The following is a 111,083-nucleotide window of genomic DNA, read 5'->3' on the forward strand; positions in this document are numbered from 1 at the left end:
TGGGGCCTGCTCAACACCATCGCCTCGATCCGCGAGACGATAGAGGCGCTGGACCCGGGCACCGGCGATGCCGCCGCCGTGCTCGACGCGCTCAAGCAAGGCCTGTCGGCGCCGCTTGCCGGCATGGGCACCGCGTTCTCGTCCTCGCTGTTCGGCCTTTCCGGCTCGCTGGTGCTCGGCTTTCTCGACCTGCAGGCAGGCCGCGCCCAGACCCGCTTCTACACCGAGCTTGAGAACTGGCTGTCCTCGGTCACCGATCTGTCGTCGGACATAGTCGTGTCCGAGACGTCGAAAGCAGCCGAATCCTCCGAGGACATCCGGCTCTTGTCGGAGCGGCTGCGCAGCCTGCAGGAGAATGGCGGCGGCTCCAATCCGCGCGTCGCCACCGCCATGGCCAATCTTGCCGACGGCATCTCGGGGCTGGTGAAGAACATGCGCTCCGAGCAGCAGATCATGCGCGATTGGGTCGAAGCCCAGTCCGACGAGCAGAAGGCCATGCGCAACACGCTGGAAAAGATCGCCGACGCGCTGAAGAAGCAAGGGGTCCACTGACGTGGCGCTGGCAAGACGGCGCGCCGACCGCCGCATCGACTATTGGCCGGGCTTTGTCGACGCTTTGTCGACGCTGCTGCTGGCGATCATGTTCCTGCTTACCGTCTTCGTGCTGGCGCAGTTCCTGCTCAGCCGCGAGATCTCCGGCAAGGACGCGGTGCTGAACCGCCTCAACTCGCAGATCAACGAGCTGACCCAGCTGCTCGCCCTGGAACGCACGAACAGCCAGGACAAGGAGGATTCGCTCGCCAACCTGCAGGCGTCGCTGTCGGCGGCGCAAGCCGAAAAAAGCCGCCTCGAACAACTGCTGGCGCAGGGCGCCGGCGCCGGCGACGCGGCCAACAAACGAGCGGACCAGCTTTCGGGCGAGCTCAGCAACCAGCGCCAGATCAGCCAGCAGGCGTTGAGCCAGGTCGAGATCCTCAACCAGCAGATCGCGGCGCTGCGCAAGCAGATCGGCGCGCTGGAAGACGCGCTCAACGTCTCCGAGCAGCGCGACCGCGACTCCAACACCAAGATCGCCGATCTCGGCCGCCGCCTGAACGTCGCGCTGGCGCAGCGCGTGCAGGAGCTCAACCGCTACCGTTCCGACTTCTTCGGCCGGCTGCGCGAGATCCTCGCCGACCGCGAGAACATTCGTATCGTCGGCGACCGCTTCGTCTTCCAGTCGGAGGTGCTGTTCCCGACCGGCTCCGACGTGATCAACGACGCCGGCAAGGTCGAGATGAAGAAGCTCGCCGACGCCATCATCGAATTGCAGAAGGAAATCCCGCCCGAGATCAGCTGGGTGCTGCGCGTCGACGGCCATACCGACAACAAGCCGCTGTCCGGCACCGGTCGTTATCGCGACAATTGGGAATTGTCGACCGCCCGCGCCACCTCGGTGGTGAAGTTCCTGATCGAGAACGGCGTACCGGCCAACCGGCTGGTGGCCGCCGGCTTCGGCGAGTTCCAGCCGCTAGATCCCGCCGACACCGACGAGGCGCGCAGCAAGAACCGCCGCATTGAACTGAAGCTCACCGAACGGTGAGATATTATCACGCCAAGTCACAGGAAGTTGTTCGTCGGCTGAATACTTAGAGCGCCAAGTCGCCGCGACAAGCGCCGAAAACATTATCTTTTTTTAATTACACATCGCAAATCGACGCACCTAACTTGCCGCGCAGGGCCGGGGTCCGCCTGCGATGCCCCGCATCGCGACGCGACGGAACCGGACGGCCCGTAAGGTCGGAAGACGAAGCGGCGCGGCCGCTCTCTTCCTGGTAGGAGGATGCGCCGCCATGCGCGTTTCAACATCTCTCAAGACTGCAACCCTCGCTGCGGTTCTGATCGCGGCTCCGCTCGCCGGCGCCTATGCGGCCGGACATCACAGGGGCGGCGCCCTGGACACACCCGATCCGACCGTTATGACCGGACCACGCGTGACGAGCCTGATCGAGCAGATCCAGGGCGTGAACCAGGGCATCACCGACGCCCGCGAAATGAACAGCATCTCGGCCTCGGAAGCGCAGCACTTGCATATGCGCGCCGCGCATATCAGCCAGGCCGCGGAACATGTCGCGGCTTCGGATCACGGCAGGATACCGTCCGCGCAATACCATGAGCTGCTGCGCAGGCTCGACAATGTCGACCAGAGACTGATGAACGACACCGGCAGCAGCTTCATGATGGGCGACGGTTCCGACGGCGGGAATTACCCGAACGGCTAGAGCATTTGCTCCGATCGCAGAGGAAGGGACGACCTGGCGCCCGCGGGACCTGGCCCCGAGGGCGCCCTTTTTCGATCGCGCCCTGCTTCGATTACAGGCCGAGCCAAAGCGCGATGATGGCGAGCACCGCCGGCGCCGTCTGGATGAACAGGATCTTGCGGCTGACGGTCGCGGCGCCGTAGAGGCCGGCGATGGCGACGCAGAGCAGGAAGAACATCTTGATCTGGAACCCGCCGGCGCCGAGATAGAGGCCCCAGATCAGGCCCGCGGCGAGAAAGCCGTTATAGAGGCCTTGGTTGGCGGCAAGCACCTTCGAGGCGCTGGCGAATTCCGGCGTCAGCCTGAACGCCTTGCGGCCGCGCGGCGTATCCCACAGCACCATCTCCAGATAGACGATATAGCAGTGGATCAGCGCCACCAGCCCGACCAGGATATCGCCGACCATTGTCCCCTTCGTCCTTCGGACAAGCATTGACCACACGTCGACGCCGCCGCGCAAGATAGGCTGACCCTGCCTCGCCAACCAGGGTTGCCAAGCTTCGCGCCTTGGTATCTTTTCGCGCCAGCCCCTTTGCAGCCGGAACCAGCCATGTCCTTCCAGAAACTCGACCAACTCGGCCACAAGCTCGAAGCGCTGGAGCACGCCTTAGCCATTCTCGGCGCTGACGAAGCGACGCACATGGCGGTCGGCGGCGGCGAGAAGCGCGCCGAGGCGATGTCCTCGCTTGCCGGCATGCTGCACCGCCAGGCCACAGCGCCCGAAATCGGGGACTGGATTTCAGCGGCCGAAGCCGAGCCGCTCGGCGAAGAGCAGCAGGCGGCGGTGCGGGAACTGCGCCGCCAATATACCAACCTCACCTGTCTGCCGGTCGAATTCGTCGAGCGCCAGACGGTTGCGCGCATGCGCTCCGAGCAGCTTTGGCGCGACCTGCGCGCCAAGAACGACTGGGCCGGCTTCCTGCCGGCGCTGGAAGGCGTCGTGACCTTGGTGCGCGAGGAAGCGGCGCTGCGCGCCGACGCCCTCGGCTTAGCCCCCTATGACGCGCTGATGGAACAGTACGATCCCGGCAACCGCGCCGCCGACATCACGCCGGTGTTTGCCGAGCTGAAGGCCTTCCTGCGCGACTTCCTGCCGCATGCGCTGGCCGTGCAGGATGCCCGGCTGGCGAAGCACCCGCTGAAGCCGCTCTCCGGCAGCTACGCCATTGACCGGCAGCGCGAACTTGGCCTTGCCATGATGGCGGCCGTCGGCTTCGACCTCACCCACGGCTCGCTCTCGGTATCGCATCATCCCTTCTGCGGCGGCGTGCCGACCGACGTGCGCATCACCACCCGCTACAAGACCTCCGACTTCCTGTCGGCGCTGATGGGCGTGCTGCACGAGACCGGACACGCCCTCTACGAGCAGAACCTGCCGAAAGCCTGGTCGCACTGGCCGCTCGGCAAGGCGCGCGGCATGGCCGTGCATGAGAGCCAGAGCCTGTTTGTCGAAAAGCAGATCGGCCGCAACCCGGCCTTCTGGCGCTGGGCGCTGCCGGTGGTCGAGAAATATCTCGGCGAAGCCTGGTCGATCGACGACATCCTGCCGCATGTCCACCATGTCGAGCGCGGCCTGATCCGCGTCGACGCCGACGAAGTCACCTATCCGCTGCATGTCATCCTGCGCTATGAGCTCGAGCAGGAACTCGTATCCGGCCAGCTGGAGGTCGCCGACCTGCCCCAGGCCTGGGATGCCAAGATGCGCGATTATCTCGGGCTCTCGACCATCGATAATCCGGCTGACGGCCCGATGCAGGACGTGCATTGGCCGGGTGCCGCCTTCGGCTATTTCCCCTCCTATACGCTGGGCGCCATGATGGCCGCGCAGCAATGGGCGGCTCTGACAAGGGAGCATCCGTCCGCCGACCAGGATCTCGCCAAGGGCGATTTCACCGCCATCAACGAGTGGCGTCGCGCAAAGATCTGGTCGCAGGGCTCGCGCTGGTCGACGCCGGACCTGCTCAAGCGCGCCACTGGCGAGAAGCTCAACGCTTCCTATTTCACCGAACATCTGCGCAAGCGCTACGGGAACTGACCCGCGGCAGGTTGAAACCAGCTGGGTGCGGCGTGCCTACTCCGCCGCGCCTTTGAAGGCGCTGGCTCCGGTCTCGAACTGCAGCTTGGCGAGCCGCGTATAGATGCCGCCCTTGGCGACCAGGCTCTGATGCGTGCCTTCCTCGACGATGCGCCCGCCGTCCATGACCAGGATGCGGTCGGCCTTGAGCACGGTCGCCAGCCGGTGCGCGATGACGATGGTGGTGCGGCCGCGCATCAGCCGCTCCAGCGCTCTTTGCACCAGCGTCTCGCTCTCGGCGTCGAGCGCCGAGGTCGCTTCGTCGAGCAGAAGGATTGGCGCGTCGCGCAGGATGGCGCGGGCGATCGCGATGCGCTGGCGCTGCCCGCCGGACAGCGTCACGCCGCGCTCGCCGACCTGGCTGTCATAGTCCTTGTCGAGCCTGGCGATGAATTCGTCGGCAAGCGCTGCCTTGGCCGCGGCCTCGATCTCGGCACCGCTGGCGCCCTGCCTGCCGAAGCCGATATTGTCGCGGACGCTCGCCGCGAAGATGGTCACGTCCTGTGGCACGATCGCGGTGCGTTGGCGGATCGCGGCCGGATCGGCCTCGCGCACGTCGACGCCGTCAATGACGACGCGGCCGGTCTCGGGATCGTAGAAGCGCAGGATCAGTGAGAAGACAGTGCTTTTTCCCGCACCCGAAGGCCCGACGATCGCCACTGTCTCGCCTGGCTTCACCTGGAAGCTCAATCCATGCACCGCAGCGCGGTCCGGCCGCGCCGGATAGGAGAAGGACACGTCGTCGAAGCTGATCGCGCCCTTGGCCGTTGCCGGCAAGGGAAGCGGATCGACCGGCGGCCGGATCGCCGGCGTCTCTGCCAGGATCTCCGTCAGCCGCTCGGCGGCACCCGCCGCCTGCGACAGCTCGCTCCAGACCTCCGACAGCGCGCCGAGCGCGCCGGCGGCAAACACCGAATAGAGCAGGAACTGGCCGAGCGTGCCCGGCGACAGCGTGCCGGCAAGCACGTCGCGCGAACCGAACCACAACACCGCGACCACCGAGGAGAAGATCATGAAGATGGCGAAGAAGGTGAGGAATGAGCGCGCGAACACCGATGCGCGCGCCGCCTCGAAGGCGGCGTCGACAGCGTCCGCAAAGCGGCCGGTGACGAGCTTTTCGTTGGTGAAGGCCTGCAGCGTGCGCACCGCGCCGATCTGCTCACTGGCATAGGCGGTGGCTTCAGCGAGCGTGTCCTGCGCTTGCCGGGACTTGCGCCGCACCGAGCGGCCGAAGGCAACCAGCGGCAGCACGATCACCGGAATGGCTGCAATGACCAGGCCGGAAAGTTTCGGGCTCGTGACCACCATCATCGCCACCGCGCCGAGGCCGAGGATGAGATTGCGCAACGCGACCGAGGCGGTTGCGCCGACCGCCGACTTCACCTGCGTGGTGTCGGCGGCAAGCCGCGACACGATCTCGCCCGAATGCGCGCGATCGAAAAACGCCGGCGACAGCGTGGTGACATGCGAAAAGACGTCGCGGCGAATGTCGGCCACGACCCGCTCGCCGAGCGTGATGACGAAATAGTAGCGGCTGGCCGAAGCGGCAGCCAGCAAAGCCGCCATCAGAACCAGCGCCGCGAAATATTCCGCGATGAAGGTGGAGCTAGCGGCCTGGAAACCATGGTCGATCATGCGCCGCACGGCCATCGGCAGGGCAAGCGTCGTCACTGCCGCCACGATCAGCGAGATGACGGCGCCTATTACCAGCTTCCGGTAGCGGGTAACGTACGGAAAGAGGCTGCGGAGCGGCCGGACCGAGCGTCTGCGCTCGCTTGCGCTGCCACCGATTTCCGCCATGAGCGTTTCCTCTGGCCGCTTGGCGGGACCGCGCTTCAATATGCGCCCGCCGCGGCCTTGTGATTCAATTCCGGCTGATGTATAGGCTCGCCGACCGTTTTAGAAGCCGTGGCTTTTCATTAGCTGCGGCTTCGAGTTTTAAAAAGGGGCGCATCGACGCAGGCCTTCAGGCCCGTTGCCAGCGCCGGCAGCCAGGAAACACGACAATGAAGGCCGATATCCATCCCGACTACCACACCATCAAGGTCGTCATGACCGATGGCACCGAATACCAGACCCGTTCGACCTGGGGCAAGGAAGGCGATACGATGAACCTCGACATCGACCCGACCACGCACCCGGCCTGGACCGGCGGCCAGCAGACCCTGCTCGACCGCGGCGGCCGCCTGTCGAAATTCAAGAAGCGTTTTGAAGGTTTCGGCCTCTAAGCCGCATACATCGGCAGATTTCGAGAAACCCGCCTTCGAGGCGGGTTTTTTGTTGCCAGTTTCGTCCTTCTCCCCGTTCTACGGGGAGGGGGTGCCCGAAGGGCGAATGAGGGGCAGCGCCGGCGCTTGAAAGTTCAAGGTTCCTCGCCCCACGAAGTGGGGAGAGGTGGCTCGGCGAAGCCGAGACGGAGAGGGGAGCGCCCTACGAGGCCCCCGCTCCGTCCGCTTCGCGGACACCTCTCCCCCGCCCCCTGGCGGGGGCGAGGAACCCAAGCCTTGCGACGCTGCGGATATCGTTCCTACCCGCCCACCAATTCCCTCAGCGCCATTCGCTTGTAGGCCTCAACCAGCCTGTCGCCCTCCTCCCGATCGACCGAGATCGCCAGCCGCACCGCGGCCTCGCCCATCTGCCAGACGAGAAACGCGGCCGTCTCTAATTCGATCGGATCGGCATCGGGGCGAATCCGCTTCAGCACCGCGAGCAGGAAATCGGCATTGGCGCGACTGTCGGCGAGCTCCAGTTCGCGCAGCGCCTTGTCGGCTTGCGTGCCCGACCAGATGTCGCGCATCACCGGCTCGGCCAGGAACAGCCGGTAATAGATATCGACCAGCTCCGAAAACGACCTGCACAGGCCTTCAGCATCGCTGACATCCTTCAGCGCCGCGGAAATACAGGCCTGGCTTTCGGCCGTGTAGCGCTCGGCCAGCGCCCAGACCATCGCTCGCTTGTCCGGGAAGAACTGGTAGAGCGAGCCGATCGACACCCCCGCCCGTTCCGCCACCTCGCCCATGCGCATCGCATCGCTGCCTTGCTCGGCAATCAAGGCCGAGGCGGCGGCAAGCATGCGCTCGACCCGCTCGCGGCTGCGCTGCTGGCTCGGCGACCGGCGCGGCGCAGCAATGTCCGCCTGGTTTGGCCTCGCGGCGGTGTTCTCATCCATGGCTCTCTCCTTGGGTGATTTCTCGGAAACCGGCTTGACTCACAAAATACGAGGGTTTATCACGTTTTGCAAATGTGAGGATTACTCGCATTTAGGAATCGAGCAGAACCCGGCATCTGGAGCAACTGAGATGATGAAACTTCTTCCTACCCTTACCTTTGTCGCCGCGATCGGCTCCGGCGTCGTCGGCGGCGTCTTCTTTGCCTTCTCGAATTTCGTCATGGCAGCACTTGCCCGGCTGCCCGTCCCAAGCGGCATCGCGGCGATGAATTCGATCAACGTCACGGTGATCACGCCGACCTTCATGACGGCGCTGTTCGGCACCGGCCTCATCTGCCTCGTGCTGATTGCCGGCGTTTTCTTCGGCTGGAGCCAGTCCGGCTCCTACTGGCTGCTTGCCGGTGCCGTGATCTATTTCGTCGGCAATCCGATCGTGACCATGGTCTTCAACGTGCCGCTCAATGACGCCTTAGCCGCCGTCGATCCTGCCAGCGCCAACGGCGCCGCCGTGTGGGCAAACCACCTGAGCGAGTGGGTGATGTGGAATCACGTCCGCACCGTCACCGCGATCGTCGCGATGGCTTGCTTCATCATGGCATTGATCTGAAAACGGCAGCCCGCGAATGCAACCCCCGAAGGCTGCGTCCAACTTTCGGGGAGTTCGTCAGGCGGGGTCTTTCTTGCGATCCTTGTGATCGGCGTGGCCGAGGTCGCGGTCGGGATCGATGACATCGCGAACCAGCTGCTTGAGCCTTGCCGCGTCCGGAAAACCGCCGTCGCGCTTGCGCTCCCAGATAAGCACGTCGTTGCAGGAAATGGTGAAGATGCCGCCGGTGCCCGGCACCAGCGTCACTTCGCCGAGATCGGTGCCGAAGGTCGAGAGCAGCTCCTGCGCCATCCAGCCGGCCCGCAACAACCACTGGCACTGCGTGCAATAGGTGATGCGGATGATGGGCAGCGGCTTCTCGCTCATATCGTCTCGCGTGGCCGGTCAGGCCGCGCTGAGCTTGGCCATCGTCTCGTCGTCGACCTCGAAATTGGCGTAGACGCTCTGCACGTCGTCATCGTCCTCGAGGGTGGCGACCAGCTTCATCAGCGACTGCGCCCGCTCTTCGTCGACCGGGACGTTGTTCTGCGGCTGCCAGATCGGCTTCACCGATTCCGCCTCGCCGAGCGCGGCCTCGAGCGACTTCGAAACGTCGCCGAGATTCTCGAAGGCGCAATAGATGGTGTGGCCTTCCTCGTCCGATTCCACGTCATCGGCGCCGGCCTCGATCGCTGCTTCCATCACCTTGTCGGCGCTGCCGGCCGAGGCCGGATAATAGATCTCGCCGACACGGTTCCACATGAACGACACCGAGCCGGTTTCGCCGAGCGCCCCGCCGGCCTTGGTGAAGGCGCCGCGCACATTGGAGGCCGAGCGGTTGCGGTTGTCGGTCAGCACTTCCACGATCAGCGCCACGCCGCCGGGGCCGTAGCCCTCATAGCGCACGGCCTCGTAATTTTCGGCGTCGCCTGCGGAAGCCTTGTTGATGGCGCGCTGGATGTTGTCCTTCGGCATCGACACCGCCTTGGCGTTCTGCACGGCCAGGCGAAGCCGCGGATTCATCGATACATCGGGCGTCCCGGCCTTGGCGGCGACGGTGATCTCGCGCGCCAGCTTGGAAAACATTTTCGACCGCACCGCGTCCTGACGGCCCTTGCGGTGCATGATGTTCTTGAACTGCGAATGGCCAGCCATGGCACCCCTGTCGTGTTCGGCTAGAGCACCGCGGCGCCAAGCGAGATCGCTCGCCATCCGCAAAATGCTCGAATTCAAATTTTCAGAACGCCCCGGGCATGCCTGCGAAGGCGCGCGGCGCTCTTTGTCGGAATGGCCGGCTTATAGATAAATCGGCTCAATTCGTCCAGACGCACCCGTCATGCCAACGCCGAAGAGGGCCGTTCACCCCTCCAGATCGGACTTCAGCCGATCGAGAATGCTGATGGCGTGGCCGGCATACTGGCTGATCCAGCGGTCGTGGATCTGTTTGATCGGCAAGGCATTGAGGTGGTTCCAGCGTTCGCGCCCCTCACGCTTCGCCACCACCAGATCGGCCTCCTCCAGCACTTTCAGGTGCATCATCACCGTGCAGCGGTCCATGTCCGGGAACGCCTCGCACAGCGCGCCGGTGGTCTGCGGCTGATCCTTCAGGCGATCCAGCAATTCGCGCCGGCGCGCATGCGCCAAGGCCTTGAAAACATGGTCGTCGGAGGTTTGGCTTGACATGTTATATTTCTATAACATATCGTTTCAAGCAGCAAGGAAGGAGCTGTGGATATGTCCCTTGGTTTCAGGATTTCCGGACGCATCGGCAGACCGGTCGGCGAGGTCTTCGATGCCGTCGTGAACCCGACAAAGCTCAGCGGCTATTTCACCACCATCGGCGGCGCTTCGGCGCCGCTTGTGTCGGGCACCACCGTCACCTGGTGGAAGTCTGTACCGGTCGAAGTCGACGAGGTGACGAAGGACAAGCGCATCGTGCTGCGCTGGGACGCCACCGATGACGATGGAAAGCCCGCCTACAAGACCCGCATCGAGATGAATTTCGAGCCGCTTGAGGACGGCGGCACCTTCGTCACCATCGCTGAAGAAGGTTGGCACGAAGGCGAGGCCGGCCTGAAGAAATCCTACCTCAACTGCGAGGGCTGGTCGCAGATGCTGGCCTGCATGAAGGCCTATCTCGAATATGGCATCAATCTGCGCGACGGCTATTACCGCAGCGAGCTGCGCGGCGAGCCGGCCAACGAGACCAACATCTGAGCCCGACATTCAGGTCCCGATATTCGGCAGGAGGAGGTCGCCCGATGACGAAAGCAACGCCATTCCTGATGTTCGAGGGAAAGGCCGAGGAGGCCATGACCCTCTATTGCGAGACCATTCCGGAGAGCCGTGTGCTCGACATCACGCGCTATGGCTCGGGCGAGGACGGGACGGAAGGAACGCTCAAGCTGGCGCGCGCATTGATCGGCGGCGTCGAGGTCAGGATATACAACAGCCCCGTCCACCACGCCTTTACCTTCACGCCGTCCTTTTCCTTCTTTGTCGACTGCTCGTCCGAAGAGGAGCTCGAGCGGATCGTCGGCGTTCTTTCCAAGGACGGCGGCTTCCTGATGCCGACCGGCAATTATGGTTTCAGCCAGCGTTTCGCCTGGCTCAACGACCGCTTCGGCGTCTCCTGGCAGATCAACCTGCCGTAACGACATCCAACGCAACCGAGAGGATCGGCAATGGACACCGAGATCACAGGCGGCATCAACATCGCCATGAAGGTGCCGTCGCACCAATACGAGGCAACGATCGCCTTCTATCGCGATGTTGTGGGGTTGAAGCCGTTTACGGCGAAGGCGCCGGCGATCGGTTTCGAACTTGGTCCCAATCGCCTCTGGATCGACGAGGCGCCGATGATGAGCCAGGCTGAAATCTGGCTGGAGCTTTTCACACCGGACTTCAAGAGCGCGGCCTCCCATCTTGCAAAGGCCGGTGTCGTGCGCTGCGACGCAATAGAACCTCTGGGTGAAGGCTTTCGTGGCGGCTGGATCACCAGCCCGGCCAACATCATTCACCTCGTGCGGGAGCCAGACGCCTGGTGAATCCCGCCGGAAAGGAGAACCGTATGGAGCTCGGAGAATCTCCCATCGCCGAAACCGCCATGCTGATCCGTCGGCCGGTCGCCGAGGTGTTCGAAGCGATCATCGATCCGACGGTCACCACGAAATTCTGGTTTACGCATTCCAGCGGTCGCCTGAATGAGGGCAAGCTGGTCGAATGGGAATGGAGCATGTATGGCGTCTCGACCAAGGTCGAGGTGAGCGAGATCGTCCCCAACGAGAAGATCGTCATGCAGTGGAGCGATCCGCCGACCACCGTCGTCTGGACATTCACCGAGATGCCGAATGAAGCGACCTTCCTCGAAATCCGCAATTTCGGCTTCGCCGGTTCCGCCGATGAGCAGGTGAAGCAGGCTGTCGAATCCACCGGCGGCTTCGCGCTGGTGCTTGCCGGCGCCAAGGCCTGGCTGGAACAGGGCCTGACGCTCGGCTTGATCGGCGACCGTCACCCGAAGGGTGTTTCGGCCTAGCGGCTCACCGGCGCGGTGGCGAGCCTCAGTGCCCCTCCCCCGACCCCTGCCTCTTACGCCGTCGCGCCAGCATGTTGAGGCCTTCGACCAGCGCGGAAAAGCCCATGGCGGCGTAGATGTATCCCTTGGGCACATGATACCCCATGCCGTCGGCGATCAGCGTCATGCCGATCATCAAAAGGAAGCCGAGCGCCAGAATAACGATAGAGGGGTTCCTGGCGATGAAATTGGCAAGCGGCGTCGCCGCCAGCATCATCGCGCTCACCGCCACGATTACCGCGATATACATGATGGCGATCTCGTCGGTCATGCCGACGGCAGTGATGATGGAATCGATCGAGAACACGAGGTCGAGCAGGAGGATCTGGAAGATCGCTCCGGCAAGGCTCATCTGCAGCGTGCCGCCGACCATCGTGTCCTGATGATCCTGCGGGTCGACCGTGTGATGGATTTCCTTGGTCGCCTTCCAGACCAGGAACAGGCCGCCGGCGATCAGGATCAGGTCGCGCCAGGAAAAGCCGTGGCCGAGGGCGGTGAACACCGGCGTCGTCAATTGCACGATGATCGAGATCGTGGCGAGCAGGATCAGTCGCATGATCAGCGCCGCCGAAATGCCCAGCCGGCGGGCGCGGACGCGCTGCGCCTCCGGCAGCTTGTTGGTCAGGATCGAGATGAAGATCAGATTGTCGATGCCGAGCACAATCTCGAGCACCACCAGGGTCAAAAGCGCGACCCATGCGGTCGGATCGGAAACAAAATGAAAGTGCGGCGCCAGAAATTCGACAAGCTGCATGAAGGTCGTCCCCTCTACGATCTAGAGCAGTTTTCGCGGGTTTCGTCGCCAGTTAGGTATTGATCTCGCTTATATCAATGTCACGACCAGAAGGACGGAGCCGTCTCTTCCAGCCGCGGCCCGCGACGAAACGGCGCGATTTTTTCGGCAAGCCCGGTGCGGTCCGAAATATCGACGCCGACGCCGCAGAGCGTCGCGGGCCCTGAGGAGGCCTCGAAACGGCCCTTCGGCACCTTGGAAAGGAACCGGTTCAGCGGCTCTTCCTTGTCCATGCCGAGCGAGGAATCATAATCGCCGCACATGCCGGCGTCTGAAATATAGGCGGTGCCGCCATTGAGGATCTGATGGTCGGCGGTCGGCTGATGCGTATGCGTGCCGACCACCAGGCTGGCGCGACCATCAACGAAATGCGCGAAGCACATCTTCTCCGAGGTCGCCTCGGCGTGGAAATCGATGATGGCCGCATCGGCCTGCTCGCCGAGCGGGCAGGCGGCAAGCTCACGCTCGCCGGCCTGGAAAGGGTCGTCGAGCTCGGGATGCATGAAGACGCGGCCCATGATGTTGGCGACCAGCACGCGCGCGCCATTGCGGGCGATGTAGACGCCCGAGCCGCGGCCCGGCGTGCCCCTGGGAAAATTGGAGGGACGCAGGAAGCGCTCCTCGCGCGGCGCGAAGATCAGCGCATCGCGCTGATCCCAGACATGGTTGCCGGTGGTGACGACATCCGCGCCGGCCGCGAGCGTCTCGCGAAAGATCTCTTCGGTGATGCCGAAGCCGCCGGCCGCGTTCTCGCCATTGACGATGACGAAGTCCAGCTTGAAGTCGGAAATCAGCCCCGGCAGCTGCTCCCAGACTGCCGTGCGCCCCGTTTTGCCAACCATGTCGCCGAGAAAGAGAAGTCTCATATTATCCCGAGCCGAAGTCTGCCAAGCTGCATGACTTCCGCGAAGACCATCAGCCTCGCCGACTATCTATAGTTGGGGCGCGAAGCGGCGCAACCCGCTCTCGGTCAGTATTTCCGGAATGATCACGTCATGGTTCTCGTCGGGGACCATTTCGACTTCCTGGCAGTCGAAGGCGATGCCGATCAGCCTGGGCGCGATGCCCTTGTCGGCCAGCCTCGCGATCGCCCGATCGTAATAGCCGGCGCCGTAGCCGATACGGTGGCCGCGGCCGTCGAAGGCGGCGAGCGGCACCAGCATGAGCGTCGGGTCGAGCACTTCCGCCTCTTCATGCGGCCCGACCGTGCCGAAGCCCATCTCGACCATCGGCGCGCCGCGCACCAGTTCGCGAAAGACGATCGTGGTCTTGTCGAGGATCGCGGGCAGGCAGAGCCTGGCGCCCTTTTCGCGCAGCGCGAACATCAGCGGCCGCACATCGACTTCCGAGCGCATCGGCCAGAAGCCGGAGACAACCCGGCCGGGCTCGAAGTCGATTTTTTCCTTCGCGGTCTCGGCCATTTCGAGCGCTATCTCGACGCGCCAGAACTCGTCGAGGGCATCGCGGCGCGCCAACGCCTCCTTGCGAAGCTGTTTTTTCAGGTCTTTGGAAGAGCTCATGCGCGGACGCTAGAAAAGGTCGGATTTGGATGGCGTTTTAGGAGCGACGTTTCTAGCGCGATTCCAGGAAAAGTGCGCAGCGGTTTTTCCGTCCGGAATTGCGTCAAAACAGAGAGAAGGCGCTTGTCTCCCGAAAAACAGGAGAGCGACGATCCACGCAACCGGTGGAGAGGTCGATCCCGGGTGCCTACAAAGTAGGTGGGCGCCGTGTGAGAAAACCCACGGGTCTTCCCAGGGACAGCTCCCTAAGGATCGATAAGGCCCCGGGGATAAGTTTCTCCTGCCGGGAAGCGCAGACCGCCGTCGACAAATATAGGCCGATGATTAGCCGTGCGCCAGAGAAACGGGTCACCATTTGCGCATAATTCGTCTTGCGGACCGTCCCGATGGGAAGCTGTCCGGCAACCGCCCTTGCGCGGCCCGTCCAGCCTCCTTACGGTCCGCTGCACGGACAGGAGAAAAGATGCGTTTCGAAGGCACTGCGGCCTATGTCGCCGACAAGGATCTGATGGTTGCGGTCAATGCCGCGATCGCGCTGGAGCGGCCCTTGCTGGTCAAGGGCGAGCCCGGCACCGGCAAGACCGAGCTTGCCCGCCAGGTGGCTTCGGCGCTCGGGCTGGAGTTCATCGAATGGAACGTCAAATCGACCACCAAGGCGCAACAGGGCCTCTACGAATATGACGCCGTCTCGCGGCTGCGCGACAGCCAACTCGGCGACGAGCGCTTCAACGACATCGCCAATTACATCAAGCGCGGCAAGCTGTGGGATGCCTTCGCTGCGCAAAAGAAAGTCGTGCTTTTGATCGACGAGATCGACAAGGCCGACATCGATTTCCCCAACGACCTCCTGCAGGAGCTCGACCGGATGGAGTTTTTCGTCTACGAGACCGGCGAGACGGTCCGCGCCGAGTTCCGGCCTATCGTCATCATCACCTCGAACAACGAGAAGGAACTGCCGGACGCCTTCCTGCGCCGCTGCTTCTTCCACTATATCCGCTTCCCCGACATCGACACGCTGCACCGGATCGTCGAGGTGCATTACCCCGGCATCAAGCAGAATTTGGTGCGGGCGGCACTGAGCCAGTTCTACGAGATCCGCGATGTGCCGGGCCTGAAGAAGAAGCCGTCGACCTCCGAAGCGCTCGACTGGATCCGCCTGCTGGTCACCGACGACATCGCGCCCGAGGACCTGCGCGCCGATCCCAAGAACATGCTGCCGAAGCTGCACGGCGCGCTGCTCAAAAACGAGCAGGACGTGCACCTGTTCGAGCGCCTGGCCTTCATGGCCAGACGGCAGCAATAGCGCTTTCTCCGGCTGTGGACCGTTGCCGGCAATCGGTCCCTGCCGCAGCTTCGGACCGAAAGCACTGGAGGAGAAAAGATGTCCGAGATCGCCATTCGCCCGTTCGCGCAGTCCGACCACGCCGACTGGCGGCGCTTGTGGACTGCCTATCTCACCTTCTACGAGACCAAGCTGCCGGACGAGGTCTACGACGTCACCTGGAAGCGTTTGTTCACGGCAGGCGAATTCGAGCCGAAAGGTTTCATCGCCACGTTCGACGGCAAAGCGGTTGGGCTGACCCACTACCTCTATCATCGCTCCTGCTGGTCACTGGTCAACAACTGCTACCTGCAGGATCTGTTCGCCGATCCGGAGGTGCGCGGCAAAGGCGTGGGCGCGGCGCTGATCAAAGCGGCGCAGGACGAAGCCGGCAAGATCGGCGTCAAGAATGTCTACTGGATGACGCACGAGACCAACGCCACGGCGCGCCGGCTCTACGACCATGTGGCAAGGCGGACCGGATTCATCGAGTACGATTTGCTATAAGGGACTGATGTTCATCCCCTTCTTCCTAGAACTGAAGGCCGCGCGGGTTCCTGTTTCGCTCAGGGAATATCTGTCGCTGCTGGAGGGACTGGAAGCGGGGCTGGTCGACTATGACGTCGAGGCTTTCTACTACCTCGCGCGCTCGGCCCTGGTGAAGGACGAGCGTCATATCGATCGTTTCGACCAGGTCTTCGCGCATGTCTTCAAGGGTGTCGAGGCGCTCGGCGGCCCCGATGCCGTCGATGTCGCCAACATCCCCGAGGAATGGCTGCGTCGTTTGGCGGAAAAGCACCTGAGCGAGGAGGAAAAGAAGCTGGTCGAAGCGCTGGGCGGTTTCGACAAGCTGATGGAGACCTTGAAGCAGCGCCTCGAGGAGCAAAAGGGGCGCCACCAGGGCGGTTCGAAATGGATCGGCACCGGCGGCACCTCGCCCTTCGGCGCCTATGGCTACAACCCCGAAGGGGTTCGCATCGGCCAGCATGACAGCCGCCATCGCCGCGCGGTGAAGGTCTGGGACAAGCGCGAATTCCGGAACTTCGACGACACCGTCGAGCTCGGCACCCGCAACATCAAGGTGGCGCTGAAGCGGCTGCGCCGCTGGGTACGCGAGGGCGCCGAGGAAGAGTTCGACCTGCCCGGCACCATCCACGCCACCGCCGAGCACGGCTATCTCGACGTCAAGACCCGGCCCGAGCGGCGCAATGCCGTGAAGCTTCTGATGTTCTTCGACGTCGGCGGCTCGATGGATGACCATATACGCGGCGTCGAGGAACTGTTTTCCGCCGCGCGCGCCGAGTTCCGCCAGCTCGAATATTTCTACTTCCATAACTGCCTTTACGAGCGCGTCTGGAAGGACAATCGCCGGCGGCTGGCCGAGACGATCCCGACCTTCGACCTCCTCCACAAATACGGGCCGGACTACAAGGTGATCGTTGTCGGCGACGCCTCGATGAGCCCTTACGAGATTGCCCATCCGGGCGGCTCGGTCGAGCACTGGAATCCGGAGGCCGGAAGCGTGTGGCTGGCCCGCCTGCTGCAGCAATGGCCGAACGCGATATGGCTCAATCCCGAAGCTGAGAAGAACTGGCGTTACACGCACTCGATCCAGTTGATCAGCGACATCTTCGGCGGCCGCATGTTCCCGCTGACATTGGTCGGGCTTGAGGCAGCGACCAGGCAGCTGTCGCGCAGGCATTAGCTCGCTTTCGCTGGAAGCACCTGTAACAAAGGCCTATGTTTGGGCGAATATCCGTAGCAAGCAACAACGAGCCGCCAAGGCCGAGGAGATTTCATGGACACCCACGCCTATCCTGTCACCCGCACCGATGCCGAGTGGCGCGCCCGGCTGACGCCGGAGCAGTATGCCGTCATGCGCAACCACGGCACCGAGCGTCCCGGCAGTTGCGCCCTGCTCTACGAGAAGCGGGCCGGGACCTTCTATTGCGTCGGCTGCGACCAGCCGCTGTTCGAATCCAAGCTGAAGTTCGAGAGCGGCACCGGCTGGCCGAGCTTCAACGACCCGGTCCCGGGCTCGATCGAGACCACCGTCGACCGCAGCTACGGCATGGTCCGCACCGAATGCCATTGCGCCCGCTGCGGCAGCCATCTCGGCCATGTCTTCGAGGACGGCCCGCCGCCGACCGGCCTGCGCTACTGCATCAATGGCGTGGCGCTGCGCTTCGAGCCTGCGGTCTGATATGGGCTTCCAGTCTTCGCAAAGGGCGGCCTCGGCCGCCCTTTTTCATGCTCCATCCGGCTCTACACAACGACCGTTGTGATCAGCCAGAGCGCGGAACCGAGCATCATCAGCTGCGCCTTGAAACCCCCGGCCTTCTCCGCGGTCCGCCAGACAGCGACCGTCAGAAAAATGGTGTAGGGAACGGGGAGGAAATGCACCGCCAGCACCAGCCAGAGCGGCAGCTTCAACCCGAGCAGGACCAGCGCCAGCGCCGAAGAGGCGATGCTCAGAATGGTACCGACCAGCAGCATGTCGCGCCAGAACAGCCGGTCGAGCGGAACCTGGCCTCTCCAGCGCGAACGGAAAAAATCCCTCATCGCCCGCGACCTATCGCTGCCCGAGAATTTCGGTCACGGCTTCTTCGAAGCGTGAGCATTCCCGCACCAGCCAGTCGCTCATGGCCGGCCAATTGTCCTCGGCGTAGCAGTTCACCCGCCACATCGAGTTGATGCCGAGACCTTCGCAGCTCTGCTCGGGCCTGAGCTTCAGCCTGGCCTCGATCGCCGGCTGGAACGGCTTCAACCGCGACCAGGACTCCGTGGCGCCGAACTTCTCGTTGCGCCCGAAGAAGACGCCGACATGGTTCTGCGCCGGCGCGACATACATCGAAAGAACCAAAGCGAAATCCGGCAGCCCGCGCTGCCAGAACCATGGCCCGCGCCGAGCGAGCCTTTGCCTTTCTTGCGGGTGCCGTTCGGCGAACAGCGCCCAGAAGCCGCGATGGCGGAACTCCGAGGCGCGACGGCCGCCGAAGTCGAATTCGTTCATGGCCGGTCTCCGGCCATGAGGCTTACGCCATGCCGAGAGCGGCCTTGTAGAGATCGAGGATGGACTCCTCTTCCTGGCGCTCGGCCTGATCCTTCTTGCGCAACCGCACGATGGTGCGGATCGCCTTGGTGTCGAAGCCAGTGCCCTTGGCTTCGGCATAGACATCCTTGATGTCGTCGGAGATCGTCTTCTTCTCTTCCTCGAGCCGCTCGATACGCTCGATGATGGTGCGCAGCTGGCCGGCGGCTACAGTCTGGCTGGTCTCGGTGATTTCGTCGGCCATTTTTCTCTCCGCGTCTTCTGGAGCAGTGGCGATTCCCGCCACGGCAAATTGGAGCGGGTTCCCTGCCCGAGCGGGCGCGGCGGGTCAAGACACTTGTCGAGCGCCTGTGGACGGCTGCGCACATCCAAAGGTGTGCCGAGATTCAGGTCAGGCCGAGTCGAAAACGATGGATTCCGAGAACCGGAGCGGAGCGTACTTAAGGACGTGAGCACCGGAAGCGCAGGAAGCCGGCGTTTGCAGGCCGGCCTCACCTGAATATCGGCACACCTTATTTGAATGCGATCAACAGATCCTTCGCGTCGATCTGATCGCCGGCCTTCACCAGCACCTCGGCGATCTCGCCGTCGCGTTCGGCATGCAGCGCGGTTTCCATCTTCATGGCCTCGATCGACAAGAGCACGTCGCCCGCCTTGACCGCCTGTCCGGCCGCCACGGCAAGCGCCGACACGACGCCGGGCATCGGCGCGCCGACATGCCCCTCATTGCCGGGCTCGGCCTTGCGGCGCGCCTTGGCGGCGGAAGCGCCATGCGCCCTGTCCGGCACCTTGACGCGGCGCGGCTGGCCGTTGAGCTCGAAGAACACGGTGACCATGCCCTTGTCGTCGACTTCGCCGAACGCCTGGCAGCGAACCACCAGCGTCTTGCCCTTCTCGATATCGAGGAAGATCTCGTCTTCCGGCTTCATGCCGTAGAAATAGGTCGGCGTTGGCAGCACGCTCACCGGCCCGTAGGTCTCCTGCGCCGCGGCGAAATCAGTGAACACCTTCGGGTACATCAGCCAGGAGGCGAATTCATACTCCGAGAGCTTGCGGTCGAGCTTGCCCTCGATGTCCTTGCGGCTAGCCTTGAGGTCGGCTGCTTTTAGCAGCGAGCCGGGCCGCACGGTGATCGGCTTTTCGCCCTTCAGCGCCTTCTTCTGCAGCGCCGCCGGCCAACCGCCGGGCGACTGGCCGAGATCGCCACGCAGCATCGACACGACCGAATCGGGGAAGGCGATGTCCTTGGCCGGGTTCTCGACATCGGCGACGGTGAGATCCTGGCTGACCATCATCAGCGCCATGTCGCCGACCACCTTGGACGAGGGCGTCACCTTGACGATGTCGCCGAACATCAGGTTGACGTCGTGATAGGCCTGCGCCACCTCATGCCAGCGCGTCTCGAGCCCGAGCGAGCGCGCCTGTTCCTTGAGGTTGGTGAACTGGCCGCCCGGCATCTCGTGCAGGTAGACCTCCGAGGCAGGTCCCTTGAGATCGCTCTCGAAGGCTGCGTACTGGTTGCGCACCGCTTCCCAGTAGAAGGAAATGCGGCGGATCCATTGCGGATCGAGACCGGGGTCGCGCTCGGTGCCCTTCAGTGCCTCGACGATCGAGCCGAGGCAGGGCTGCGAGGTGTTGCCGGAGAAGGAATCCATCGCTGCGTCGATAGCGTCGGCGCCGCTCTCCACCGCTGCCAGCACCGTCGCCGCCGACAGCCCTGACGTGTCGTGCGTGTGGAAATGGATCGGCAGGTCGGTCGCCTCGCGCAGCGCCTTGAACAGCACGCGCGCCGCGGCCGGCTTCAACAGGCCGGCCATGTCCTTGACGGCGATGATATGCGCGCCGGCCGCCTCCAGCTCCTTGGCCAGCCCGACATAGTATTTCAAATCGTACTTCGCCCGCGCCGGATCGAGGATGTCGCCGGTGTAGCACATCGCCGCTTCGACCAGCTTGCCCTCGGCGCCGACCGCATCCATGGCGACGCGCATGTTCTCGACCCAGTTAAGGCAGTCGAAGACGCGGAACAGATCGACACCGCCGGCTGCCGCTTGGGCGACGAAATGCTGGACGACATTATCGGGATAGTTGGTGTAGCCGACGCCGTTGGCGCCGCGCAAAAGCATCTGCAGCAGAAGATTGGGCGCGGCCTCGCGCACTTTGCTCAGACGCTCCCACGGGTCCTCGGTGAGGAAGCGCATGGCGACGTCGAAGGTCGCGCCGCCCCAGCATTCCAGCGAGAGCAATTGCGGCAGCGCCCGCGCATAGGTGCCGGCGATGCCGGCGATGTCATAGGTGCGCATGCGCGTGGCGAGCAGCGACTGGTGGCCGTCGCGCATCGTCGTATCGGTGACCAGCACCTGGCGCTCCCCGCGCATCCAGGCCGCGAATTTCTCGGGGCCAAGCGCATCGAGCCTCTGCTTGCTGCCGTCCGGAACATGGCCGTTGAGATAGGGCACCACGGGTGCGGCCGCATTCGCCTTCGGCATTGGCCGCCCGCGCGTCTCGGGGTGGCCGTTGACGCTGACATCGGCCAGGTAGTTGAGCAGCTTGGTGGCGCGGTCCTGCCGCTTCACCTGCTCGAACAGCTCCGGCGTCGTGTCGATGAACCTCGTCGTGTAGGAATTGTCGGCGAAGCGCGGGTGGTTGATGATCGCTTCGAGGAAGGTGAGGTTGGTCGCGACGCCGCGGATGCGGAACTCGCGCAGCGCCCGGTTCATGCGCGAGATCGCCTCGCCGGGCGTCGGCGCCCAGGCCGTCACCTTTTCGAGCAGCGGATCGTAGAAGCGGGTGATGACCGCGCCCGAATAGGCGGTGCCGCCGTCGAGCCGGATGCCGAAGCCGGCCGCCTCGCGATAGGCGGTGATGCGGCCATAATCCGGAATGAAATTGTGCTCCGGATCCTCGGTGGTGATGCGGCACTGCAGCGCGTGGCCGTTCAGCCTGATGTCCTTCTGCGCCGGCACGCCCGATTGCTTCGTGCCGATGGCGAAGCCATCGAGGATGTGGATCTGCGCCTTGACGATGTCGATGCCGGTCACCTGCTCGGTGACGGTGTGCTCGACCTGGATGCGCGGATTGACCTCGATGAAGTAGAACTTGCCGGTGTCGGCATCCTGCAGAAACTCGACCGTGCCGGCGCCGATATAGCTGGTCTCGCGCGCGATCTTCAGCGCATAGCCGCAAAGCTCCTGGCGCAGCTCCTCGCTGAGATAGGGGGCCGGTGCGCGCTCCACGACCTTCTGGTTGCGGCGCTGGATCGAGCAGTCGCGCTCGAACAGATGCACGGCATTGCCATGCGTGTCGCCCAGCACCTGCACCTCGACATGGCGGGCGCGCTCGATCAGCTTTTCGAGATAGACCTCGTCCTTGCCGAAGGCGGCTTTGGCCTCGCGCTTGCCTTCCATCACCTCGCGCGCGAGGTCGGCCTCGGCGCGGATGGCGCGCATGCCGCGGCCGCCGCCGCCCCACGAGGCCTTGAGCATCACCGGATAGCCTATTTGCGCGGCGCGCTTCTTGACCTCGTCCATGTCGTCCGGCAGCGGATCGGTTGCCGGGACGACCGGGACGCCGACTTCAATCGCCAGGTTGCGCGCGGCGACCTTGTTGCCGAGCCGGCGCATCGTTTCCGGCTTCGGGCCGATGAAGGTGACGCCTGCCTCGGCGCAGGCCTCGGCGAATTCCGGGCTTTCCGACAGCAGGCCGTAGCCGGGATGGATGGCATCGGCGCCCGACAGCCTGGCGACCCGGATCACCTCCTCGATCGACAGGTAGCTCTCGATCGAACCCATGTCCTTGGCCAGATGCGGTCCGCGGCCGACCTGATAGCTCTCGTCGGCCTTGAAGCGGTGCAGCGAATATTTGTCCTCCTCCGCCCAGATCGCCACGGTTTTGAGGCCGAGCTCGTTGGCCGCGCGGAACACGCGGATGGCGATTTCGGACCGGTTGGCGACGAGTATCTTCGTGATGGCCAAGGAGTAGGCTCCAGCAGCGGAAGGGAGATGAACCGGCGCAATGATTAACGTGAAAATGCTGCAGCGCAAACAAATTTGCGCGACAGCTAAAACGATTTAAGTCGCCTGTTTGCGCCAAATCGTCATTGCTGTTCTTCGAACACGGATCATGGGTGGTGGACGGGTATTGCCCGAGGCGCGGCGCGGAGCTTCCGGTTGGCCTCGCCCGCAAACGAAAATGCCCGGCGCGAGCGCCGGGCATCCCCGAAAAGTCGGCTCGAGTTTGCCGGCTTATTTCTCGAAGTAGCTGTACTTGCCGTCGTCGCCCTTCTTCCATTCATAGATGACATAGTCAGGACGGGTGATGTCGCCCTTGCTGTCGTAGCCGATGTCACCGATGGCGGTCTTCCAGGTGTTGGCCCTGATCGTTTCCGCAACCTTCTGCGCGTCGTCGGCCGAGCCGGTCTTGGCGATGGCCTGGGCGATGATCTGCACCGCGGCATAGGAGTAGAGCGTGTAGGCTTCCGGCTCGAAGCCGTTGGCGCGGAACTTCTCGACCACTTCCTTGGCGGCCGGATTCTTGCGCGGATCCGGAGCGAAGGTATTGAGCGTGCCGGCAACGGCGTCGCCCGCGATCGAGGCCAGTTCGTTGGAGACGATGCCGTCGCCCGAGAACAGCGGCGCCTTCAGGCCCTGATCGGCCGACTGACGGATGATCAGGCCGGCTTCGGTGTGCAGGCCGCCCCAGTAGATGAGCGTGACGCCGTTTTCCTTCATCTTGGCGATGAGGGCCGAGAAGTCCTTGTCGCCGACATTCACGCCTTCGTACAACACTTCCGTGATGCCGTTGGCGTTGAGGTTCTTCTTGGTCTCGTCGGCGAGGCCCTGACCATAAGGCGTCTTGTCGTGGATGATGGCGATCTTGGCATCCTTGAAGTTCTTGGCGATGTAGTCGCCGGCCACCTTGCCCTGCTGGTCGTCACGACCGCAGGTGCGGAAGGTGTTCCACATGCCGCGCTCGGTGAACTTCGGGTTGGTCGCGGCCGGCGTGATCTCGAGCATGCCGTTTTCCTGGTAGACTTCCGAGGCCGGGATCGACACGCCGGAGTTGAAGTGGCCGTCGACGAACTTGACGCCGTCGGCGACGAACTTGTTGGCGACCGAGATGCCCTGCTTGGGATCGGAGACGTCGTCACCGATCTCGAGCTTGAGCTGCTGGCCGAGGATGCCGCCCGCCGCGTTGATGTCGGCGACCGCCTGTTCCGCGCCCTTCTGCAACTGCGCGCCGAAGGCGGCGTTCGGGCCGGTGATCGGACCGGCGACGCCGATCAGAATGTCGGCCCACGCGCTGCCGCTGAACGCGACGAACGCGGTCAGCGCCACGGCGGACAAAAGTGATTTTTTCATTGAAACGCTCCCATTTACGGAGTGGGCGTGGATGATACTTTCATGCGATGCCCACCCTTATCGCAGAAAGCATAGAATGCCGATTTTCAGGCACTTGTCACGCCGATTCATCCCCGAAACGGCGGTGATGGTGAACGTCAACCTTTCGGTTTCCAGCTTAACAAGGAAGCTCTTTCATAGAGCCAGTTATACTGCGTGACCATTTGGTTGGTGCGCGTGTATTGATAGCCGAGGAAGCCCAGTATCATCAGAACGATGGTGTCGACGATATAGTAATGCAGCGAGAACATCGTGCCGCCGAACAAGGCGTGATGGATGAACCTGACGCCGATACCGAGACCGAGCAGGAAGAAAAACAGCCGCAGATAGGTGCTCCAGGTCTGAGCCGCCGCTTTGCCTGTCATCCATGCCGCCCCGCCGCCAAGCAGGCCTGTGATGAACAGAAACTGCCAGATCGAGGCTTCTTCGTAGATAATGCCCTGCATGATCGATGTCCCCAGATCTTAGCATGATCCCGAAAAGTCGCAGATTTTTCGGAGAAGATCATGCTTCAAGAACAAAACCTTAGAGCGAGATGGCGATCCTGGGAAAGTCATCGCGCTTTAATGATGTCCGCCTTCGAGATAGGCGGCGCGCACTTCCGGATTGGCGAGCAATTCCTTGCCGGTGCCGCTCATCGTCACATTGCCGTTGACCATGACATAACCGCGCGTGGCGAGCTTGAGCGCGCCGAAGGCGTTCTGCTCGACCAGGAACACGGTCAGCCCCTGCGTCTTGTTGAGCTCGCGGATGGCGTCGAAGATCTGCTTGACGATCAGCGGCGCGAGCCCCAGCGAGGGCTCGTCCAGCAACAAAAGCTTCGGCCGCGCCATCAGCGCGCGCCCGATCGACAGCATCTGCTGCTCGCCGCCCGACAGCGTGCCGCCGCGCTGGGCGATGCGCTCTTTCAGCCGCGGGAACAGCGTGAACACCCTCTCGACGTCCTCGTCATAATGCTTGAGGTTGTCGAGGCTGGCGCCCATCTGCAGATTTTCCATCACCGTCATGCGCGGAAAGATGCGTCTGCCTTCCGGGGATTGCGCGATGCGCAGGCGTGCGATCTCATGCGTCGGCATCTTGGTGATGTCGGTACCGGCGAAGGTGATGGTGCCGGTGCGGGCGCGCGGCGCGCCGAAGATGGTCATCATCAGTGTCGACTTGCCGGCGCCGTTGGCACCGATCAGTGCCACGATCTCACCCTGGTTGACGCTGACATCGACGCCGTTCAGCGCCCGGATGTTGCCGTAGTAAGTCTCGACACCCTTGATGTCGAGCAACGTTGTGCCGGCCATTATTTGCGCCCTCCACGCGTCGCGGGCTTGGCCGCTGCTTCCTTCGCCAGCGTCTTCGCCTGGCCGATCCAGTCTTCGCGGGCAATGCGCCCGTCAAAGGCGAGATAGGCTTCCGCGGCCTCGATGTCGGCCTTCTTCCAGGCCGCTATCTGGTCGAAATGGAAGATGCCGTGCTCGTTGAGCTTGCGCTCGTTGACCGGGCCGATGCCTTTGATGCGGATCAGGCTGTCCGCCTTGCCGCCGCGCGGCGCGTCGAGGCGATTGGAGATGCCGCCGGCTTTCGCCGGCGCCTTGCCGGGCGCCTTCTTTGCAGGGGCTTTCGCCGTCGGCTTGCCTTTCGCGGCGGCCGACTTTGTCGCTGGCGATGGAACCGGCTTGCTGGCTATCGATGCAGCGCGCGCGTCGACTTGCGCCGCCTTCGAGGCGCCCTTCGACACCGTGACCCGCTCGCCCTCATTCCCATGTTCGACCGAATCGGAAACCGGCCCGGCCATCATCGAAGCGGAATTTCCCGGCCCATGCGCGGAATCGGGGCCGGTATCGAGCTGCTCGATCACGTCCTCATCGCCGACCTCGGTCAGCACCGTCTCGACCTCCTCGTCGTCAACGCCAAGATAGGCCGCGATGACGCGCGGATCGGTGCGGACCGACGCCGGATTGCCGTCGGAGATCTTGCGGCCGTATTCGAGCACGACGACATGGTCGGAGATCTGCATCACCACCGACATATCGTGCTCGATGAGCAGGATCGACGTGCCGGTGCTCTTGATGCCCATCAACAGCTCGTTGAGCGCCGCAGATTCCTTCGGATTGAGGCCGGCGGCCGGTTCGTCGAGGCACAGAAGCTCCGGCCCCGTGCACATGGCGCGCGCGATTTCCAGGCGCCGCTGCGCGCCATAGGGCAGGTCGCCGGCCGGATCGTCGGCGCGATCGACAAGATCGGCCTTCTCCAGCCAGTGCCTGGCGAGCTCGATCGACTCGGCCGAGGCCTGGCGATAGCTCGGAAAGCCGAACAGGCCGAGGAGAGTATAGCCCGAAGCCTTCATCAGCTTGTTGTGCTGCGCGACCAGGAGGTTCTCCAGCAGCGTCATGCCCGAGAACAGGCGGATGTTCTGGAAGGTGCGCGCCACCTTGGCGCGGGCCGGGATCTCGTGGTTGGGCAGGCGCTCGAGCAGATAGGTCGAGCCGTCCCCCCGGTTCAGCGTGATCATGCCTTCAGACGGCTTGTAGAAGCCGGTGATGCAGTTGAACACGGTGGTCTTGCCGGCGCCGTTCGGGCCGATCAGCGCGGTGATCTCGCCGCGCCTGGCCTGGAACGACAGGTCGCCAATGGCGACCAGGCCGCCGAACTTCATCGACAGGTGCTCGACCTGCAGGATGAAATCGTTCGAGGAAGGGGTCGCGTTCATCAGCCGTGCCCCTCCTTGGTGAAGGAGCTTGAAACCGCTCTTCGCTCCTTCAGGAAGGCCGTCGGCTCGCGGCTGCCGACGAAACCGCGCGGCTTCCACAGCATGACGATGACCATGGCCATGCCGAAAAGCAGCATGCGGTAGAGTTCAGGCGTGAAATCGGGACCGAAGACCCGCTTCAGGAAGTCGAGCTCCCGCAACGCTTCGGTGCCGCCGATCATCACCAGCGCCGCTACGGCGATGCCGACCAACGAACCCATGCCGCCGAGCACGACGATTGCGAGGACAATCGCCGATTCCAGGAAGACGAAGGATTCGGGACTGACGAAACCTTGCCGTGCGGCGAAGAACGAGCCGGCGAAGCCGCCGAACATGGCGCCGGTGGCGAACGCCGTCAGCTTGGTGGTGGTGGTGTTGATGCCGAGTGAGCGGCAGGCGATCTCGTCCTCGCGCAGCGCTTCCCACGCCCTGCCGACCGGCAACCGCCGCAGCCTGATGGTAACGAAGGCGGTCAAAAGACAGAGTCCGAGGATCAGATAGTAAAGGAAGATCTTGTAATAGGCGCTCGATGTGGCGATGTGCAGCACCTTGGCGATGTAGTTCGGATCCGAGACGTTGAACGACATCAGGCCGAAGAAGGAGACCTTTGGAATGCCGGAAATGCCGGCCGAACCGTTTGTCACCTCGCGCCAGTTGATCAGGACGAGGCGGATGATCTCGCCAAAGGCAAGGGTGACGATCGCCAGATAGTCGCCGCGCAACCGCAGCACCGGGAAGCCGAGCATGACGCCCCAGAAGGCGGCCATGCAGCCGGCGGCCGGGAGCAGGATCCAGAAGGACAGGCCGAAATGCGTGCCGAGCAGCGCGTAGGCATACGCGCCGACGGCATAGAAGGCGACGTAGCCGAGATCGAGCAGGCCGGCGAGGCCGATGACGATGTTCAGCCCCCAGGCCAACATCACATAGATCAGGATCTGGATGCCGAAATTGTCGACCCACTTCAAAGAGCCCTGAAACCCTCCCGCTATCGATCCTGTTACCAGCGCAAGCACCAGCACGACGATGATCGGATAGAGCGCCAGCGCGCTGATGCCCAACGCCGAGAAGTGGGCGTGGATGAAGGCCCGGAAATAATACATTACCCAGGCGACGGCATAAATGATCGCCAGCGCCCGCACAAAGCGCGCGTAGCCGGCAAGGTCGGGTCCGAGCAGCCCGTCAAGCGAGCCGGCCAGCACGAACAGCAAGGCTGCGACGACGACCGCGGCTATGAAATAAGGCATCCTGAAGAAGCGTGCCGCCATGGTGTCGGGCAGCAGGCCTGTGTCGATGTCGGCGATCTTCAGGCTGGCTACGAAGGGCTGGCCATAGGCGACATAGAGGAAGCGGCCCCCGGCGGTGGCGATGACCACCAGGGCGAGCAGGCCCCAGCGCTGCACCAGGATGAGTTCGTTGGAGATATTCTGGTCGGTCCTGAGACCGATAAACAGCACGAACAGGCCGAGCGCGATGGCGCCTGCATAGAGCGCTTCGCGAAAAGCGCGCTGAACTGGAGTAGCGACGGCGTCGCGCTCCGAAGACACGGTAACGGCCATCAGGATCAGACCTTTTCGACTTCAGGCCGGCCGAGGATGCCGGAGGGCAGGAAGATGAGCACGATCGCCAGGATCGAGAAAGCGGCGACGTCCTTGTAGTCGATCGAGAAATAGGCCGACCACATGCTCTCGATGAAGCCGATCAGCAGTCCGCCGAGCACGGCGCCGGGCAGCGAGCCGATGCCGCCGAGCACGGCCGCCGTGAAGGCTTTCACGCCCGGCACGAAGCCGTCCGAGAACACCACGACGCCGTAATACATCAGGAACAGCGTGCCGGCGACGGCGGCAAGGGCCGCGCCCATGATGAAGGTGATGGAGATAGTGCGGTCGACGTCGATGCCGAGCAGCGCGGCCATCTTGCGGTCCTGTTCGCAGGCGCGCTGCGCCCGCCCGAGCGCTGTCCGGTTGACGAGATACCAGAAAATCGCCAGCAGAATGATGGTGACGATCACGATGAGGATCTGCTTCAGCGAAACGCTCACACCATCAACAGTGTAGACTTGGCTGACCAGCGGCGGGATCGGCTTGTTGCGCGGGCCTTGCGTGACCTGGACGAAGTTGGACAGCGCGATCGACATGCCGATGGCGGTGATCAGCGGCGCCAAGCGGAACGAGCCGCGCAGCGGCCGGTAGGCTACCTTCTCGATCGTCCAGTTGTAGAGGCTGGTGAGAAGCATCGCCACGATCATCATGATCAGGAGCGCCACCACGACCGGCACCGAATAGAACAGCGCGCCAAGGATCAGGAAGACGATGAGGGCGGTGAAGGCGCCGACCATGAAGATATCGCCATGGGCGAAATTGATCATGCCGATGATGCCGTAGACCATCGTGTAGCCGATTGCGATCAGGCCATAGATAGATCCCAGCGTCAGCCCATTGATAAGCTGCTGGACGAAATACTGCATATTTACGCGGCTCCCCTGGAATGTCGCCCGTTTCCGGGTCGCACTCCTTTTCGTATTTCCCCTAGTCGTAAAGTCTCGAGCCCGGATTGCAACGTGATTTTTCAATCGCCGGGCGTGTTTTGGAAGCACGCCGCCCGATTGTCCGTTTTTCGTACCCGGCCCCCTGGACTATCGCGGAACCTATCATTGGCACAACGCAATGTCTTTGACGATTCGACCTTATGACGAGCTTCGTGTCGAAGAAATCGGCGTCAAAACAAGTTGATGAGAAGAATCCTTGCAATGATCGGGCTAGGTCGTTTCGGATCGCCACACATTCCGCAAGGTCAGGATTCCATCGCGTGTGACGGCCATGTGACGGCGAGGCGACACCGTTTGACATCCGCGCCGGGCTCAGTTCCAGATCGTCGACCGCAGGAAGGGCGGCACATCATCGAGCGCCGGGAAAACCGCGTTCGGGGTGTAGTCGGGCAGCGGTTTGCGGCCGGTTCCCCTGTCGATCCAGATGCAGCGGAAGCCGAGGTCGCGGGCGGCGGCGAGATCGAGATGCGGACTGGCACAAATATGCACGACGTCGCCCCGACCGACGCCAAGCGCATTGTGCGCAAAATCGAAGATCTGCCGCGCGGGCTTGTAGGCGCCGGCCTGCTGCGCGGTGACGACGCGGTCTATATGCCCGCCTAGTTGGGCGACATTGCCGGCGATGATGTCATCGTCAGTGTTTGAAATGATGCAAAGCTTGAAACCCTGGGCCTTCAGCGCGCCGAGCGCGGGGACGACCTCGGGGAATGGCGGCATTCGGGAGATGCTCCCGGTCAGCACCTCGATGTCGTCCGGCGAACGGGCGAGCTTCAGCTCCTCCATCGCCAGCCCCAGCCCCTCGCCGGCCACGCTGCGGAAGGATTTGTGAGGCCGTGCGGTCTCGAGCGCGTGCTCGTGCTTGTCGTAGACGCGGATCAGCGTCTGGGGTTCGATATTGGAGGCTGGGTGATTGGCGAGGATCGTGTTGACGGCGGCAAGCAGACCTTCATCCCACTGGATGAGGGTGCCGTAGCAATCGAAGGTCAGCCATTCGGGTTTTGGGCCGGAAAGCATCGATTATCCTTTCTTGACGATCTGACGAAAGGGACCGCTGAACGGGTCGCCTCGCATTTTTTCAGAACCCTGGCATGACCACTCTCGGACGTCAGGCCGATTGGCTGTTGCCGACAATTTGGGCGAGCCCGATACCGGCTTCGACCGGCTGAGGCCGCGAGGCTTATGTGACGATGAATCCATGCGCGAACGGATCGCGGTCGTCGATGAAGATGGTGTTCAACCCGGTCATCCGTGCCCAGCCGCCGATCGAGGGGATGATCGCCGGCTTGCCCGCCACGCTGACCTCCTTTTCGACCCTGCCCTTGAACAGCGAGCCGATGATCGATTCATGCACGAAACTGTCGCCGGGCTTGAGCTTGCCCTTGGCATGGAGCTGCGCCATGCGGGCCGAGGTGCCGGTGCCGCAAGGGCTGCGGTCGATCGCCTTGTCGCCGTAGAAGACGGCGTTGCGCGCATCGGCCTCGGCATGTTTCGGCTTGCCCGTCCACAGCAGATGCGACAGCCGGTTGATGCCGGGGTTCTCCGGATGCACGAAGGAGTATTTCTCATTGAGGCGCTGGCGCACAACCGGACTCCAGGCGATGAGGTCGCCCGCCGAGTAATCGGCCATGTCCCGATAATTCTTCTGTGGCTCGACGATGGCGTAGAAATTGCCGCCATAAGCGACGTCGACGCTGATCTCCCCGAGCACCGGGCATTCGACGGTCAAGCCTTCGGCATAGAGGAAGGACGGCACGTTGGTGATGCGCACCTCCTCGACATATTCGCCGACCTGTTTGTATTCGGCGATGACAAGGCCGGCCGGCGTGTCGAGCCTCAAGACGCCCGGCGTCTTTGGCTTCACCAGCCCGTGCTCGATCGCCATCGTGACGGTGCCGATCGTACCATGCCCGCACATCGGCAGGCAGCCCGAGGTCTCGATGAACAGGATGGCGATGTCGCAGTCCTCGCGCGTCGGCGGGTAGAGGATCGAGCCCGACATCACGTCATGGCCGCGCGGCTCGAACATCAGCCCGGTGCGGATCCAGTCATATTCGGCGAGGAAATGCGCCCGCCGCTCCATCATGGTCGCGCCGTCGAGCAGCGGCCCGCCGCCGGCGACCAGGCGGACCGGGTTGCCGCAGGTGTGGCCGTCGATGCAGAAGAAGGATTTTTTCGCCATGATGGACTCTTTTTCAGAAACGCTGCGGACTGAAGGGCGTGAGATCGAGGGGCGGAGTCTGCCCGAGAACGAGATCGCGGATCAAGCGGCCGGTCGCCGCGGACTGGGTCAGGCCGAGATGGCCGTGACCAAAAGCGTAATAGACGTTCGGCGCGCGCGACGCGCCGATCACCGGCAGGGAATCCGGCAGCGAAGGGCGAAAACCCATCCACTCGCGGCCGCCCGACGGATCAAGCCCGGGCAGGAAGCGCTTCGCCTTCTCCAGCATGGCCTTCGAGCGAGCGAAATTCGGCGGCCGCTCGATGCCGCCGAGCTCGACGGCGCCGCCGACGCGCAAGCCGGTCTCGAGCGGCGTGATGACGAAGCCATGGCCGGAAAAGATCAGCTGCCGTTTCACGTCGAAGGCCGACACCGGCAGCGTCGTGTTGTAGCCGCGCTCGGTTTCAAGCGGGATGCGGTCCCCAATATCCCTTGCCAGGAGATGAGACCAGGCGCCCGCGGCGATCAGAAGCGTCTTTGCCGCGCGCCTGCTGCCGTCTGCCAGAACGATCGTGGGGCCCTTTGCATCCTCTTCGATGCCCGCGACCCGCGCATGCTCGAAACGGGCGCCGAGCTTTTCCGCATAGGCCCAGATCGATTTGCCGAGCAGCTTCGGGTCGGCGACCGTCTTCCAGCCCGGCACGAAGGTGGCCTTGACGAAGCGCGGCGAAAGACCCGGTTGAAGCGCCGCCATCTCTTCGCCCTCGACATGGCGAAAGCCGATGCCGAAACGCTCGCGTTCGGCCCAGCCGGGCAGCGAGGCGCGGAACTCCGCCTCGCTCTCATAGAATTCCAGCGACCCATCCTCGCGCAGCATCGGCCGCGTGCCGGAGCGGTCGAGCAGCTGCATCCATTCGGCTTCGGAGAGCTTCATCATGCCCGCCTGCGTGGCGAGGCTCGTCTCGTAGTGCTTCGCCGCGCCCGCCCGCCAGAAGCGGATCAGCCAGGGCAGAAGTTTCGGCAGATAAGCCGGTGGGATGGTCAAAGGTCCGAGCGGGTCGGCGAGCCATTTCGGCAATTGCCGGATCATCCCCTTATGCGCCAGCGGCAGCACGTCGGAGAAGGCGAAGGCGGCGGCATTGCCTGAGCTCGTCTCCTCGCAGATGCCGGTGCGGTCAAAGACGGTGACGCTGCACCCCGCTTCCGAGAGCAGGGTCGCAGCGCAGATGCCGATGATGCCGCCGCCGATGATGGCGATGTCTTCCGCTTCTCCCCGCGCACCGGCAGAAGATGCCCCGGTGGCTGAGCGCCGCTCCTGTTCCCAGGATTTGGAATTTCGTTGCACGTCAGGGCTGTCCCTTATTCGGCCGCCACCATCTGCTTCGTCGATCGAGGAGACGTCTGCAGCGGCGGCAGCTTCGGCCGCATCGCCAGCGCATCCCGGACGATCTTTTCGACCGCCTTGCGGCGTTCACCCGACAGCGGCTGGCGCGGCATACGAACGCGGTCATTGGTACCGATCGCCAGCACTTCGGCAAGCTTGATGTTTTGGACCAGATAGGTCGAGACATCGAGGTCGAGCAAGGGCCGGAACCAGCGGTAGATCGCCAACGCCTCGTCGCGTCGGACCTGCTGCATCAACTGGTAGATCGCGACCGTCTCGCGCGGGAAGGCGGTGACGAGGCCGGCGACCCAGCCGATGGCGCCGACCGACAGCGCCTCGAAGGCAAGGTTGTCGACGCCGGTGAAGAGGTCGTAGCGGTCGGCGAACCGGTTGATGATCTCGGTCGATCGGCGGATGTCGTCGGAGGATTCCTTGATGGCGACGAAACGCTTGTCCGACGCCAACTCCTCCATTAGGTCGACGGTGACGTCGACGCGATAGGCGAGTCGGTTGGAATAGATCATCACCGGCAGGTCGCCTGCTTCGGCGACGGCGCGAAGGGCGGCGACCGTCTCTTGCGGGTCGGTGTGATAGATCGGGCTCGGCACCACCATCAGGCCGTCGGCGCCTTCCTTGGCAGCGCGTTTGGCGATAGCAGCCGCCTCACGCGTGCCGGGCTCGTTGACGGTCAAGAGCACCGGCTTCTTACCGGCAACCTTCTGCGCCGTCTTCAGCACCTCGATCTTCTCATCAGGCGACAGCATCGGCCCCTCGCCGAGCGAGCCGCAGATGATGAGGCCGTCGCAACCGGCCTCCATCTGCAGCCCGTAGCAGCGCTCCATCTCGGCATGGTCGAGACGGTCGTCGGCGGTGAATTTGGTCGTGACGGCGGGGAAAACTCCGGCCCACATGGCTACTTCTCCTCTGATATATCAGTCGTATATCTATTAAGAATTAGCCTGTCAACGCTGAATCACTTATGATATATGAAAAATATATCAGGAGCCCGCCCATTGATCTCCCCGCTGATATCCGTCGAGGCGAACGCGACCTTCGAGCCGGCGGCGACCAAGGCCTATCGCGCGCTTGAGCATATGATCGTCACGCTCGAGCTGGCGCCGTCGGGCTTCGTCACCGAAGGCGCGCTGATCGAGCGGCTGGGCCTCGGACGCACCCCGGTGCGCGAGGCGATCCAGCGGCTCGCCTGGGAAGGGCTTCTCGACATCAGACCTCGGGCCGGCATCGCGGTCGCACCGCTTCACGCCGGCGACTGGCTGCGGGTGCTGGATGCGCGGCGCGGCATCGAGGTGGTGCTCGCCCGCTCGGCCGCCCGCTTCGTCACCCGCGAGGCCGCCGACCTGTTCCATGAAGCGGCCCTGGCCATGCAGAAGGCGGTGATCTCGAGCAATGTGCTTGCCTTCATCCAGGCCGACAAGGCGCTCGACGAAGCGCTGGCCATCGCCGCCGACAACCCCTTCGCGGCGCGTGTGGCAGGCCCCTTGCAGACCCACAGCCGCCGCTTCTGGTATCGCTACAAGGCCGACACCGGCCTCGCCGAATCGGCCGAGCACCACGTGGCGCTGATCCGTTCCATCCTCGACGGCGACGAGGAAGCCGCCGCCAAGGACGCCAAGAAGCTGATAGCGCTGCTGCGCGGTCATGCCGAGGTGGCCGCCACGCGCTGAGCAGGACCAGCGCCTGCTCGAGGCACTTCAGCCACCCGGCTGCCCGACCGCGGTGGCCAGCGTGTCTTCCCACCCCTCGCCGGCGGCCAGGATGCAGCTCTGGCCTTTGACGTCGGTCATCAGGATGGTCCAGGTTCCGCCTGCCGAGACGAATACCTCGAAGATGGCGACTTGTCCGGCCACGCCATAGCCCAGCCGCTTCTCCTCGAATGCCTCCGCCAACCTCGCGACCAGATAGTCATGGCCGCCGCAGATGACTTGCGCCTGCGCCGGAACTGCCGACAGCGCCATCATGGCGCCAACGGCCGCAAGCTTGACCCATCGAAACGAAAATTCGCGTGCCATGGGGCACCTCCTTTGCCGTCGCATTCCGGCAAAGGGAGGCACATTCGGCCGCCTCAGTGTGCCGGAAGGCTCCAGGCCGGATTGGACGTCTTCATCGCGTCACTCCTTCTGGCTTCCGGTCTGTCGTCGGGAGATCAGGACTCCCTGGGATTCGATATGGTGAAGCTCCGCTCCGTAAACAAGCGGCGCTGCGGAGAGCGCCTTGCTTGGCGCCACTTGACGCCGGACCGTGGGAGCCGTTGTGGCGCGCACCCCGGCTCCCCGCCGGTTTCAGGCGCCCGGCATCGCCGCCGTGATCGTCGGGCTGTCCCAGCCCTCGCCGACGGAAAGCACGCAGCTCTGGCCTTTGGTATCGGAGGCGAGCACCGTCCAGCTTCCCTGGTCGGAGACGAATATCTCGAGCACGACGTTCGGATTGATCAGGCCGCGCCCAGCCTCGGTTTCGTGGAACTTGTCGCCAAGCGCCTTGATGATGTCGGCGCGCGCCGCGCATTGCGCCGCCGCGCTCGCCGGCACGGCTCCAACGGTCATCGCCGTCGCCGCCAATATTGCCGCCACAACAAATCGTGTCATCTGACACCTCCTCGCGCCAGACGAGAACCCCGGCTTGAACCGGCGCTGCTTGGTTGCCTGCACGCATGGCAGGAATAAAGCCTAAGGCAGATGGTGGTCTGTTGGTTCCATCACACGGCGATGGAATTATTAGAATATGCGGACGCACGCATGACGCGATGCGCCGGAATTCATGCGCCTGAAGTTGTGCTTCGCCTTCGTCCATAAAAAGAAAGCGCGGCTCGCGCCGCGCCTTCTCAATGTTGGTTTGGACGACCGTTCGGGCTAGTTCATCGTCGGGATGACAAACTCGGCGCCGTCCTTGATACCCGACGGCCAACGCGAGGTGACCGTCTTGGTCTTGGTATAGAAGCGGAACGCGTCCGGACCGTGCTGGTTGAGGTCGCCGAAGGACGACGCCTTCCAGCCGCCGAACGTGTAATAGGCGATCGGAACCGGGATCGGCACGTTGATGCCGACCATGCCGACCTGGACTCTGGACGCGAAATCACGCGCGGCGTCGCCGTCGCGGGTGAAGATGGCGACGCCGTTGCCCATCTCGTGGTCATTGGCGAGCTTGATGGCGTCCTCGTAGCGCGGCGCGCGCACCACCGAGAGCACCGGCCCGAAGATCTCTTCCTTGTAGATGCGCATGTCGGCGGTCACGTTGTCGAACAGGCAGCCGCCCATATAGTAGCCGTTCTCATAGCCCTGCATCTTGAAGCCGCGACCGTCGACGACGAGCTTGGCGCCTTCCTTGACGCCGATATCGACGTAACCCTTGACGCGCTCCAGCGCCTGCGCGGTCACCAGCGGACCGAAATCGGCGGAAGAGTCGGTCGAGGGGCCGACCTTGAGGCTCTCGACGCGCGGCACCAGCTTTTCCATCAGCCGGTTGGCGGTGTCGTTGCCGACCGGGACAGCCACCGAGATCGCCATGCAGCGCTCGCCGGCCGAGCCGTAGCCGGCGCCGATCAGCGCGTCGACCGTCTGGTCCATGTCGGCGTCGGGCATGATGATCATGTGGTTCTTGGCGCCGCCGAAGCACTGCACGCGCTTGCCCGATGCCGTGCCGCGCGAATAGATATAGTGCGCGATCGGCGTCGATCCGACGAAGCCGATGGCCTTGATGTCCGGATCGTCGAGGATGGCATCGACCACTTCCTTGTCGCCGTTGACGACGTTGAGGACACCGGCCGGCAGGCCGGCCTCGATGAACAGTTCGGCGATACGGATCGGCACGCCCGGATCGCGCTCCGACGGCTTCAGGATAAAGGCATTGCCGCAGGCGATGGCCGGCGCGATCTTCCACAGCGGGATCATGGCCGGGAAGTTGAACGGCGTGATGCCGGCGACGACGCCGAGCGGCTGGCGCATCGAATAGACGTCGATGCCGGGGCCGGCGCCGTCGGTGAACTCGCCCTTCATCATGTGCGGCGCGCCGATGCAGACCTCGACCACTTCGAGGCCGCGCTGGATGTCGCCGCGCGCATCGGCAATAGTCTTGCCGTGCTCGCGCGCCAATATGTCGGCCAGCTCGTCATAGTCGCGCTGGACCAGCTCGAGGAACTTCATCAGCACGCGCACGCGGCGCTGCGGGTTGGTGGCCGCCCATTTCGGCTGCGCCGCCTTGGCGTCCTCGACCGCGGCGCGCAGCTCCGCCTGCGAAGCCAAAGCCACCGTGCCGCGCACGGAGCCGTCCATCGGCTGCATCACATCCTGCTTGCGCCCGCTGGTGCCGGCGACACGCTTGCCGCCGATGAAATGACCGTATTCGATCATGCTTTTCTCTCCCTGTTCTGATGATGACGCATTGTCCGCCTTTGCGGCGGCGATGGCAACGCGAGCCAAAACGCAACCGTTGTGCGGAAAATAGACAACGGCGGCAGGCTGTGCATTAATTGCCGCAAATGATGGACTGCTGAAAAGGCCGAAGTTTGCGTTCCTTCACACCCCCCTCTGGCCTGCCGGCCATCTCCCCCGCAAGGGGGGAGATCAGACGTCACGAAGGCTTTCGCCAATCACCAACGATTGAAAAGAAGCGCCATCAGAGAAGCTGCCAATCTCCCCCCTTGCGGGGGAGATGTCCGGCAGGACAGAGGGGGGTGGGCGGGAACGCGGCGCTGCCGGTTAAAACGGACCACTCCCATGAACTGGGATGACGTCCGCATCTTCCTTGCAGTCGCCCGCGCCGGCCAGATTCTCGGTGCGGCCAAGCGCCTGGAGCTCAACCACGCCACCGTCTCGCGCCGCATCGCCGCGCTCGAAGAGGCGCTTCGCACAAAGCTCTTCCGCCGCCTGACCACCGGCAGCGAGCTGACGCCGGCCGGCGAGCGCTTCCTCGACATAGCCGAGCGCATGGAGAGCGACATGATCGCCGCGCGCTCGACCATTGCCGGCGAGGGCGACGACGTTTCGGGCACAGTGCGCATCGGCGCGCCGGACGGATTTGGCGTCGCCTTCCTGGCAAAGCGGCTGGGCGAGCTGACTGCGTTGCACCGCGAGCTCACCATCCAGCTGGTGCCGGTGCCGCGCTCCTTCTCGCTGTCCAGGCGCGAGGCCGATATCGCGATCACCGTCGAGCGGCCGAGCGAAGGGCGGCTGGTGGCGGGCAAGCTGGTCGACTATACGCTCGGTCTGTTCGCATCCCGCGCCTATGCCGAAGCCAACGGCCTGCCGAAGGCGCCGGCCGAGCTCGGCCGGCACACGTTGATCGGCTATGTGCCGGACCTCATCGTCAGCCCCTCGCTCGACTATGCTGCCGAGTTCAGCCCCGAATGGCGCACCAGCTTCGCCATCTCCTCGGCGCTTGGCCAGGCCGAAGCGGTGCGCTCCGGCGCGGGCATCGGCATCCTGCACACGTTCGTCGCCCGTTCGATGCCGGAGCTGGTGCCGGTCGACATCGTCGCGCCCATCCGCCGCGCCTATTGGCTGGTCTATCATGAATCGGTGCGGCCGCTGCGCCGCGTGCAGCTGGTCGCCAACTTCATCACCAAGGCCGTGGAACGCGAGCGCGGCCTTTTTGTCTAGAACACGATCTAGGACCGCTTGCCCAGAACGTTCGCGGGACAGAGATCTGACCGGTGTTCGCGTTGACAGATGGTATGCCTTGGAGATTGGCCGAAACGGTCCGGCCTCGTCATCCACGGGCGGAGCAAGGAGCGAAGCGACGCGCGCAGACCCGAGGATCCATTCCGTGTCGCATGAGCGCTGCCGCGGTGCAGAATTCTGCTCAGCTGCACTCTTTGATCAGAATCACGGAATGGATTCCAGGGTCTCCGCGACGCCGCTCCGCGGCTGCTCCGCCCTGGAATGACGAGGTTGAGAGGCTTCAGCCAATTCCCAACGTCTGCGCTGATTCACCGAAATGGACGGTGAAAATCTTGCCGCTGACAAGCCCGCAACGCTTCAAATGCCTGCATTGAGGAATTAATCCGCGTCGAGCACGAACGAGCTCACGATCTTATTGGCCTCGTCCGCAAGCGGCGCCCATTTGCGCTCTACCTCTTCGGAGTTGTCGCCCGCGACCCCGCAATCGACGAAGCCGTAATGCGAGCTGCGCAGCGTCAGCGCGATGCGGGAATGGCCGTAGAAGCTGACATTCTCGTCGGCATAGTGGAAATCCATCTCGGCCATGCGCACCGGATAGCCGTCCGGAAAATGCGCCAACCTGTCCTGGCGGAAGGCGGCCGACTGATAGGCGACGCCGACCATGGTCTGCCAGTTGCTCACCTTCCAGTCTTGCTCCATGAACGCCCTGACATCGGGCGGATTGTCGGGAGCGGTCGGATCATAGGCATTTTCCGACACGCGGCAGGTGAGCCCTCCTTCGCCGGATTTGATCTTGAGCCGAATGGTGTTGTCAAAGGCGGTTTCGCTCGCCCATTGCTCGGGATAGGTCAGCGAAAAGCCGTGCTCCTTGTCGTGAACGGTTTTGTCCGCTGCCAGCGCCGCCGGGGCGCAGGTCAGACAGGCGGCCGCCGCAAAAAGAAAAAGACGCATCCGAAGTCCCCTCGCTGCGGCCGACTTTATCACAGGCAGTTGGTCGCCGCCGCCTTGCCAGCGCCAGGCTCTACCGGCTGCTGTTCAGCGGCAGCTGGGTCATGGAGGCGTTCTGAGCCGAGCCCGCCGAAGCAACTGCAAAGCCCCTCAGATAGGTTTGAGATACCGCTCCGGGCTGAGGTCGCGCGCGTTGATCTCCGGCACCCGGTTGGACATGATGTCGGCCAGCACCTTGGCCGAGCCGCAGGCCATGGTCCAGCCGAGCGTGCCGTGGCCGGTGTTGAGATAGAGGTTGGCAACCTCGCTTTGCCCGATCAAGGGCGGTCCGTCCGGCGTCATCGGCCGCAAGCCGCACCAGAAGCTCGCCGCCTTGAGGTCGCCGCCGCCGGGGAAGAGATCGCCGACCGAGTGTTCGAGCGTGCGGCGGCGCGATTCCTGCAGGCGAAGGTCATAGCCCGAAATCTCCGCCGTGCCGCCGACCCGGATGCGGTCGCCGAGCCGGGTGATCGCCACCTTGTAGGTCTCGTCCATGACGGTCGACACAGGCGCGGCCTCGACATTGTCGATCGGCACGGTGATCGAATAGCCCTTGACCGGATAGACCGGTATGGGCCGCCCCAGCGAGCGCATGAACTGCGCCGAATAGCTGCCCATCGCCATCACGAAGGCGTCCGCGGATTTCCATCCGCCCTCCGTGAGGACGTTGGTGAGGCGATTGCGGTTCCTGACGATGCGCCGGATGGTCGAGCCATATTCGAAGGTCACGCCGCGCGCCACGCAAAGTTCCGCGAGCTTGTCGGTGAACATCTTGCAGTCGCCGGTCTCGTCGCCCGGAAGTCTAAGGCCGCCGACGAATTTCTCACGCACCGCCGCAAGCGCCGGCTCGGCGGCGATACAGCCGTCGCGGTCGAGGATCTCGTAAGGCACACCGTATTTCTTCAGTACCTCGACGTCGCCGCCGGTGCCGTCGAGCTGCTTTTGCTTGCGGAACAGCTGCAGCGTGCCTTTGGTCCGTTCGTCGTAAGTGATGCCGGTCGCCTCGCGCAGCGCCTTCAGCGTGTCGCGGCTGTATTCGGCAAGCGGCACCATGCGCGACTTGTTGAGCGCGTAGCGCTCGGCCGTGCAGTTGCGCAGCATCTTGAGGAGCCAGGTCCACATATTCGGGTCGAAGGCCGGCCGCACGACCAGCGGACCATACTTCATCAACAGCCATTTGACGGCTTTGACCGGGATACCGGGCCCGGCCCAAGGGGAGGCATAGCCCGGCGATACTTCGCCGGCATTGGCGAAGCTGGTTTCGAGCGCCGGCCCCGGCTGGCGATCGTAGACGGTCACTTCATGACCGGCCTCGGCGAGGAAGTAGGCGGTGGTGACCCCGATCACGCCGCCGCCCAGCACGATGACTTTCATTCAAGGCTCCCTCAAAGGCCGATCATGCCGCCCAAGGCATGGCCATTCCCTGTCTGCCGGATTTTGCAGCACCCGCCAAGTGCTGCGTTATCCGCCGATGTAACGGCGGTGAAAGCGCGTACCCAGGCTGGTCAATATCTCGTAGCCGATGGTGCCGGCATGGCCGGCCGCGTCGTCGACGCTTTGCGAGGGACCGATGAGCTCGACGAGGTCGCCTTCGCCGAGCCTACCTGCCGGAAGCGCCGAAGTATCGAGGATAATCGAGTCCATCGACACGCGCCCGACGAAGGGCAGTCGCACGCCCTCGAACCAGGCAGCCGAAGCGGCGCGACGGTGCCAGCCGTCGCCGTAGCCCAGCGAAATGGTCGCGAGATCGAGCAGCCCGTCCGCATGGCGGGTATGGCCGTAGCCGATACCGGCGCCGGCGTCGACCTGCCGCGTCTGCGCCACCTTGGCTTGCAGCCGTATGACCGGCAGCATCGGATTGGGTGCGTGTGGTGTCGGGTTGACGCCGTAAAGCGCGGCTCCCGGGCGGGCAAGATCATAGTGATAGGCCGGTCCGAGAAAGATGCCGGACGAGTTGGCCAAGGAGGCGGGCGCCGCGGGCAGCATCCTGCGCAGCCTTTCGAATTCGTGCCGCTGCCTCTCGTTCGCCGCCTGTTGCGGCTCGTCGGCGCGAGCGAGATGGCTCATGACGAAACGAATGTCGACGCCATCGAAGGCGCCGGTCTCCCCCGCGACCGCCTCGACTTCCGCCGGCGCCATGCCGAGCCTTGCCATGCCGCTGTCGACCTGGATGGCGGCGGCAAGGCTTTGGCCCATGCCTCGCGCGGTCTCGCGCCAGGCCTTCAGTTGCATGGCGCTGTTGATGACCGGCCAAAGCCCGGCCGCCGCGGCTTCCCGTTCAGAACCCGGAGGCAGCCCGTTCAGCACGAAGATGTCCGGCCCCGGGCCGATCGCCTTGCGCAGCGCGATGCCTTCGCCGAGCAGCGCGACGAAGAAGATGTCGCAGCCCTCTTTCGCCAGCGCCGAGGCCACTTGCGCGGCGCCAAGTCCGTAGCCGTCGGCCTTGAGCACGCCGGCGCAGCGGACGCCGCTCAGCCGCGCCTTCAGCCGGCGGTAGTTTTCCCGGATGGCCCCGAGGTCGATCGTCAGGATCGCGCCGGCGGCCGCCTCGCTCACGGTCGAACCACTGCTTGCATCATGTTCCGGAAACCCGCGTCCGGTGTCGTCGCTCATGGCGACCCCCGCTCATTGCATCGGCAATCAATACGGCCATGGGGCGGCCGCGACAACCGGGACAGATGGCGGCCGCTCAAGGGACGAGATGCTGGAACGCCGCCACCACCTGCTCATAGACCTTGCGCTTGAACGGCACGATCAGGTCGGGCAGCTCCCGCATCGGCCGCCAGGCCCATTCATCGAACTCGGCCTTATGGCCACCGGGAGGCGGATTGATCTCGATCTCGCCTTCGTCGCCATCGAAGCGGTAGGCGAACCATTTCTGCGTCTGGCCGCGATAGCGGCCCTTGAAGGCGACGCCGACCAGATGCTCCGGCAGGTCGTAATTGATCCAGCGCGGCGCCTCGGCCAGCAGCGACACGCTGCGCATGCCGGTCTCCTCGTAGAGCTCGCGCCCGGCGGCCTCGATCGGCTCTTCGCCGTTGTCGATGCCGCCTTGCGGCATCTGCCAAAGCTGCGTCGTGCCGGCAAACTCGCTGTCCGGTTCGGCGATGCGGTGCCCAACCCAGACCAGACCTGCTTTGTTGAGGATCATCAGCCCGACGCACGGACGGTAAGGCAGCGTTTCGGGATCGATCGTCTTGGCCATATGTCAGCGTTCCAGCTGTCTTTGAGAATGGAGTTCGGCGAGGCGGGTAGGGTTAGCCTTTTTGCGGATCGATCGCCACAGCCGAGATCGGCACGATCTCGATGCCGCGCTTCTTCGCTTCGGCAATCCACGACGTCACCGTGTCGACGGTGATATCGAAGGCCGAACCGACGCCGACGGCGCTGCCCTTGGCCCGCGCCGTGGCTTCGAGGCTGTCCAGCTTCTTGAGGATTTCGCCGCGATCCTGGACGGCATCGATCGCCATGTCGCCGGCGACGAATGGCACGCCGTCCTTCAACGCCAGGTCAGGCGCCACACTGCGCGATGACGAGCCGTCATCGATGTAGGCAAGCCCCCGCTTACCGAGCTCGGCCATGAACGGTTCCATCGCCGCGGCGTCGGCCGAGAAGCGGGCGCCCATATAGTTCATGACCCCGGTATAGTTGGTCGTGCGCGACAGGGCCCAGTGCAGGCTCTTCAAATTCTCGTCCGGGCTGGCCGCGACAGTCAGCGTGTTGCGGCCGGGATTGACGTTGGGATAATCGAACGGCTCGAGCGGCACCTGCATGACGATCTCATGCCCGCTTTGCCTTGCCGTCTGCATCCAGCGGCCGATACTGTTGCCTTGCGGCGCGAAGGCCAACGTCACTTCGGCCGGCAGCTTGGCGATCGCCGCCTGCGTGCCGGTCTGCGAGACGGCGAGCCCGCCAATGACGATCGCCACCCGTGCCCCGCGCGCGCCCGACCAAGGCCGCGCATAAACGTCGAACGGCCGCCGGCCGTCGGCGCTGCGGATCGGCAGCGGTCCGGTGTCGGTGGCCTCGATCAGCGCCCTGTCCGGGATATGGGCGACCTTGAGGTTCTGGCCGAGCGTCGACGGATCGCGAATCACGATAGCGGCCTTCGGCGGGCCGTCGCCTTCTTCGGTCTGGACGTGGATGATCTGCGGGCCGCCGCTCTTCATCGGCGTGCTGGCCTGTGGCGCCGCCGCCATCGGAGCCGGGGCGGGCGCCGCTGTCGCCGCAGGAGCAGCCTCGGCGGTGATCTTCGGCGTCGAAACGGCGACTTCTTCCGGCTTGCGGAACGGCCTTTCACGCAGCGCAATGGCGCCGGAAACACCGATCACGCCAAGCACGGCCAGCACCGCGATGAGCGAGCCGGAGCCGATGCCGCGCGAGGCCTTGCGCTGAGGCCGGATGGTCTGTCCGAGCGGGCGTTCGATGTCCTTGCCGATCTCAGCCAAGTCGTGTTTCCCCGGAAGCACGCCAGGGTCACGTTTTTCGTGACATCTCGCGTGAACTTCGCAATCGCCGGCGCGATACCCAGACGCGTGGCGCCCCGACCGCGGTCCCCGAATCAAACTGCCGGAACCTCGCGGCCCCGGCAGCATTGCATTGCTTCTCGCAGCCGGCCAGAGCCGGACCGCATTACTGGTTCAGCACGGCCTTGTCCGGGTTCGGCGGGAACGACGGATCGGTCTTTTCGCCGCGCAGCAGCTGCTCGGCATAGATCAGCTGCAGGTCGTTCTTCGGGTCCGGTGGCACATAGGCGGCCGAGCCCGAGCCGGTGGAGCTCTCGTCGGCGCCCTTGATGTGGCCCTTGAGGTCGGACTCGCCGCGGGTCAGGTCGCGGCCCTGCAGATCCGGCGGCAACGGCTGGTCGACCTTGATGTCTGGCGTGATGCCCTTGCCCTGGATCGACTTGCCCGACGGCGTGTAATAGAGCGCCGTCGTCAGCCTGAGCGCGCCGTTCTCGCCGAGCGGGATGATGGTCTGCACCGAGCCCTTGCCGAAGGACTGCGTGCCGACCACCGTGACGCGGCGCAGATCCTGCAGCGCGCCGGCGACGATTTCCGAGGCGCTCGCCGAGCCGCCATTGACCAGCACGATCATCGGCTTGCCGTTGATGTCGTCGACCTGCTTCGGCTTGGCGTCGAAGCGGGTGACGTCCTTCGGATCGCGGCCGCGCGTCGAGACGATCTCGCCGCGCTTGAGGAAGGCGTCCGACACGCTGACCGCCTGGTCGAGCAGGCCGCCCGGATTGAGGCGCAGGTCGAGCACATAGCCCTTCAGCTTGTCGTTCGGCACCTGTTTCTTGATGTTCTCAATGGCGTTCTCGAGATCGTCATAGGTCTTCTCGGTGAAGGAGGTGATCTTCATGTAGCCGATGTCGTTCTCGACCCGGTACTTCACCGCCTTGACCTTGATGATGTCGCGCACCACCGTCAGCTCGATCGGCTTGTCGGCGCCCTGGCGCAGGATGGTGAGCTTGATCGGCGTGTTGACTGGCCCGCGCATCTTCTCGACCGCGTCGTTGAGGGTCAGGCCGCGAACCTCCTCGCCGTCGATCTTGGCGATGTAGTCGCCGGAAAGCACGCCCGCCTTGGCGGCCGGCGTGTCGTCGATCGGCGTGATCACCTTGACGAGGTCGTTCTCCATGGTGACCTCGATGCCGAGGCCGCCGAACTCGCCCTTTGTCTGCACGCGCATGTCCTGCGCCTGCTCGGCATTCATGTAGGAGGAGTGCGGGTCGAGCGAGGACAGCATGCCGTTGATGGCGTTCTCGACCAGCGATTTGTCGTCCGGCGGCGTCACGTAATTGGCGCGCACGCGTTCGAAGATGTCGCCGAAGATCGCCAGCTGCTTGTAGGTTTCCGAACCCGCAGCATTCGCCGCCGAACCCGGTGCGCCGTAGACCAGGCTCATTGCCGATGCGCCCATCAGCGCGCCGGCAAACAGAAGCGACAGTTTCCGCATCATTTCACGTCCTTCCAGAAAATCGGTCCGCCCACCATGGGGCCGGATCGACGGGTTTTCCATCCTTGCGGAACTCAACATAGAGTTCCAGCGCCGCATTTCCATTTCGCGAGGCCGAGGTGCTTGCCACCCGGGCCTCTCCCATCGCGCCGATCGGCTCTCCTGCGAGCACCGACTGTCCGGTCGCGACGCTGATTCTGCTCATCCCCGCCAGAACGACATGATACCCGTCGCCTGCGTTGAGGATCAAGAGTTGACCATAGGAGCGAAACGGCCCCGCATAAAGCACGTTTCCATCCGCCGGCGCGGTGACGATGGCTCCCGATTGTGTCGCAACCATGTCGCCTTGCATCGCCGCGCCATTGCCGTCGTCGGCGCCGAAACGCAGCTTGATCTTGCCGATGACCGGCAGCGCGATCTGGCCTTGCAATGCCGAGAACGGCGCCGATCCCGTGAGACGGTTCGCTTCCGGCACCGGCAGCGCAGCGAGCTCGGTGGTCGAGGCCGTGGTGTCGTTGTCCGCCGATTTGCGCTCGCCCGCCTTGGCCTGGTCCTGCGCCTTGCGCGCCTTGTCGGCTTCCAGCGAGGCGATCAGGTCCTTGAGGCTGCTCGCCTTCGCCGCCAGCTGCTGCGAATGCTGCTGCTCTGCCGCCATCGCGGCCTGGGTGTCGGCCTGCAGCTTCTTCTTGGCCTCGAGCAGCATGGTGAGTCGCTTCTTCTCCGCCGTCTGGTCCGTGACGGCGGCGGTCAACCTGGCCCGCTCGGCCTCGATCGAGGCCGTCACCCGCGTCTGCTCCTTGAGATCGGCCATCAGCCGATCGGTCTGCTGGCGCAGTTCCGGCACCACCGCGCCGAGCAGGATGGCGCTGCGCACCGACGACAGCGCATCCTCGGGCTTGACCAGGATCGCCGGCGGCGGATTGAGCCCCATGCGCTGCAATGCGCCGAGCACTTCGGCCAGCACGTCGCGCCGCGCCATGAGCGAGGCGCGCAGCTTATTTTGTTCGGCCTTCAGCCCTTCGAGCTTGGCGCCGATGTCCTCGATGTCCTGACCGAGCTTCTGCTCCGTCATCGCCGACTGGATGAGCGCCGCGGTGATCGAAGCATAGTCCTTACGCACCGAAGCGATGTCGGCGGCGAGCTTGCCCAGGCGCTCCGACGAGAGCGTGATCTCCTTGGAAACCTGCTCGTATTCGGCCCGGCTCTGATCCGGGTCGGGCGCAAGGTCGAGCGAATTTTCGGCCGCCTGGACCGGACCGAGCGCGACCAGGGCGGCGACAAGGGTCAAGCCGCAGCGGACGCGCCAGGCGCGCGTAATCGGGTACCAGCCTTCAGACATCAGGCCTCTAACCTATCCGCCGCTTCGTTAACGAACCATCAACCATGTTGAAAGCGCCGCTCAGAGCAATTCCAGGAAAAGTGCGTAACGGTTTTCCGTCCGGGATTGCGTAAAACAGAATACCCCGTTGCCGCGCGATTGAGGCAGAAATCCTGGCGTGGGCCGGCAATCCCCAGCTTCTTGGCCGTCGAGCAATTCACGAACGATGATAGGGGTGACCCGCCAGGATCGTCGCTATCCGGTAAAGCTGCTCGCCCAGCATGACGCGCACCAGCTGGTGCGGCCAGGTCAGCGCGCCGAAGGACAGCACAAGGTCAGCCTGCTCGCGCAAGGATCTGTCATGGCCGTCGGCACCGCCGATGGCGACGACCAGCGCCTTGCGGCCGCCGTCCCGCAACTGGCCGATGCGGGCGGCCAGATCCTCCGAGGAGAGCGTCTTGCCGCGTTCGTCGAGCAGGATGAGAACAGCGCCCAACTGCAACTGCGCCTGCAGCTTCTGGGCTTCCTCGCGGCGGCGCTCGTCGGCGCTCTGTCCGCGGCTCTCGGGGATTTCGACAATGCCGGCAAACTCCAGCCCGACCGCGGGCCCGCTCTTGGCGAAGCGCTCGAAATAGCGGTCGGCGAGTTCTCTCTCGGGGCCGGTCTTCATCCGGCCCACGGCATGAACGGTGATCTTCATCCTCGCCCCGGCGAGCTTGTCCTAACGCGCACCGTGACGGTTCACGGCACGCGGATCAGGCTCAGTGCAAGGTTTCTTCCTCGAGATCCGGCGCCTGCCACATCTTTTCGAGATTGTAGAATTCGCGGACTTCGGGTCGGAAGACGTGGACGATGATGTCGCCCGAATCGATCAGGACCCAGTCGGCGCTGGCCAGCCCCTCGACGCGCGCATTGCCGAGGCCGGCATCCTTCAGCGCCTTGAGGAGATGATCGGCGACAGCCGAGACATGACGGTGCGATCGGCCCGAGGCGATGACCATATAGTCGCCGAGGCTCGATTTTCCCTGGATGTCGATTGAGACGATGTTTTCGGCCTTGGAGTCTTCCAGACTGGCAAGGACTGTGTCGATGGCGAGGGACGCGGCGTCGTTTCCGCTGATCCCTGCCGGCGAAGGCATGATGTCAGCCTTCTTCCGCAGTGCTGTTCTCAGTGTGTTTCCTTTCCCAACAAGAACAACCAAATCACCAGGTAAATCAGGTGACACCACTTAGATAGGCAGAGTTCCGTTGCAGTTTCAAGACGGGCGCCTTCGAAGCGTGATCTCCGCGCGATGTTGAGGAGGCGCTCCGCCAAGCCGCAAAAGGCGGGAACCGATGCCAGACGCACGGGTTATCGGCGCATTGACCAACGGGATACCCGCCATGCCCACCGACCCGCAAAGCGCCCTCATCACCATCCAGGCCGGGCTTGCGCAGCTGAGCACGCTGATCGTCTCCTATTCCTTCTCGGCCGTCGGCGCCGTCATCCTCCTGGTTGTCGGGTATCTCGTGGCCGGGCTTGCCGAGCGCTCGATCTATGCCGGCCTTGGCCACATCCATGGCTTCGATGAGACCTTGCGGCATTTCTTCTCGCAGGTCGTGCGTTACGCCATCCTGATCCTTGTCGTCATCATGGTGCTCGGCCAATTCGGCGTGCAGACCGCCTCCATCATTGCGGCAATAGGCGCTGCCGGCCTGGCCATCGGGCTGGCGCTGCAAGGCACGCTGCAGAACATCGCCGCCGGCATCATGCTTCTGGCGCTCAGGCCCTTCCGCATCGGCGAATATGTCGAGGTCGGCGCGATTGCCGGCACCATCGAGGAGATCGGTCTCTTCGCCACCAAGCTGCGCTCCGTCGACGGTGTCTATGTGATGGCGCCCAATTCGACGCTGTGGAACCAGCCGGTGCGCAATTTCACCCGCAACGGCGTGCGGCGCACCGACGTCACCTTGAGCATCGGCTCGTGGAACGACATCGACCGCGCGCAAAAGACGCTGCTTGCCATCGCCGCCGCCGAAAAGCGCATCCGGCGCGAACCGGCGCCAATCGCCTTCGTGGCCAGTCTCGGCGACACCACCGTTTCACTCACCTTGCGCTACTGGACGTCGGCCGCCGACTATTTCTCGACCCAGATCGACATGACCAAGCGCGCCAAGCAGGCTTTCGATACCGAGGGCATCTCGATCCCGCTGCCGCCTCCGGAAATGCCGGCGCCGGAGGCGCGCAAGCAATAGTCTCACCGGTTCTTCAGTGCCGGTTCTTCACTTGGAAGTGACCGACTCATCCTGCGCGAAGGCTAGCTCCACCGGCAGGGGTGTCTGCGCCGACATTGGCGCGAAACTGCCGCTTGTGGCCGCAGGTGTCGGCCGGCCGGCCATCACGCGCCACAGCACGAACAGGCAGAAGGCCGAGGCGATGACGATGCCGACATAGATGAAGGTCGCGGTGCCGAAGACGGCGGAAAGCGCCGTCACGATGCCGGGCACGATGAAGCCGGCCAGCGACCAGGCGAACAGCATCGAGCTCGACAGCGCCAGAAGCTCGTCCTTGCCGGCCCGGTCGGCGGCATGCGCGCTGGAGAGCGCGTAGATCGATTCCGACGCTCCGTCCCAGATGAGATAGATCACCACCAACGCCATCAGCGCGCCGCCGTCGAAGACGATGGCAAGCACGCTGGCGATCGCCGCGAGCGCCGCCGCGCCCGCCAGCACGTAGCGCCGGTCGGTGCGGTCCGATATCCAGCCGAGCGGAATCTGCAGGATCAGCGTGCCGACCGGCATCGCCGACAACAGCAGCGCGACGTCGGCCTGGCTGTAGCCCTTGGCGGTGGCATGGATCGGCGCGAAGCCGGAGACGATCATCGACAGGCCGCCGACGGCGAGCATGCCGGCGACGCCGACCGGCGAGATGCGCCAGGCGCGGCGAAGCGCCACCGATGCGGCCTGCGGCGCCGGCGGCTGCGCCAGCCGCGTCATGCCGACCGGCAGGATGGAGAGCGCCGTGAAGGTGATGCCGATCAGCGCTGCCGCGGCTGTATGGATGTCGACCGCAGCGAGCGTCGCGTAACCCACGCCTAGCCCGGCGATATAGGCGACGTAGAACACCGCCATGACCCGGCCGCGGATCGAATTGGGCAAGGCGTCATTCAGCCAGCTCTGCGCGACGATGAACAGCCCGCAGATGGCGAAGCCGTAAAGCGCCCGCGCGGCGATCCATAGAAGCGGTATCGGCCCGGCTCCGATCGCGGCATTGGAAAGCGCGATCAGCGCCGAAAGCACCATGAAGGCGCGGGCGTGACCCACTCGCTTGACGAGCGGCCCGGTAAGGATGCAGCCGGCCAGCCCGCCGGCCGAAAGCCCGGTCACGATCAGCCCGGCCCAGGTCGGGTCGAACCCGTCGGCGCCGAGGCGCACCGGGATATAGGCAAACATCAGTCCATTGCCGATCGCGATCAGCGCCATCGACACGATGACGCTGGCAATGGCGATCAGCGGCGCCGATTGCGCGGCGCGGGCGGGTTCGACTGTGGTGGGGTTCTGCTTCAACATGTCCACACAGCTTGGTCTACGGACAGGAAAAAAGCCGCCGTAAAAGCGACATGGCCGGACTTCCCTTCCCCCCTTGTGGGGGAAGGTGGATTGCCGCGAAGCGGCAAGACGGATGAGGGGTGTTCCAGCGGAGTGAGACGTCGGCGACCTCGTCGCTAGACAAAACGGTGTCGCCAAGCTGGAACACCCCTCATCCGTCTCGGCGCTATCGCGCCGATCCACCTTCTCTCACAAGGGGAGAAGGGGAAACTCATCTATCCTTCGCCGCCTTGCGGAGCGCGGTGGAGGAGAGCGAGGAGCGCGGACCGTGGATGAAGGTCCAGGCCGGCGCCGGCATGCGGGCAAGCAGCGGCGCGTCGCCCTCGTCGATACGGGCATAGTCGAAGGTCTTGGCGACGACCGACGACAGGAAGGAGAGCGTGGCGCCCGGACGGTCGATGACCGCGATCGGGAAGGTCAGCACGATCTCGCGCCAGCGCTGCCAGCGGTGGAAGTCGCGCAATGAGTCCGCGCCCATGATCCAGACGAAATCCACACCCGGGTTGCGCGCCTTGACCAGGGCAAGCGTGTCGGCGGTGTAGCGCGCATGCTGCGCCGCCTCGAAGGCGGTGACCTTGATCTTCGGGTTCCTGGCGATCTTTTCGGACAGCTCGACACGTTCGGCGAGCGGCGCCAGTTCGCGCGCGCTTTTCAGCGGGTTGCCGGGCGTCACCATCCACCAAAGCTGGTCGAGCACGAGCCTTCTCAACGCGATCTCGGCGACCAGCGCATGGCCGGCATGCGGCGGATTGAACGAGCCGCCGAACAAACCGACCGTCAGCCCCCTGGCGGCATGGGGCATGCGGAGGTAGCGGGCGGGAACGATGGGCTGAGGGGACGAAAGCATGGTGCTAGGCCCCCCTCTCTGGCCTGCCGGCCATCTCCCCCTCAAGGGGGGAGATCAGATGTCGCCGCGACTTTCGCCAATCACCGGCGTTGCAAGCCGAGCGCCGGCGCCGAAGCTGCCAATCTCCCCCCTTGAGGGGGAGATGGCCGGCAGGCCAGAGGGGGGGGCCTTGGCGCAAAGGCTCACACTCTAGCGGCAAGCGTCAAGGCCTCACCTGTCCAGACCCGCGCACGCGGTATTTGAACGAGGTGAGCTGCTCGACACCGACCGGTCCGCGTGCATGCATCTTGCCGGTGGCGATGCCGATCTCGGCGCCCATGCCGAACTCGCCGCCATCGGCGAACTGCGTCGAAGCATTGTGCAAGAGGATCGCCGAGTCGATCTCGTTGAAGAAGCGCTCAACCGCAGCCGTATCCTCGGCGACGATCGCCTCGGTGTGGTGCGAGGAAAACGTCTCGATATGCTCGATCGCGCCGGCGACGCCGTCGACCAGCTTCACCGCGATGATGGCGTCGAGATATTCCGTCACCCAGTCGGCATCGGTCGCCGGACTGGCGTCGGCGAAAGCCTTCATCACCTCGGCATCGGCGTGGATCTCGCAGCCGGCGGCACGCAGCGCCTCCAGGATCGGCACCAGATGTGTGGAGGCCGCCGCGCGGTCGACCAGCAAGGTCTCGGCCGCGCCGCAGACGCCTGTGCGCCGCATCTTGGCGTTGACGGCGATATTGACCGCCATGTCGAGATCGGCCGAGCGGTCGACATAGAGATGGCAGATGCCTTCCAGATGCGCGAAGACCGGCACACGCGCCTCGGTCTGCACGCGCCCGACCAGGCTTTTGCCGCCGCGCGGGATGATGACGTCGAGATTGCCGCCGAGACCTTTCAGCATCTCGCCGACGGCGGCGCGGTCGGTGGTCGGCACCAGCTGGATGGCGTCCCGCGGCAGGCCGGCGGCCTTCAGCCCTTCGACCATGCAGGCGTGGATCGCGGCCGAGGAATTGAGCGAGTCCGAACCGCCGCGCAGGATCACCGGATTGCCCGCCTTGAGGCAGAGCGCGCCGGCGTCCGCCGTCACATTCGGGCGGCTTTCATAGATGACGCCGATGACGCCGAGCGGCGTGCGCACGCGTTCGATGCGGAGCCCATTCGGCCGGTCCCAGGCCGCAATGGTTTCGCCGACCGGATCCTTGAGCGCGGCGATCTCGCGAATGCCGTCGGCCATCGCCTGGATGCGCGAGGGATTGAGCTTCAGCCGGTCCATGAACGAACCGGACAGGCCGGCCTCCTCGCCATTCGACGTATCGATGGTGTTGGCGTCGAGAATGGCCTGCTCGTTGCGCAGGATGGCGTCTGCCATGGCAACCAGCGCATCGTTCTTTGCTCTGGTGGAAGCGACGGCCAACGGTCGGGCGGCGGCGCGAGCGCGACGGCCGATATCGGCCATGAGTGCCACAGTGTCTTCGCCGGACTTTTCATGCAGCTTCAGCATGGTTCATCCCTCCGCCCCATCTAGTCGTCGGCCAATACTTGGTCGCCGGCAACGCTTACCACAAGGTCGTCGCGATGGATCATCGCCGATCGCGCCTCGTAGCCGAGCACGTTTTCGATCTCGGCCGTCTTCAGGCCTGCGATCCTTACGGCATCGGCGGCATCGTAGGCAACCAGGCCGCGCGCGATCTCGCGGCCCTCCGGCGACAGGATCGCCACCGTATCGCCGCGCGAGAAATTGCCGCTGACCAGCTTGACGCCGGCAGCCAGCAGCGACTTGCCCGACATGAGCGCACCGACGGCGCCGGCATCGACGGTGAGCCGGCCGGCCGGTTCGAGCTGCCCGGCGATCCAGGTCTTGTAACCCTTCACCGGATTGGGGCTCGGCCTGAAAAAGGTCGAGCGTTCGCCGCGTTCGATCGCCATCAGCGGCGACAGCCTGGTGCCGGACGTGATGATCATGGCGGTGCCGGCGGCGTTGGCGATCTTGCCGGCATCGAGCTTGGTGCGCATGCCGCCGCGCGACAACTCGGATGCGGCCGCTCCCGCCATCGCCTCGATGTCCGGCGTGATGCGGTCGACCACCGGGATGAACTTCGCTCGCGGGTCCTTGGCCGGCGGCGCCGTGTAGAGCCCGTCAACGTCGGAAAGCAGCACCAGCAGGTCGGCGCCCATCATCGTCGCCACCCGCGCCGCCAGCCGGTCATTGTCGCCATAGCGGATTTCCGACGTCGCCACCGTGTCGTTCTCGTTGATGACCGGCACCGCCTTCATCTTGAGCAGGGTCGAGATCGTCGCGCGCGCGTTGAGATAGCGGCGGCGTTCCTCCGTATCGCCGAGGGTCAAAAGGATCTGGCCCGATTTCAGCCCGTCCTTGCCGAGCGCGTCCGACCAGGCGCCGGCAAGCGCGATCTGGCCGACGGCGGCCGCCGCCTGGCTCTCCTCGAGCTTCAGCGCGCGTCTGCCGAGGCCGAGAATGGTGCGCCCGAGCGCGATGGCTCCCGAGGAGACGACGAGCACTTCCGCGCCCGCATCGGCAAGCACCGCAATGTCGCCGGCAAGCGAGGTCAGCCAGTCGCGCTTCAAACCTGTCGCGCGGTCAACGAGCAGCGCCGAACCGATCTTCACTGTGATGCGCCGGTATGATTTCAGCGATCTCATCGGTCTTATCGCCAGCGTGTGTCGACAGGCGCCGGAACGGCATCGCGCGCTTCTGCGACCACCGCCATCAGCGCGCGCAGCACGGCCTCGACGCCTTCGCCGGTGACGGCCGAGACAAGCATCGGCGCGCGGCCGGCGGCACGCTTCAGCGAGGCCGCCTTCTTCTTGCGGGCGTCCGCGTCGAGGATGTCGACCTGGCTGAGCGCCACGATCTCGACCTTGTCCGTCAACCCATGGCCATAGGCATCGAGCTCGGCGCGAACCGTCTTATAGGCTTTGCCCGGGTTTTCCTCCTGCGCGGAGACGAGGTGGAGCAGCACGCGCGTGCGCTCGACATGGCCGAGAAAGCGGTCGCCGATGCCCACCCCCTCATGCGCCCCCTCGATCAGGCCGGGAATGTCGGCGAGCACGAACTCGCGGCCGTCGATGCGGGCGACGCCGAGGCCGGGATAGAGCGTGGTGAACGGATAGTCGGCGATCTTCGGCTTGGCCGCGGTGACGGCCGCAAGGAAGGTCGACTTGCCGGCGTTGGGCAGGCCGACCAGGCCGGCGTCGGCAATCAGCTTGAGCCGGAGCCAGATGCTCAGCTCCTCGCCCGGCAGGCCGGGATTGGCGCGCCGCGGCGCCTGGTTGGTCGAGGTCTTGAAATGCTGGTTGCCGAAGCCGCCATTGCCGCCCTTGGCAAGCAGGAAGCGTTGGCCGACGACGGTCAGGTCGCAGATCAGCGTCTCATTGTCCTCGGCAAAGATCTGCGTGCCGGCCGGCACTTTCAGCGTGATGTCGGCGCCCTTGGCCCCGGTCATGTTGCGACCCATGCCGTGCATGCCGGTCTTGGCCTTGAAATGCTGCTGGTAACGATAGTCGATCAGCGTGTTCAGCCCGTCGACCGCTTCCGCCCACACATCGCCGCCGCGGCCGCCATCGCCGCCATCGGGCCCGCCGAACTCGATGAACTTTTCGCGCCGGAACGACACCGATCCGGCACCGCCATCGCCGGAACGGATGTAAACCTTGGCTTGGTCGAGGAATTTCATCGTTTCAAGTTTCTGCTATTGCACTTGCGGGATTGCTCTAAACCAAGGCAGAGCCGAGGGCGAGGCCGAATTGCGACTAAAGCGCCGGATGCCCTTTCGGCGCGCACGCGGTAGCACTGGCGGGGATTAAAGGGGCGCGGGAATGAAGATCGTTTCCTACAACATCCAGTACGGCATCGGCCTCGACCGCAAATACGATGTCGGGCGCATCGCCGACGCCGTGCGCGGCGCCGACGTGGTCGCGCTGCAGGAAGTGACCCGCAACAACCCGCGCAACGGCGACCGCGACATGGTGGCCGAGATCAGCGAGGCGCTGCCCGATTATTTTGCCGCCTATGGCAGCAATTTCGAGGTCAATATCGGCTCGCGCCTGGAGAACGGCCGCGCCATCTCGACCTCCTTCCAGCTCGGCAACATGGTGCTGTCGAAGACACCCATTCATCTGTCGCGCAATCTCCTTTTGCCGCGCAGCCGCAGCCTCGAGGCCATGAATTTCCAGCGCGGCGCGCTCGAAGCGCTGATCGAGACGCCGCTCGGCTTCATCCGCTTCTATTCCACCCATCTCGACCACCGCAGCCCGGTCGAGCGCCAGAGCCAGATCCGCTTCCTGCGCCAGCGCCTCCTGAACTATGCGCTCGAAGGCGGCGGCCTGTCGGGCATTCCCGAGATCGGCCTGCCGGACCTGCCCTATCCGGAAGCCTTCATCGTCATGGGCGACTTCAACATGCTGCCGGGCTCGCCCGAATATGTCGAACTCGCCGGCCGCCCGGACCATGAGTTCGGCATGCCGCTGACCGCCGATCTTGCCGTCGACGTCGCCCAGCGCCTTGCCGTCGCCGACCTCGTCACCTGGGTCGACCCCGACCGCCCCGACGACAAAAGCCGCCACAAACGCATCGATTACATCTTCACCAGCGCTTCGCTGGCCAAATCGCTGAAGCGGCTATGGTCCGACCGGGACGCCGTCGGCTCCGATCACCTGCCGCTCTGGGCCGAGCTGGGCTGAATTCTGAACTCCCCCTCATCTGGCCGCTACGCGGCCACCTTCTCCCCGAGGGGAGAAGAGATTGGCGCCGGCGCTTACCTGCTCCTCTCCCCTTGGGGAGAGGTCGGATTGCCCCGAATTGCCCTTTGCAATTCGGCTGGCAATCCGGGTGAGGGGGCGCTCGCCCAGCCCTGTGAAGCAAACGTCAAAAATGAATCCAATTCCTCAGGCTCGTCCAGGTCTTCCTGTCGAGCCTGTAGCGCTCGACCGGCACCTGGCCCGCGACGATCGAGTTCAGCATGCCCTGGCCGGCATACTGGAAGCCGCATTTGTGAATGACCCGGCGTGAGGCCGGATTGATCACCCTTGTCGAGGCATGCAGCACCTGGATCGAGGTCCGCTGGAAGGCGAGGTCGACCAGGGCGTGCGCGGCCTCGGTCGCATAGCCGCGCTTCCAGTAAGGCTCGCCGATCCAGTAGCCTAGTTCGAGGCCGCGATCGGTGGTGTTGAGCCCGGCGCAGCCGACGAAGGTGCCGGTATCCTTGAGCGTCAGGGCATAGACGATGCCGGCGCGGCGCGACGCAGCCATGGCGAGGAAGGTGCGGCCCTCGGCTTCGCCATAGGGATGAGGCATGCGGGCCAGCATTTCGGCGACATGCCGGTTGTCGGCCAGCGTGACGAGTTGCTCCAGATCGCTCTCGCGCGGGGCGCGCATGGCCAGACGCTCGGTGGCCAGCACCGGGCAATCGATCGCGTAACTTTCGTCTTCGGAGTCTTCCGCTTCGGCAACCATTTTAGTCCTCCAGGGGCAAGAAAAAATGAAAAAGGAGAGAGGGCAAACCCATCTCTCCTGATCCTTTTCCTGGCCTGGCCAGACACCGGTTCCCGAGATGGGCGCCGGTGTTATGGTGCGGAACCGGCTACTCCGCTGCTTTGGTAATCGGGTTCACCGATACGTAGGTTCGGCCGTTGGCTTTCTTGTTGAAGGTGACTGCGCCGGCTTCGAGCGCAAAAAGGGTGTGGTCCGTGCCCATGCCAACATTGGTGCCCGGATGCCATTGCGTGCCGCGCTGACGAATGATGATGTTGCCGGCGATGACGGCTTCGCCGCCGAACTTCTTCACGCCGAGACGCTTGGAGTGCGAATCGCGACCGTTGCGCGACGAACCGCCAGCTTTCTTGTGTGCCATTTGACTAACTCCGATGCGCCCTGAGGCGCTTGAATGGTCTTATGAACGCGTTCGCGTTCCGTTTCAAGTGCGCACCGGCGACGATTGTCGCCGGGCCATCTTATTTCAACTTGCCTTACTTCTTCGCCAGTTCCTTGGCCTGCTCGCGCCAGTCCTTGATCTGGTCGGCGCTGAACGGCATGTGCTCGTCGATCTTGGCGACATCCTTGTCGGAGAGCTTGGCGAGCTGCGCGAAGGTGACGATGCCCTGCTCGGCGAGGTCCTTCGCCGCGACCGGGCCGATGCCCTTGATCACGGTCAGGTCATCCGGCTCGCCCTTCGGCGCCTTGAACAGCGGCGCAGCCTTTTCCTCTTCGCCGGAAGCGGCCTCAGACTTGGTCTCCTTCTTTGCCTTGGCCTCCTTCGGAGCGGCTTCGGCCTTTGCCTCGGCGGCGACTTCCGCCTTGGCTTCGGGGGCCTTGGCCTCTGCCTTGGCGGCGGCCTTCTTCGACGGCTTGGCGCCGCCCAGCAGGATCTCGGCGATCCTGACGGTGGTCAAAAGCTGGCGGTGGCCGATCTTGCGGCGCGAATTCTGGCGGCGGCGCTTCTTGAAAGCGATGACGGTGCGGTTCTTGCCCTGCTCGACGACTTCCGCCGTGACCAGAGCGCCATCGACGAACGGCGCGCCGAAGGTGACATTCTCGCCCTCGCCATGCGCGAGCACATTGCCGATCTCGACGATGTCGCCGACCTTGGCTTCGAGTTTCTCGATCTTCAGGAGATCGTTGGCGGCGACGCGATACTGCTTGCCGCCCGTTTTGATGACTGCGAACATTTTTTGCCTTTCGCTGTTCGGTCGGCCTCGATGAACCGCCTCGGGCGGTTCGGCCGTCTTTTTGTCAGTCTGCGGGTTCAAAAAACAAGCGGCGCGGAAGAGCCTCCACGCCGAATGCGGGCTGTCCCTAACCGAAGGTTGCGCCGGAGTCAAGGCAAGCGGCTTGTCCTTGGAGAGGCCGCGAGCGCGTTGCCGGCAAATATCGGTCCGTCCCGTCGCAACCGCTTTTCCGCGGAAGCTGGAAATCGGGCGAATAGGGCCTTGTAACCGGAGCAGTCAGCCGTTATCTAGTGCGCCGCGCCGGCAACGGCCGACCATGACCTCGCGGAGAGGTGGCAGAGTGGTCGAATGCACCGCACTCGAAATGCGGCATACTCGCAAGGGTATCGGGGGTTCGAATCCCTCCCTCTCCGCCATCCTGCTTCTGTGCAAGCGCAGTTCGTCGTAACGGTGCCATTTGGCTATGCGCCCGGGGCACTTTTTCACAAGCGGCTTGACGGCAACCGGGATAGTTCAGGCACCGACCCCGCGCTCGCTGCTAAGGTTCAGACCTTTCAGAACATAGTTTTCGCGTGCTATCTGACCGTGACGAAGCACCCGCTTCACCGACGCTTTCATCGTTGAATCGACCCCGACCAACTCTCTGTTCCATCGCTCAAGATCAGTTGCTGTCCAAACAGGGTCGACCCGTCCTTTCAGGGCTTCACCTCCTACTGCTCGGAATTCAAATTGGTGAGCCCCCGGCAGAACACCGGATAGCTGACCATTTAAACTGACCTCCTCTTCCTCAATAGAGGTGCCACTCGCCCTCTCGGCCCCGCGTCCTACAGCATCAGCGCCGAACTGAAACTCTTTCTCTCCAGCGACCATACGCAAAGTCGCTCCATGTTGTCGCAACAGCTCGAAGAAGTCCCGCGCAGTCGCTATGATGCGTTGATCCGCCTCCACAATCGCCGCTTGGAACCGCTCTTCATCGGCTTCGCCAAACACATCAAGTAGTTTGGAGGCCTCCTCGACGGCTTCCTTCAGGTTGGTGTCCATCAACTGAGTTTGGTCTCGCACCTCTTCCAACAGAAATCCGAACGAACCTCGAACGATGTTTGTGATATGCATCGCTGCCGCGGATTTGTTTGCAACTGGGCCTTTAAGCCCTAAGCCTGAGGTGTTTTTTGCCAATACTTTAGCGACGAGGTCCTGAAAGGTTGCAACAGCGCCTGCGCCGAACTCTGCCTCGACGCCGCGGGACCCAACAACCGGGCGACCGCCAAAAAATAATGCCGCCGACGCGTATGTTTCCGGCGGCGCCTGGGCTTCCGCAGCTATCTGTGCGTCGAGCTCTTCAAGTCGCGATTCGAGGCTAAGCCGTGTCAGCACGTCGGCTTCCGTAATGCGATCTAATAAACCCACAACAGCCGCTCGATCGGCCTTCGCGTGGTCTCGTTCCAACTTTCTAATTGCGCTCATGGACTACGGTCCTCCGACAGCCGGGGCAGGCCCCAGGATCGCAACTGCGTCTGTGTCGTCCGCCGCATTTTCCAACCTAACCTTTAACATGCCCTTCCATAGATCGTCCCCTCTCCGATGAGAAAACAAACCCATGTAGTACCGGCCCGCCTCCACAATCGTTTCGGGATGCCCGTTTAACTCAACAAATAAGGCGTCCAACCGAAAATTCATTTTAACCTGACCGCGGTGAATGAGGTGCTGATGAGCCGCTAGGAACCTAGTCCAGTTTGCCAACTGCAAGGCATGCAAAGGCCGGTAGATGAACGATACCGTGTCAAGATCGTTGGGCTCTTTCGCTTCCAGGAAACTACCGTCCAACCACTGGAAACCCTGAACGATCCCTGCGGCTCGAAGTTGCCCTCGGTGGTCGAGCCATTTCCGCAGGATATCTCGCCGGTTATCTGTGGTTCCAAACGTAGTGACCACTTCGACGGACGAAACCTCGTATGGACTGAGGTCCTCAGGCGCCCCTCCTGGTCCGTGCGGACCGACGTAAGGTGGCAAAACCCCGTCGATTGTGAAAGAAGGTATCGGCACGCGTGTCCCCTCCACTGGACAAGTCATAGCCGGCAGAACTGACAGATGTCGATGGCCCGCCATTGCCTGGCGCGGAACTTACCCAGTTGCAACCGGCCCATAGGACCTGTCCTGTAGGCACGGCAATTGACGCCAACCATCGAACCCTATTCCAGCACAGTCGTTAAAACGCAACATGAGCCTTTTGGCGTCATTCTATGCGCTTGGAGTCGCCAGATGAGCAGTCTAGAAGTATCCATACGTATTATCTCTGGTACGGGTTTATGCGAGAATGATGCGCGACTTAAGGGGGAGCGAGCATTGAAGAAGCGACTGTTTGTCGGCTCATCCGTTGGAGGATTGGACGCTGCCTATGCAGCGCAAGAGAACCTTGAGCACGATCTTGAAGTTACGGTTTGGTCCCAAGGCGTTTTCGAACTGAACAAGACCAGCATCGAGGCCCTTTATCAGGCCTTGAGTCGCTTTGATGCCGCCGCATTTATTTTCAGGGGGGGATGACACCTTAGTGAAGAACGGAGAGCAAAGGGAAGCAGTGCGGGACAACGTGCTGTTCGAGCTGGGATTGTTTATAGGCCGGATCGGGAGAGACAATTGCTTCCTAATAAAGCCTCGTTCGCAAAGAGCACTCCATTTCCCCACCGATCTGCTGGGGGTGACAACGGCCGATTATGACGACAGCCGCGTCGATGGCAACCTGGTGGCCGCACTGGGGCCGGCTTGCAATCGAATAAAAAGGGCGATGGTTCCACCCAACGAACAAAAAATAGCAGTTGAAGGCGACATGCGCTCTCTACTTTTGGGGCAAGCCTACCGCCTCTTTTTCGCTCCGCCTAACCGATCAAAGCGGATACGCTTTCACGAAGATGGCACAATTGTCGAGGGCAACAACAAGAACGAGCATGCGTGGCGTATCGTAGGCAACCGCCTCGAATTGGTCCAATTAGATGGCCGGGTACACAGCCGCTTTGAATACGACCCACAGAATAAGATGTCTTCGACACACAAACGATGCCGACACGCTCTCGCTTCGGGGGCAAACCATCGTGCCGGACGTTTGAGGCTTAGCCCTCGCCCCGTCTAGTGTTGTAACGGTCCCCATTCATTTTCGTAGACGGGAACTGCGGGACCAAGCGTAACAATAAGTAATGAGCACAGTGAGCATATTGGGAAGAGGGGTGTCATGAAGGATACAACGAAGGACCTGCTACGCTCCTTGAAAATGACAGCGGGCTCCCGCTTTAACGCAGGAAAAAGAATGGAAAAGCATGATCGACGGCTCACGTTTCTTACAGCAATGACATCCGCCTACGTGATAGCCTTGACGGTACTGCCTTATTTCATCAAACTTCCGGTGCCCGTAACAGACCACCTGAATCTATTCACCGTAGTGCTGTCGGTCGTAATTTTAATATCGTCACTTTTGCAGTACTCAAGCAATAACACTGTCAAAGCCGAACAGTACCATTGAAGTGCTTTGGAGATAAACGAATTACGCCGCGAGCTTAAGATAAGGCAGAGGTGATATCTGATAAAGATTTTCTTGTTTTTTCGGGAAGATATAACTCAGTTCTCCAGAAATACTCGGTAAACCACGATGATATCGACTACGATCTATATAAGCTAGAACGCCCGGAGGAATTTCCGGGATTGACAACGATAGGAAAAATACCACTCTATGCGAAGATATTTTTCTACAAGAATACACCTAACGCAGTGCTTTTTTGTTTAACTCTTCTAGTTCTTTGGCTCGTGTTTTATTACGCGATCCCTCAAGCTACCAGTTAAGCGCAAATGACCAGGCCATTCGGGACCGGTGCGCGACGAGCATCGTCTTGTGAGCCGGATCATCGTGCGGCCCAGCGGTGGCATCCGCTAGCTTCCCAAGAGTATCCGGATCTCCCGCGAAGCAGCATACAGTCGCGTGACAAAAATCCGGCCGTAGTCGATAGTCATGTGATCTCAGGGGATCAACCTGCGGAGGGCCGTTCGATATGCGCTCTGGGTGGAATCCAACAGGGTCCGGCCGGTTTTTGGGCCGCCTGTCGGCCGGGTCGACCATAGCGGTTGCCCTGGCAATTGCGTTTTCCATTTCGCCTTCGCATGCGCAACCGCAGCATCGTTTGCCGAGCGGCTATAAATGGGGCCGCTGCCTGCTCGTCGTTCACGGCGAGACCCGCATCTCCGGAAGATGCTCCTACCAAATCGAGAAGGGTGGCGACTTCAATGTCCAGGGGCCTCGTCAGGTTTTTGCGGGCATCGACTATCCCGACACGCATAACGGGGCCGGTGAAATGTCGAAAGATTACTGGGCGGTTGTTTACAAGGACAGCGATCTTTGGGCGGGCTACGGCAACGCTGATATTCGCGACACGCACGGCGAGGCAGGCGATTGGGGAGAGCTTCGCCGCGAAGGCGCGTGCTATGTCGGGAGGGACGTCCGGGTGTGCCTTTGGCGTTAGCCGGCTCAAGGCGATTGCAGGGTTGAGTTCAAGGTGGTCGCCGCCTGATCCATCGGGCGGCTCCATCCCGCTTCGCTCTTCGAGTTTGGTAGGATCGGGGCGACCCTTCGCGAAGATGGCCTCCGAAGCCTTGGCGAAGGAGGCCGCTCATTCATTTCAGGCTACGCATTCGCGGCGCCCTTCGCAGGACTGACATCCTGAGCCCGAAGCAGGATGCGGCATAGGAAGCCGGCGTTCGGGCAGGTGCGCCCCTGACGGCCGCAAACGCCGGTGATCCGGCAGTCCGTCTTTGTGCCCTCTACGAGCGCGCTCATGCTGCCAGCCTCTGCATGGCTTCGGCCATCTGAGCCGAGACACGGCGGTCGTAGTCGTCGGAAAGCGCCCGCAGGGCCGCAGCCCCGTCGCCGGAAAATGACGGGCCGTGCATGAGCGCCAGAGTGCGTGGCGCGAGCTTGGCAAGCTCGCGGATGGTCGTGCCCATGCCGGGATTGAGTGCCGAATATTTGAACAGATCCTCGGCGGCGATCGCCGGGCCGACAACATCGCCGTCGGTCAGCGCGCGGTCGTTGCCGAGTTGGGTGAACAGATCGCCGCAGAGCAGGGTGCCGGTCGATTCCTCGTACATGACGCCGGCGTCCCAACCATGCGGCGTGTGCGGTGTATCGATGAAGCGCACGCGCTTGCCGCCGCCGATGTCGATCACCTCGCCATCTTTCAGCACCCGCGGCGCACGATCCGCGAAATCGTTGAGCGACACGTAGACGCCTGTCTGTCCGTGCGCGGCCGTTGCTTGCGGCGCAACGGTGAGCCATTCGTTCATGGCGCCGCATTCGTCGGATTCGAAATGGCCAAATCCAATCCAGCGAAGACGCTCCGGCGGGATGATGCGGGCAAGCGCGTCGCGGTTGAGCGCGAACATCTTCCGCAGACCGGTGTGGAACATGAGCGGCTCATCGCCCATGACCAGGAACTGGTTGAAGGTGAAGCCGACGGGCGGAGCAATATCCGGTACATAGGTCGATAGGCGGTAGATGCCCTCGGCGATTTCATCGATTTTCGTTTCCATGGAATCTCCTCCAAAACAATGGTTGCGTTCCCTCTCCCGGTTACCCAGGGCTGGACTTCGACCAAAATCGAAGTACATATGTGTGTAGCGAAATATTAGAACCCTGTCAACAATGGGTGCACATGCGTGTGCATTTAAATACATGACCCGCAAATACACCCTTAAACGCCGTGCCGAGCAGCAGGCGGAAACCCGGCGGCGCATCGTCGAAGCTGCGATCGACCTGCACGGTAGCGTTGGTCCCGCAGCAACGACCTTCAGCTTGGTCGCCGAGCGCGCCGGCGTTCAGCGACACACGCTCTACGCCCACTTCCCCGACGAGCGCAGCCTGCTGCAGGCCTGCTCGAGCACGCACATCGAGACGCATCCGCTGCCGAGCCCGGAGCCGTGGCGAGTTGTGGCCGACCCAGGCGAACGGATGCGGATCGCGCTGCTGGCGATCTACGAGTGGTACGGGCGCAATGAAAGCGTGGTGGCCAGCGTGTTGCGCGACGCCGAACATCACCCGCCAACCCGGGAGGCTGTCGAGACGAGCATCGGCCCGTATTTCGCGACCTGCCAGGCAGTGCTCGGCGAAGGCCTTGGCGGCAGCCAGCGAGCGATGCTGCGCGTGGCGCTGAGCTTCTTCACCTGGCGCACGCTGGTGCGCGAAGCTGGCCTGCAGCCCGTTGAAGCCGCAAATGCCATGGTTCAGGCCGTCCAAGGCGTGGGTTGAGGCTGAGATATACGGCTTGTCAGCTTTCTGACGGGTGCGCCGCGATCGCACTCAAGAACGCCTCGCCGAACTCCTTGAGCTTTGCTGCACCCACGCCGTTCACCTCGGCGAAGTCGTCGAGGTCGCGCGGACGGCGCTCGGCCATGTCGATCAGCGTGCGGTCGGAGAACACCACATAGGCCGGCACCTGCCGTTCCTTGGCGAGCCGCAGCCGCAGCGTTTTGAGCGCGGCCAGCAAGGAAGTGTCCACGCCCTCGCCCGTGGCAGAGCCTTGCGCGGCACGCTTCCTGCCGCGCGCCAGACGGTCCCGGCCTTCGACACGATACTCGAACGCAACCTCGCCGCGGCCGAGCGCGCGGCCGCTTTCCGAGATGGCGAGGCCGCCATGGCCGTCGGGATCCGGCACCAGGAAGCCGCCGGCGACAAGTTGCCGGATGAGCGACAGCCAGACCGGCTTCCGGTGCATGATGCCGGTCCTGAAGCTGGCGAGCTGCTGATGGCCTCTGGCCAGCACCTTTTCGGTCTCATGGCCGAGCAGGATGTCGATGACATGGGCGGCGCCGAAGCGCTCGCCGCTCTGCGCGACGGCCGCGAGGATGATCCGCGCCTCCGCCCCGCCATCGGCGCGCGGCGCCTGGTCGAGGCAGTTGTCGCAATTGCCGCAGGCTTGCGCCTCCTCGCCAAAATAGCCGAGCAGCACCTGGCGCCGGCACTGCGCCGTCTCGCAATAGCCGATCAGCGTGTCGAGCCGGCGATGCGCCCGCCTTTTGTGCTCGGGCGAGGTATCCTCGTCGTCGATGAACATCCGGCGCGTGCGGATGTCGCCGGCGCCGTAGAGCATGTGCGCTTCCGCCGCTCGGCCGTCGCGGCCGGCGCGGCCGATCTCCTGGTAATACGCCTCGAGGCTGCCGGGCAGGTCGGTGTGGAAGACATAGGCGACGTCGGGCTTGTCGATGCCCATGCCGAAGGCGATGGTCGCCACCATGACGACGCCCGACAGGCTCATGAAGGTGTTCTGGTTCGCCTCTCGCGCGTCCTTGCTCATGCCGGCGTGGTAGGCGAGCGCGCGCACGCCGTTCTTCTCCAGGAAAGCCGCCATTTCTTCCGTCTTGCGGCGCGACAGGCAATAGATGATGCCGCTCTTGCCCTGGTGACGCTCGATGAAGCGCAGCAGCTGGCGCTTGCTGTCCTGCTTGGGCTCTATCGCCAGCTTGATATTGGGCCGGTCAAAGCCCAGCACCAGGGTTTCGGCGCGCCCGGCAAACAGCCGCGCTTCGATGTCGGCGCGCGTGGCCTCGTCCGCCGTCGCCGTCAGCGCGATGATGGGCACCTGCGGAAACACGCCGCGCAATTGCGACAGGTCTTCATATTCGCGCCGGAAGGCCGGTCCCCATTGCGAGATGCAATGCGCCTCGTCGATGGCGATCAGGCCGACATCGAGCCGGGACAGGGCTTCGAGCATCCGCTCTGTCATCAGCCGCTCCGGCGCCATATAGAGGAGCCGCGTCTGCCCGGACGCCACGCGGCGCCAGGCAGCGACATTGGCGTCGCGGTCGAGCGAGGAATTGATGGTGTCGGCGGCCACGCCGGCAAGGCGCAAGGCGGCGACCTGGTCCTGCATCAGCGCCACCAGCGGCGACACCACGATGGTAAGCCCGCCTTTGACCAGAGCCGGAACCTGATAGCAGAGCGATTTGCCGGCGCCTGTCGGCATCACCGCCAGCACATGCCGCCCGGACAGCAACGCCTCGATCACGGTCGCTTGCCCGGGGCGAAAATCGTCGAAGCCGAACACATCCTTCAGGACGCGCCGCTTGTGATCCTCGGCCCGGATGCTCACTGCCTGCGCCGGCATCACCGCGCCGTTCCCGCGTTCAAGGTGTAGGCCGGCATTTCGTAGCCGAATTCGTGGCAGAAGCCCTCCACGCGGGCGAGGAACGCCGCTGGCAGGCCATGCAGGTAGGTCTGGAATTCTTCATTGCGCTCCCATTTTCTTAGCGACGTCGGCCGTATCGGATTGTCCGCATCGCGGCTGTAAAGCGTGACCGGTGACAGACCGAACGACCGGGCGATCCTGCCCTGGACGATATCGGGTTCGGCGATCAATTCCTCATAGCGCAGATAGAAAACGGCTCTTTCGGGTTGAGCCTTTCTAAGGCGCGTCAACCCGTCATACTCCGCCTCCCAGCGCTCGGTCGTTACGTGAAAACGCCGTTCGTTCACCGTCTCTGGATGGGAGCTTGTGAGCACGTCGAAAGGATGCCGCACGCAATAGATCAATCCGACCGAGCCAGGCAGATGCTCGATGTCCTTATGGCTCTCATAGGTGCGTTTGACGACCAGATTGACTTCGGGGCGATCCAGTTCGAGCAGCGCCTGATACGGCGCTTCGTCCCTATGAACATAGATATCGTCGAAACACGCCATCAAACGACGGCTTAGCGTGGTTCCGCTGCGAGCACAGCCGGCAATGAAGATTCTTTTGCGAAACGTCATTGCCGAGGGCAGCCGGGGCGCAGCCTTGCGCAATCGCCAGAACAGTCGTCTTGCGCCACGGCGTAGAGTGGTCGCCGGCATCCGGGCTGCTTTGCCAGGAACGTCCCTCGACGTGATCTCGGCCAAGGCGATGCCGCTCTCTCCGGCAACGGCGTAGAGCAGCCAGGTGCGGCCTCTCTCCTCGAAAATCGCAGGATCGCGCAACGCGTTCTCCGCGCCTTCGGCCGGCCCGTCCCGGCTGGGGCAAACCGGCAAGCCCGCGCCTTCGAAGTCCGTCTGCGGCCGCAGCAGTTCGGTCTCGCCTTTGACCGTCCAGCGTCTCCAGTCCTCGGCGAGATCGATCGTGCCGTGAAGTATCCGTTCCGGCGCGTCGCCCCTGCGCGTGTAAAAGACCCGCAGCCAGCGACCGGATTTCTGCAGTGCAAGATGCCGCGGGGTGGGAAGGCGCTTCATGCCGGACAGAACGACCGCACCCCGTTCGAAATCGGAGATGCCGGTCCTGGAGCGGAAGACGGTGATGGCTTCTGTCCCGAGAAGACCGTACCACCACTGATCGTGGCGGAAGAACCGGGCATAGGAAGGCCCGAGCGGCTCGGAAAGCGGATTGAAATGAAGGCCGTCACCGGATGTCGCGGCAAAGGTCGTCTGGCCTTCTCCGCCTTTTGCCGGTCCGTGAAAATACATAACGAAGCGGCGATTCCGCTGATCGACATGAACGTCGGGAGACGCGATGTGGCCTTTGATGAACGGACATTGAGCGAGAGATAGTACCCCGCCGGGATGGATGCGCCACGGGCCTTCGATCGAATCGGCGTAGGCGAGGCGGATATAGGAACCCCCGTGGTCGGCGAAATAGAGATAGTAGGCGCCCAGCCGCCCCGGCGCCCAGTCCGGCATGCCGATCAGCGACGGCCCGTTGATGTTGATCCCATCACCGCCGGGCAACATGTCCGGCGTCACGATAAGCCCAAGCCGGCTCGCGGTGAGAATGGGTGGCGCGATCATGCGGCAGGCTGCTTCCGGTCGCCGATTCCATCCTGGCGACAAGCGCGCCTGTCGTGGAGCCTGCACGTTCCAGCCCGGCATCGCCGGGTCTCACATGTCGCCTGCTCTTCCAAGCTAGCCCCCTTGATCTTGCCGCCGCCTGGGGCAGGCGCCTTGGCTCGATTGTCGATCCGGCATCGTTCGGCCTTGTCGTCTCGATACAACGACGTGCATTGAAACGGAAGGTCAAAGCAATGCCGCGGTCCATTCGCGGCGGCTTCGAACGACAGGGCGGTGGGGATAGCGTGCGCTTGCGACGAAATCACCGAAGCCTGGAGGGCCGTCACGACATTCCGCTCGAATCGCGGCGATCGCCGACTTCGCCGCCCGAGAGCTCCCCCGGCCCGTTCTGCGGTGCTATAACGCCGAGCCGCTCCGATGAAGGGCGGCGCCCGACGCAAAAGGAGCCCTGGCATGATCGATCCCGCGACGCTCGTCACCTACATCGCGGTCGTGTTCGGCTTCGTCTTCATCCCGGGGCCGGCGACGCTGCTCACGGTCGCGCGGGCGACGAGCTCGGGCACGAAGGTCGGCATCGCCACCGGCGCCGGTGTCGCTGCGGGTGACGTCATCCACACCATCATGGCCATCGTCGGCATTTCGGCCGTCGTCGCCGCTTCGGCGATGCTGTTCAGCATCGTCAAATATATCGGCGCGGCCTATCTCGTTTATCTCGGCATCCGCGCCATTTTCGAAAAGGCGCCGGCAGACCTGGCGGCCACGACGCTCCCCATTTCCGCGGGCCGGGCCTTCCGGCAGGCGATCCTGACCGAAGTGCTCAATCCGAAGACCGCGCTGTTCTTCCTGGCCTTCTTGCCGCAATTCGTGCACCCGCAAGGTGGTTTCGTGGTGCTGCAGCTGATGCTGCTGGGCATCATCTTTGTCTTGCTCGGGCTCTTCAGCACGGTCATCTTCGCCGTCAGTGCGGGCGGCCTGGGTTCCTTGCTGCGCCGCAATCCGGCGGTGTTGAAATGGCAGGGCAAGGTGGTCGGCGGCATATATTGCGCGCTCGGCATACGCCTGGCGCTGCAGCAGCGCTGAAACGCTTCACCCGGCGGCGCCGGTTCAGGCAGTCTGTCATAGCCGAATTCGCGACAGAAGGCCCGCATGGCCGGCGTCGGCGGGGTGACGAGATCGCGCTTTCTTTATAAAAGAAACCAAGCATATTCTTGCAGAACTCAGCCGGGGGCTTGCTGATACTATTCTTCCGCAGTCGTCCTGCTTCTCCGACACCGCAGCAATGGAATCCGTTTTCGCCATGGATTCATCCGCGCCCGTGCTGATCTTCTATGCCCGCAACGACGCGCTTGGCGACGGCTTGCTGCGGATTCCGGCCCTGCGGGCGGCGAGGACGGCCTTTCCGCAAAGCCGTGTCGTCTACGGCGCCATGCGCGGCTCATCGCTCTCGCATGCGTTGCACAAGCATGTCGCGCATCTCGTCGACGATTTCAGGACGAAGACGCCGCTTTCAGCCATCCTCGCCGAATTCGCGCCGCGCGGCCGCAAAGCCATCGTCGTCGATCTGCGCACCGGCGTGCCGGGCCTCATCCTCACGGCTCTTCGACTTGCAGGCCGGGGCATCCGCTACGAAGCGAACTTTGCCGGCCATCTTCTGTCGCTGCGCTGGGGCACGCGGTTGACGCTGCGGCCGGAACACAATGCCTGGCGCTACCACCGGCTGGTCGAGCGTCTGGCGGGGCGGCATCTGCCTTTCGATCACAGGCTCGATGTGCCGGACGCCGCGCGGGCTCTGGCGCGCCAGCTGCGCGGCGGTTGCGGCCGTCCGCTCGTCCTGCTTGGCGGCAATGCCCATGGCAGAAAGTGCATGAGCGAAGATCAGGTGGTGGCCGTTGCCGGCAATCTCATCGATGCCGGCTACCGGGTGCTGTATCTGGCGACCCCCGGCGGCGGACCGGCGCCACCGGCGCTCCTCGCAAGGGAAGGCCGCCTCCAGGTGGCCGGTCCGGAACTGGCGCCGGACATCACGAGCTTCGACGATCTCCTGCTTGCGCTGGGCGAGATGGCGGTCGCCTATATCGGCATGGAGGGCGGACTGGCGCATCTCATGGCCGCCGTCATGACGCCGGCGGTGATCGTCAACAACGGCGCCAATATGGAGCGCTGGCGCCCCCTTTCAAATGCGGTCGAAGTCGTCACGGTGCCAAGGCGAGGCCGTTCGGCCTATGTCGCCGACGCGCCGGTCGAGGCCATACTCGATGCCGCGCATCGCCTGCTCGCGGCAGGCCGCCGCGATCACATGGCGGTCGCAGCGGTTCCGGAAAGGCGTGAAACCGCTGCGGAGCAATCGGCGTCCGATAGAACCGCCGACCTGCCCTAACCGAGGAAATCGGCCCGGCAAGGCGCAAAACTGTCGACCAGCCGCCCGGCCTCCAGCGCCTTGACGCCATGTACGAGATTGGACGGCACGATGAAGCTGCTGCCTGTTTCGAGGATCTCCGATCGGCCGCCGACAGTGACCTCGAAGCGACCCTCGGCGACATAGCTTGCCTGGACGTGGGGATGCGAATGCAGCGCGCCGACGCCACCCTTGTCGAAGGCGAACTCGACCATCATCAATTCATCGGTATGCACCAGCACGCGCCGCCTGTTGCCGTCCGGCGTCGGCTCCCAGGCTTTTTCGCCCGCATGCGAAAAGATATCGGTCATCGCTCAGCTTCCGTTCGGCTTGTAAAGCAAATCCAGGAAAGGTCCGGCGCGGTTTTCCGGCGGGAGACGGTCACCGCGCCAGCCAGCCGCCATCGACCGGCACCACCGCGCCATGCATATAGTCCGACGCCCGCGCCAGCAGGAACACGGCCGCGTCGCCGATGTCGTCGGGCCGGCCCCAGCGCGCCGCGGGGATGCGCCCGAGGATGGCCGCGCTTCGGTCCGGGTCGGCGCGCAGCGCCTCGGTGTTGTTGGTCTCGATATAGCCCGGCGCGATGCCGTTGACGTTGATGCCTTTCGCCGCCCATTCGCAGGCGAGCAGCCTTGTGAGGCCGAGCACGCCGTGCTTCGAGGCCGTATAGGAAGCAACGCGGATGCCGCCCTGGAAACTCAGCACCGAGGCGATATTGACGATCTTGCCGCGCCGTCCGGGCTCCGCCAGCACACGCCTGGCAAAGCTCTGGCACAGGCGAAAGACCGTCTTCAAATTGATGTCCATCACCTCGTCCCAATCGGCTTCGGTAAGGTCGACCGCATCGGCGCGCCGGATGATGCCGGCGTTGTTGACGAGGCCGTCGAGCCGGCCGCTCTCGTCCCAGACCCGGTCTAACATCGCGGCCGCCTCGTCCGGGTCGCCGAGATCGGCCTTCACCGCTTCGAAGCTGCCGCCCGCGGCCGTAACTTTCGCGGCGGTGTCATCCATCGCCGATCGGCCGACGCCGACCACCAGGCCGCCGGCGCGCGCGATCGACACGGCGATGCCTTGGCCGATGCCGGTGTTGGCGCCGGTGACCAGGATGCGCTTGCCCGTGAGGCTGAAGGCGGAAAGATCGCTCACCGCAATTGATCCATCGCCACCTGATCGACGTCGGTATAGTCGACATTGTCTCCGGCCATCGCCCAGATGAAGGCGTAGTTGGATGTGCCGGCGCCCGAATGGATCGACCAGCCCGGCGACAGCACCGCCTCCTCGCTGCGCATGACGATGTGGCGCGTCTCGTCCGGTTCGCCCATGAAGTGGAAGACGCGCTGCCCTTCCGGCAGATCGAAGTAGAGATACGCTTCCATGCGCCGGTCATGCACATGGCAAGGCATGGTGTTCCACACCGAGCCTGGCGCGAGCTGCGTGATGCCGACGACGAGCTGGCAGGTCTTGACGCCGTCGGCGTGGATGAACTGGAAGATCGAGCGTTCGTTGCTGGTCGCCTGGCTGCCGAGGTCGAGCCGTCTGGCGTCGCCGATGCGGATCAACTGGCTGGGATAGGGCCGATGCGCCGGTGCGCTAAGCAGGTAGAATTTTGCCGGCTTGTCGGGCTCCGCCGAGCCGAACGACACCTGCTCGGCGCCCATGCCGAGATAGACCATGTCGCGCGCCGCCAATTCGTAAGCCATGCCGTCGGCCGTGACGGTGCCGGCGCCGCCGATGTTGACGGCGATCAGTTCGCGGCGGTCGAGGAAAGCCTTGGTTCCGGTCGGCTTGATCGCCTCGAGCGGCAGGATCTTGTCGATAGGCATGGCGCCGCCGACGATCATGCGGTCGTAATGCGTGTAGGTCAGGCTGACGAGGCCCGGCTGAAAAAGCCCCTCGACGTGGAAATGGTGGCGCAGCTCGTCTGTTCCCATGGCCGCGGCGGTGATGGGATCGATGGCGAAGCGCGAGGAAAATTGTGTCTGGTCCATTTCTAGGCCTTGTCTGACGGTCATTCGGTCGATGCGGCTTTCAGCGAATTGGCATAATAGGTCTGTCTGGCCTGCAGCCGCTCGCGGTAGCGCTGCTGGCTGCGGGTCAGATGCGTGCGCATCGCCTCGCGCGCGGCCTCGGCATCGCCTGCCGAGATCGCGTTGAGAATGACGAGATGCTCGCGCTGCAGGCCGCGCTGGTACTCGTCCGACTGAACGAGCTCTGTCGACCAGGGCGAGGTCACGTCGCAAGGAATGGCACGGCGTCCCAGCACATCGAGCATCTCGACATAGAACGGGTTGTTGGTGGCGCTGGCGATCGCGCGGTGGAAGGCGAGGTCGGCCGGGCCGGTCGGCTGGCTGGCGAGCAGCAGCCGCTCGAACTCGAAGAAGGCCTCCTGGATCGCGGCCTCCTGGGCGGCGTTGCGGCGGATGGCGGCCAGGCCCGCCGATTCGATCTCGATCGCGAGGCGGACCTCGAGCACGTTGAGCGCGACCGAATCCTTGGCTCCCATGTCGGCGGCCAGAACGCCGAAGCTCGTCGAGATGTGCTCGCTGACGAAGACGCCGGCGCCTTGCCGCGCTTCGACCAGGCCATCGGCGGCAAGCTTGGCCAGCGCCTCGCGGATGACCGTGCGGCTGACGCCGAAAGTCTCCGTCAGCTGGCCTTCGGTTGGCAGCTTCTGTCCGGGAGGAATCTCGCCCGCCAAGAGCTGCTTGCGGATCGCCGCGACCACGGTCTCCGACAGTTTCGGCTTCCGTTCGACCCTGAGGTCGGCAACTGTTTGAGACACGTGGTGCCCTCCTAGTGAAACAGGCTCGGCAGCCACAATGAGATTTCCGGTATGTAGGTGACAAGCATCAGCACCATGAAGGCCGCTCCATAGAACGGCCAGATCGAGCGCATTGCCGTCCAGATGGGAATGCGGCCGATGGCGCAACTGACGAACAGCACCGCGCCGACCGGCGGCGTGCAGAGGCCGATGCCGAGATTGAGGATCAGGATGACGCCGAAATGCACGGGATCGACGCCATAGGCCATCACCACCGGCAGGAAGATGGGCGTGGTGATGATGATGAGCGGCGACATATCCATGAATGTGCCGAGAATGAGCAGGACGACATTGATCAGGAGCAGTATGACCAGCTTGTTGTCGGACACTGACTGCAAAAACGCGACAAGCGCTGCCGGAACCCGCAGATAGGCCAGCAGCCAGCCGAAGGCCGCGGCGCAGCCGATGATCATCAGCACCATCGCTGTCGTGCGCACCGCCGCTGTCGTCGCGGTGACGAAATCGTTCCAGCTCATCGACCGGTAGATGATCAACGTCACCAGGAAAGCATAGACGATGGCAATGCAGGAGCTTTCGGTGGCGGTGAAGATGCCGGAGCGGACGCCGCCAAAGATGATGCCGATCAGGATCAGCCCGGGAATGGCGGCGACAAGCAGCTGCAAGGCCCGGCCGAAACCGGCAAAAGGTTCCGTCGGATAGCCGCGCCGGCTTGCCACCAGATAGGCGGTGACCATCAGCGACAGGGCCAGCAGCAGCCCCGGCAGAACCCCGGCGGTGAAAAGATCCGCGATCGAGATGCGGCCGCCGGCCGAGATCGAATAGATGATCATGTTGTGCGACGGCGGGATCAGCAGCGCGATGATGGCGCCGACGGAGGTGATGTTGACGGCATAGTCGATGCCATAGCCGCGCGCCTTCATCTGCGGGATCATCAGCCCGCCGACCGCTGAGGCATCGGCTACCGCCGAACCGGAAATTCCACCGAACATGGTCGACGCGGCAATGTTGACTTGTCCCAGACCGCCGCGCAGGTGGCCGACCAGGGACCCGGCCAATGCCACCAGGCGGGCGGCGATGCCGCCGCGAACCATAAGGTCGCCGGCGAAGATGAAGAACGGGATGGCCATCAGCGAAAAGACGCTGATGCCGGAATTGAGCCGCTGGAACACGACGACGGGTGGCAGGCCGATTGTGAGGATCGTCGCGAAGCTGGCGACGCCGAGGCAGAACGCGATCGGCGTGCCGATAACCAGCAGGAAGACGAAAGTGCCGAAAAGCACGGTCAGCGCCATGGTTCAGAGCTCCTCGCCGGTTGCGTAGATGTCGGCATCGACCGGCAGCCCGGCAAAGCGCCCCGCCAGCCGCTCGAGTGAAAACAGGCAGACCAGCCCGCCTCCCATGATGACCGGCAGGAAGCTGACGCCGCCGGGCAAGGCGAGCGACGGCATCACCGTGTTCCAGGTCAACCTGGCGAGCTGCACGCCATAGACGATCATGCCGGCGCCGAAGGCCAGCACGACGAGATCAGAAATGCTGCGCAGCACCGCCTTGGCCGAGGCAGGCAAGACATAGAGCAGCACGTCGAAGCCGAGATGCGTGCGCTCGCGCACGCCGACGGCGGCGCCGAGAAAGATGAACCAGCCCATCAGCAGCACGGATGAGGATTCGGTCCAGCTCGGCGAGCGGTTCAGCATGTAGCGCGAGAAGACCTGCCAGAAGATGATGACGGTCATCAGCGTCAACCCGGTGCCGCTGACCCATAAGGCCAACCGCGCAAGCCCAGAAAGGGCCTGTTCCACCCGCAGCCAGAACCCTTTCGTACCCGACCGGCTGGGTGGCAGCACGGAGGCCTCCGTGCCACCGGGCCTGTTGCCGATCCCGGTCATTTCGTCGCCTGGATACGGGCGGCGAGGTCCTTGAGCTCGGGCGTCGACAGATATTTGTCGTAGACCGGCTTCATGGCGTCGATCAGCGGCTGCTTGTCGATCTCGCTGATCTTGACGCCGGCCTTCTCGACGATGTCGCGCGACTTCTTCTCCTGCGCGTCCCATAGCTCGCGCATCTTGACGACGCTGTCCTTGGCCGCCTGGCGCACGATCGCCTGGTCTTCCGGCGCCAGCTTGTCCCAGCTTGCCTTCGACATCACCAGCACCTCCGGCACGATCTGGTGCTGATCCAGCGTGTAGTGCTTGGCGACCTCGTAATGCTTGGCGGATTCGAAGCTCGGCCAGTTGTTCTCGGCGCCGTCGATGACGCCGGTCTGCAGCGCCGAATAGACCTCGCCATAGGCCATCGGCGTGGCGTTGGCGCCGAGCGCATTGACCATGTCGACAAAGACGTCCGACTGGATGACGCGGAACTTCATGCCCTTCATATCTGCCATCGAGGCGATGTCCTTCTTGGTGTTGTAGAAGGAGCGCGCGCCGGAATCGTAGAAGGCGAGTCCGACAAGGTCATGCGCCTCGAACGCCTTCAGGATCTGGTCGCCGATCGGCCCGTCCATGACATGGCGCATATGCTCGACCGAGCGGAAGATGTAGGGCAACGACGGCACGGCGGTTTCCGGCACGATGCCGTTGAATGGCCCCATGGAGACGCGATCGAGGTCGATGACGCCGGCCTGGGTCTGCTCGATCGTATCCTTTTCCTCGCCGAGCTGCGCCGAATGATAGACCTCGATCGAATAGCGCCCGTTGGTGCGCTGCTTGATCAGCTCGCCCATATATTTGACCGCCTCGACTGTCGGATAGCCGTCCGGATGGGTGTCCGAAGAGCGCAGGACGGTTTCGGCCTGCGCGGCTCCGATCATCAAGGACCCGATGGCGAATGTCGTCGCCAGCAATCTCGAAATACGCAACATGTCTTTCCTCCCTTCACGAATACCTTGGCTCAGAGTCGGTACGCCTTCTTGGCAAGCGAGTAGGCAAGCTCCCGCGCCAGCTCATGCGCCTCCTCCTCCCGGAGGCGATGCTCGGCGACCAGCCGCGCCAGAAAGGCGCAGTCGACACGCCGCGCGACGTCGTGGCGCGCCGGGATCGACGGGAAGGCGCGCGTGTCGTCATTGAAGCCGACGGTGTTGTAGAAGCCCGCCGTCTCGGTGGTCATCTCGCGGAAGCGGCGCATTCCTTCCGGGCTGTCGTGGAACCACCAGGCTGGCCCGAGCTTGAGCGCCGGATAGACGCCGGCGAGCGGCGCCAGCTCGCGCGCATAGCTCGTCTCGTCGAGCGTGAACAGGATGATCGTGAGGTCGCGCTCCAGCCCGACGCAGTCGAGCAGCGGCTTCAGCGCCGACACATAATCGGTCCGCGTCGGGATATCGAAGCCCTTGTCGCGGCCGAATTTCCGGAAAATGGAAGGCGAATGATTGCGCCATGATCCAGGATGGATTTGCATCGCCAGGCCGTCGTCACGGCTCATCTTGGCCATCTCGGTCAGCATCTGGGCTCGGAACAGTTTTCGCTCGCGCTCATCCTCGGAGCCGCGCCGGATGCGGTTGAACAGCTCCTGCGCCGCCGCGTCGGAGAGATTGGCGGTCTCGGCCGTCGGATGACCGTGATCGGACGAGGTCGCGCCGAACTCCTTGAAAAAGGCGCGGCGCTTTAGATGCGCATCGAGATAGCCGGACCAGCTGTCGGTGTCGCATCCGGTGATCTCGCCGAGCCTATCCAGATTGGCCGCGAAGCCCTCGAAATCGGGATCGACCACGGCGTCCGGCCGATACGCGGTGACGACGCGACCCTTCCAGCCGCTGTCGCGGATCATACGGTGCCATTTGAGGTCGTCGAGCGCGCCTTCGGTCGTCGCGATCACCTCGATGTTGAAGCGTTCAAACAGCGCGCGCGGCCGATAGTCGTCGCGTTGCAGCAGCGCGGCGATCGTGTCGTAGATGCGGTCGGCGCTGGCTGCGGTAAGCGGCTCCCTGATGTCGAACAGATGCTCGAACACATGATCGAGCCACAGCCGTGTGGGCGTGCCGCGGAAGAGATAATAGTGCTCGGCGAAGCGCCGCCAGATCGCCCGGCCATCGGTTTCGACGGGAGCGCCGTCGAGCGCCGGCACGCCGATTTCCTCCAGCCGCACGCCTTGGCTGAACAGCATGCGGAAAATGTAATGGTCCGGCACGATCAAGAGCTGCGCCGGGTCGGAAAACGGTTCGTTGAGCGCGTACCAGCGCGGATCGGTGTGGCCGTGCGGACTGACGATCGGCAGGTCCTTCACACCCGCGTAAAGGGCGCGCGCCAATGATCGCGTTTCCGGCGAAAACAGCAGGTCCGGATCGGTCAATGCGGCCACGCGGCTCCTCCCAGGCTTCGCCATTGGTAGATCGGCCAGAGATAATGTCAACATACAAATATTATGTAGTTGTATGATGACTTTCGAAAGGGACGTGGCCATTGTGCACGGCGACAGCGGGTGTTAGGTCGCTGCCGTCGTTTTCCGATCGGAGACCAGCTTCCATGAACGGCCGTCTGTCCAACGCCACCCTTGCGGAGCTGCCGGCCGAAGTTCTGGTGCCTCGCTATGACCGCAAATCCGTCGCGCCCGGCATCGTCCATCTTGGCGTCGGCGCCTTTCACCGTGCCCATCAGGCCGCCTATGTCGATGCCTGTCTGGCGCATGGCGAGAGCGATTGGGGCATCATCGGCGTCTCGCTGCGCAGTCCTGACACGCGCGACGCACTTAAGCCGCAGGACGGGCTCTACACGTTGGCAATCAGGGACAGCGCCGGCGAGCAGCTGCAGGTCATCGGCTCGATCCAGTCCTTGCTCGTCGCTCCGGAGGACCCTGGCGCGGTGCTCGCCGCGCTCACCGATCCGCGCACCCGCATCGTCACGCTCACCATCACCGAAAAGGCCTATCTGAGAGCAGCCGACGGCACGCTCGACAGCGCGCACCCCGAAATTGTCCACGACCTCGCCAACCCGGTATCGCCGAAGACGGCGCATGGATTTCTCGCCGAGTCGCTCGCGCGCCGCCGCGCCGCCGGCACGCCGCCCTTCACGGTGCTCTGCTGCGACAACCTGCCGGCCAACGGCGCGACGCTGCATCGGTTGTTGGTCGAGTTCGCGAAATTGCGCGACGCCCAGACAGGCTCCGGCGACCGGCCGTTGGCAGGCCATATCGCCGATGAAGTGGCCTTCCCGTCCTCAATGGTCGATCGCATCGTGCCGGCGACCACGGACGCCGATCGCGCCCGCATCGCTGGCGAGCTCAGCATCGATGACGCGTGGCCGGTGATGACCGAGCCGTTCCGGCAATGGGTGATCGAGGACCGCTTTCCCGCCGGGCGGCCTGCCTGGGAGAAATTCGGCGTCACCATGGTCGAGGATGTCGGCCCCTTCGAGGACATGAAGCTGCGGCTGCTCAACGGCGCGCATTCGGGCATCGCCTATCTCGGCCTGCTCAGCGGCCACGCCACCGTCGACCGCGCCTTTGCCGATCCGTCGATCCGGCAGTTCGTCGATTGGCTCTGGGCCGAGGCTATTCCAACCCTGCCGCAGCAGGCCGGGCTCGACACAAGCGCCTATACGGCCGAGCTCGCCGAGCGCTTTTCCAACACGGCGCTCGCCCACCGCACTGCGCAGATCGCCAATGACGGCAGCCAGAAGCTGCCGCAACGCATCGTCGCCTCCGCCCTCGCCCGGCTAGAGGCCGGCTTGCTGCCGGAACATCTGTCGCTGGTTGTCGCCGCTTGGATCGCCGCCTGCGCCGCGCGCGGTAGCAGCTTGCCTGAGGGCCATTTCACCGACCCGCTCGATGCTGCCCTTAACGAGCTGTTCGGCCGCAATCTGCCGACGACGACAATGGCCGAGGCCGTGTTCGACCTCGCCGGCTTTGCCAAAGGCCACGCGGAACGACAAAGGTTGATCGGGTTTGTCGCCACGCACCTCGTCCATTTCAAGCAGGGCGGTCCGAAGCTGGCTCTTGCCGCGCTCGGCAACAAGAGTGGAACGGCTGGATAGCGTTTGTGCCCGGCATGGCTCGACGGTGCGCCGGGACGGCTTCACTGTTTGCCGGCCGACCCGTTCACCACCTGCAGCGCGGGCATGATCGACCCCATTCGCATTCGGGACTGTTTCGCAAACGGAAAGCACCAACAAAAAAGGCGGGGCAAGCCCCACCTTTCTCAATCGCTTGTCGGCAGCCGACTTCAGGCCGGCAGCAGCGCGCCTTCCAGTGTGGTGAGCTGGCTGAGGAACTGCTCCGCCTTGCTGCGGCTCTCGTCGTCCTTTGCGTCGGCCGCGTCTTCCTTGGCCTCCTGGATGCGACGAGCAAGATCGGCGCGATCGATGTCGTTCACATGCGTCGCCGATTCGGCAAGCAGCGTGCAGCCGGAAGGCAGGATGTCGGCGAAACCGCCGAACACGACGAAGCGCTCTTCCTTGCCGCCCGCGGTCTTTATCGTGACGACGCCGGGCTTGATGGTGGTCATGACCGGCGCGTGCTGCGCCATCACCGTCATCTCGCCTTCGGCACCCGGGATGACGACCGACTCGACCTGCTCGGAAACGAGCAGCCGCTCCGGCGAGACCAGTTCGAACTTGAAAGCTTCAGCCATGTAAACCTTAGCAGGTAGGGAATAGTGAGTAGTCAGTAGTGAAGGGACGCAACGGCCCGGATCACACCGCTATTCTCTACTCACTACTCACTACTCCCTATTCGCTTTCTTATGCCGCTTCAGCCGCCAGGCGCTGCGCCTTCTCGACCGCTTCGTCGATGCCGCCGACCATGTAGAAGGCGGCTTCCGGCAGGTGGTCGTAGTCGCCGGCGCAAAGGCCCTTGAAGCCCTTGATGGTGTCCGCGAGGTCGACCAGCTTGCCCGGCGAGCCGGTGAAGACTTCGGCGACGAAGAACGGCTGCGACAGGAAGCGCTCGATCTTGCGGGCGCGGGCAACCGTCTGCTTGTCCTCTTCCGACAGCTCGTCCATGCCAAGGATGGCGATGATGTCCTGCAGCGACTTGTAGCGCTGAAGGATCGACTGCACCTGGCGGGCAACCTGATAGTGCTCCTCGCCGACGACCATCGGGTCGAGCATGCGCGAGGTGGAATCCAGCGGATCGACGGCCGGATAGATGCCCTTTTCAGAGATCGCGCGGTTCAGCACGGTCGTGGCGTCGAGGTGGGCGAAGGAGGTCGCCGGCGCCGGGTCGGTCAAGTCGTCGGCCGGAACGTAAATGGCCTGCACCGAGGTGATCGAGCCCTTGGTCGTGGTCGTGATGCGTTCCTGCAGCGCGCCCATGTCGGTCGCCAGAGTCGGCTGGTAACCCACGGCGGAAGGAATGCGGCCGAGCAGCGCCGACACTTCCGAGCCCGCTTGCGTGAAGCGGAAGATGTTGTCGACGAAGAACAGCACGTCCTGGCCCTGGTCGCGGAAATATTCGGCGACGGTGAGGCCGGTCAGGCCGACGCGGGCGCGTGCGCCCGGCGGTTCATTCATCTGGCCGTAGACGAGCGCGGCCTTGGACCCGGCACCGCCGCCCTTCTTGTTGACGCCCGATTCGATGAACTCATGATAGAGGTCGTTGCCTTCGCGGGTGCGCTCGCCGACGCCGGCGAACACCGAGAAGCCGCCATGCGCCTTGGCGACGTTGTTGATCAGCTCCTGGATCAGCACGGTCTTGCCGACGCCGGCGCCGCCGAACAGGCCGATCTTGCCGCCGCGGGCATAAGGCGCCAGGAGGTCGAGGACCTTGATGCCGGTGACCAGGATCTGCGCTTCCGTCGACTGGTCGACATAGGCCGGAGCGGGCTGGTGGATGGCGCGCATTTCGACGCCGTCGACCGGGCCTTCCTCGTCGACCGGCTCGCCGATGACGTTGATGATGCGGCCGAGCATGCCGGGACCCACTGGAACCGAGATCGGCGCGCCGGTGTCATAGACCTCCTGGCCGCGGACCAGGCCTTCGGTCGAGTCCATGGCGATGCAGCGCACAGTGTTCTCGCCGAGATGCTGGGCCACCTCGAGCACCAGGCGGTTGCCGACATTGTCGGTTTCCAGCGCGTTCAGAATGGCCGGCAGGTGATCCTCGAACTGCACGTCGACGACGGCGCCGATGACCTGGCGGACCTTGCCGGCGGCGCCGACGCGCTTGGCCGCAACGCTGGCTGCGGAAGCCGCGGCCTTGGCCGGAGCGGCCGCCTTCTTCGCCGGAGCGGCGGCCTTCTCGGCGGCTGCCGGGGCCTTCGCCGCCTTGGGGGCCGGTGCCGCCTTGGCGGCGGTCTTCGGGGTAGCTGCTTTCGCCATCGTCTTTGCCCTTTTCGTCTATCCGTTGTTCACGCCGCTCGCCGGGTGTCCCGCGCGGCGCGTGATTAGAGCGCCTCGGCGCCCGAAATGATCTCGATCAGTTCCTTGGTGATCTGCGCCTGCCGCTGGCGGTTGTAGGTGATCGACAGCTTGTTGATCATGTCGCCGGCGTTGCGCGTCGCATTGTCCATCGCGCTCATCTTGGCGCCCATCTCGCCGGCCGCGTTCTCCAGCAGCGCGCGGAAGATCTGCACGGCGATGTTGCGCGGAATGAGGTCGGAAAGGATCTCGCCCGGCTCCGGCTCGTATTCGTAGACGGCATTGCCGCCACTGGTCGCCTCGGGAGCGGTCGACCCGGCGGCCGCCGGGATGATCTGTTGCGCCGTCGGGATCTGGCTGATCACCGACTTGAACTGCGAATAGAACAGCGTGCAGATGTCGAAGCCGCCATCGTTGAAGAGGTGAATGACCTTGCGTGCGATCGCATCGGCATTGGCGAAGCCGAGAGTCTTCACCTCGCGCAGGTCGACACGCTCCAGAATCATCGAAGCGTAGTCGCGGCGCAGAATGTCATAGCCTTTCTTGCCGACGCAGATGATCTTCACCTGCTTGCCATCGGCCAGCAGCCTGCGGATGTGGTCGCGGGCGAGGCGCGCGATCTGCGAGTTGAAGCCGCCGCACAGGCCGCGCTCGGCCGTGCAGACGATGAGCAGATGCACGTCGTCCCTGCCGGTGCCCGTCATCAGCGCCGGGGCATCGCCGCCGCCGCCGATCGCCTGGGTGATGTTGGCCAGGACCGCGCCCATGCGCTCGGAATAGGGTCTGGCTGCTTCCGCCGCTTCCTGCGCGCGACGCAGCTTCGCCGCGGCGACCATCTGCATCGCCTTGGTGATCTTCTGCGTCGCCTTGACCGAGGCGATACGGTTACGAAGGTCTTTTAACGAAGCCATGCTTCAAACCTGATCCCGTCCAGCTTCGTTCAAGCGAAGGTCTTGGCGAAGGCGTCGATCTCGGCCTTGAGCTTGGCGCGCAAATCGTCCGACAGCGCCTTCTCCTTGCGGATGCCGTCGAGCACGTCCCTGCCGGCCGAGCGCATATGGCTGAGCAGCCCATGCTCGAACTTGCCGACCTGGTTCAGCGGCAGCTTGTCGAGATAGCCGTTGACGCCGGCGAAGATCACTGCGACCTGCTCCTCGACCTTGAGCGGCGAGAATTGCGGCTGCTTGAGCAGCTCGGTCAGGCGCGAACCGCGATTGAGCAGACGCTGCGTTGCCGCGTCGAGGTCGGAGCCGAACTGCGCGAAGGCAGCCATTTCGCGATACTGCGCGAGCTCGCCCTTGATGGAGCCGGCGACCTGCTTCATCGCCTTGATCTGCGCCGAGGAGCCGACGCGCGACACCGACAGGCCGACGTTCACCGCCGGACGGATGCCCTGGAAGAACAGGTTGGTCTCGAGGAAGATCTGGCCGTCGGTGATCGAGATCACGTTGGTCGGGATGTAGGCCGACACGTCATTGGCCTGCGTCTCGATGATCGGCAGCGCGGTCAGCGACCCGTTGCCGTTGTCATCATTGAGCTTGGCGGCACGCTCGAGCAGGCGCGAGTGCAGGTAGAAGACGTCGCCGGGATAGGCTTCGCGGCCCGGCGGGCGGCGCAGCAAGAGCGACATCTGGCGGTAGGCGACGGCCTGCTTCGACAGATCGTCATAGCTGATCAGCGCATGCATGCCGTTGTCGCGGAAATATTCGCCCATGGTGCAGGCGGTGAACGGCGCCAGGAACTGCATCGGCGCCGGATCGGACGCGGTGGCGGCGACGATGATCGAATATTCGAGCGCGCCGCGCTCTTCCAGCACCTTTACGAATTGCGCGACGGTCGAGCGCTTCTGGCCGACGGCGACGTAGACGCAGTAGAGCTTTTCCTTCTCGGGGCCGTTGTCGTGCACCGACTTCTGGTTCAGCATCGTGTCGAGGATGATGGCGGTCTTGCCGGTCTGGCGGTCGCCGATGACCAGCTCGCGCTGGCCGCGGCCGACCGGGATCAGCGCGTCGATGGCCTTGAGGCCGGTCGACATCGGCTCATGCACCGACTTGCGCGGGATGATGCCGGGCGCCTTGACGTCGACACGCTTGCGTTCGGTTGCCTTGATCGGGCCCTTGCCGTCGATCGGATTGCCCAGCGCGTCGACGACGCGGCCGAGCAGGCCCATGCCGACAGGCGCGTCGACGATGGCGCCGGTGCGCTTGACGGTGTCGCCTTCCTTGATGTCGCGGTCGGCACCGAAGATGACGACGCCGACATTGTCTGCTTCGAGGTTCAGCGCCATGCCGCGGATGCCGCCCGGGAATTCGACCATCTCGCCGGCCTGGACGTTATCGAGGCCGTAGACGCGGGCGATGCCGTCACCGACGGACAGAACCTGGCCGACTTCGGAGACCTCGGCCTCCCTGCCGAAATTCTTGATCTGGTCTTTCAGAATTGCGGAAATTTCCGCGGCGCGGATGTCCATCAGCCGACCTCTTTCAGTGCAAGCTTGAGCGAATTGAGTTTGGTTTTGAGCGACGTATCGATCTGGCGCGAGCCCATCTTGACGATCAGGCCGCCGAGCAGTGACGGATCGACGGTCATGGCAATAGCCACGTCCTTGCCGGCGATGCTCTTCAGCGTCGCCTGGAGTTCAGCCTGCTGCGCCGCCGTCAGCGCATGCGCCGAGGTGACCTCGGCCGATGCCTCGCCGCGGTGGTCGGCGGCGATCTGGCGGAATGCCTTGATCATGCCGGGTACCGCGAACAGGCGGCGGTTCTTGGCGACGACGCGCAGGAAATTGCCCACCAGGCCGGTGATCTGGGCCTTGTCGGCGATGGCGGCGATGGCCCTTGCCTGGTCCTCGCCGGAAAACACCGGGCTGTTGATCAGCCGCGCGAGATCGTCGCTGCTGTCGAGCATTGCCTCGAAGCTGGCGAGGTCGGCCTCGACCTTGGCGACTGAATTGTCCTGCAGCGCAAGCTCGAATAGCGAGCCTGCATAGCGTTCGGCGACAGCTGAGATTGGCGATGACGATTGGGCCACGGACCGTCTTTTCTCTTGTCTGACAGGCCGCAGATTGTTGGCGCGAGCGAAAACTCTGGCTAAATCTTTGACCTTACTGCATTTTTCCAAGCACGGAGGCGCGGCTTCCGCTATCCCCGGTCGAAAGTCGATTGCCGTCTAGCACAGGCTTTTTAAGACCGCAATGCATCGTCCGGCATGGTTTTCAGGCACTTTTGTCGCATCAGGCGGCGAAGGCCAACCCCAAGCGCCGAATTCACGGTACAAAGCCGAAGGCAAAGGCCAGCGGCAGCGCCGCCAGCGCCAATTCAACCACGATCGACACCCAGTTGAAAGGGGTGTTGGCGCCGTCCGACATCATCGACAGAAGCCGGCCGAAGGCGGTGAACAGCCAGGAGAAGCCCAGCGCCATGTAAAGCAGCGGCTGCGCCAGAAGAATGCAGCACAGGCTGACGCCGAGATAAAAGCCCGACATGCGGCCGCGTCCCTCGGCGATCGCCGCCGCTTTCTCGGGCCTTGGCTGCAGGCGCAGCACACGAAACGCAAGCGCCGGCGCCAGGAACAGGAACAGGCCGAGCGCCAAGGTCACGACGGCGCTCGACCAGGCCAGCCACTCACCCTGGCTGGCGGGCCACGGAAACGCGAAGTCCATAAAATCCCCCTCTTATTTCTTGTTCTGAAACGGCGGCATTCTAGCCAGGGAATGAAGGCGCGCCAGAGGACGGCGGGCACATTAGGTGCCGCGCATCAGGCGAGCGCGAAATCGACCGCGGCCGCGGCATGGATGCGCGTCGTGTCGAAGACCGGAATGTCGAAATCGCCCTGGCCGATCAACATGGTGATCTCGGTGCATCCCATGATGACGCCGTCCACCCGGTCAATGCGCCGCATCCGGCCGATCTCGTCGAGATAGGCGGATTTCGATTCGGGCCTGACGATGCCCTGGCAGAGCTCGTCATAGATCACCCGATGCACCATGTCGCGGCCGCCCTGGTCGGGCACGATCGGCTGCAGGCCGTATTTCTCCGCGAGCCGTCCCTTGTAGAAATCCTGCTCCATGGTGAAGCGTGTCGCCAGCAGCGCCGGCCGCTTCACGCCGGCATCGAGGACGGCATGCGCCGTGGCGTCGGCGATGTGGATGAGCGGGATCGATATGGCGGCCTGCACCGCGTCGGCGAGCTTGTGCATGGTGTTGGTGCAGATCACCAGGCCCTCGGCCCCGCCCGCCTCCAGCTTGCGCGCGGCTTCCACCAGAAGAGCGCCGGCGCCTTCCCAGTCGCCGGCATGCTGGCGTTCGGCGATCTCGGCGAAATCGAACGACCGCAGCAACAGCTTGGCCGAATGCAGCCCGCCCAGCCGCTCGCACACGATCTCGTTGAGCAGGCGGTAATAGATCGCGGTCGATTCGCAACTCATGCCGCCGAGAAGGCCGAGGGTTTTCATAAACGACCACTCCGTTGGGGCTGTCTCTCCCGGTTATAAGAAGCTCTGCGGGTCGATGTCGACCTGCACCCTGACCGAGCCGCGCAGCTTCGGTCCATTCGCCAACATGGCCCGAACAAAGCCTTGCATGTCCGCGCGCCGTTCGCCTTGCACCAACAGCCGGAATCGGTGACGGCCGCCGATCAGCGACAAGGGCGCCTCGGCCGGGCCGAGCACGAAGAGGTCGGTAGCCTGCGGCGCCGCGCGCCTTAGCCCCCGTGCATGGCTTTCCGCCTCGCCGCGTGTCGCGGCGCTGACGATGATGCCGGCGAGCCGGCCGAAGGGCGGCAGCGCCGCCCGCTCGCGCTCGGCGATCTCGCGCTCATAAAAGGCTTCCGAATCGCCCGAGACGATCGCGCGCATCACCGGATGGTCCGGCTGGTAGGTCTGCAGGAGGCCGAGGCTCTTCTTGCCGGTGCGGCCGGCGCGCCCCGTCACCTGGCTGAGCAGTTGGAAGGTGCGCTCGGCGGCGCGCGGATCGCCATTGGCCAATCCCAGATCCGCATCGACCACGCCGACCAGCGTCATGCCGGGAAAATTATGACCCTTGGCGACCAGCTGCGTGCCAATGACGATATCGGCCTCGCCACTGGCGACGGCCTCGAGCTCGAGCCTGAGCCGGCGCACGCCGCCCAGAAGATCGGACGACAGCACGATGGTGCGGGCATCGGGAAAATGCCCGACCACTTCCTCGGCGATGCGCTCGACGCCTGGGCCGCATGCCACCAGATGGTCGAGCGTGCCGCATTCCGGGCAGGCTTCCGGCCGCCGCTCGTTATGGCCGCAATGATGGCAGACGAGCTGGCCGCGAAACCGGTGCTCGACCAGCCAGGCCGAGCAGACCGGGCAGCCGAAGCGGTGGCCGCAGACGCGGCAGAGCGTCAGCGGCGCATAACCGCGCCTGTTGAGGAAGAGCAGCGACTGCTCTTTCCTCTCCAGCGTGCGCTGCATCTGCTCCAGCAAGACCGGCGACAGGAAGCCGCCGCGCGCCGGCGGGGAACGCCGCATGTCGATCGACTTGAGGTCGGGAAGCGCTGCCTCGGCGAAACGCGACGACAGCACGGCCCGATCGTAGCGGCCCTGGCTGGCATTGACCCGGCTTTCCACCGAGGGCGTCGCCGAAGCGAGCACGACCGGGAAAGCACCGATATGGCCGCGTACCACCGCCATGTCGCGCGCATTGTAGAAGACGCGGTCTTCCTGCTTGTAGGCGGGATCGTGCTCCTCGTCGACGACGATCAGGCCGAGTTCCTTGAACGGCAGGAACAGCGCCGAACGCGCGCCGGCGACGACGCGCACGCCGCCTTCCGCAATCTGGCGCCAGACGCGTTCGCGCATCCGCGGCGGCAGGTCGGAATGCCATTCCGCCGGCTTGGCGCCGAACCGGTCCTGGAAACGTTCCAGGAAGGCGTGCGTCAGCGCGATTTCCGGCAACAGGATCAGCACCTGTCTGCCCTTGTCGAGCGCCGCTGCCACCGCTTCGAAATAGACTTCCGTCTTGCCGGAGCCGGTGACGCCGTCGAGCAGCGTGACGTTAAAGCCATCGGCGGCGACCGCGGCGCGCAGCTTGTCCGCCGCCGCTTTCTGGTCAGGCATCAATTCCGGCACGGCATGAGAAGGATCGGGCGCCGCCACCACCGGACGCGGCGGGATCATCACCGTCTCGAACACGCCCTGCGCCCGCAACCCGTCGATGACGGTCGAGGAGACGCCAGCGGCGTGCGCCAGCCCAGAGCGCGTCCAGGCAAGGCCGCCTTCGGCCGTCTCCAACACGCGCCGCCGCGCGTCGGTCAACCGGTCCGGTTCGGCCAGCGTGCGCTGCAGCCCTTCGATCCACGGCTCGGGGTCGAAAGCCTCGGGCGCGCGCAGCAGCATACGGGCCACCATGCCGGGGGCAGAGAGCGTGTATTGCGCGATCCAGTCGACGAAGCGGCGCATCGCCCTGTCGATCGGCGGGCAGTCGAACACCTCCTCGATCGGCCGCAATTTCTTCGTATCGACGGTTTCGACGGCGCCGTCCCAGACGATGCCCGCGACCTGGCGCGGCCCGAGCGGCACGCGCACGATCGAGCCCGGCACCACGCGCATGCCCGGCGGCACGGCATAGGTATAGGGCCGTTCGGCGGGCATTGGCACCAGCACGGGCGCGGCTGCGACAAAGGGCGAATCTTCGATCATCGGGCGTGACCTTGCCCCGACTTTGCTCTAGATCAAAGGGGACCCTCGCATCTGCCTGGCTGGCGCCCGGCAATCCCCAAGGAGACCGCCATGAAATTTTTTGTCGACACCGCTGACATCAAGGAAATCAAGGAGCTCAACGATCTGGGGCTGCTCGACGGAGTCACCACCAACCCCTCGCTGATCCTGAAATCGGGTGGCAAGATTTCCGAAGTCACCAAGCAGATCTGCGACATCGTCGAAGGCCCGGTCTCGGCCGAGGTCGTGGCGACCGAATACAAGGACATGATGGCCGAGGCCGAGGTGTTGGCCAAGATCGCGCCGAACGTGGCCATCAAGGTGCCGCTGACGCTGGACGGCCTCAAGGCCTGCAAGACCATCCGCACCGAGATGAACCGCATGGTCAACGTGACGCTCTGCTTCTCGGCCAACCAGGCGTTGCTGGCCGCCAAGGCCGGCGCCTCCTTCATCTCGCCTTTCGTCGGCCGCATCGACGACACCGGCTCGGACGGCATGGAGCTGATCTCGGAAATCCGCACCATCTACGACAATTACGATTTCAAGACCGAGATCCTGACCGCCTCGGTGCGCACGGTGAACCACGTCAAGCAGGCCGCGCTGATCGGCGCCGACATCGTCACCGCGCCGCCGGCCACGCTGAAGGCGCTGGTCAATCATCCGCTGACCGATAAGGGCCTCGCCGCCTTCCTCGCCGACTGGGCGAAGACCGGCCAGAAGATCGGCTGAGGCCGGAGCAATTCCAGGAAAAGTGTAACAATTTTCCGTCCGGGAATTGCGCAAGGCAAAAAGCAACTGAGTAGCAAAGAAGGCCGGGCAACCGGCCTTTTTTTCGTGGCAAAGCGCCTATGCCTTGCCAGGTCACCTGGCTCGGCGATTGGCCGGAACGCCCATCGCGATCGTCATCCACGGGCGGAGCAAGGAGCGAAGCGACGCGCGCAGACCCGAGGATCCATTCCGTGACATACGAGCGTCGCAACGGTGCAGAATTCTGCTCCGCCGCACCTTCAGGCCGAGGTAACGGAATGGATCCTAGGGTCTACGCGACGCCGCTTCGCGGCTGCTCCGCCCTAGGATGACGAAGTTCGGAAGGCTTCAGCCAATCTCCGGCGAGGAACTAGGCCTTTTTGCCGTGCCTGGCCAAATCCTGAGCAATGGAAAGACGCAGCAGATCGGCAAGCTCACGCGCAGCGCGGTTCTCCGCATCGATCTGCGCACGATAGGCCGCGAATTCCTGGCGCGGCCGGTCGAAGGACGAGGGGATCGAGCGCTTGCCGACGGCAATCACCGTGTTGGTCGCGGTGTCCCTGAGCACGTAGTTGGCGGTCAGCGTGACCGTGCCCGCCGTCGGCTCGTCTTCCTGGGTCTGCACCTGCACGATGGCCGCCGATTCGACGAGCTCGGTGACGCCGAGATCGAGCGTGTAGGCCGGCGCGGCCGGCTCGCCCGAGCCTTGCCCGAAGGCGAAGATCAGATTGTTGCGCACCTGCTGCGCGTAGCGCGTGTTGACCGGCTTGATCGAGATCGAGGCGAGCTCGGCGGATGCGCTGAGCTGCGATCCGGGCGACAGCGGCTGGCTGGAATAGAGCGGCCGCACGGTGCAGGCCGAAACCAGCGCAAGCGCGGCGACCATGCCGCAGACCGCCAGGCGGCCGCGCAGGCGGACCGGTTGTGACTTCACCGGATCAGGCAACGACATTGACGATCCTCTGCGGGACGATGATCACCTTGCGCGGAGCCTTACCTTCCAGTGCTTTTTGCACGAAGTCGAGAGCCAGCACCGCTTTTTCGACGGCACCTTGATCCGCGTCGCGGGCAATTGTCAAATCCCCGCGCTTCTTGCCGTTGACCTGCACCGGCAGCACGATCTCGTTGTCGACGACAAGGGCCGGGTCGTAGACCGGCCAGGGCCGCTCGGCGACCATTTCGGCGCCGCCCAGCTCCTGCCAGCATTCCTCCGCCAGATGCGGCATGACCGGCGCGATGATGTGCACCAGGATTTCCACCGCCTCGCGGCAAGCGCCCTTCAGCGCGTCGTCGGCCTTGCCTTCGGCAACGTCGGCCAGCGGCGCGGCCAGCACATTGGCGAGCTCGTAGATGCGGGCGATCGCGCGGTTGAAGCCGAGCTTCTCGATGTCCTCGCCAACCGCCTTCAGGATCTTGTGCGCGGCCTTGGAAACCACGCCCGCCTCGCCATCCTTCGCCGCCGCGGGCTTGATGCCGGGCAGAGATTCGGCCGCGATCTGCACCAGGCGCCAGATGCGCTGCACGAAGCGGTGCGCGCCGGCCGCGCCCTCGTCGGTCCATTCGACGTCGCGCTCCGGCGGCGAGTCCGACAGCATGAACCAGCGTGCCGTGTCGGCGCCGTAACCGTCGGTGATCTCTTCCGGGCTCACCGTGTTCTTCTTCGACTTCGACATTTTCTCCAGCGCGCCGATCGTCGCCTCCTCGCCGGTGGCGATCTCGACGGCACGGCGCTTGCCGCCCACGTCCTCGATCCTGACCTCGCCCGGCGACAGCCAGCGTCCGTTGTTGGACGGGCCACCGACGCGGTAGGTCTCGTGCACCACCATGCCCTGCGTGAAAAGGCCCTTGAACGGCTCCGCCAGGTTCAGGTGACCGGTCTCGCGCATGGCGCGCGTGAAGAAGCGCGAATAGAGCAGATGCAGGATCGCGTGCTCGATGCCGCCGATATACTGGTCTACCGCCAGCCATTCGTCGGCCGCTTTCGGCTCGGTCGGCTCGTTTGCCCACGGCGCGGTGAAGCGCGCGAAATACCAGGACGAATCGACGAAGGTGTCCATCGTGTCGGTCTCGCGCCGCGCATCGCGGCCGCATTGCGGGCATTTCACATGCCGCCATGTCGGATGACGGTCGAGCGGGTTGCCTGGGCGGTCGAACTCGATGTCGTCGGGCAGCTTGACCGGCAGGTCGGCCTTCGGCACCGGCACGACGCCGCAGGCTTCGCAATGGATCATCGGGATCGGGCAGCCCCAATAGCGCTGGCGCGAAATGCCCCAGTCGCGCAGGCGGAAATTCACCTTGCGCTCCGCCATCGGCCGGCCGCCGATGCTTTTCTGCTCCAGGAGCTTGGCCACTTCATCGAACGCCCTCTCGGGCTTCATGCCGTCAAGGAAGCGCGAATTGATCATCACGCCGTCGCCGTCATAGGCCTCCTCGATGATCTGGAAGCTCCCCTGGTTTTCGCCTTCCGGCATAACCACCGGGATCACCGGCAGGCCGTATTTGTTGGCGAAGTCGAGGTCGCGCTGATCGCCCGACGGGCAGCCGAAAATGGCGCCGGTGCCGTATTCCATCAGCACGAAATTGGCGACATAGACCGGCAGCGTCCAATTCTCGTCGAACGGATGGACGACGCGGATGCCGGTGTCGAAACCCTTCTTTTCGGCCGTCTCGAGCGCCGCCACCGAGGTGCCCATGTGGCGGACCTCGTCGATGAACTTCGCCAGCTCGACATTGTTCTCGGCGGCTTTTCTCGCCAGCGGATGGTCGGCGGCGACCGCCATGAAGGAGGCGCCGAAGATGGTGTCCGGCCTGGTCGTGTAGACTTCCAACTCATGTGTGTCGCCAACCGGTGCCGCCAGCGGCCAGCGGATCAGCAGCCCTTCCGAGCGGCCGATCCAGTTGTGCTGCATCAGCTTGACCTTTTCCGGCCACTCTTCGAGTCCGTTGAGCGAGTCCAGCAGGTCCTGCGCGAAGTCGGTGATCTTGAAGAACCACTGCGTCAGCTCGCGCTGCTCGACCAGCGCGCCCGAGCGCCAGCCGCGGCCGTCGATGACCTGCTCGTTGGCGAGCACCGTCATATCCTCCGGGTCCCAGTTGACCTTGGAGGATTTGCGCGTCACCAAGCCCTTCTCGACGAAGTCGAGGAACAGCATCTGCTGGCGGTGGTAATAGTCGACGTCGCAGGTCGCGAACTCGCGCGCCCAGTCGAGCGACAGGCCCATCATCTTGAGCTGCTCACGCATGACCGCGATGTTTTCGTAGGTCCAGTCCTTGGGATGGACCTTGTTCTGCATGGCGGCGTTTTCGGCCGGCATGCCGAACGCGTCCCAGCCCATCGGGTGCAGCACGTTGAAACCCTTGGCGCGTTTGTAGCGCGCCACCACGTCGCCCATCGTGTAGTTGCGGGTGTGGCCGATATGGATCTTGCCCGATGGATAGGGGAACATCTCGAGCACGTAGTATTTCGGCTTCGGGTCGTCGTTGCGGGCCTCGAACAGCTTCTTTTCGGCCCAGGCCTTCTGCCATTTGGGCTCTGACGTGCGCGGATTGTATCGTTCGGTTGCCATCGGATGTTTTTCACTTAAAAGCAGGTGCGCGGTGCTGGATTAAGGCGTGTCGATATTCAGGTCAGGCCGAGCCGAAAATGGCGGGTTCCGAGAACCGGAGCGAAGCGTACTTAAGTACGTGAGCACCGGAAGCGCAGGAAACCGGCATTTGCAGGCCGGCATCACCTGAATATCGACACGCCTAGGCCGGCAGCCGAGACAATGTCGTCGCGGTGTTCACCATGGATTGCCGGACCCGTCAACTGCGGCGAGCCGGCCGACCATGAAAACTATAGGCAGGATAGTGGCATGACGAACGCCGTAGAGCAGCTTCACGCGGTCAGGGCGAAGATCGCGAACGCCGAGCGCGAGGCGAAGCGAGCGCCCGGCGCCGTCACGCTTGTGGCGGTGTCGAAGACCTTCGCGGCCGAGGACATCCGCCCCGTCATCGAGGCAGGCCAGCGCGTCTTCGGCGAGAACCGCGTGCAGGAAGCGCAAGGCAAATGGCCGGCGCTGAAGGCGGCATTCGCTGATATCGAGCTGCACCTGATTGGCCCGCTGCAATCCAACAAGGCCAAGGAAGCGGTGGCGCTTTTCGATATCATCGAGACGGTCGACCGTGAGAAGATCGCCGCCGAGCTTTCAAAAGAAATGGCGCGGCAGGGCCGGGCGCCGAAACTCTATGTCCAGGTCAACACCGGCTCCGAGCCGCAAAAGGCCGGCATCGAGCCGCGCGAGGCGGTCGCTTTCGTCAAACGCTGCCGCGACATGCACGGTCTCGCCATCGAAGGCCTGATGTGCATCCCGCCGGCCGATGAAAACCCCGGCCCGCATTTCGCGCTGCTGGAAAAGCTCGCCCGCGAGGCCGGTGTCGCGAAGCTCTCGATGGGCATGTCCGGCGATTACGAGACCGCCATCGCCTTCGGCGCGACCAGCGTCAGGGTCGGGTCGGCAATCTTCGGCAACCGGTGACGCCGTCACCCGCTATCTTTCCGTGGGGTTGATTGATGATCCGCTGCCGCCACGCTATATCTAGCCAAGCTAGCTAGGAGCTGCGGATGAACTGGCATCTTCAGGACGCGAAGAACAATTTTTCAAAAGTGGTCCAGCGCGCGCGAACAGAAGGGCCGCAGACCGTGACGCTTCGCGGCGAACGGGCTGCGGTCGTGCTGTCCGCCGAGGACTACGACCGCTTGGCCGGGAAGAAGAAATCGCTCGCCGAATATCTTCTGACCGGCCCCGGCTGGGACGATGAGTTTGATAAGGAAATCACCCGCCGCTCGGATACGATGATCCGGGACGTCGACCTCTGATGTATCTGCTCGATACGAACGTTGTTTCAGACGCGCAGAGGCGACTGCCGAAACCAACCGCCTGGCTGGCTTCGGTTGATCCGACCTCGATCAGTCTCAGTGTGATCACCATTGGTGAGATCGAACGTGGGATCGTCAAGCAGCGCAAGACCGACCCCGACAGGGCAGCGCGGCTTGACGTCTGGCTGCGGGAACTGCGCCGAGACAATGCGGACCGCATCCTGGCGATCACGGAAGAGGTCGCCCTCGCGTGGGGCCGTATCACGGCCGGACATACGCGAGGGAACGCCGACACCCTCATTGCGGCAACCGCCCTCGTGCACGACCTGATCCTGGTCACTCGAAACGTGGCCGACTTCGAAGGCATGGGCGTGACGGTCGTCAATCCTTGGGAAGTCTGACGTTTCAAGATCCGCTGATTGGCAACTTCACATCAAGTTGACCACCGCGCTTGCGCCAGAACTTGAAACGAAACGGACCGTTCCTATTTGCTTGGTGCATATTCACTCCTTTCTCGGGGAATCTCACCATGCGTTATAATCAGCTCGGCAACACCGGCCTGTTCGTTTCCGAACTCTGCCTCGGCACCATGACATTCGGCGCCGCCGGCGAGAATGCCCAATGGGGCCTGATCGCCAGTCTCGACCAGAAGGGCGTCAACGAGATCGTCGGCCGCTCGATCGCCGCCGGCGTCAATTTCTTCGACACCGCGGATGTCTATTCCTTCGGCCAGTCCGAGCAGCTGCTGGGACAGTCGCTCAAGGATCTCGGCGTGAAACGTTCGGACGTTATCATCGCCACCAAGGTGCATGGCGCCATGGGCAACGGGCCGAACGAGCGCGGCTCCTCGCGCGGTCACATCATGGATTCGGTCGACGGCAGCCTTACGCGGCTGCAGCTCGACCATATTGATCTATACCAGCTGCACGGCACCGACACGGTCACGCCGATCGACGAGACGTTGCGCGCGCTCGACGACCTCGTCGCCAGCGGCAAGGTCCGTTACGTCGGCGTCTCCAACTGGCAGGCCTGGCGCATCGCCAAGGCGCTGGGCATCGCGGAGCGCAAAGGTTATGCCCGCTTCGAGACTATCCAATCCTACTACTCGATCGCCGGCCGCGATCTCGAGCGTGAGATCGTGCCGCTGATCAACGAGGAAAAGCTCGGCCTGATGGTCTGGTCGCCGATGGCCGGCGGCCTGCTTTCCGGCAAATACGGCCCCGGAGCACCCGGCAATGGCGAGGGCCGGCGCGCTTCCTTCAATTTCCCGCCGGTCAATGAGGACCGCGCCTGGGCCGCGGTTGCGGTCATGCGCGAGGTCGCCAGGAAGCACGATGTCAGCGTCGCCACGGTGGCGTTGGGCTATGTGCTGGCCAAACCTTTTGTGATGAGCGTCCTCATCGGTGCCAGCCGCATGGACCAGCTCGAGCAGAACCTCGCCGCAACCGGCTTGAAGCTCGACGCCGACGACCTCGCCAGGCTCGACGAGGTAAGCGCACTGCCTGCCGAGTATCCCGGCTGGATGCTGGAGCGGCAAGGCGCCGGCCGGCGTCCCGCGCCGTTCGTGCCGAAGGCGTAATTCCGCTCGGGCAGACAGGTCGGAGCCGCGTGCCATTGGCGCGCGGCTCTTTCCTCATTCACAGACGAACGGTTTCCGCGAGAAAATCGAGGAACGCTCGGACGCGGGCCGGCAGATGCTTGCCCTGACCGACATAGACGGCATGCGTCGGCTCCTCGTCGCCGGGATTGAACTCCTCAAGCAACGGCACGAGCAGCCCAGCGGCGATATCGGGTTCGACATGCCAGCGCGCCAGCCGGGCTATGCCGGCCCCTGCCAGCGTCGTTCGCCGCATCGCTTCGCCGTCGGTCAGCGACATGTTTCCGACAATCGGCATGATGATCGATTTGCCTGTCGCATCGACAAACGGCCAGCCCTCTATGTGCCTGGCGAAGCCGAAGGCCAGCATGTTGTGGCGAGCGAGATCGGACAATGCGCGTGGCCTGCCGCGCGCTGCAAGATACGCAGGCGACGCGACCAGGACCATCCGGCTCTGGCCGAGCTTGCGCGCAATCAGGCGTGACTCGCGCAGCGGCCCGGCGCGGATGGCGACATCGGCGCGCTCTTCCAGAAGGTCGATGACACTGTCGGTCAGCACGGCTTCGACGAAAATCTCGGGATAAATTTCCAGGAAGCGCGGCAACAGCGGCATCAGCCTGTGCTGGCCGAACGGCACATAGGAGTTGGCCCTCAGCCTGCCGCGCGGCGCAGCACCTGCCGCCGCTTCGCGCTCGGCCGCGTCGAGATCGGCGAGGATGCGCAGGCCGCTGTCATGGAAGGCAGCCCCTTCCGGCGTCAGCTGCAGCTTGCGCGTCGAGCGGCTGATCAGCCGCGCGCCAAGCCGCGCCTCCAGCCGCGCGATCAGCTTGCTCACCGCCGACGGCGTCATCCGCAGCGCCCGCGCCGCGGCCGAGAAGCTGCCCGCCTCGACGACGCGGACGAACACTTCGATCTCGCCGGAGCGGTTGATGTCGGGTCTCGCCATTCGTGAATCTATTTCACAGAAAATATGCCCGATGCAAGGCTGGTTCACAACCTGGCGGATCACGATCTTCCGGTCCGGGCGCGGGATGTACGCGTCCTCCAGCACAAACGGACGATCGCCATGCCTCTTGCCCTTTATGCCCTTACCGCCGGCGCCTTCGGCATCGGCGTCACCGAATTCGTCACCATGGGCCTGCTGCTTGATGTCAGCGCCGATCTCGGCGTCTCGATCTCGGCCGCGGGCCTGCTCATCTCCGGCTATGCGCTGGGCGTCGTCGTCGGCGCGCCGCTGCTTGGCGCCTTGACCGGACGCCTGCCGCGCAAGACCCTGCTGCTTGCCCTGATGGTGGTCTTCACCGTCGGCAACCTCGCTTGCGCGCTGGCGCCCGACTACTGGACGCTGATGGCGGCGCGTGTGCTGACCGCCTTCGCCCATGCCTCCTTCTTCGGCGTCGGCTCCGTCGTCGCGACCGGCCTTGTCGCGCCCAACCGGAAGGCCTCGGCCATCGCGCTGATGTTCACCGGCCTTACCGTCGCCAACATCCTCGGCGTGCCCTTCGGCACCTGGCTTGGCCAGGCCTATGGCTGGCGTTCGAGCTTCCTGGCCGTCACACTTGTCGGCGTCATCGCCTTTGCCGTGATCGCGCTGCTGGTGCCGCGCGACCAACCCGCCACCATGGAGGAAGAGGAGACCTCCGAAGGCGCGCTCGCCGTGCTCGGCCGCCGGCCGGTGCTGCTCGGCCTGTTGACCACGGTGCTGAGCTGGGTCGGCGTCTTTGCGGCCTTCACCTATCTGGCGCCCATCCTCACCCGCGTCACCGGCTTTTCCGAGGCAGCCGTGTCGCCGATCCTGCTGGTTTTCGGCGGTGGCCTGGTGGCGGGCAATCTGCTTGGCGGGCGCCTTGCCGACCGCCATCTGGTGCCGACGGTTATCGGCACGCTGGTCGCACTGTCGGCGATGCTGTTCGTCATGGCCGCGGCGATCCACCAGCCGGTGGCAGCGATTGTCGCCGTCGGTCTGCTCGGTACCGCCGCCTTCGCCACCGTCGCGCCGCTGCAGATGTGGGTGCTGGAGAAGGCCAAGGGCGCCGGCCAGGGCCTGGCCTCCTCCTTCAACATCGCCGCCTTCAATCTCGGCAACGCCATCGGCGCCTGGCTTGGCGGCTTCGTCATCGACCACGGTCCCGGCCTCGGCGCCGTTCCTCTTGTCGCCGGCCTGGTGCCGCTCGCCGCGCTCGGCGTCGTGTTCATCGCGCTGCGTCTCGAACGCGGCCGGGCGATCGGCAGGCCGGTCACCGCGCAGTGCTGAGCGCTGACTCCCTTCGACATCCAATCAGGAGAAAAAAGATGGACTATCGACCTCTCGGCGCCTCCGGCCTGAAAGTGCCCGCGCTTTCCTTCGGCGCCGGAACTTTTGGTGGCTCTGGCCCGCTGTTCGGCCACTGGGGCAACAGCGACGCGAAGGAAGCGCGCCGGCTGGTCGACATCTGCCTGGAGGCGGGCGTCAACCTCTTCGACACGGCCGATGTCTATTCGAACGGCGCTTCGGAGGAGGTGCTGGGCGAGGCCATCAAGAGCCGCCGCGACGCGGTCCTGATCTCGACCAAGACCGCGCTGCCGATGGGCGATGGCCCGGCCGACTGGGGCTCGTCCCGCTCGCGCCTGATTCGCTCCGTCGATGCGGCGCTGAAGCGCCTCGGCACGGATTATATCGACTTGCTTCAGCTCCACGCCTTCGACGCCTCGACGCCGGTCGAGGAGGTGCTGTCGACGCTGGATCACCTCGTGCGCTCCGGCAAGCTGCGCTATGTCGGCGTCTCCAATTTCTCCGGCTGGCAGGTGATGAAATCGCTCGGCCTGGCGGAAAAGCACGGCTATCCGCGCTATGTCGCGCATCAGGTTTATTATTCGCTGGTCGGGCGCGACTATGAATGGGAGCTGATGCCGCTCGGCCTCGACCAGGGCGTCGGCGCCTTGGTATGGAGCCCGCTCGGCTGGGGTCGGCTCACCGGCAAGATCCGCCGCGGCCAGCCCTTGCCGGAGAAGAGCCGGCTGCACGGCACCGCCGATTTCGGCCCGCCGGTCGAGGACGAGCAGCTTTTCAAGGTGATCGATGCGCTGGAAGCGGTCGCCGCCGAGGCCGGCAAGACCGTGCCGCAGGTCGCCATCAACTGGCTCCTGCAGCGGCCGACCGTGTCATCGGTGATCATCGGCGCGCGCAACGAGGAGCAGCTGCGCCAGAATCTCGGCGCCGTCGGCTGGGCGTTGACGGCGGAGCAGATCGCGGCGCTCGATGAAGCAAGCGCGGTGACGGCGCCTTACCCGTACTTCCCCTATCGCCGCCAGGAAGGCTTCGCCCGGTTGAACCCGCCGGCGGTGTGAAGCTAGCGCTGAAACTGCCAATCTCCCCCTTGCGGGGGAGATCAGCTGTACCGCCGCCTCAGTGCACCCGAAACTCCCCATCCACCTTCCGCCACTCGTTCGGCGCGATCAGCTTCTGATGCGTGTAGGTGACCGAATGCAGCGGGCCGTCGAGCTTGGTCTTCCAGAACTCGATGAAGCGGATCAGCACCGGGAATTCCGGAGCTAGGTCATAGTCCTGCCAGACATAGCTTTGCAGCAGGTGCGGGTGATCGGGGTAATGATAAAGGATCTTAGCCGTAGTCAGCCCGTATCCCCTGAGCATCAGATCCATTTCGGAATTGTCGCGCATTGCGTTTCCTTGGTTGATTCTCCTTCCTCCCAACGCTGAATTGAGCCCACGGTTGCTTAACTGTCTATGGATTTCTTCGAGACTCTGCAAAATTTTTGTCGTTAAAACAGGCGGTTAGCAGCCGCGAAGCGAGAGTGCTAATGGCTGTTCCAATTGCCCCTGCGTCATCCCGCCACGCGAATCCAACGTCTAATGTTGCCGTCAACGCGGAACTGTTAATAATGCCCGCGAATTCGCGGCCGCTTCGCTGCGATGGCGCCGGCGGCGCAAGCCGGTGGATGGTTTGGGAGGAAAGCAAAGAAATGTCCGATGTGCATGTCCACCGCGTCCAGCCGGCGTGGAAGAAGAACGCGTTGATCGACAACGACACCTATCTCAAATGGTATGCCGACAGCGTGAAAAATCCGGATAAGTTCTGGGGCAAGCACGGCAAGCGCATCGATTGGTTCAAGCCTTTCACCAAGGTCAAGAACACCTCCTTCGACGGCAAGGTCTCGATCAAGTGGTTCGAGGACGGCCAGACCAACGTTTCCTACAATTGCATCGACCGGCATTTGAAGAAGCGCGGCGACCAGACCGCCATCATCTGGGAAGGCGACAACCCCTATGACGACCGCAAGGTCACCTATAATGAGCTCTACGCGCATGTCTGCCGCTTCGCCAACGTGCTGAAGAAGCATGGCGTCAAGAAGGGCGACCGCGTCACCATCTACATGCCGATGATTCCGGAAGCGGCCTATGCCATGCTCGCCTGCACGCGTATCGGCGCGATCCATTCGGTCGTGTTCGGCGGCTTCTCGCCCGATGCGCTGGCCGGCCGTATCGACGACTGTAAATCGACCATCGTGATCACCGCTGACGAGGGCCTGCGCGGCGGCAAGCCGATCCCGCTCAAGGACAACACCGACAAGGCGATCGACATCGCCGCCAAGGCCGGCACCAAGGTCGAAAAGGTCGTGGTGGTGCGCCGCACCGGCGGCAAGACCGGCTGGGTGCCGGGACGCGACGTCTGGTACCATGAAGAGGCGCAGACCGTTAAGACCGACTGCAAGCCGGAAAAGATGAAGGCAGAAGACCCGCTTTTCATCCTCTACACCTCCGGCTCGACCGGCAAGCCGAAGGGCGTGCTGCACACCACCGCCGGCTATCTCGTCTATGTCTCGATGACGCACCAATATGTCTTCGACTACCATGATGGAGACATCTACTGGTGCACGGCCGATGTCGGCTGGGTCACCGGCCACAGCTACATCGTCTACGGGCCTTTGGCCAATGGCGCCACGACGCTGATGTTCGAGGGCGTGCCGAACTACCCCTCGCAGTCGCGCTTCTGGGAAGTGATCGACAAGCACCAGGTCAACATCTTTTACACCGCGCCGACGGCGCTGCGCGCGCTGATGGGCGCCGGCGACAGCCATGTGAAGAAGACCTCGCGCAAGTCGCTGCGCGTGCTGGGTTCGGTCGGCGAGCCGATCAATCCGGAAGCCTGGGAGTGGTATTACAACGTCGTCGGCAACGCCAAGGTGCCGATCGTCGACACCTGGTGGCAGACCGAGACCGGCGGCATCATGATCACGCCGCTGCCCGGTGCCACCGACCTCAAGGCCGGCTCCGCCACGCGGCCCTTCTTCGGCGTCCAGCCGCAGCTGGTCGACGGCGAAGGCAAGGTGCTGGACGGCGCCACCGACGGCAATCTCTGCATCGCCGATTCCTGGCCGGGCCAGATGCGCACAGTGTATGGCGACCACGACCGCTTCGTGCAGACCTATTTCTCGACCTACAAGGGCAAATATTTCACCGGCGACGGCTGCCGGCGCGACGCTGACGGCTACTACTGGATCACCGGCCGCGTCGACGATGTTATCAACGTTTCCGGCCACCGCATGGGCACGGCCGAGGTGGAATCGGCCCTGGTCAGCCATGACAAGGTGTCGGAAGCCGCCGTCGTCGGCTACCCGCACGACATCAAGGGCCAGGGCATCTATTGCTATGTCACGCTGATGGCCGGCACCCAATCGAGCGAGGAATTGCGCAAGGAGCTGGTTGCGCATGTCCGCAAGGAGATCGGCGCCATCGCCACGCCCGACAAGATCCAGTTCGCGCCGGGCCTGCCGAAGACCCGTTCGGGCAAAATCATGCGGCGCATCCTGCGCAAGATCGCCGAGGACGATTTCGGCGCGCTCGGCGACACCTCGACGCTGGCCGATCCGGCCGTGGTCGACGATCTCGTCGCCAACCGGCAGAACAAGAAGGGCTGATGACCGGCAAGGCAATCCTCGGCACGGTCAGCCAGCTCTGGCGCTATCCGGCGAGCTCGCTCGCCGGCGAGCGTCGTGACGCCATCTCCGTCGGGCTGAGGACCGTCGACGGCGACCGGCTGTTCGGACTGGTCGACGCTTCCGACGGCGAGATCGCCAGGCCCGACCGCGAAGCCAGATGGCACAAGGTGCCGCTGATCCGCACCAGGCTGAGCGAGGCCCCGGTGAATAGGGAATGGCGGCTCGAAGTGGCGGTGCCCGGTGGCGAATGGCTGTCGGCGCCGGATCCTGAAAGCGATCGCGCGGTATCGGCCTTTCTCGGCTTCGAGGCCTCGATCCGGCCGTTCGGCGCGCAGAACGCGGCGCCCGGCTACGCCGGCCCGCTGACCGAGGCCCGCTATCTCAAGGCGCCGATCCATCTGCTCACCACCGCCTCGCTGGCCAGGCTGAAGGCGCTGCATCCCGAAGGCGTGCCCGATCCGCGCCGCTTCCGGCCCAACATCGTTGTCGAGATGGACCCGGTCGAAGGCGCCTTTCCGGAGACGCAATGGATCGGCAGGAAGCTCGCGGTCGGCGATCTGCTGCTCACCGTCTCCGAACCCTGCCGCCGCTGCGGCTTCACCATCATCGCCCAGGACGGTTTCGACACCGATCCCGGCATCCTGCGCAATTTGGTACGCCATAACGCTCACAATCTCGGCGTCTACTGCACGGTCGACCGGCCGGCACGGATCGAGCTCGGCGCGCCGATGCGCTTGATGGACTGAAGGGGGTCGGGTCTACCGGTACAAATCCGCCCGTGTCGGCGGCAGGCCGCTCGGGCCGCGGGCGCGCCTGGTGGCGACGGTCTGGAAAATCTGCGCCGAGGCGCGCTCGAAGGTGATCGAGCAACCCGTCAGATAGAGCAGCCACAGCCGCGCCTTGGGCTCGCCGACCTCGGCGACCGCCTCGTCGAAGCGCGCATGCAGGCGCTCCGCCCAAAGGCGGCAGGTTTGCGCATAATGCTCGCGCAGGTTTTCCACGTCATAGACCAGGAAGCCGTGCGCCTCGAGATTGCCGAGCGTCATGCCGATCGTGTCGAGCTCGCCGCCGGGAAAGATGTATTTGATCAGGGCCTTGTATTCCGGCCCCTTGCGCAGGGTCTTCTTCAGGTCGCCCTTGCTGCGCCGGGTGATGGCGTGGTGCAGATAGATGCCGCCGGGTTTCAGCAGGCGGTGGACAGTCGAGAAATAGGCAGCGTGGTTGGCGATCCCCAAATGCTCGAACATGCCGATCGACGAGATCTTGTCGAAGCTGCCGGAGAGCTCGGCATAGGACTTTATCTCGATGGTGATGCGATCCTGCAGCCCCTCGGCGCGAATGCGCTCGCGGGCAAGCTCGGTCTGGGCCTGCGACAACGAGACGCCGTGGCCGACGACGCCGTAATGTTTCGCCGCATGGATCAGCATCGCGCCCCAGCCGCAGCCGATGTCGAGCAACGTTTCGCCCGGCTTCAGCCTGAGCTTGCGGCAGATATGGTCGAGCTTGTCGATCTGCGCCTGGTCGATGCCGTTGGCGAAATCCCTGAAATAGCCACAGCTGTAGACCATGCGCTCGTCGAGGAAGAGCCGATAGAAGGCGTTCGAAATGTCGTAATGGTGCTGGATCGCCTCCTTGTTCGACCCGCTGACATAAGGGTTGCGGCCGGAAAGATCGCTGCGCGCCGTCATTTGTTTGCGCGAGAAAAGTACCGCCGGCAGGTCGCGCAAAATCGCCAGCTTCGGCAGCGATCTGAGCTTCGTCTTGAGCTTGCCTTGCGAAGGCAGCGCGTAGAAATCGAACAGCGTGCCTTCTTCGATGTCGATGGTCTTGGAAATCCACATCTCGACCAGCGTCGAGAAGCGCGGCCGGCGAAGCAATTGCCAGACGATATCCTGGTCGTTGATGGTGAGCACCGGACCGCCGGCGGGACCGATGCGCTCGCCGGTCCAGAGCTTGACCGCGAAACCCGGTTTCAGCGTCTCGACGACCGTTCGTGCGATCCGCGCGGCTTTGTCGGCGGCGTCCATTCTCACCTCCCGATGCGTCGAATGCGGGCCCTCCCGGGCGCCACTGTCATCCAACTGGCCTGCGTAGCGCAATCCCGATCTGTTGCCCAAAAACACCGCGGGCAGGGATTTCCCGCCTGCCATTCCGTTGCGGCACCTTGCCATTTGCCGCGACGCACCCCATCATCTGTGTGTGTTCAACGAACTGAAAGGAGGTGATCCGATGTCGAGTGATTTCGTTTTCCATAACGTGAGCTCAGCGGATTGCACTTTCGGGAAGCAGTCTTCCCGTTAAGGCGCGAGACGCGCGGCAGGTAGCCCGATGGGGTTGCCGCCGGAAGCCGCGTCATGGACGGAAACACGGAAGGCCGCCGGCTTCGTCAAGAAGCGGCGGCCTTTTCCTTTTTGGGGTCGGCGCTGCAGTTCAGCGGCTGATTGTAAGCTTTTCGATATTACGGCTGATTTCGCCGAAGGCCTGTTTCAATTCGGCGCCGTTGGCGGCCTCGTAGTAATGCTTGAGCGACGAGGTGTCGTCAGTCGCGCAGTTCTTCAACAGGGACGTGGCCTGATCGCGTTCGGTCGCGGACATAGCCGGGTCGTTGAGATCGAAGCCGATGGTGAATATCTCGATGCTGTCGCGTTTCATGTTATCGCAGATGGCTTCGGCATTGGCGCGCGACTTTTGACCTTGATCCTGCGACCGCGACGCGCCGCGTCCGCCGGCAAAGGCGGTGTTGAACTGGCCGTCCGTCATCAGAATGGCGATCTTGGCCACCCTGTTCCGATCGAAGTTGGCCGGGCCGGCACCCAGGCGGGCGCTCGAGATTGCCGTGCGCCAGGATGGCGAGAGCATGTAGTAGCCCCATTGCGCGGCAATGCCGCCTGCGGTCACGCCCCCAGCCTGAAAATGATCGATCGCCGTCAGCAGCTTGTCCTCATCAGCAGTCAGCGGAACCAGGGCAGCCGTAGGGCATAGCGTCATGCGGTAGTCGCGGTTGACTTTGGCCAGATAGATCTTGCCCTGGTTGTCCCGGCGTTGCGTGTAGGGCCCGTCCGATGAATAATCGGCGTAGCCGTCCTTGTCCTTGCGCTCGGTTGCGCAATGATCGGAGACCGTAGTGGAAACCGCCACCGGGGCATCGATCGGCGGCGGCACTTTCGGCCCCGTCTCGGTCTCGACGAAGACGGTATCGGCCAGGCCGCCGGTGTTGACGGCTTCGGCGTAGGGTATGATCGATACCCGAATCCGGGGATCGTTGGGATCCCGGTTTTGATCCAGGAGATCCTTTACCGTCTGTGATGCGGCTGCCTGCAGGTCGCCGATCTTGTTGGTCTTGGTGCGCCAGTCGGGCCTCATCGAACCGGTGACGTCGAGCATCATCGCCACCTCGACGGTCTTGTCTGAATAAAGCGCCATGGTCGAGGCGGTCACGCGGCGCATGGTGCTGGTGCTGAACAGCGGAAAATAGAGGCCGACATCGACATGCGCATCCGCCTGTACGGTGTTGGCCGTCCTGTTGACCGTAAGCTTGTCGAGCACGATCTGGTTGGCCTGCAGGATGCCGGCCGTGCTGTTGGCGTCTAGAAACGCCTGCACCGTTTTGTTGGCATCGGTTTCCGTGATGACGCCGAGGGTGAGATCGCGGGCCGTCGAGGTCACGGCGGCGTCGACGACGCCCTGCAGGCTCGATCTCGCATTGTAGAGTTGCGAGATGTTGACCGCGAATCCCACCCCCAGCGCGAGAACCGATGCGGCAGCTCCGAAAAGTACCGCGAAATTGCCTTCGCGGTTGCGGGCGAAGCCGTCCACCCCACGAACGACACCTCTGAACTGCCGCATCCCTTCCGCCTCCACTGTCCGCGGCACCGTGCCGCTCGGCAGAGGCGTTGCAGGATTTCGGCCGGACGCGGCCGGCAGCCGCCGTAAGGCGATTAACAAGAGGTTAATCCGTTGTTTTTGCTGGCTTTCGGCAAATCTGAAGGTGAACCGGAAGTAAACGAAAATGCCTTGGAAACGCGGCCTTCATGAGCGCTTGCCATAGTCTTGAAGACTGTCGCGGTCGTTCTCTCTTCGGCACAATCGAACTGTGCCGAAGCGGGTCAGCGGCTCCGGTGAAACATGGCGCAGCGCAGGGTCTGTTGAGATTCGGGTCAGGCCGAGTCGAGAAGGGCGGCTTCCGAGAACCGGAGCGGAGCGTACTTAAAGTACGTGAGCACCGGAAGCGCAGGAGGCCGTCCCTCGCAGGCCGGCCTCACCTGAATATCGACAGAACCTACCCCAGCATCTGCGCGCTGGCCGTCCGATCGACGCCGTGATGCGGGGGATTGAAGCGGTTGCCTTCCTGCTCGTAGGTCCAGACCTTGAACAGGGTGAGCCGGTGCGGGCCGAAACTGTGCAGCAGCGGCACGTCGGTGGCGTCGCGGCCGCGGGCGATGACGACGCGGCCGATGCGGGGCCGGTTGTGGCGCGGATCGAACGTGTACCATTTGCCGTCGAGGTAGACTTCCATCCAGGCCGAGAAATCCATCGGCGCCGGATCGGCCGGCACGCCGATATCGCCGAGATAGCCGTTCACATAGCGCGCCGGAATGTTCATGCATCGGCAAAGCGCGATCGCCAGATGCGCGAAATCGCGGCACACCCCGACACGCTCCTCATGCGCCTGGGCCGCCGTGCGTGTGGCGCGCGCATAGCCGTAGCCGAAGGAAAGCCGGCTGTTTACATAATCGACGATCGCCTGGACGCGTGCCCAGCCGGGCGGCAGCTGGCCGAAAAGCTGCCAGGCGGTGTCGCTGAGATGGTCGGTCTCGCAATAGCGGCTGCCGAGCAGATAGACCAGCACATCGTCCGGCAGTTCCGCGACCGGCGTTTCGTGCGCCAGCGTGTTCACCTCGTCGGTCTCGCCGCTGTCCTCGACCGCCGCGTCATAGAGGATGCGGAAGTTGCCTGCCGGCGCCGTGAAACGACGGCAGATATTGCCGTGGCGGTCGCGATAGGTCCGGGTCGGCACCGAGGGCGAGGTCAGAACCCGCGTCTGCCGCTTGATGTCGGCATGGCGGTCCGGATGGATGTCGAGGAGCGAGATGATCGGCGTCACGGCCGCGCATTCGATGGCGATTTCATAGCCGAGCCGGATCAGCATCGCATGCCCCCCTTGGTGATTTTGGAAAGACTGCCCGTTCAACGCCGCGAGCCGGAGCTTGTTCCCGTGCCGGGATGAAATGGTGGGCCTCTCGCCTTCTCAGGCGGTGCCGGCCGGTCTAAACTGGGCTTTGCGTTTCGCCCCTCCCGAAAACGATTCTCCAGGACATTCGATGTTTGCAGGCTCAAAATTCGCCGCCTTCCTGTTCGACATGGACGGCACGGTGCTCAACTCGATCGCCGCGGCGGAACGGGTGTGGGCAAAATGGGCGGAGCGTCACGGCCTCGAGGTGGCGAGCTTCCTGCCCACGATCCATGGCAAGCGCGCGATCGAGACGATCGCGGGACTGAAGCTGCCGGGCGTCGACGCCGTCGCCGAAGCCGATGCGCTGCTCAAGGCCGAGGCGGAGGACCTCGAAGGCATCGTCCCGATTCCTGGTGCCATCGCGTTTCTGCAATCGCTGCCGCCGGAGCGCTGGGCGATCGTCACCTCGGCGCCGCGCGAGCTGGCGCTGCTGCGCATCGAGGCGGCCGGTATTCCGGTTCCCGCCATGATGGTCACGGCGGAAGATGTCACCCATGGCAAGCCGGCGCCGGACTGCTTCCTTTTGGCGGCAAAGCGTCTCGGCGTTGAGGCGCGCGACTGCCTGGTCTTCGAGGATGCGCCGGCGGGCATCGCGGCAGGCGAGGCCTCCGGCGCGTCGGTGGTGGTGATCAGCGCCACGCATGTCCACCCGCTGGTCACGCCGCACCCGACAATCCGTTCCTATGACGAAATCGGCATCGCTACGGACGTCAGTGGCTGGATCGCGCTCGCGCCCGAGCGTGCGGTTGCTTAGAAGTCGGTGGCGAGCCCCTTCACCTCCCAGTCGCCGTAGCGGCCGGGCTCCTTGCCGCCGCGACCGCCGATTTCCTTCGGCAATTGCGCTTCGGCCGCTCGGTAGTTCCGGCGACGCGCTTCGGCTTCGGTCAACGCGCGCTGCGCCGCTGGGGTTAGCGTTTTTTGCGGCTCTTTGGTCGTTGCAACTGCTTCGGTTTTGCTGGGTTCTTCAGTCATGCGATACTCCCGCCGATTGAAACGAAGACCGGCGCCTCCCATCATATAGCCATGACGACAGAAGGATCGACCCCTATTCGCCACCTCCTCCGCCATCAGACCAGACGGATGAAACGATGAACACGCTTCGCACCGCCATGCTTCTCGCCGCGATGACGGCGCTGTTCATGGGCGTCGGTTATCTGATCGGCGGCTCGGGCGGCATGGTCATCGCGCTTCTGATCGCCGCCGGCACCAATTTGTTCAGCTATTGGAACGCCGACAAGATGGTGCTGTCGATGAACCGCGCCGTCGAGGTCGACGCGAAGAACGCGCCCGAATATTACGCGATCGTGCAGGCGCTGGCCAAGCAGGCCGGCCTGCCGATGCCGAAGACCTATCTGATCGACAACCCGCAGCCCAACGCCTTCGCCACCGGCCGCAATCCGGAAAATGCTGCCGTTGCGGCGTCCACCGGCCTGCTCGAGCGGCTCTCCCATGAAGAGGTCGCGGCGGTCATGGCGCATGAGCTTGCCCATGTGCAGCATCGCGATACGCTGACCATGACGATCGTGGCGACGCTCGCCGGCGCCATCTCGATGCTCGGCAATTTCGCCTTTTTCTTCGGCGGCAGCCGCGAGAACAACAATCCGTTCGGCTTTGTCGGCGTGCTTGTAGCGATGATCGTTGCGCCACTCGCCGCGATGATCGTGCAGATGGCGGTGAGCCGCACCCGCGAATACGAAGCCGACCGGCGCGGCGCCGAGATCTGCGGCAACCCGTTGTGGCTGGCTTCGGCGCTCAACAAAATCGCGCGCGGCGCCGAACGTATCCCCAATGAGGATGCCGAGCGCAATCCGGCGATGGCGCATCTTTTCATCATCAATCCTCTGCATGGCGAGCGCATGGACAATCTGTTCTCGACCCACCCGAGCACCGAGAACCGCATAGCCGCGCTGCAGGAGATGGCGCGCGCGATGGGTGGCGCATCGCCGGTCGCCCGGCGCCAGGCTTCTCCGCCACCCATTCAGCCCGAGGAGCCTTCGGCGGGGCCATGGGGCAAGCCGGCGGACCCGCCGCCAGCGGAGGCTGAGCCGGCGCCGCCAAAGCCCAATCCCTGGGGCCGCAACCCGACCGGACCGCGCAATGTCCGGTCGAAGGGTCCCTGGTCGTGACGCCGCCGAGGTGCGGACATTCAGGCAATCCGCAACACAAGGCTGGTGACGAGAACGTCGCCGGCCTTGCCGCACGCAAGGCGGCGGCGCGGCTGCTTGCCGCCGTCATCGATGCCCGCACGCCGCTGGACGGGTTGACCGACAACGAGCACGGCCATCCGCAATACAAGGCGCTGGACGGCCGCGACCGGGCGCTGGTGCGCGCCATCCTGGTCACGGCGCTGCGCCACCGCATGACCATTGCCGGGCTTTTGTCCAAGCGCCTGGAAAAGCCGCTGCCGGCCAACGCCACGGCGCTCTCGCATATCCTCAATGTCGCCGCCGCGCAGATCCTGTTTCTCGATGTTCCCGACAGCGCCGCCGTCGACCTTGCCGTCACCCACGCCAAGTCCGATCCGCGAACGCTGCGTTTCTCCGGCCTCGTCAACGGCGTGCTGCGTTCGCTGGCGCGCGCCAAGGAGGCTGAGCTTGCCCCGGCGCTTGCCGCCACCAGCGAGGCGCCGCAATGGTTCTCCGAGCGGCTGACCGCTGCTTACGGAGCCGACAAGGCGCGAGCCATCCTTGCCGCCCATCGCCACGAGGCGCCGGTCGACTTCACCGTCAAGGCCGACCCGGTGATCTGGGCCGAGCGTCTCAGCGGCATCGTGCTGCCGACCGGCACCGTGCGCGTCGAGAAGCTTGCCGCCAATGTCATCGACCTCCCCGGTTTCGCCGATGGCGCCTGGTGGGTGCAGGATGCGGCGGCAAGCCTGCCGGCACGCCTGTTCGGCGACATCAGAGGCCAGCGCGTCGCCGACCTGTGCGCCGCGCCCGGCGGCAAGACGGCGCAGCTTATCCTGGCCGGCGCCGAGGTGACCGCGATCGACACCTCGAAGAACCGGCTGGCGCGGCTCAGTCAGAATCTCGAGCGCCTTGGCCTGACCGCCGAGCTCGTCCAGACCGACCTCCTGGATTACCGGCCGGCACAATTGTTCGACGCCGTGCTGCTCGATGCGCCCTGCTCCTCGACCGGCACGGTGCGCCGCCACCCCGACGTGCCATGGACCAAGACCATGGCCGACGTCGAAAAGCTCGCCGACCTCCAGCGCCGGCTGCTTGCCCATGCCGTCACCCTCGTCAGGCCCGGCGGACGGATCGTGTTCTCCAATTGCTCGCTCGATCCGATCGAGGGCGAGGAGCTCTATCGGGCCTTCCTCGCCGAGACCCTCAGTGTGGTCGCCGACCCGATCCGGCCCGGCGAGTTCGCCGGCATCGATCCGTTCCTGACACCGGAGGGCACACTGCGCACCACGCCGGCCGACCTCGCGCTGGAATCGCCCGGGATTTCAGGCCTGGACGGCTTCTTTGCCGCGCGGATGAGACGGGCCGATTGAGACGTTATCTCATAAAATTTGCTGACTTTTTTAGCGACGGCACGGGCAAGGCGGCGTGAAGCGGTTCACTTCGGCGAAATCCGCCTTCGCATAAGTTCTTGAATCGCATAAGCTTGTGCTCGGGTTATGGGGACATCAGGAGGGCTATTGGCACTTGTTGCCGGCAGCACGACGCGTCTTTGGACGCTTGTCGCGAGGGAGTTCTGGCGCAAAACGCGCCGGCGCCTCCGCGCCGGGCCGGTCTATCGCTGGCGCTATTCCGGCCGCACGCCCGAACGCGTCCTGATCGCGCCGCCGGATCTGCGGCTCGCCGACCCGCAGATCGCACTGGAGATCTATTATGGCCGCTATCCTCTGTCGGGCCATTTGGTCGAGACCGGCGGCAAGTCGCCCTTTCAGCTCGACGTGCCCAATCGCGGCTGGCAGAAATCGTTGCATGGCTTCCGCTGGCTGCGCCACATGCGCGCCACCGGCACCGAGCTCGCCGCCGCCAACGCGAGAGCCCTGGTGACCGACTGGATCGCCATGCATGGCAACCAGATCTCCGGCATCGCCTGGGAGCCGGGAACGACGGCCAAGCGGGTGATCGCCTGGCTGCAGCACTCCTCGGTGGTGCTGCAGGGCGCCGAATTCCCTTTCTATCGCGCGTTCCTGAAATCGCTCGCTGTGCAGATCCGCTATCTCCGCTCGATGGTGCGCGAGATGCCCGATGGCGAGGCCAGGCTGCGCGCCCGCATCGCGCTCGCCTTCGCCGCGCTGTCCCTGCCGGCGCCGGCCTCGGCGCTGCGTGCCGCGACACGCAACCTGGCCGAGGAGCTCGAGCATCAGATCCTGCCCGATGGCGGCCATATCTCGCGCAAGCCGATGGCGGTGCTCGAGCTGCTGGCCGATCTTCTGCCGTTGCGCCAGACCTATGCCAACCAGGCCGAGGCGCCGCCGTCGGCCTTGATCGGCGCCATCGACCGGATGTTGCCGGCGCTGCGTTTCTTTCGCCATCAGGACGGCAGCCTTGCCCGCTTCAACGGCATGGGCGCCACCATCCACGACCGCATCGCCACCATCATGCGCCATGACGACACGGTGGGCGCGCCGCTGCTGCACGCGCCGCACTCCGGCTACGAGCGCCTGTCGATGGGCGGCGTGACGGTCATCGCCGACACCGGCCTGCCGCCGCCGGTCGACGTCTCCAACGCGGCACATGCCGGCTGCCTCGCCTTCGAGCTCTCCTCTGGGCGCCAGCACTTCATCGTCAATGCCGGCATCGACACTTACGGCGCCCCGGAATTCCGGCCGCTGGCCCGCGCCACCGCCGCGCACTCGACCGCGACGCTCAACGACACCTCGTCGGCGCGCTTCAGCCACTCGCTGCGCGTCAGCGACCTGTTGGGATCGCCACTGATCGGCGGCCCGCAGCATGTGCCCTGCAAGCGCCTCGACCAGAAGGGCATGCAAGGCTTCGTCGCCCGCCATGACGGCTATGTCCAGCAGTTCGGCTTCCTGCATGAGCGCGAGCTGAAGCTGACCAGCAACGGTAACGTGCTTGCCGGCCGCGACCGCTTCCTGCGCCCGGGCAATGCCGCGATCCGCAACAACGGCCGCGACTTCGTCACGGTGCGCTTCCACGTTCATCCCGACATCAGCCTACTGCAGGACGACCA

The 111,083-nt window shown here is 64.0% G+C and carries 112 protein-coding genes, 1 tRNA gene and 1 other RNA gene (2 of these 114 running past the window's edge); 41 read left to right on the forward strand and 73 right to left on the reverse strand.

The annotated features are described in order from the left end of the window. From LB515_RS14395 to LB515_RS14405, 3 genes are all read left to right on the forward strand, one after another. Positions 1-552 carry the 3' portion of a MotA/TolQ/ExbB proton channel family protein gene (locus LB515_RS14395; RefSeq protein ID WP_095767261.1) on the forward strand. The gene continues 471 nt to the left of window position 1, outside the view, so the window shows 552 of its 1,023 coding nt (coding positions 472-1,023); its start codon lies beyond the left edge, outside the window; it ends in the stop codon at positions 550-552. A 1-nt stretch (position 553) separates the two neighbouring features. Next, positions 554-1,582 (forward strand): peptidoglycan -binding protein, encoded by a 1,029-nt coding sequence (locus LB515_RS14400; protein WP_140841706.1) that lies wholly within the window; start codon positions 554-556, stop codon positions 1,580-1,582. A 250-nt stretch (positions 1,583-1,832) separates the two neighbouring features. Continuing rightward, entirely contained in the window at positions 1,833-2,261 is a 429-nt protein-coding gene (locus LB515_RS14405) for a hypothetical protein (RefSeq protein ID WP_224602197.1), read from the forward strand. Between the two features lie 91 nt (positions 2,262-2,352). On the opposite strand, the gene LB515_RS14410 is transcribed toward LB515_RS14405, so the two are convergent. Next, positions 2,353-2,706, reverse strand: coding sequence for a DUF1304 domain-containing protein (locus LB515_RS14410; protein WP_224549261.1), 354 nt, complete (start codon positions 2,704-2,706; stop codon positions 2,353-2,355). A 144-nt stretch (positions 2,707-2,850) separates the two neighbouring features. Here LB515_RS14410 and LB515_RS14415 point away from each other — a divergent pair, with 144 nt between their 5' ends. Beyond that, the gene (locus LB515_RS14415; RefSeq protein ID WP_224708106.1) at positions 2,851-4,335 is read left to right on the forward strand and encodes a carboxypeptidase M32; all 1,485 of its coding nucleotides are present in this window, start codon (positions 2,851-2,853) and stop codon (positions 4,333-4,335) included. A gap of 36 nt (positions 4,336-4,371) precedes the next feature. On the opposite strand, the gene LB515_RS14420 is transcribed toward LB515_RS14415, so the two are convergent. Beyond that, positions 4,372-6,174, reverse strand: coding sequence for an ABC transporter transmembrane domain-containing protein (locus tag LB515_RS14420; RefSeq protein WP_224708107.1), 1,803 nt, complete (start codon positions 6,172-6,174; stop codon positions 4,372-4,374). Positions 6,175-6,380: 206 nt separating this feature from the next. Here LB515_RS14420 and rpmE point away from each other — a divergent pair, with 206 nt between their 5' ends. Continuing rightward, positions 6,381-6,602: a 50S ribosomal protein L31 gene (rpmE, locus tag LB515_RS14425; protein WP_027166741.1), complete on the forward strand. Its 222-nt coding sequence runs from the start codon at positions 6,381-6,383 to the stop codon at positions 6,600-6,602. 299 nt (positions 6,603-6,901) lie between these two features. On the opposite strand, the gene LB515_RS14430 is transcribed toward rpmE, so the two are convergent. Further along, a complete protein-coding gene (locus LB515_RS14430) occupies positions 6,902-7,543 on the reverse strand; it encodes a TetR/AcrR family transcriptional regulator (protein ID WP_224708108.1) in 642 nt (213 codons plus the stop codon). 130 nt (positions 7,544-7,673) lie between these two features. On the opposite strand from LB515_RS14430, the gene LB515_RS14435 reads away from it, so the two are divergent. After that, positions 7,674-8,150, forward strand: a complete 477-nt coding sequence (locus tag LB515_RS14435; RefSeq protein WP_140841718.1) for a DUF1772 domain-containing protein — start codon at positions 7,674-7,676, stop codon at positions 8,148-8,150. A 57-nt stretch (positions 8,151-8,207) separates the two neighbouring features. Here LB515_RS14435 and LB515_RS14440 read toward each other — a convergent pair whose 3' ends face one another. The 3 genes from LB515_RS14440 to LB515_RS14450 form a co-directional block, all read right to left on the reverse strand. Beyond that, positions 8,208-8,516 (reverse strand): SelT/SelW/SelH family protein, encoded by a 309-nt coding sequence (locus LB515_RS14440; protein ID WP_224708109.1) that lies wholly within the window; start codon positions 8,514-8,516, stop codon positions 8,208-8,210. An 18-nt stretch (positions 8,517-8,534) separates the two neighbouring features. Next, positions 8,535-9,284 (reverse strand): YebC/PmpR family DNA-binding transcriptional regulator, encoded by a 750-nt coding sequence (locus LB515_RS14445; protein WP_224708110.1) that lies wholly within the window; start codon positions 9,282-9,284, stop codon positions 8,535-8,537. Positions 9,285-9,488: 204 nt separating this feature from the next. Continuing rightward, positions 9,489-9,812 (reverse strand): ArsR/SmtB family transcription factor, encoded by a 324-nt coding sequence (locus LB515_RS14450; protein ID WP_224583708.1) that lies wholly within the window; start codon positions 9,810-9,812, stop codon positions 9,489-9,491. Between the two features lie 51 nt (positions 9,813-9,863). Here LB515_RS14450 and LB515_RS14455 point away from each other — a divergent pair, with 51 nt between their 5' ends. The 4 genes from LB515_RS14455 to LB515_RS14470 are packed head-to-tail and all read left to right on the forward strand — an operon-like array spanning position 9,864 to position 11,664. Continuing rightward, entirely contained in the window at positions 9,864-10,346 is a 483-nt protein-coding gene (locus LB515_RS14455; RefSeq protein ID WP_140841726.1) for an SRPBCC domain-containing protein, read from the forward strand. 44 nt (positions 10,347-10,390) lie between these two features. Continuing rightward, the gene (locus LB515_RS14460) at positions 10,391-10,783 is read left to right on the forward strand and encodes a VOC family protein (protein WP_140841728.1); all 393 of its coding nucleotides are present in this window, start codon (positions 10,391-10,393) and stop codon (positions 10,781-10,783) included. 30 nt (positions 10,784-10,813) lie between these two features. Next, the gene (locus tag LB515_RS14465; RefSeq protein ID WP_140841730.1) at positions 10,814-11,176 is read left to right on the forward strand and encodes a VOC family protein; all 363 of its coding nucleotides are present in this window, start codon (positions 10,814-10,816) and stop codon (positions 11,174-11,176) included. A gap of 23 nt (positions 11,177-11,199) precedes the next feature. Then, a complete protein-coding gene (locus LB515_RS14470) occupies positions 11,200-11,664 on the forward strand; it encodes an SRPBCC family protein (protein ID WP_224708111.1) in 465 nt (154 codons plus the stop codon). Between the two features lie 25 nt (positions 11,665-11,689). Here LB515_RS14470 and LB515_RS14475 read toward each other — a convergent pair whose 3' ends face one another. The 4 genes from LB515_RS14475 to ssrS all read right to left on the reverse strand — a co-directional run bounded on the left by LB515_RS14475 (position 11,690) and on the right by ssrS (position 14,318). After that, complete coding sequence (locus LB515_RS14475; protein WP_140841734.1) at positions 11,690-12,457, reverse strand: TerC family protein; 768 nt, start codon at positions 12,455-12,457, stop codon at positions 11,690-11,692. 80 nt (positions 12,458-12,537) lie between these two features. Then, entirely contained in the window at positions 12,538-13,362 is an 825-nt protein-coding gene (locus tag LB515_RS14480; RefSeq protein WP_095767248.1) for a YmdB family metallophosphoesterase, read from the reverse strand. A gap of 66 nt (positions 13,363-13,428) precedes the next feature. After that, positions 13,429-14,016: a 5-formyltetrahydrofolate cyclo-ligase gene (locus tag LB515_RS14485; RefSeq protein WP_224627905.1), complete on the reverse strand. Its 588-nt coding sequence runs from the start codon at positions 14,014-14,016 to the stop codon at positions 13,429-13,431. Between the two features lie 146 nt (positions 14,017-14,162). After that, positions 14,163-14,318: non-coding RNA, 6S RNA (ssrS, locus tag LB515_RS14490), on the reverse strand. Between the two features lie 161 nt (positions 14,319-14,479). On the opposite strand from ssrS, the gene LB515_RS14495 reads away from it, so the two are divergent. From LB515_RS14495 to msrB, 4 genes are all read left to right on the forward strand, one after another. Then, positions 14,480-15,319 carry an AAA family ATPase gene (locus LB515_RS14495; protein ID WP_224708112.1) on the forward strand — a complete coding sequence of 280 codons (840 nt, stop codon included), beginning with the start codon at positions 14,480-14,482 and terminating at the stop codon, positions 15,317-15,319. 78 nt (positions 15,320-15,397) lie between these two features. Next, on the forward strand, positions 15,398-15,844 hold the full coding sequence (locus LB515_RS14500; RefSeq protein ID WP_224708113.1) for a GNAT family N-acetyltransferase: 447 nt from the start codon (positions 15,398-15,400) through the stop codon (positions 15,842-15,844). 7 nt (positions 15,845-15,851) lie between these two features. After that, the gene (locus tag LB515_RS14505) at positions 15,852-17,042 is read left to right on the forward strand and encodes a vWA domain-containing protein (protein ID WP_224708114.1); all 1,191 of its coding nucleotides are present in this window, start codon (positions 15,852-15,854) and stop codon (positions 17,040-17,042) included. Between the two features lie 93 nt (positions 17,043-17,135). After that, on the forward strand, positions 17,136-17,540 hold the full coding sequence (gene msrB, locus LB515_RS14510) for a peptide-methionine (R)-S-oxide reductase MsrB (protein ID WP_224528136.1): 405 nt from the start codon (positions 17,136-17,138) through the stop codon (positions 17,538-17,540). Positions 17,541-17,602: 62 nt separating this feature from the next. Here msrB and LB515_RS14515 read toward each other — a convergent pair whose 3' ends face one another. The 14 genes from LB515_RS14515 to LB515_RS14580 form a co-directional block, all read right to left on the reverse strand. After that, positions 17,603-17,899 carry a hypothetical protein gene (locus LB515_RS14515; protein ID WP_095767241.1) on the reverse strand — a complete coding sequence of 99 codons (297 nt, stop codon included), beginning with the start codon at positions 17,897-17,899 and terminating at the stop codon, positions 17,603-17,605. A 10-nt stretch (positions 17,900-17,909) separates the two neighbouring features. Further along, complete coding sequence (locus LB515_RS14520) at positions 17,910-18,350, reverse strand: hypothetical protein (protein WP_140841746.1); 441 nt, start codon at positions 18,348-18,350, stop codon at positions 17,910-17,912. A gap of 22 nt (positions 18,351-18,372) precedes the next feature. Beyond that, the gene (locus LB515_RS14525; RefSeq protein ID WP_095767239.1) at positions 18,373-18,633 is read right to left on the reverse strand and encodes a DUF2312 domain-containing protein; all 261 of its coding nucleotides are present in this window, start codon (positions 18,631-18,633) and stop codon (positions 18,373-18,375) included. A gap of 268 nt (positions 18,634-18,901) precedes the next feature. Then, entirely contained in the window at positions 18,902-22,360 is a 3,459-nt protein-coding gene (gene pyc, locus LB515_RS14530; RefSeq protein ID WP_224708115.1) for a pyruvate carboxylase, read from the reverse strand. 270 nt (positions 22,361-22,630) lie between these two features. Further along, positions 22,631-23,746: a branched-chain amino acid ABC transporter substrate-binding protein gene (locus tag LB515_RS14535; RefSeq protein ID WP_095767237.1), complete on the reverse strand. Its 1,116-nt coding sequence runs from the start codon at positions 23,744-23,746 to the stop codon at positions 22,631-22,633. A 137-nt stretch (positions 23,747-23,883) separates the two neighbouring features. Beyond that, a complete protein-coding gene (locus LB515_RS14540; protein WP_224708116.1) occupies positions 23,884-24,231 on the reverse strand; it encodes a DUF6867 family protein in 348 nt (115 codons plus the stop codon). 117 nt (positions 24,232-24,348) lie between these two features. After that, positions 24,349-25,077 carry an ABC transporter ATP-binding protein gene (locus LB515_RS14545; protein WP_095767235.1) on the reverse strand — a complete coding sequence of 243 codons (729 nt, stop codon included), beginning with the start codon at positions 25,075-25,077 and terminating at the stop codon, positions 24,349-24,351. Beyond that, on the reverse strand, positions 25,077-26,486 hold the full coding sequence (locus LB515_RS14550) for an ATP-binding cassette domain-containing protein (RefSeq protein ID WP_224708117.1): 1,410 nt from the start codon (positions 26,484-26,486) through the stop codon (positions 25,077-25,079). Before LB515_RS14550 ends, LB515_RS14545 begins: the two co-directional genes overlap by 1 nt. Beyond that, entirely contained in the window at positions 26,486-28,081 is a 1,596-nt protein-coding gene (gene livM / locus LB515_RS14555) for a high-affinity branched-chain amino acid ABC transporter permease LivM (RefSeq protein WP_224708118.1), read from the reverse strand. The genes LB515_RS14550 and livM overlap by 1 nt, the downstream gene beginning before the upstream one ends. Positions 28,082-28,086: 5 nt before the next feature. Then, positions 28,087-28,989, reverse strand: coding sequence for a branched-chain amino acid ABC transporter permease (locus LB515_RS14560; protein ID WP_224608749.1), 903 nt, complete (start codon positions 28,987-28,989; stop codon positions 28,087-28,089). 393 nt (positions 28,990-29,382) lie between these two features. Next, entirely contained in the window at positions 29,383-30,084 is a 702-nt protein-coding gene (locus tag LB515_RS14565) for a haloacid dehalogenase type II (protein WP_095767231.1), read from the reverse strand. Between the two features lie 163 nt (positions 30,085-30,247). Then, on the reverse strand, positions 30,248-31,249 hold the full coding sequence (locus tag LB515_RS14570; protein ID WP_224708119.1) for a 4-hydroxyproline epimerase: 1,002 nt from the start codon (positions 31,247-31,249) through the stop codon (positions 30,248-30,250). A gap of 13 nt (positions 31,250-31,262) precedes the next feature. After that, on the reverse strand, positions 31,263-32,573 hold the full coding sequence (locus LB515_RS14575; RefSeq protein ID WP_224708120.1) for an NAD(P)/FAD-dependent oxidoreductase: 1,311 nt from the start codon (positions 32,571-32,573) through the stop codon (positions 31,263-31,265). 14 nt (positions 32,574-32,587) lie between these two features. Continuing rightward, on the reverse strand, positions 32,588-33,523 hold the full coding sequence (locus tag LB515_RS14580; RefSeq protein ID WP_224708121.1) for a dihydrodipicolinate synthase family protein: 936 nt from the start codon (positions 33,521-33,523) through the stop codon (positions 32,588-32,590). 75 nt (positions 33,524-33,598) lie between these two features. Between LB515_RS14580 and LB515_RS14585 the strand changes: the two genes are divergently transcribed. Further along, positions 33,599-34,297, forward strand: coding sequence for a GntR family transcriptional regulator (locus tag LB515_RS14585; RefSeq protein ID WP_411969140.1), 699 nt, complete (start codon positions 33,599-33,601; stop codon positions 34,295-34,297). Between the two features lie 27 nt (positions 34,298-34,324). On the opposite strand, the gene LB515_RS14590 is transcribed toward LB515_RS14585, so the two are convergent. The 3 genes from LB515_RS14590 to LB515_RS14600 all read right to left on the reverse strand — a co-directional run bounded on the left by LB515_RS14590 (position 34,325) and on the right by LB515_RS14600 (position 36,976). Then, on the reverse strand, positions 34,325-34,642 hold the full coding sequence (locus LB515_RS14590) for a hypothetical protein (RefSeq protein ID WP_224637116.1): 318 nt from the start codon (positions 34,640-34,642) through the stop codon (positions 34,325-34,327). 270 nt (positions 34,643-34,912) lie between these two features. Beyond that, the gene (locus tag LB515_RS14595; protein ID WP_095767226.1) at positions 34,913-35,215 is read right to left on the reverse strand and encodes a hypothetical protein; all 303 of its coding nucleotides are present in this window, start codon (positions 35,213-35,215) and stop codon (positions 34,913-34,915) included. Between the two features lie 264 nt (positions 35,216-35,479). Then, positions 35,480-36,976 carry a CoA-acylating methylmalonate-semialdehyde dehydrogenase gene (locus LB515_RS14600; RefSeq protein ID WP_224708122.1) on the reverse strand — a complete coding sequence of 499 codons (1,497 nt, stop codon included), beginning with the start codon at positions 36,974-36,976 and terminating at the stop codon, positions 35,480-35,482. 366 nt (positions 36,977-37,342) lie between these two features. On the opposite strand from LB515_RS14600, the gene LB515_RS14605 reads away from it, so the two are divergent. Then, on the forward strand, positions 37,343-38,224 hold the full coding sequence (locus LB515_RS14605) for a LysR family transcriptional regulator (RefSeq protein ID WP_095767223.1): 882 nt from the start codon (positions 37,343-37,345) through the stop codon (positions 38,222-38,224). 399 nt (positions 38,225-38,623) lie between these two features. Here LB515_RS14605 and LB515_RS14610 read toward each other — a convergent pair whose 3' ends face one another. From LB515_RS14610 to rsfS, 9 genes are all read right to left on the reverse strand, one after another. Beyond that, positions 38,624-39,196, reverse strand: coding sequence for a hypothetical protein (locus tag LB515_RS14610; RefSeq protein WP_224708123.1), 573 nt, complete (start codon positions 39,194-39,196; stop codon positions 38,624-38,626). 147 nt (positions 39,197-39,343) lie between these two features. Next, positions 39,344-40,606, reverse strand: a complete 1,263-nt coding sequence (locus LB515_RS14615) for a D-amino acid dehydrogenase (RefSeq protein ID WP_095767221.1) — start codon at positions 40,604-40,606, stop codon at positions 39,344-39,346. 87 nt (positions 40,607-40,693) lie between these two features. Then, the gene (gene alr, locus LB515_RS14620; RefSeq protein WP_224708124.1) at positions 40,694-41,845 is read right to left on the reverse strand and encodes an alanine racemase; all 1,152 of its coding nucleotides are present in this window, start codon (positions 41,843-41,845) and stop codon (positions 40,694-40,696) included. Between the two features lie 76 nt (positions 41,846-41,921). Continuing rightward, the gene (locus LB515_RS14625) at positions 41,922-42,437 is read right to left on the reverse strand and encodes an RNA pyrophosphohydrolase (RefSeq protein WP_224708125.1); all 516 of its coding nucleotides are present in this window, start codon (positions 42,435-42,437) and stop codon (positions 41,922-41,924) included. A 52-nt stretch (positions 42,438-42,489) separates the two neighbouring features. Then, positions 42,490-43,680, reverse strand: a complete 1,191-nt coding sequence (locus LB515_RS14630; protein ID WP_224708126.1) for a divergent polysaccharide deacetylase family protein — start codon at positions 43,678-43,680, stop codon at positions 42,490-42,492. A gap of 184 nt (positions 43,681-43,864) precedes the next feature. Then, positions 43,865-45,196 (reverse strand): S41 family peptidase, encoded by a 1,332-nt coding sequence (locus LB515_RS14635; protein ID WP_176477009.1) that lies wholly within the window; start codon positions 45,194-45,196, stop codon positions 43,865-43,867. Position 45,197: 1 nt separating this feature from the next. After that, entirely contained in the window at positions 45,198-46,532 is a 1,335-nt protein-coding gene (locus tag LB515_RS14640) for a murein hydrolase activator EnvC family protein (RefSeq protein WP_224708127.1), read from the reverse strand. 196 nt (positions 46,533-46,728) lie between these two features. Continuing rightward, on the reverse strand, positions 46,729-47,211 hold the full coding sequence (gene rlmH, locus LB515_RS14645; RefSeq protein WP_224708128.1) for a 23S rRNA (pseudouridine(1915)-N(3))-methyltransferase RlmH: 483 nt from the start codon (positions 47,209-47,211) through the stop codon (positions 46,729-46,731). A 61-nt stretch (positions 47,212-47,272) separates the two neighbouring features. After that, positions 47,273-47,650 (reverse strand): ribosome silencing factor, encoded by a 378-nt coding sequence (gene rsfS, locus LB515_RS14650; RefSeq protein WP_095767215.1) that lies wholly within the window; start codon positions 47,648-47,650, stop codon positions 47,273-47,275. A gap of 244 nt (positions 47,651-47,894) precedes the next feature. Between rsfS and LB515_RS14655 the strand changes: the two genes are divergently transcribed. Continuing rightward, on the forward strand, positions 47,895-48,746 hold the full coding sequence (locus LB515_RS14655; protein WP_095767214.1) for a mechanosensitive ion channel family protein: 852 nt from the start codon (positions 47,895-47,897) through the stop codon (positions 48,744-48,746). Positions 48,747-48,773: 27 nt separating this feature from the next. Here the strand turns inward: LB515_RS14655 and LB515_RS14660 are convergent, their stop codons facing one another. The 5 genes from LB515_RS14660 to obgE all read right to left on the reverse strand — a co-directional run bounded on the left by LB515_RS14660 (position 48,774) and on the right by obgE (position 54,629). Continuing rightward, on the reverse strand, positions 48,774-50,060 hold the full coding sequence (locus LB515_RS14660) for an MFS transporter (protein ID WP_224708129.1): 1,287 nt from the start codon (positions 50,058-50,060) through the stop codon (positions 48,774-48,776). A gap of 250 nt (positions 50,061-50,310) precedes the next feature. Beyond that, positions 50,311-50,901: a nicotinate-nucleotide adenylyltransferase gene (locus LB515_RS14665; RefSeq protein ID WP_224708194.1), complete on the reverse strand. Its 591-nt coding sequence runs from the start codon at positions 50,899-50,901 to the stop codon at positions 50,311-50,313. Positions 50,902-51,148: 247 nt separating this feature from the next. Beyond that, a complete protein-coding gene (locus LB515_RS14670) occupies positions 51,149-52,435 on the reverse strand; it encodes a glutamate-5-semialdehyde dehydrogenase (RefSeq protein WP_224708130.1) in 1,287 nt (428 codons plus the stop codon). A gap of 20 nt (positions 52,436-52,455) precedes the next feature. After that, on the reverse strand, positions 52,456-53,595 hold the full coding sequence (proB, locus tag LB515_RS14675; RefSeq protein WP_224708131.1) for a glutamate 5-kinase: 1,140 nt from the start codon (positions 53,593-53,595) through the stop codon (positions 52,456-52,458). A gap of 5 nt (positions 53,596-53,600) precedes the next feature. Next, positions 53,601-54,629: a GTPase ObgE gene (obgE, locus tag LB515_RS14680; RefSeq protein WP_224602134.1), complete on the reverse strand. Its 1,029-nt coding sequence runs from the start codon at positions 54,627-54,629 to the stop codon at positions 53,601-53,603. Positions 54,630-54,771: 142 nt separating this feature from the next. On the opposite strand from obgE, the gene LB515_RS14685 reads away from it, so the two are divergent. Next, positions 54,772-55,635 (forward strand): endonuclease/exonuclease/phosphatase family protein, encoded by an 864-nt coding sequence (locus LB515_RS14685; protein WP_224708132.1) that lies wholly within the window; start codon positions 54,772-54,774, stop codon positions 55,633-55,635. A 184-nt stretch (positions 55,636-55,819) separates the two neighbouring features. Here the strand turns inward: LB515_RS14685 and LB515_RS14690 are convergent, their stop codons facing one another. The 3 genes from LB515_RS14690 to rplU all read right to left on the reverse strand — a co-directional run bounded on the left by LB515_RS14690 (position 55,820) and on the right by rplU (position 57,618). After that, positions 55,820-56,407, reverse strand: coding sequence for a GNAT family N-acetyltransferase (locus LB515_RS14690; RefSeq protein WP_140841796.1), 588 nt, complete (start codon positions 56,405-56,407; stop codon positions 55,820-55,822). Between the two features lie 127 nt (positions 56,408-56,534). Continuing rightward, entirely contained in the window at positions 56,535-56,804 is a 270-nt protein-coding gene (rpmA, locus tag LB515_RS14695; RefSeq protein WP_095767205.1) for a 50S ribosomal protein L27, read from the reverse strand. 115 nt (positions 56,805-56,919) lie between these two features. After that, on the reverse strand, positions 56,920-57,618 hold the full coding sequence (rplU, locus tag LB515_RS14700; protein WP_224708133.1) for a 50S ribosomal protein L21: 699 nt from the start codon (positions 57,616-57,618) through the stop codon (positions 56,920-56,922). A 326-nt stretch (positions 57,619-57,944) separates the two neighbouring features. Between rplU and LB515_RS14705 the strand changes: the two genes are divergently transcribed. Further along, positions 57,945-58,034: transfer RNA gene (locus LB515_RS14705), tRNA-Ser, on the forward strand. Positions 58,035-58,131: 97 nt separating this feature from the next. Here LB515_RS14705 and LB515_RS14710 read toward each other — a convergent pair. Together LB515_RS14710 and LB515_RS28310 are read right to left on the reverse strand one after the other, a co-directional pair. After that, the gene (locus tag LB515_RS14710; protein WP_224708134.1) at positions 58,132-59,082 is read right to left on the reverse strand and encodes a hypothetical protein; all 951 of its coding nucleotides are present in this window, start codon (positions 59,080-59,082) and stop codon (positions 58,132-58,134) included. A 3-nt stretch (positions 59,083-59,085) separates the two neighbouring features. Further along, a complete protein-coding gene (locus tag LB515_RS28310; protein ID WP_411969142.1) occupies positions 59,086-59,724 on the reverse strand; it encodes a DUF6932 family protein in 639 nt (212 codons plus the stop codon). 237 nt (positions 59,725-59,961) lie between these two features. Here LB515_RS28310 and LB515_RS28140 point away from each other — a divergent pair, with 237 nt between their 5' ends. From LB515_RS28140 to LB515_RS14725, 5 genes are all read left to right on the forward strand, one after another. Next, positions 59,962-60,159: a nucleotide-binding protein gene (locus LB515_RS28140; RefSeq protein WP_263490288.1), complete on the forward strand. Its 198-nt coding sequence runs from the start codon at positions 59,962-59,964 to the stop codon at positions 60,157-60,159. Next, on the forward strand, positions 60,128-60,742 hold the full coding sequence (locus tag LB515_RS28315; RefSeq protein ID WP_411969143.1) for a TIR domain-containing protein: 615 nt from the start codon (positions 60,128-60,130) through the stop codon (positions 60,740-60,742). Before LB515_RS28140 ends, LB515_RS28315 begins: the two co-directional genes overlap by 32 nt. 99 nt (positions 60,743-60,841) lie before the next feature. Then, entirely contained in the window at positions 60,842-61,129 is a 288-nt protein-coding gene (locus tag LB515_RS28320; protein WP_411969144.1) for an SLATT domain-containing protein, read from the forward strand. A gap of 50 nt (positions 61,130-61,179) precedes the next feature. Continuing rightward, positions 61,180-61,446: a hypothetical protein gene (locus LB515_RS28325; RefSeq protein ID WP_411969145.1), complete on the forward strand. Its 267-nt coding sequence runs from the start codon at positions 61,180-61,182 to the stop codon at positions 61,444-61,446. Between the two features lie 245 nt (positions 61,447-61,691). After that, positions 61,692-62,120 carry a hypothetical protein gene (locus LB515_RS14725; protein WP_224708135.1) on the forward strand — a complete coding sequence of 143 codons (429 nt, stop codon included), beginning with the start codon at positions 61,692-61,694 and terminating at the stop codon, positions 62,118-62,120. 310 nt (positions 62,121-62,430) lie between these two features. On the opposite strand, the gene LB515_RS14730 is transcribed toward LB515_RS14725, so the two are convergent. After that, on the reverse strand, positions 62,431-63,186 hold the full coding sequence (locus LB515_RS14730) for an MBL fold metallo-hydrolase (protein WP_224708136.1): 756 nt from the start codon (positions 63,184-63,186) through the stop codon (positions 62,431-62,433). Positions 63,187-63,328: 142 nt separating this feature from the next. Between LB515_RS14730 and LB515_RS14735 the strand changes: the two genes are divergently transcribed. Beyond that, positions 63,329-63,901 carry a TetR/AcrR family transcriptional regulator gene (locus tag LB515_RS14735; protein WP_224708137.1) on the forward strand — a complete coding sequence of 191 codons (573 nt, stop codon included), beginning with the start codon at positions 63,329-63,331 and terminating at the stop codon, positions 63,899-63,901. 19 nt (positions 63,902-63,920) lie between these two features. On the opposite strand, the gene recQ is transcribed toward LB515_RS14735, so the two are convergent. Both recQ and LB515_RS14745 read right to left on the reverse strand, forming a co-directional pair. Next, the gene (gene recQ / locus LB515_RS14740; protein ID WP_224708138.1) at positions 63,921-65,756 is read right to left on the reverse strand and encodes a DNA helicase RecQ; all 1,836 of its coding nucleotides are present in this window, start codon (positions 65,754-65,756) and stop codon (positions 63,921-63,923) included. After that, positions 65,756-67,402, reverse strand: a complete 1,647-nt coding sequence (locus LB515_RS14745; protein WP_224708139.1) for a hypothetical protein — start codon at positions 67,400-67,402, stop codon at positions 65,756-65,758. Before LB515_RS14745 ends, recQ begins: the two co-directional genes overlap by 1 nt. 453 nt (positions 67,403-67,855) lie before the next feature. Between LB515_RS14745 and LB515_RS14750 the strand changes: the two genes are divergently transcribed. Both LB515_RS14750 and LB515_RS14755 read left to right on the forward strand, forming a co-directional pair. Beyond that, positions 67,856-68,482, forward strand: coding sequence for a LysE family translocator (locus tag LB515_RS14750; RefSeq protein WP_224708140.1), 627 nt, complete (start codon positions 67,856-67,858; stop codon positions 68,480-68,482). 217 nt (positions 68,483-68,699) lie between these two features. Beyond that, positions 68,700-69,779: a glycosyltransferase family 9 protein gene (locus tag LB515_RS14755; protein WP_224708141.1), complete on the forward strand. Its 1,080-nt coding sequence runs from the start codon at positions 68,700-68,702 to the stop codon at positions 69,777-69,779. On the opposite strand, the gene LB515_RS14760 is transcribed toward LB515_RS14755, so the two are convergent. From LB515_RS14760 to uxaC, 8 genes are all read right to left on the reverse strand, one after another. After that, entirely contained in the window at positions 69,776-70,108 is a 333-nt protein-coding gene (locus tag LB515_RS14760) for a cupin domain-containing protein (protein WP_224708142.1), read from the reverse strand. The two genes, LB515_RS14755 and LB515_RS14760, sit on opposite strands and share 4 nt — an antisense overlap. Before the next feature lie 70 nt (positions 70,109-70,178). Further along, positions 70,179-70,946, reverse strand: a complete 768-nt coding sequence (gene kduD, locus LB515_RS14765; protein ID WP_224708143.1) for a 2-dehydro-3-deoxy-D-gluconate 5-dehydrogenase KduD — start codon at positions 70,944-70,946, stop codon at positions 70,179-70,181. Next, positions 70,943-71,788 (reverse strand): 5-dehydro-4-deoxy-D-glucuronate isomerase, encoded by an 846-nt coding sequence (kduI, locus tag LB515_RS14770; protein WP_224708144.1) that lies wholly within the window; start codon positions 71,786-71,788, stop codon positions 70,943-70,945. The genes kduD and kduI overlap by 4 nt, the downstream gene beginning before the upstream one ends. Before the next feature lie 20 nt (positions 71,789-71,808). Further along, positions 71,809-72,582 (reverse strand): FadR/GntR family transcriptional regulator, encoded by a 774-nt coding sequence (locus tag LB515_RS14775; RefSeq protein ID WP_224708145.1) that lies wholly within the window; start codon positions 72,580-72,582, stop codon positions 71,809-71,811. 11 nt (positions 72,583-72,593) lie between these two features. After that, entirely contained in the window at positions 72,594-73,874 is a 1,281-nt protein-coding gene (locus LB515_RS14780; protein ID WP_224708146.1) for a TRAP transporter large permease, read from the reverse strand. Positions 73,875-73,877: 3 nt separating this feature from the next. After that, entirely contained in the window at positions 73,878-74,468 is a 591-nt protein-coding gene (locus tag LB515_RS14785; protein ID WP_224708147.1) for a TRAP transporter small permease, read from the reverse strand. Beyond that, positions 74,465-75,442 carry a TRAP transporter substrate-binding protein gene (locus LB515_RS14790; RefSeq protein ID WP_224708148.1) on the reverse strand — a complete coding sequence of 326 codons (978 nt, stop codon included), beginning with the start codon at positions 75,440-75,442 and terminating at the stop codon, positions 74,465-74,467. The genes LB515_RS14785 and LB515_RS14790 overlap by 4 nt, the downstream gene beginning before the upstream one ends. A 29-nt stretch (positions 75,443-75,471) precedes the next feature. Beyond that, positions 75,472-76,875: a glucuronate isomerase gene (gene uxaC / locus LB515_RS14795; RefSeq protein ID WP_224708149.1), complete on the reverse strand. Its 1,404-nt coding sequence runs from the start codon at positions 76,873-76,875 to the stop codon at positions 75,472-75,474. A gap of 164 nt (positions 76,876-77,039) precedes the next feature. On the opposite strand from uxaC, the gene LB515_RS14800 reads away from it, so the two are divergent. Beyond that, positions 77,040-78,545 carry a mannitol dehydrogenase family protein gene (locus LB515_RS14800; protein WP_224708150.1) on the forward strand — a complete coding sequence of 502 codons (1,506 nt, stop codon included), beginning with the start codon at positions 77,040-77,042 and terminating at the stop codon, positions 78,543-78,545. Between the two features lie 188 nt (positions 78,546-78,733). On the opposite strand, the gene LB515_RS14805 is transcribed toward LB515_RS14800, so the two are convergent. From LB515_RS14805 to LB515_RS14840, 8 genes are all read right to left on the reverse strand, one after another. After that, complete coding sequence (locus LB515_RS14805; protein ID WP_095769727.1) at positions 78,734-79,141, reverse strand: F0F1 ATP synthase subunit epsilon; 408 nt, start codon at positions 79,139-79,141, stop codon at positions 78,734-78,736. A 109-nt stretch (positions 79,142-79,250) separates the two neighbouring features. After that, the gene (gene atpD / locus LB515_RS14810) at positions 79,251-80,828 is read right to left on the reverse strand and encodes a F0F1 ATP synthase subunit beta (RefSeq protein WP_095769728.1); all 1,578 of its coding nucleotides are present in this window, start codon (positions 80,826-80,828) and stop codon (positions 79,251-79,253) included. 65 nt (positions 80,829-80,893) lie between these two features. Beyond that, the gene (locus LB515_RS14815; protein ID WP_224528287.1) at positions 80,894-81,778 is read right to left on the reverse strand and encodes a F0F1 ATP synthase subunit gamma; all 885 of its coding nucleotides are present in this window, start codon (positions 81,776-81,778) and stop codon (positions 80,894-80,896) included. 29 nt (positions 81,779-81,807) lie between these two features. Further along, complete coding sequence (gene atpA, locus LB515_RS14820; RefSeq protein WP_224708151.1) at positions 81,808-83,337, reverse strand: F0F1 ATP synthase subunit alpha; 1,530 nt, start codon at positions 83,335-83,337, stop codon at positions 81,808-81,810. Next, positions 83,337-83,897 (reverse strand): F0F1 ATP synthase subunit delta, encoded by a 561-nt coding sequence (locus LB515_RS14825; RefSeq protein WP_224708152.1) that lies wholly within the window; start codon positions 83,895-83,897, stop codon positions 83,337-83,339. The genes atpA and LB515_RS14825 overlap by 1 nt, the downstream gene beginning before the upstream one ends. Before the next feature lie 235 nt (positions 83,898-84,132). Then, entirely contained in the window at positions 84,133-84,528 is a 396-nt protein-coding gene (locus LB515_RS14830) for a DUF4345 family protein (protein ID WP_224547371.1), read from the reverse strand. Positions 84,529-84,623: 95 nt separating this feature from the next. Next, positions 84,624-85,319 carry an aspartate/glutamate racemase family protein gene (locus tag LB515_RS14835; protein WP_224708153.1) on the reverse strand — a complete coding sequence of 232 codons (696 nt, stop codon included), beginning with the start codon at positions 85,317-85,319 and terminating at the stop codon, positions 84,624-84,626. Between the two features lie 33 nt (positions 85,320-85,352). After that, complete coding sequence (locus LB515_RS14840; RefSeq protein WP_224708154.1) at positions 85,353-87,536, reverse strand: primosomal protein N'; 2,184 nt, start codon at positions 87,534-87,536, stop codon at positions 85,353-85,355. 90 nt (positions 87,537-87,626) lie between these two features. Between LB515_RS14840 and fsa the strand changes: the two genes are divergently transcribed. After that, positions 87,627-88,283, forward strand: a complete 657-nt coding sequence (gene fsa / locus LB515_RS14845) for a fructose-6-phosphate aldolase (RefSeq protein ID WP_224517043.1) — start codon at positions 87,627-87,629, stop codon at positions 88,281-88,283. A 388-nt stretch (positions 88,284-88,671) separates the two neighbouring features. Here the strand turns inward: fsa and lptE are convergent, their stop codons facing one another. Continuing rightward, positions 88,672-89,253, reverse strand: a complete 582-nt coding sequence (gene lptE / locus LB515_RS14850) for an LPS assembly lipoprotein LptE (protein ID WP_224608641.1) — start codon at positions 89,251-89,253, stop codon at positions 88,672-88,674. Beyond that, positions 89,240-91,867, reverse strand: a complete 2,628-nt coding sequence (gene leuS / locus LB515_RS14855) for a leucine--tRNA ligase (RefSeq protein ID WP_224708155.1) — start codon at positions 91,865-91,867, stop codon at positions 89,240-89,242. The genes lptE and leuS overlap by 14 nt, the downstream gene beginning before the upstream one ends. Before the next feature lie 288 nt (positions 91,868-92,155). Here leuS and LB515_RS14860 point away from each other — a divergent pair, with 288 nt between their 5' ends. The 4 genes from LB515_RS14860 to LB515_RS14875 all read left to right on the forward strand — a co-directional run bounded on the left by LB515_RS14860 (position 92,156) and on the right by LB515_RS14875 (position 94,738). Next, positions 92,156-92,818, forward strand: a complete 663-nt coding sequence (locus LB515_RS14860) for a YggS family pyridoxal phosphate-dependent enzyme (RefSeq protein ID WP_095769738.1) — start codon at positions 92,156-92,158, stop codon at positions 92,816-92,818. Between the two features lie 86 nt (positions 92,819-92,904). Beyond that, the gene (locus tag LB515_RS14865) at positions 92,905-93,159 is read left to right on the forward strand and encodes a type II toxin-antitoxin system Phd/YefM family antitoxin (protein ID WP_112128570.1); all 255 of its coding nucleotides are present in this window, start codon (positions 92,905-92,907) and stop codon (positions 93,157-93,159) included. Further along, positions 93,159-93,560, forward strand: coding sequence for a type II toxin-antitoxin system VapC family toxin (locus tag LB515_RS14870; protein WP_224708156.1), 402 nt, complete (start codon positions 93,159-93,161; stop codon positions 93,558-93,560). The genes LB515_RS14865 and LB515_RS14870 overlap by 1 nt, the downstream gene beginning before the upstream one ends. 128 nt (positions 93,561-93,688) lie before the next feature. Continuing rightward, positions 93,689-94,738 (forward strand): aldo/keto reductase, encoded by a 1,050-nt coding sequence (locus LB515_RS14875; RefSeq protein ID WP_224708157.1) that lies wholly within the window; start codon positions 93,689-93,691, stop codon positions 94,736-94,738. Positions 94,739-94,796: 58 nt separating this feature from the next. Here the strand turns inward: LB515_RS14875 and LB515_RS14880 are convergent, their stop codons facing one another. Next, positions 94,797-95,702, reverse strand: a complete 906-nt coding sequence (locus LB515_RS14880) for a LysR family transcriptional regulator (RefSeq protein WP_224708158.1) — start codon at positions 95,700-95,702, stop codon at positions 94,797-94,799. A 120-nt stretch (positions 95,703-95,822) separates the two neighbouring features. Between LB515_RS14880 and LB515_RS14885 the strand changes: the two genes are divergently transcribed. Further along, the gene (locus LB515_RS14885) at positions 95,823-97,010 is read left to right on the forward strand and encodes an MFS transporter (RefSeq protein WP_224708159.1); all 1,188 of its coding nucleotides are present in this window, start codon (positions 95,823-95,825) and stop codon (positions 97,008-97,010) included. A 38-nt stretch (positions 97,011-97,048) separates the two neighbouring features. Next, a complete protein-coding gene (locus LB515_RS14890; RefSeq protein WP_224708160.1) occupies positions 97,049-98,083 on the forward strand; it encodes an aldo/keto reductase in 1,035 nt (344 codons plus the stop codon). Positions 98,084-98,141: 58 nt separating this feature from the next. On the opposite strand, the gene LB515_RS14895 is transcribed toward LB515_RS14890, so the two are convergent. Beyond that, complete coding sequence (locus LB515_RS14895) at positions 98,142-98,414, reverse strand: usg protein (RefSeq protein ID WP_095769745.1); 273 nt, start codon at positions 98,412-98,414, stop codon at positions 98,142-98,144. Positions 98,415-98,716: 302 nt separating this feature from the next. Between LB515_RS14895 and acs the strand changes: the two genes are divergently transcribed. Both acs and LB515_RS14905 read left to right on the forward strand, forming a co-directional pair. Further along, the gene (acs, locus tag LB515_RS14900; RefSeq protein WP_224708161.1) at positions 98,717-100,672 is read left to right on the forward strand and encodes an acetate--CoA ligase; all 1,956 of its coding nucleotides are present in this window, start codon (positions 98,717-98,719) and stop codon (positions 100,670-100,672) included. Continuing rightward, on the forward strand, positions 100,672-101,439 hold the full coding sequence (locus LB515_RS14905) for an MOSC domain-containing protein (protein ID WP_224708162.1): 768 nt from the start codon (positions 100,672-100,674) through the stop codon (positions 101,437-101,439). Before acs ends, LB515_RS14905 begins: the two co-directional genes overlap by 1 nt. Before the next feature lie 12 nt (positions 101,440-101,451). Here the strand turns inward: LB515_RS14905 and LB515_RS14910 are convergent, their stop codons facing one another. The 3 genes from LB515_RS14910 to LB515_RS14920 form a co-directional block, all read right to left on the reverse strand. Continuing rightward, on the reverse strand, positions 101,452-102,720 hold the full coding sequence (locus tag LB515_RS14910; protein ID WP_224708163.1) for an SAM-dependent methyltransferase: 1,269 nt from the start codon (positions 102,718-102,720) through the stop codon (positions 101,452-101,454). A gap of 403 nt (positions 102,721-103,123) precedes the next feature. Then, the gene (locus LB515_RS14915; RefSeq protein WP_224708164.1) at positions 103,124-104,539 is read right to left on the reverse strand and encodes a pilus assembly protein; all 1,416 of its coding nucleotides are present in this window, start codon (positions 104,537-104,539) and stop codon (positions 103,124-103,126) included. A gap of 433 nt (positions 104,540-104,972) precedes the next feature. Then, entirely contained in the window at positions 104,973-105,842 is an 870-nt protein-coding gene (locus LB515_RS14920) for a transglutaminase-like domain-containing protein (protein ID WP_095769748.1), read from the reverse strand. 172 nt (positions 105,843-106,014) lie between these two features. Between LB515_RS14920 and LB515_RS14925 the strand changes: the two genes are divergently transcribed. After that, positions 106,015-106,680, forward strand: a complete 666-nt coding sequence (locus LB515_RS14925) for an HAD-IA family hydrolase (protein ID WP_224708165.1) — start codon at positions 106,015-106,017, stop codon at positions 106,678-106,680. Here the strand turns inward: LB515_RS14925 and LB515_RS14930 are convergent. Next, on the reverse strand, positions 106,677-106,898 hold the full coding sequence (locus LB515_RS14930) for a DUF1674 domain-containing protein (protein WP_140841867.1): 222 nt from the start codon (positions 106,896-106,898) through the stop codon (positions 106,677-106,679). The genes LB515_RS14925 and LB515_RS14930 overlap by 4 nt on opposite strands. Positions 106,899-107,014: 116 nt before the next feature. On the opposite strand from LB515_RS14930, the gene htpX reads away from it, so the two are divergent. The 3 genes from htpX to LB515_RS14945 form a co-directional block, all read left to right on the forward strand. Continuing rightward, complete coding sequence (htpX, locus tag LB515_RS14935) at positions 107,015-108,052, forward strand: zinc metalloprotease HtpX (RefSeq protein ID WP_224708166.1); 1,038 nt, start codon at positions 107,015-107,017, stop codon at positions 108,050-108,052. Continuing rightward, on the forward strand, positions 108,049-109,425 hold the full coding sequence (locus tag LB515_RS14940; RefSeq protein ID WP_411969146.1) for an RsmB/NOP family class I SAM-dependent RNA methyltransferase: 1,377 nt from the start codon (positions 108,049-108,051) through the stop codon (positions 109,423-109,425). Before htpX ends, LB515_RS14940 begins: the two co-directional genes overlap by 4 nt. Positions 109,426-109,551: 126 nt before the next feature. After that, positions 109,552-111,083: the 5' portion of a heparinase II/III family protein gene (locus LB515_RS14945; RefSeq protein WP_411969147.1), read on the forward strand. It continues 214 nt past the right edge of the window; only the first 1,532 of its 1,746 coding nucleotides appear in the window; its start codon is at positions 109,552-109,554; the stop codon falls past the right edge of the window.

This window comes from Mesorhizobium sp. CA15 (assembly GCF_020165215.1).
Taxonomy (GTDB): domain Bacteria; phylum Pseudomonadota; class Alphaproteobacteria; order Rhizobiales; family Rhizobiaceae; genus Mesorhizobium.

Bases quoted from the DNA above. Each gene is read 5' to 3' on its own strand.
- LB515_RS14420 (WP_224708107.1), bottom strand. From the start codon at position 6,174: ATGGCGGAAATCGGTGGCAGCGCAAGCGAGCGCAGACGCTCGGTCCGG.
- LB515_RS14505 (WP_224708114.1), top strand. From the start codon at position 15,852: ATGTTCATCCCCTTCTTCCTAGAACTGAAGGCCGCGCGGGTTCCTGTT.
- LB515_RS28320 (WP_411969144.1), top strand. From the start codon at position 60,842: ATGAAGGATACAACGAAGGACCTGCTACGCTCCTTGAAAATGACAGCG.
- LB515_RS14710 (WP_224708134.1), bottom strand. From the start codon at position 59,082: ATGAGCGCAATTAGAAAGTTGGAACGAGACCACGCGAAGGCCGATCGA.
- LB515_RS14655 (WP_095767214.1), top strand. From the start codon at position 47,895: ATGCCCACCGACCCGCAAAGCGCCCTCATCACCATCCAGGCCGGGCTT.
- LB515_RS14485 (WP_224627905.1), bottom strand. From the start codon at position 14,016: ATGAGCTCTTCCAAAGACCTGAAAAAACAGCTTCGCAAGGAGGCGTTG.
- obgE (WP_224602134.1), bottom strand. From the start codon at position 54,629: ATGAAATTCCTCGACCAAGCCAAGGTTTACATCCGTTCCGGCGATGGC.
- LB515_RS28310 (WP_411969142.1), bottom strand. From the start codon at position 59,724: ATGGCGGGCCATCGACATCTGTCAGTTCTGCCGGCTATGACTTGTCCA.
- LB515_RS14815 (WP_224528287.1), bottom strand. From the start codon at position 81,778: ATGGCTTCGTTAAAAGACCTTCGTAACCGTATCGCCTCGGTCAAGGCG.
- leuS (WP_224708155.1), bottom strand. From the start codon at position 91,867: ATGGCAACCGAACGATACAATCCGCGCACGTCAGAGCCCAAATGGCAG.
- livM (WP_224708118.1), bottom strand. From the start codon at position 28,081: ATGGCCGTTACCGTGTCTTCGGAGCGCGACGCCGTCGCTACTCCAGTT.
- LB515_RS14755 (WP_224708141.1), top strand. From the start codon at position 68,700: ATGGATTCATCCGCGCCCGTGCTGATCTTCTATGCCCGCAACGACGCG.
- LB515_RS14865 (WP_112128570.1), top strand. From the start codon at position 92,905: ATGAACTGGCATCTTCAGGACGCGAAGAACAATTTTTCAAAAGTGGTC.
- LB515_RS14880 (WP_224708158.1), bottom strand. From the start codon at position 95,702: ATGGCGAGACCCGACATCAACCGCTCCGGCGAGATCGAAGTGTTCGTC.
- LB515_RS14600 (WP_224708122.1), bottom strand. From the start codon at position 36,976: ATGATCGAATACGGTCATTTCATCGGCGGCAAGCGTGTCGCCGGCACC.
- LB515_RS14465 (WP_140841730.1), top strand. From the start codon at position 10,814: ATGGACACCGAGATCACAGGCGGCATCAACATCGCCATGAAGGTGCCG.
- rlmH (WP_224708128.1), bottom strand. From the start codon at position 47,211: ATGAAGATCACCGTTCATGCCGTGGGCCGGATGAAGACCGGCCCCGAG.
- LB515_RS14760 (WP_224708142.1), bottom strand. From the start codon at position 70,108: ATGACCGATATCTTTTCGCATGCGGGCGAAAAAGCCTGGGAGCCGACG.
- LB515_RS14860 (WP_095769738.1), top strand. From the start codon at position 92,156: ATGACGAACGCCGTAGAGCAGCTTCACGCGGTCAGGGCGAAGATCGCG.
- LB515_RS14595 (WP_095767226.1), bottom strand. From the start codon at position 35,215: ATGACACGATTTGTTGTGGCGGCAATATTGGCGGCGACGGCGATGACC.
- alr (WP_224708124.1), bottom strand. From the start codon at position 41,845: ATGAGCGACGACACCGGACGCGGGTTTCCGGAACATGATGCAAGCAGT.
- LB515_RS14690 (WP_140841796.1), bottom strand. From the start codon at position 56,407: ATGGTTGCCGAAGCGGAAGACTCCGAAGACGAAAGTTACGCGATCGAT.
- LB515_RS14495 (WP_224708112.1), top strand. From the start codon at position 14,480: ATGCGTTTCGAAGGCACTGCGGCCTATGTCGCCGACAAGGATCTGATG.
- LB515_RS14550 (WP_224708117.1), bottom strand. From the start codon at position 26,486: ATGAACGCGACCCCTTCCTCGAACGATTTCATCCTGCAGGTCGAGCAC.
- LB515_RS14590 (WP_224637116.1), bottom strand. From the start codon at position 34,642: ATGGCACGCGAATTTTCGTTTCGATGGGTCAAGCTTGCGGCCGTTGGC.
- LB515_RS14905 (WP_224708162.1), top strand. From the start codon at position 100,672: ATGACCGGCAAGGCAATCCTCGGCACGGTCAGCCAGCTCTGGCGCTAT.
- atpA (WP_224708151.1), bottom strand. From the start codon at position 83,337: ATGGACATCCGCGCCGCGGAAATTTCCGCAATTCTGAAAGACCAGATC.
- LB515_RS14470 (WP_224708111.1), top strand. From the start codon at position 11,200: ATGGAGCTCGGAGAATCTCCCATCGCCGAAACCGCCATGCTGATCCGT.
- LB515_RS14445 (WP_224708110.1), bottom strand. From the start codon at position 9,284: ATGGCTGGCCATTCGCAGTTCAAGAACATCATGCACCGCAAGGGCCGT.
- recQ (WP_224708138.1), bottom strand. From the start codon at position 65,756: ATGCCGGCGCAGGCAGTGAGCATCCGGGCCGAGGATCACAAGCGGCGC.
- rpmA (WP_095767205.1), bottom strand. From the start codon at position 56,804: ATGGCACACAAGAAAGCTGGCGGTTCGTCGCGCAACGGTCGCGATTCG.
- lptE (WP_224608641.1), bottom strand. From the start codon at position 89,253: ATGTCGTTGCCTGATCCGGTGAAGTCACAACCGGTCCGCCTGCGCGGC.
- rplU (WP_224708133.1), bottom strand. From the start codon at position 57,618: ATGTTCGCAGTCATCAAAACGGGCGGCAAGCAGTATCGCGTCGCCGCC.
- LB515_RS14435 (WP_140841718.1), top strand. From the start codon at position 7,674: ATGATGAAACTTCTTCCTACCCTTACCTTTGTCGCCGCGATCGGCTCC.
- LB515_RS14515 (WP_095767241.1), bottom strand. From the start codon at position 17,899: ATGAGGGATTTTTTCCGTTCGCGCTGGAGAGGCCAGGTTCCGCTCGAC.
- LB515_RS14460 (WP_140841728.1), top strand. From the start codon at position 10,391: ATGACGAAAGCAACGCCATTCCTGATGTTCGAGGGAAAGGCCGAGGAG.
- LB515_RS14410 (WP_224549261.1), bottom strand. From the start codon at position 2,706: ATGGTCGGCGATATCCTGGTCGGGCTGGTGGCGCTGATCCACTGCTAT.
- LB515_RS14890 (WP_224708160.1), top strand. From the start codon at position 97,049: ATGGACTATCGACCTCTCGGCGCCTCCGGCCTGAAAGTGCCCGCGCTT.
- LB515_RS14405 (WP_224602197.1), top strand. From the start codon at position 1,833: ATGCGCGTTTCAACATCTCTCAAGACTGCAACCCTCGCTGCGGTTCTG.
- acs (WP_224708161.1), top strand. From the start codon at position 98,717: ATGTCCGATGTGCATGTCCACCGCGTCCAGCCGGCGTGGAAGAAGAAC.
- LB515_RS14585 (WP_411969140.1), top strand. From the start codon at position 33,599: ATGAAAAATATATCAGGAGCCCGCCCATTGATCTCCCCGCTGATATCC.
- LB515_RS14670 (WP_224708130.1), bottom strand. From the start codon at position 52,435: ATGCTGAAGCTGCATGAAAAGTCCGGCGAAGACACTGTGGCACTCATG.
- LB515_RS14580 (WP_224708121.1), bottom strand. From the start codon at position 33,523: ATGTGGGCCGGAGTTTTCCCCGCCGTCACGACCAAATTCACCGCCGAC.
- LB515_RS14800 (WP_224708150.1), top strand. From the start codon at position 77,040: ATGAACGGCCGTCTGTCCAACGCCACCCTTGCGGAGCTGCCGGCCGAA.
- LB515_RS14745 (WP_224708139.1), bottom strand. From the start codon at position 67,402: ATGATCGCGCCACCCATTCTCACCGCGAGCCGGCTTGGGCTTATCGTG.
- LB515_RS28315 (WP_411969143.1), top strand. From the start codon at position 60,128: ATGCCGCCGCATTTATTTTCAGGGGGGGATGACACCTTAGTGAAGAAC.
- LB515_RS14440 (WP_224708109.1), bottom strand. From the start codon at position 8,516: ATGAGCGAGAAGCCGCTGCCCATCATCCGCATCACCTATTGCACGCAG.
- LB515_RS14535 (WP_095767237.1), bottom strand. From the start codon at position 23,746: ATGAAAAAATCACTTTTGTCCGCCGTGGCGCTGACCGCGTTCGTCGCG.
- LB515_RS14560 (WP_224608749.1), bottom strand. From the start codon at position 28,989: ATGCAGTATTTCGTCCAGCAGCTTATCAATGGGCTGACGCTGGGATCT.
- LB515_RS14500 (WP_224708113.1), top strand. From the start codon at position 15,398: ATGTCCGAGATCGCCATTCGCCCGTTCGCGCAGTCCGACCACGCCGAC.
- LB515_RS14875 (WP_224708157.1), top strand. From the start codon at position 93,689: ATGCGTTATAATCAGCTCGGCAACACCGGCCTGTTCGTTTCCGAACTC.
- kduI (WP_224708144.1), bottom strand. From the start codon at position 71,788: ATGGACCAGACACAATTTTCCTCGCGCTTCGCCATCGATCCCATCACC.
- LB515_RS14640 (WP_224708127.1), bottom strand. From the start codon at position 46,532: ATGTCTGAAGGCTGGTACCCGATTACGCGCGCCTGGCGCGTCCGCTGC.
- LB515_RS14475 (WP_140841734.1), bottom strand. From the start codon at position 12,457: ATGCAGCTTGTCGAATTTCTGGCGCCGCACTTTCATTTTGTTTCCGAT.
- LB515_RS14750 (WP_224708140.1), top strand. From the start codon at position 67,856: ATGATCGATCCCGCGACGCTCGTCACCTACATCGCGGTCGTGTTCGGC.
- rsfS (WP_095767215.1), bottom strand. From the start codon at position 47,650: ATGCCTTCGCCGGCAGGGATCAGCGGAAACGACGCCGCGTCCCTCGCC.
- LB515_RS14885 (WP_224708159.1), top strand. From the start codon at position 95,823: ATGCCTCTTGCCCTTTATGCCCTTACCGCCGGCGCCTTCGGCATCGGC.
- LB515_RS14790 (WP_224708148.1), bottom strand. From the start codon at position 75,442: ATGTTGCGTATTTCGAGATTGCTGGCGACGACATTCGCCATCGGGTCC.
- LB515_RS14415 (WP_224708106.1), top strand. From the start codon at position 2,851: ATGTCCTTCCAGAAACTCGACCAACTCGGCCACAAGCTCGAAGCGCTG.
- LB515_RS14540 (WP_224708116.1), bottom strand. From the start codon at position 24,231: ATGCAGGGCATTATCTACGAAGAAGCCTCGATCTGGCAGTTTCTGTTC.
- LB515_RS14430 (WP_224708108.1), bottom strand. From the start codon at position 7,543: ATGGATGAGAACACCGCCGCGAGGCCAAACCAGGCGGACATTGCTGCG.
- LB515_RS14480 (WP_095767248.1), bottom strand. From the start codon at position 13,362: ATGAGACTTCTCTTTCTCGGCGACATGGTTGGCAAAACGGGGCGCACG.
- LB515_RS14665 (WP_224708194.1), bottom strand. From the start codon at position 50,901: ATGCCCCATGCCGCCAGGGGGCTGACGGTCGGTTTGTTCGGCGGCTCG.
- LB515_RS14685 (WP_224708132.1), top strand. From the start codon at position 54,772: ATGAAGATCGTTTCCTACAACATCCAGTACGGCATCGGCCTCGACCGC.
- LB515_RS14840 (WP_224708154.1), bottom strand. From the start codon at position 87,536: ATGATCGAAGATTCGCCCTTTGTCGCAGCCGCGCCCGTGCTGGTGCCA.
- LB515_RS14785 (WP_224708147.1), bottom strand. From the start codon at position 74,468: ATGACCGGGATCGGCAACAGGCCCGGTGGCACGGAGGCCTCCGTGCTG.
- fsa (WP_224517043.1), top strand. From the start codon at position 87,627: ATGAAATTTTTTGTCGACACCGCTGACATCAAGGAAATCAAGGAGCTC.
- LB515_RS14780 (WP_224708146.1), bottom strand. From the start codon at position 73,874: ATGGCGCTGACCGTGCTTTTCGGCACTTTCGTCTTCCTGCTGGTTATC.
- LB515_RS14450 (WP_224583708.1), bottom strand. From the start codon at position 9,812: ATGTCAAGCCAAACCTCCGACGACCATGTTTTCAAGGCCTTGGCGCAT.
- LB515_RS14870 (WP_224708156.1), top strand. From the start codon at position 93,159: ATGTATCTGCTCGATACGAACGTTGTTTCAGACGCGCAGAGGCGACTG.
- htpX (WP_224708166.1), top strand. From the start codon at position 107,015: ATGAACACGCTTCGCACCGCCATGCTTCTCGCCGCGATGACGGCGCTG.
- LB515_RS14925 (WP_224708165.1), top strand. From the start codon at position 106,015: ATGTTTGCAGGCTCAAAATTCGCCGCCTTCCTGTTCGACATGGACGGC.
- rpmE (WP_027166741.1), top strand. From the start codon at position 6,381: ATGAAGGCCGATATCCATCCCGACTACCACACCATCAAGGTCGTCATG.
- LB515_RS14910 (WP_224708163.1), bottom strand. From the start codon at position 102,720: ATGGACGCCGCCGACAAAGCCGCGCGGATCGCACGAACGGTCGTCGAG.
- LB515_RS14455 (WP_140841726.1), top strand. From the start codon at position 9,864: ATGTCCCTTGGTTTCAGGATTTCCGGACGCATCGGCAGACCGGTCGGC.
- LB515_RS14735 (WP_224708137.1), top strand. From the start codon at position 63,329: ATGACCCGCAAATACACCCTTAAACGCCGTGCCGAGCAGCAGGCGGAA.
- proB (WP_224708131.1), bottom strand. From the start codon at position 53,595: ATGAGATCGCTGAAATCATACCGGCGCATCACAGTGAAGATCGGTTCG.
- LB515_RS14520 (WP_140841746.1), bottom strand. From the start codon at position 18,350: ATGAACGAATTCGACTTCGGCGGCCGTCGCGCCTCGGAGTTCCGCCAT.
- LB515_RS14915 (WP_224708164.1), bottom strand. From the start codon at position 104,539: ATGCGGCAGTTCAGAGGTGTCGTTCGTGGGGTGGACGGCTTCGCCCGC.
- LB515_RS14570 (WP_224708119.1), bottom strand. From the start codon at position 31,249: ATGGCGAAAAAATCCTTCTTCTGCATCGACGGCCACACCTGCGGCAAC.
- LB515_RS14525 (WP_095767239.1), bottom strand. From the start codon at position 18,633: ATGGCCGACGAAATCACCGAGACCAGCCAGACTGTAGCCGCCGGCCAG.
- LB515_RS14920 (WP_095769748.1), bottom strand. From the start codon at position 105,842: ATGCTGATCCGGCTCGGCTATGAAATCGCCATCGAATGCGCGGCCGTG.
- LB515_RS14625 (WP_224708125.1), bottom strand. From the start codon at position 42,437: ATGGCCAAGACGATCGATCCCGAAACGCTGCCTTACCGTCCGTGCGTC.
- LB515_RS14660 (WP_224708129.1), bottom strand. From the start codon at position 50,060: ATGTTGAAGCAGAACCCCACCACAGTCGAACCCGCCCGCGCCGCGCAA.
- LB515_RS14930 (WP_140841867.1), bottom strand. From the start codon at position 106,898: ATGACTGAAGAACCCAGCAAAACCGAAGCAGTTGCAACGACCAAAGAG.
- LB515_RS14610 (WP_224708123.1), bottom strand. From the start codon at position 39,196: ATGCGTCTTTTTCTTTTTGCGGCGGCCGCCTGTCTGACCTGCGCCCCG.
- LB515_RS14835 (WP_224708153.1), bottom strand. From the start codon at position 85,319: ATGAAAACCCTCGGCCTTCTCGGCGGCATGAGTTGCGAATCGACCGCG.
- LB515_RS14635 (WP_176477009.1), bottom strand. From the start codon at position 45,196: ATGATGCGGAAACTGTCGCTTCTGTTTGCCGGCGCGCTGATGGGCGCA.
- LB515_RS14545 (WP_095767235.1), bottom strand. From the start codon at position 25,077: ATGGCCGGCACAACGTTGCTCGACATCAAGGGTGTCGAGACTTACTAC.
- LB515_RS14615 (WP_095767221.1), bottom strand. From the start codon at position 40,606: ATGAAAGTCATCGTGCTGGGCGGCGGCGTGATCGGGGTCACCACCGCC.
- LB515_RS14895 (WP_095769745.1), bottom strand. From the start codon at position 98,414: ATGCGCGACAATTCCGAAATGGATCTGATGCTCAGGGGATACGGGCTG.
- LB515_RS14730 (WP_224708136.1), bottom strand. From the start codon at position 63,186: ATGGAAACGAAAATCGATGAAATCGCCGAGGGCATCTACCGCCTATCG.
- LB515_RS14605 (WP_095767223.1), top strand. From the start codon at position 37,343: ATGAACTGGGATGACGTCCGCATCTTCCTTGCAGTCGCCCGCGCCGGC.
- LB515_RS14565 (WP_095767231.1), bottom strand. From the start codon at position 30,084: ATGCTTTCCGGCCCAAAACCCGAATGGCTGACCTTCGATTGCTACGGC.
- LB515_RS14805 (WP_095769727.1), bottom strand. From the start codon at position 79,141: ATGGCTGAAGCTTTCAAGTTCGAACTGGTCTCGCCGGAGCGGCTGCTC.
- LB515_RS14830 (WP_224547371.1), bottom strand. From the start codon at position 84,528: ATGGACTTCGCGTTTCCGTGGCCCGCCAGCCAGGGTGAGTGGCTGGCC.
- msrB (WP_224528136.1), top strand. From the start codon at position 17,136: ATGGACACCCACGCCTATCCTGTCACCCGCACCGATGCCGAGTGGCGC.
- atpD (WP_095769728.1), bottom strand. From the start codon at position 80,828: ATGGCGAAAGCAGCTACCCCGAAGACCGCCGCCAAGGCGGCACCGGCC.